The sequence below is a fragment of the Streptomyces shinuiensis genome (assembly GCF_043660855.1).
Taxonomy (GTDB): Bacteria; Actinomycetota; Actinomycetes; order Streptomycetales; family Streptomycetaceae; genus Streptomyces.
In genome coordinates, this window is record NZ_JBIHML010000001.1 from 2779599 (window position 1) to 2891977 (window position 112379).

The 112379-nt window shown below is 72.0% G+C and carries 101 protein-coding genes, 3 tRNA genes and 5 pseudogenes (1 of these 109 only partly in view); 66 read left to right on the forward strand and 43 right to left on the reverse strand.

What is annotated here, in order from left to right:
- Positions 1 to 61 precede the first annotated feature (61 nt).
- From ACGRHY_RS12525 to ACGRHY_RS12535, 3 genes are all read left to right on the forward strand, one after another.
- Positions 62 to 256 (forward strand): hypothetical protein, encoded by a 195-nt coding sequence (locus tag ACGRHY_RS12525; RefSeq protein ID WP_394635424.1) that lies wholly within the window; start codon positions 62 to 64, stop codon positions 254 to 256.
- A 143-nt stretch (positions 257 to 399) separates the two neighbouring features.
- Positions 400 to 1266, forward strand: a complete 867-nt coding sequence (locus ACGRHY_RS12530; protein WP_394635425.1) for an RNA polymerase sigma factor SigF — start codon at positions 400 to 402, stop codon at positions 1264 to 1266.
- A 202-nt stretch (positions 1267 to 1468) separates the two neighbouring features.
- Complete coding sequence (locus tag ACGRHY_RS12535; protein WP_394635426.1) at positions 1469 to 2320, forward strand: RNA polymerase sigma factor SigF; 852 nt, start codon at positions 1469 to 1471, stop codon at positions 2318 to 2320.
- Positions 2321 to 2459: 139 nt separating this feature from the next.
- Here ACGRHY_RS12535 and ACGRHY_RS12540 read toward each other — a convergent pair whose 3' ends face one another.
- A complete protein-coding gene (locus ACGRHY_RS12540; RefSeq protein ID WP_394635427.1) occupies positions 2460 to 2666 on the reverse strand; it encodes a hypothetical protein in 207 nt (68 codons plus the stop codon).
- Positions 2667 to 2879: 213 nt separating this feature from the next.
- Here ACGRHY_RS12540 and ACGRHY_RS12545 point away from each other — a divergent pair, with 213 nt between their 5' ends.
- The 3 genes and pseudogenes from ACGRHY_RS12545 to ACGRHY_RS12555 all read left to right on the forward strand — a co-directional run bounded on the left by ACGRHY_RS12545 (position 2880) and on the right by ACGRHY_RS12555 (position 5871).
- The gene (locus tag ACGRHY_RS12545; protein WP_394635428.1) at positions 2880 to 3380 is read left to right on the forward strand and encodes a MarR family winged helix-turn-helix transcriptional regulator; all 501 of its coding nucleotides are present in this window, start codon (positions 2880 to 2882) and stop codon (positions 3378 to 3380) included.
- A 244-nt stretch (positions 3381 to 3624) separates the two neighbouring features.
- Positions 3625 to 5217 (forward strand): annotated as a pseudogene (locus tag ACGRHY_RS12550) (MFS transporter); the annotation flags it as partial.
- A 69-nt stretch (positions 5218 to 5286) separates the two neighbouring features.
- Positions 5287 to 5871 carry a chloramphenicol phosphotransferase CPT family protein gene (locus ACGRHY_RS12555; protein WP_394635429.1) on the forward strand — a complete coding sequence of 195 codons (585 nt, stop codon included), beginning with the start codon at positions 5287 to 5289 and terminating at the stop codon, positions 5869 to 5871.
- A 134-nt stretch (positions 5872 to 6005) separates the two neighbouring features.
- Here the strand turns inward: ACGRHY_RS12555 and ACGRHY_RS12560 are convergent.
- Positions 6006 to 6078 (reverse strand) — tRNA-Arg (locus ACGRHY_RS12560).
- Positions 6079 to 6296: 218 nt separating this feature from the next.
- Positions 6297 to 6387 (reverse strand) — tRNA-Ser (locus tag ACGRHY_RS12565).
- Positions 6388 to 6631: 244 nt separating this feature from the next.
- Here ACGRHY_RS12565 and ACGRHY_RS12570 point away from each other — a divergent pair.
- From ACGRHY_RS12570 to ACGRHY_RS12585, 4 genes and pseudogenes are all read left to right on the forward strand, one after another.
- Positions 6632 to 7165 (forward strand): SSI family serine proteinase inhibitor, encoded by a 534-nt coding sequence (locus ACGRHY_RS12570; protein ID WP_394635430.1) that lies wholly within the window; start codon positions 6632 to 6634, stop codon positions 7163 to 7165.
- A 220-nt stretch (positions 7166 to 7385) separates the two neighbouring features.
- Positions 7386 to 11099, forward strand: a complete 3714-nt coding sequence (locus ACGRHY_RS12575) for a PAS domain-containing protein (RefSeq protein ID WP_394635431.1) — start codon at positions 7386 to 7388, stop codon at positions 11097 to 11099.
- Between the two features lie 198 nt (positions 11100 to 11297).
- Positions 11298 to 12029 carry a dienelactone hydrolase family protein gene (locus ACGRHY_RS12580; protein WP_394635432.1) on the forward strand — a complete coding sequence of 244 codons (732 nt, stop codon included), beginning with the start codon at positions 11298 to 11300 and terminating at the stop codon, positions 12027 to 12029.
- A gap of 200 nt (positions 12030 to 12229) precedes the next feature.
- Positions 12230 to 12828, forward strand: a pseudogene (locus tag ACGRHY_RS12585) (transposase); the annotation flags it as partial.
- A gap of 31 nt (positions 12829 to 12859) precedes the next feature.
- Here ACGRHY_RS12585 and ACGRHY_RS12590 read toward each other — a convergent pair.
- Positions 12860 to 13543, reverse strand: coding sequence for a TetR/AcrR family transcriptional regulator (locus ACGRHY_RS12590; RefSeq protein ID WP_394635433.1), 684 nt, complete (start codon positions 13541 to 13543; stop codon positions 12860 to 12862).
- Positions 13544 to 13645: 102 nt separating this feature from the next.
- On the opposite strand from ACGRHY_RS12590, the gene ACGRHY_RS12595 reads away from it, so the two are divergent.
- On the forward strand, positions 13646 to 14377 hold the full coding sequence (locus tag ACGRHY_RS12595; RefSeq protein WP_394635434.1) for an NAD(P)-dependent oxidoreductase: 732 nt from the start codon (positions 13646 to 13648) through the stop codon (positions 14375 to 14377).
- Positions 14378 to 14480: 103 nt separating this feature from the next.
- Here ACGRHY_RS12595 and ACGRHY_RS12600 read toward each other — a convergent pair whose 3' ends face one another.
- Positions 14481 to 16133, reverse strand: a complete 1653-nt coding sequence (locus ACGRHY_RS12600) for a long-chain fatty acid--CoA ligase (RefSeq protein ID WP_394635435.1) — start codon at positions 16131 to 16133, stop codon at positions 14481 to 14483.
- A 363-nt stretch (positions 16134 to 16496) separates the two neighbouring features.
- Positions 16497 to 17006 (reverse strand): annotated as a pseudogene (locus ACGRHY_RS12605) (SigE family RNA polymerase sigma factor); the annotation flags it as partial.
- A 689-nt stretch (positions 17007 to 17695) separates the two neighbouring features.
- Here ACGRHY_RS12605 and ACGRHY_RS12610 point away from each other — a divergent pair.
- Positions 17696 to 18451 (forward strand): annotated as a pseudogene (locus tag ACGRHY_RS12610) (ferritin-like domain-containing protein).
- Positions 18452 to 18491: 40 nt separating this feature from the next.
- Here the strand turns inward: ACGRHY_RS12610 and ACGRHY_RS12615 are convergent.
- Complete coding sequence (locus ACGRHY_RS12615) at positions 18492 to 18857, reverse strand: hypothetical protein (RefSeq protein ID WP_394635436.1); 366 nt, start codon at positions 18855 to 18857, stop codon at positions 18492 to 18494.
- A gap of 26 nt (positions 18858 to 18883) precedes the next feature.
- Positions 18884 to 20105 (reverse strand): annotated as a pseudogene (locus ACGRHY_RS12620) (NsdA family TPR-like regulatory protein); the annotation flags it as partial.
- Positions 20106 to 20211: 106 nt separating this feature from the next.
- Between ACGRHY_RS12620 and ACGRHY_RS12625 the strand changes: the two are divergent.
- A complete protein-coding gene (locus ACGRHY_RS12625) occupies positions 20212 to 20979 on the forward strand; it encodes an IS5 family transposase (RefSeq protein WP_394633730.1) in 768 nt (255 codons plus the stop codon).
- 328 nt (positions 20980 to 21307) lie between these two features.
- On the opposite strand, the gene ACGRHY_RS12630 is transcribed toward ACGRHY_RS12625, so the two are convergent.
- Positions 21308 to 22642 (reverse strand): NsdA family TPR-like regulatory protein, encoded by a 1335-nt coding sequence (locus ACGRHY_RS12630; protein ID WP_394635437.1) that lies wholly within the window; start codon positions 22640 to 22642, stop codon positions 21308 to 21310.
- A 297-nt stretch (positions 22643 to 22939) separates the two neighbouring features.
- On the opposite strand from ACGRHY_RS12630, the gene ACGRHY_RS12635 reads away from it, so the two are divergent.
- From ACGRHY_RS12635 to ACGRHY_RS12650, 4 genes are all read left to right on the forward strand, one after another.
- Positions 22940 to 23110 carry a hypothetical protein gene (locus tag ACGRHY_RS12635; protein ID WP_394635438.1) on the forward strand — a complete coding sequence of 57 codons (171 nt, stop codon included), beginning with the start codon at positions 22940 to 22942 and terminating at the stop codon, positions 23108 to 23110.
- A gap of 24 nt (positions 23111 to 23134) precedes the next feature.
- Entirely contained in the window at positions 23135 to 23800 is a 666-nt protein-coding gene (locus ACGRHY_RS12640; RefSeq protein WP_394635439.1) for a radical SAM/SPASM domain-containing protein, read from the forward strand.
- A gap of 5 nt (positions 23801 to 23805) precedes the next feature.
- The gene (locus ACGRHY_RS12645) at positions 23806 to 24606 is read left to right on the forward strand and encodes a protein kinase (protein WP_394635440.1); all 801 of its coding nucleotides are present in this window, start codon (positions 23806 to 23808) and stop codon (positions 24604 to 24606) included.
- Positions 24607 to 24975: 369 nt separating this feature from the next.
- Positions 24976 to 25614 carry a hypothetical protein gene (locus ACGRHY_RS12650; protein WP_394635441.1) on the forward strand — a complete coding sequence of 213 codons (639 nt, stop codon included), beginning with the start codon at positions 24976 to 24978 and terminating at the stop codon, positions 25612 to 25614.
- Positions 25615 to 25711: 97 nt separating this feature from the next.
- Here the strand turns inward: ACGRHY_RS12650 and ACGRHY_RS12655 are convergent, their stop codons facing one another.
- Positions 25712 to 26389, reverse strand: a complete 678-nt coding sequence (locus ACGRHY_RS12655) for a nucleotidyl transferase AbiEii/AbiGii toxin family protein (protein WP_394635442.1) — start codon at positions 26387 to 26389, stop codon at positions 25712 to 25714.
- Positions 26386 to 26733, reverse strand: coding sequence for a transcriptional regulator (locus ACGRHY_RS12660; protein ID WP_394635443.1), 348 nt, complete (start codon positions 26731 to 26733; stop codon positions 26386 to 26388). Before ACGRHY_RS12660 ends, ACGRHY_RS12655 begins: the two co-directional genes overlap by 4 nt.
- Before the next feature lie 139 nt (positions 26734 to 26872).
- On the opposite strand from ACGRHY_RS12660, the gene ACGRHY_RS12665 reads away from it, so the two are divergent.
- Positions 26873 to 27196, forward strand: coding sequence for a hypothetical protein (locus tag ACGRHY_RS12665; RefSeq protein ID WP_394635444.1), 324 nt, complete (start codon positions 26873 to 26875; stop codon positions 27194 to 27196).
- Positions 27197 to 27847: 651 nt separating this feature from the next.
- Here ACGRHY_RS12665 and ACGRHY_RS30265 read toward each other — a convergent pair.
- A protein-coding gene (locus ACGRHY_RS30265) for an IS630 family transposase (RefSeq protein ID WP_491630960.1) occupies positions 27848 to 28914 on the reverse strand; the annotation gives its coding sequence in 2 pieces (ribosomal slippage) (positions 27848 to 28468 and positions 28471 to 28914; 1065 coding nt in all).
- A 179-nt stretch (positions 28915 to 29093) separates the two neighbouring features.
- Between ACGRHY_RS30265 and ACGRHY_RS12680 the strand changes: the two genes are divergently transcribed.
- Complete coding sequence (locus ACGRHY_RS12680) at positions 29094 to 31136, forward strand: HsdM family class I SAM-dependent methyltransferase (RefSeq protein ID WP_394635446.1); 2043 nt, start codon at positions 29094 to 29096, stop codon at positions 31134 to 31136.
- The gene (locus tag ACGRHY_RS12685; RefSeq protein WP_394635447.1) at positions 31133 to 32221 is read left to right on the forward strand and encodes a restriction endonuclease subunit S; all 1089 of its coding nucleotides are present in this window, start codon (positions 31133 to 31135) and stop codon (positions 32219 to 32221) included. The genes ACGRHY_RS12680 and ACGRHY_RS12685 overlap by 4 nt, the downstream gene beginning before the upstream one ends.
- A gap of 270 nt (positions 32222 to 32491) precedes the next feature.
- Here ACGRHY_RS12685 and ACGRHY_RS12690 read toward each other — a convergent pair whose 3' ends face one another.
- Positions 32492 to 33883, reverse strand: a complete 1392-nt coding sequence (locus ACGRHY_RS12690) for an NsdA family TPR-like regulatory protein (RefSeq protein ID WP_491630961.1) — start codon at positions 33881 to 33883, stop codon at positions 32492 to 32494.
- A 129-nt stretch (positions 33884 to 34012) separates the two neighbouring features.
- Between ACGRHY_RS12690 and ACGRHY_RS12695 the strand changes: the two genes are divergently transcribed.
- The 5 genes from ACGRHY_RS12695 to ACGRHY_RS12715 all read left to right on the forward strand — a co-directional run bounded on the left by ACGRHY_RS12695 (position 34013) and on the right by ACGRHY_RS12715 (position 36893).
- Complete coding sequence (locus ACGRHY_RS12695; protein WP_394635448.1) at positions 34013 to 34240, forward strand: hypothetical protein; 228 nt, start codon at positions 34013 to 34015, stop codon at positions 34238 to 34240.
- The gene (locus tag ACGRHY_RS12700; RefSeq protein WP_394635449.1) at positions 34240 to 34662 is read left to right on the forward strand and encodes a hypothetical protein; all 423 of its coding nucleotides are present in this window, start codon (positions 34240 to 34242) and stop codon (positions 34660 to 34662) included. Before ACGRHY_RS12695 ends, ACGRHY_RS12700 begins: the two co-directional genes overlap by 1 nt.
- Positions 34663 to 34767: 105 nt before the next feature.
- On the forward strand, positions 34768 to 35274 hold the full coding sequence (locus tag ACGRHY_RS12705; RefSeq protein WP_394635450.1) for an NUDIX domain-containing protein: 507 nt from the start codon (positions 34768 to 34770) through the stop codon (positions 35272 to 35274).
- Between the two features lie 237 nt (positions 35275 to 35511).
- On the forward strand, positions 35512 to 35955 hold the full coding sequence (locus tag ACGRHY_RS12710; protein WP_394635451.1) for a glycine-rich domain-containing protein: 444 nt from the start codon (positions 35512 to 35514) through the stop codon (positions 35953 to 35955).
- An 86-nt stretch (positions 35956 to 36041) separates the two neighbouring features.
- The gene (locus ACGRHY_RS12715) at positions 36042 to 36893 is read left to right on the forward strand and encodes a protein kinase domain-containing protein (protein WP_394635452.1); all 852 of its coding nucleotides are present in this window, start codon (positions 36042 to 36044) and stop codon (positions 36891 to 36893) included.
- 1653 nt (positions 36894 to 38546) lie between these two features.
- On the opposite strand, the gene ACGRHY_RS12720 is transcribed toward ACGRHY_RS12715, so the two are convergent.
- Entirely contained in the window at positions 38547 to 39128 is a 582-nt protein-coding gene (locus tag ACGRHY_RS12720) for an SCO5717 family growth-regulating ATPase (protein ID WP_394635453.1), read from the reverse strand.
- 168 nt (positions 39129 to 39296) lie between these two features.
- On the opposite strand from ACGRHY_RS12720, the gene ACGRHY_RS12725 reads away from it, so the two are divergent.
- The 7 genes from ACGRHY_RS12725 to ACGRHY_RS12755 all read left to right on the forward strand — a co-directional run bounded on the left by ACGRHY_RS12725 (position 39297) and on the right by ACGRHY_RS12755 (position 45342).
- Positions 39297 to 39671: an SCO3933 family regulatory protein gene (locus ACGRHY_RS12725; protein ID WP_394635454.1), complete on the forward strand. Its 375-nt coding sequence runs from the start codon at positions 39297 to 39299 to the stop codon at positions 39669 to 39671.
- Entirely contained in the window at positions 39668 to 39862 is a 195-nt protein-coding gene (locus tag ACGRHY_RS12730; RefSeq protein WP_394635455.1) for a hypothetical protein, read from the forward strand. Before ACGRHY_RS12725 ends, ACGRHY_RS12730 begins: the two co-directional genes overlap by 4 nt.
- Positions 39859 to 41283 carry a P-loop NTPase family protein gene (locus ACGRHY_RS12735; protein ID WP_394635456.1) on the forward strand — a complete coding sequence of 475 codons (1425 nt, stop codon included), beginning with the start codon at positions 39859 to 39861 and terminating at the stop codon, positions 41281 to 41283. The genes ACGRHY_RS12730 and ACGRHY_RS12735 overlap by 4 nt, the downstream gene beginning before the upstream one ends.
- 46 nt (positions 41284 to 41329) lie before the next feature.
- Positions 41330 to 42109, forward strand: a complete 780-nt coding sequence (locus ACGRHY_RS12740; protein ID WP_394635457.1) for a DUF2637 domain-containing protein — start codon at positions 41330 to 41332, stop codon at positions 42107 to 42109.
- A gap of 175 nt (positions 42110 to 42284) precedes the next feature.
- Positions 42285 to 43742 (forward strand): replication initiator, encoded by a 1458-nt coding sequence (locus ACGRHY_RS12745; protein WP_394635458.1) that lies wholly within the window; start codon positions 42285 to 42287, stop codon positions 43740 to 43742.
- Positions 43739 to 43942 (forward strand): helix-turn-helix transcriptional regulator, encoded by a 204-nt coding sequence (locus ACGRHY_RS12750; protein ID WP_394635459.1) that lies wholly within the window; start codon positions 43739 to 43741, stop codon positions 43940 to 43942. The genes ACGRHY_RS12745 and ACGRHY_RS12750 overlap by 4 nt, the downstream gene beginning before the upstream one ends.
- A complete protein-coding gene (locus tag ACGRHY_RS12755; protein WP_394635460.1) occupies positions 43936 to 45342 on the forward strand; it encodes a tyrosine-type recombinase/integrase in 1407 nt (468 codons plus the stop codon). Before ACGRHY_RS12750 ends, ACGRHY_RS12755 begins: the two co-directional genes overlap by 7 nt.
- Before the next feature lie 145 nt (positions 45343 to 45487).
- On the opposite strand, the gene ACGRHY_RS12760 is transcribed toward ACGRHY_RS12755, so the two are convergent.
- Together ACGRHY_RS12760 and ACGRHY_RS12765 are read right to left on the reverse strand one after the other, a co-directional pair.
- Positions 45488 to 45574, reverse strand: a tRNA-Ser gene (locus ACGRHY_RS12760).
- Between the two features lie 47 nt (positions 45575 to 45621).
- Entirely contained in the window at positions 45622 to 47313 is a 1692-nt protein-coding gene (locus ACGRHY_RS12765; protein ID WP_394635461.1) for a S1C family serine protease, read from the reverse strand.
- A gap of 167 nt (positions 47314 to 47480) precedes the next feature.
- On the opposite strand from ACGRHY_RS12765, the gene ACGRHY_RS12770 reads away from it, so the two are divergent.
- From ACGRHY_RS12770 to ACGRHY_RS12780, 3 genes are all read left to right on the forward strand, one after another.
- On the forward strand, positions 47481 to 48308 hold the full coding sequence (locus ACGRHY_RS12770) for a glycerophosphodiester phosphodiesterase (protein ID WP_394635462.1): 828 nt from the start codon (positions 47481 to 47483) through the stop codon (positions 48306 to 48308).
- Between the two features lie 192 nt (positions 48309 to 48500).
- Positions 48501 to 49034: an ATP-binding protein gene (locus ACGRHY_RS12775; protein ID WP_394635463.1), complete on the forward strand. Its 534-nt coding sequence runs from the start codon at positions 48501 to 48503 to the stop codon at positions 49032 to 49034.
- Between the two features lie 101 nt (positions 49035 to 49135).
- Positions 49136 to 50104, forward strand: a complete 969-nt coding sequence (locus tag ACGRHY_RS12780; RefSeq protein WP_394635464.1) for a DUF5926 family protein — start codon at positions 49136 to 49138, stop codon at positions 50102 to 50104.
- A 237-nt stretch (positions 50105 to 50341) separates the two neighbouring features.
- Here ACGRHY_RS12780 and ACGRHY_RS12785 read toward each other — a convergent pair whose 3' ends face one another.
- Positions 50342 to 51004 carry a hypothetical protein gene (locus ACGRHY_RS12785; RefSeq protein ID WP_394635465.1) on the reverse strand — a complete coding sequence of 221 codons (663 nt, stop codon included), beginning with the start codon at positions 51002 to 51004 and terminating at the stop codon, positions 50342 to 50344.
- A 163-nt stretch (positions 51005 to 51167) separates the two neighbouring features.
- Positions 51168 to 51878, reverse strand: a complete 711-nt coding sequence (locus tag ACGRHY_RS12790) for a bifunctional DNA primase/polymerase (RefSeq protein ID WP_394635466.1) — start codon at positions 51876 to 51878, stop codon at positions 51168 to 51170.
- A gap of 804 nt (positions 51879 to 52682) precedes the next feature.
- On the opposite strand from ACGRHY_RS12790, the gene ACGRHY_RS12795 reads away from it, so the two are divergent.
- A complete protein-coding gene (locus ACGRHY_RS12795; RefSeq protein ID WP_394635467.1) occupies positions 52683 to 54149 on the forward strand; it encodes a PP2C family protein-serine/threonine phosphatase in 1467 nt (488 codons plus the stop codon).
- Positions 54150 to 54272: 123 nt separating this feature from the next.
- Complete coding sequence (locus tag ACGRHY_RS12800; RefSeq protein WP_394635468.1) at positions 54273 to 55748, forward strand: aminopeptidase P family protein; 1476 nt, start codon at positions 54273 to 54275, stop codon at positions 55746 to 55748.
- 113 nt (positions 55749 to 55861) lie between these two features.
- Here ACGRHY_RS12800 and ACGRHY_RS12805 read toward each other — a convergent pair whose 3' ends face one another.
- Positions 55862 to 56449 (reverse strand): ATP-binding protein, encoded by a 588-nt coding sequence (locus ACGRHY_RS12805; RefSeq protein WP_394635469.1) that lies wholly within the window; start codon positions 56447 to 56449, stop codon positions 55862 to 55864.
- 215 nt (positions 56450 to 56664) lie between these two features.
- On the opposite strand from ACGRHY_RS12805, the gene ACGRHY_RS12810 reads away from it, so the two are divergent.
- The 9 genes from ACGRHY_RS12810 (at position 56665) to ACGRHY_RS12850 (ending at position 66894) form a co-directional block, all read left to right on the forward strand.
- Complete coding sequence (locus ACGRHY_RS12810; RefSeq protein ID WP_394635470.1) at positions 56665 to 57543, forward strand: hypothetical protein; 879 nt, start codon at positions 56665 to 56667, stop codon at positions 57541 to 57543.
- A 153-nt stretch (positions 57544 to 57696) separates the two neighbouring features.
- Positions 57697 to 58473 carry a YcnI family copper-binding membrane protein gene (locus ACGRHY_RS12815; RefSeq protein WP_394635471.1) on the forward strand — a complete coding sequence of 259 codons (777 nt, stop codon included), beginning with the start codon at positions 57697 to 57699 and terminating at the stop codon, positions 58471 to 58473.
- Between the two features lie 104 nt (positions 58474 to 58577).
- Positions 58578 to 59270: an SCO family protein gene (locus tag ACGRHY_RS12820; RefSeq protein WP_394635472.1), complete on the forward strand. Its 693-nt coding sequence runs from the start codon at positions 58578 to 58580 to the stop codon at positions 59268 to 59270.
- On the forward strand, positions 59267 to 59776 hold the full coding sequence (locus ACGRHY_RS12825) for a copper chaperone PCu(A)C (protein WP_394635473.1): 510 nt from the start codon (positions 59267 to 59269) through the stop codon (positions 59774 to 59776). Before ACGRHY_RS12820 ends, ACGRHY_RS12825 begins: the two co-directional genes overlap by 4 nt.
- 16 nt (positions 59777 to 59792) lie before the next feature.
- The gene (locus ACGRHY_RS12830; protein ID WP_394635474.1) at positions 59793 to 61865 is read left to right on the forward strand and encodes a copper resistance CopC/CopD family protein; all 2073 of its coding nucleotides are present in this window, start codon (positions 59793 to 59795) and stop codon (positions 61863 to 61865) included.
- A 49-nt stretch (positions 61866 to 61914) separates the two neighbouring features.
- Complete coding sequence (gene efeB / locus ACGRHY_RS12835; protein ID WP_394635475.1) at positions 61915 to 63189, forward strand: iron uptake transporter deferrochelatase/peroxidase subunit; 1275 nt, start codon at positions 61915 to 61917, stop codon at positions 63187 to 63189.
- Positions 63190 to 63232: 43 nt separating this feature from the next.
- A complete protein-coding gene (pheA, locus tag ACGRHY_RS12840; protein WP_394635476.1) occupies positions 63233 to 64171 on the forward strand; it encodes a prephenate dehydratase in 939 nt (312 codons plus the stop codon).
- A gap of 627 nt (positions 64172 to 64798) precedes the next feature.
- Complete coding sequence (serS, locus tag ACGRHY_RS12845) at positions 64799 to 66076, forward strand: serine--tRNA ligase (protein WP_394635477.1); 1278 nt, start codon at positions 64799 to 64801, stop codon at positions 66074 to 66076.
- A complete protein-coding gene (locus tag ACGRHY_RS12850) occupies positions 66073 to 66894 on the forward strand; it encodes an HAD family hydrolase (protein ID WP_394635478.1) in 822 nt (273 codons plus the stop codon). The genes serS and ACGRHY_RS12850 overlap by 4 nt, the downstream gene beginning before the upstream one ends.
- Before the next feature lie 31 nt (positions 66895 to 66925).
- Here ACGRHY_RS12850 and ACGRHY_RS12855 read toward each other — a convergent pair whose 3' ends face one another.
- The 5 genes from ACGRHY_RS12855 to ACGRHY_RS12875 all read right to left on the reverse strand — a co-directional run bounded on the left by ACGRHY_RS12855 (position 66926) and on the right by ACGRHY_RS12875 (position 71209).
- The gene (locus ACGRHY_RS12855) at positions 66926 to 67396 is read right to left on the reverse strand and encodes a MarR family winged helix-turn-helix transcriptional regulator (protein WP_394635479.1); all 471 of its coding nucleotides are present in this window, start codon (positions 67394 to 67396) and stop codon (positions 66926 to 66928) included.
- Between the two features lie 86 nt (positions 67397 to 67482).
- The gene (locus ACGRHY_RS12860) at positions 67483 to 68202 is read right to left on the reverse strand and encodes an ABC transporter permease subunit (protein WP_394635480.1); all 720 of its coding nucleotides are present in this window, start codon (positions 68200 to 68202) and stop codon (positions 67483 to 67485) included.
- 58 nt (positions 68203 to 68260) lie between these two features.
- Complete coding sequence (locus tag ACGRHY_RS12865) at positions 68261 to 69178, reverse strand: ABC transporter ATP-binding protein (RefSeq protein WP_394635481.1); 918 nt, start codon at positions 69176 to 69178, stop codon at positions 68261 to 68263.
- A 56-nt stretch (positions 69179 to 69234) separates the two neighbouring features.
- A complete protein-coding gene (locus ACGRHY_RS12870; RefSeq protein ID WP_394635482.1) occupies positions 69235 to 70176 on the reverse strand; it encodes an ABC transporter permease in 942 nt (313 codons plus the stop codon).
- The gene (locus tag ACGRHY_RS12875; RefSeq protein ID WP_394638029.1) at positions 70166 to 71209 is read right to left on the reverse strand and encodes an ABC transporter ATP-binding protein; all 1044 of its coding nucleotides are present in this window, start codon (positions 71207 to 71209) and stop codon (positions 70166 to 70168) included. Before ACGRHY_RS12875 ends, ACGRHY_RS12870 begins: the two co-directional genes overlap by 11 nt.
- 196 nt (positions 71210 to 71405) lie before the next feature.
- Between ACGRHY_RS12875 and ACGRHY_RS12880 the strand changes: the two genes are divergently transcribed.
- Together ACGRHY_RS12880 and ACGRHY_RS12885 are read left to right on the forward strand one after the other, a co-directional pair.
- Positions 71406 to 73316 carry an SDR family oxidoreductase gene (locus ACGRHY_RS12880; protein ID WP_394635483.1) on the forward strand — a complete coding sequence of 637 codons (1911 nt, stop codon included), beginning with the start codon at positions 71406 to 71408 and terminating at the stop codon, positions 73314 to 73316.
- An 87-nt stretch (positions 73317 to 73403) separates the two neighbouring features.
- Positions 73404 to 73952: an RNA 2'-phosphotransferase gene (locus ACGRHY_RS12885; RefSeq protein ID WP_394635484.1), complete on the forward strand. Its 549-nt coding sequence runs from the start codon at positions 73404 to 73406 to the stop codon at positions 73950 to 73952.
- Between the two features lie 248 nt (positions 73953 to 74200).
- On the opposite strand, the gene ACGRHY_RS12890 is transcribed toward ACGRHY_RS12885, so the two are convergent.
- Together ACGRHY_RS12890 and ACGRHY_RS12895 are read right to left on the reverse strand one after the other, a co-directional pair.
- Positions 74201 to 74593: a type II toxin-antitoxin system VapC family toxin gene (locus ACGRHY_RS12890; RefSeq protein WP_394635485.1), complete on the reverse strand. Its 393-nt coding sequence runs from the start codon at positions 74591 to 74593 to the stop codon at positions 74201 to 74203.
- Positions 74590 to 74871: a hypothetical protein gene (locus ACGRHY_RS12895; RefSeq protein WP_394635486.1), complete on the reverse strand. Its 282-nt coding sequence runs from the start codon at positions 74869 to 74871 to the stop codon at positions 74590 to 74592. The genes ACGRHY_RS12890 and ACGRHY_RS12895 overlap by 4 nt, the downstream gene beginning before the upstream one ends.
- 287 nt (positions 74872 to 75158) lie before the next feature.
- On the opposite strand from ACGRHY_RS12895, the gene ACGRHY_RS12900 reads away from it, so the two are divergent.
- From ACGRHY_RS12900 to ACGRHY_RS12910, 3 genes are all read left to right on the forward strand, one after another.
- Entirely contained in the window at positions 75159 to 76058 is a 900-nt protein-coding gene (locus tag ACGRHY_RS12900; protein ID WP_394635487.1) for an LLM class flavin-dependent oxidoreductase, read from the forward strand.
- Positions 76059 to 76338: 280 nt separating this feature from the next.
- A complete protein-coding gene (locus ACGRHY_RS12905; RefSeq protein ID WP_394635488.1) occupies positions 76339 to 77199 on the forward strand; it encodes a Cof-type HAD-IIB family hydrolase in 861 nt (286 codons plus the stop codon).
- Between the two features lie 68 nt (positions 77200 to 77267).
- On the forward strand, positions 77268 to 77933 hold the full coding sequence (locus tag ACGRHY_RS12910; protein ID WP_394635489.1) for an aldo/keto reductase: 666 nt from the start codon (positions 77268 to 77270) through the stop codon (positions 77931 to 77933).
- 56 nt (positions 77934 to 77989) lie between these two features.
- Here ACGRHY_RS12910 and cydD read toward each other — a convergent pair whose 3' ends face one another.
- From cydD to hisC, 4 genes are all read right to left on the reverse strand, one after another.
- Complete coding sequence (gene cydD, locus ACGRHY_RS12915) at positions 77990 to 81649, reverse strand: thiol reductant ABC exporter subunit CydD (protein WP_394635490.1); 3660 nt, start codon at positions 81647 to 81649, stop codon at positions 77990 to 77992.
- Entirely contained in the window at positions 81646 to 82683 is a 1038-nt protein-coding gene (gene cydB / locus ACGRHY_RS12920) for a cytochrome d ubiquinol oxidase subunit II (RefSeq protein ID WP_394635491.1), read from the reverse strand. Before cydB ends, cydD begins: the two co-directional genes overlap by 4 nt.
- 19 nt (positions 82684 to 82702) lie before the next feature.
- Positions 82703 to 84214 (reverse strand): cytochrome ubiquinol oxidase subunit I, encoded by a 1512-nt coding sequence (locus ACGRHY_RS12925; RefSeq protein ID WP_394635492.1) that lies wholly within the window; start codon positions 84212 to 84214, stop codon positions 82703 to 82705.
- Positions 84215 to 84384: 170 nt separating this feature from the next.
- A complete protein-coding gene (hisC, locus tag ACGRHY_RS12930; protein ID WP_394635493.1) occupies positions 84385 to 85461 on the reverse strand; it encodes a histidinol-phosphate transaminase in 1077 nt (358 codons plus the stop codon).
- 373 nt (positions 85462 to 85834) lie between these two features.
- Here hisC and ACGRHY_RS12935 point away from each other — a divergent pair, with 373 nt between their 5' ends.
- The 4 genes from ACGRHY_RS12935 to ACGRHY_RS12950 all read left to right on the forward strand — a co-directional run bounded on the left by ACGRHY_RS12935 (position 85835) and on the right by ACGRHY_RS12950 (position 90167).
- Positions 85835 to 86953: a LacI family DNA-binding transcriptional regulator gene (locus ACGRHY_RS12935; RefSeq protein WP_394635494.1), complete on the forward strand. Its 1119-nt coding sequence runs from the start codon at positions 85835 to 85837 to the stop codon at positions 86951 to 86953.
- A gap of 191 nt (positions 86954 to 87144) precedes the next feature.
- A complete protein-coding gene (locus tag ACGRHY_RS12940; RefSeq protein ID WP_394638030.1) occupies positions 87145 to 88167 on the forward strand; it encodes a metallophosphoesterase in 1023 nt (340 codons plus the stop codon).
- A 196-nt stretch (positions 88168 to 88363) separates the two neighbouring features.
- Positions 88364 to 89269, forward strand: coding sequence for a hypothetical protein (locus ACGRHY_RS12945; RefSeq protein WP_394635495.1), 906 nt, complete (start codon positions 88364 to 88366; stop codon positions 89267 to 89269).
- 94 nt (positions 89270 to 89363) lie between these two features.
- Complete coding sequence (locus ACGRHY_RS12950; RefSeq protein ID WP_394635496.1) at positions 89364 to 90167, forward strand: Mut7-C RNAse domain-containing protein; 804 nt, start codon at positions 89364 to 89366, stop codon at positions 90165 to 90167.
- A gap of 4 nt (positions 90168 to 90171) precedes the next feature.
- Here the strand turns inward: ACGRHY_RS12950 and ACGRHY_RS12955 are convergent, their stop codons facing one another.
- Positions 90172 to 91170 (reverse strand): helix-turn-helix transcriptional regulator, encoded by a 999-nt coding sequence (locus tag ACGRHY_RS12955; protein ID WP_394635497.1) that lies wholly within the window; start codon positions 91168 to 91170, stop codon positions 90172 to 90174.
- 241 nt (positions 91171 to 91411) lie between these two features.
- Here ACGRHY_RS12955 and ACGRHY_RS12960 point away from each other — a divergent pair, with 241 nt between their 5' ends.
- Positions 91412 to 92584 (forward strand): S8 family peptidase, encoded by a 1173-nt coding sequence (locus tag ACGRHY_RS12960; RefSeq protein WP_394635498.1) that lies wholly within the window; start codon positions 91412 to 91414, stop codon positions 92582 to 92584.
- 166 nt (positions 92585 to 92750) lie between these two features.
- Positions 92751 to 92966 (forward strand): tetratricopeptide repeat protein, encoded by a 216-nt coding sequence (locus tag ACGRHY_RS12965; RefSeq protein WP_394635499.1) that lies wholly within the window; start codon positions 92751 to 92753, stop codon positions 92964 to 92966.
- A gap of 109 nt (positions 92967 to 93075) precedes the next feature.
- Here the strand turns inward: ACGRHY_RS12965 and thiC are convergent, their stop codons facing one another.
- Positions 93076 to 94875 (reverse strand): phosphomethylpyrimidine synthase ThiC, encoded by a 1800-nt coding sequence (gene thiC / locus ACGRHY_RS12970; RefSeq protein WP_394635500.1) that lies wholly within the window; start codon positions 94873 to 94875, stop codon positions 93076 to 93078.
- Positions 94876 to 95077: 202 nt separating this feature from the next.
- Between thiC and ACGRHY_RS12975 the strand changes: the two genes are divergently transcribed.
- Positions 95078 to 96550: a YibE/F family protein gene (locus ACGRHY_RS12975; RefSeq protein ID WP_394635501.1), complete on the forward strand. Its 1473-nt coding sequence runs from the start codon at positions 95078 to 95080 to the stop codon at positions 96548 to 96550.
- Between the two features lie 49 nt (positions 96551 to 96599).
- Here the strand turns inward: ACGRHY_RS12975 and ACGRHY_RS12980 are convergent, their stop codons facing one another.
- Together ACGRHY_RS12980 and ACGRHY_RS12985 are read right to left on the reverse strand one after the other, a co-directional pair.
- A complete protein-coding gene (locus tag ACGRHY_RS12980) occupies positions 96600 to 96815 on the reverse strand; it encodes a DUF5326 family protein (protein ID WP_394635502.1) in 216 nt (71 codons plus the stop codon).
- 186 nt (positions 96816 to 97001) lie between these two features.
- Positions 97002 to 97319, reverse strand: a complete 318-nt coding sequence (locus ACGRHY_RS12985) for a cupin domain-containing protein (protein WP_394635503.1) — start codon at positions 97317 to 97319, stop codon at positions 97002 to 97004.
- Between the two features lie 57 nt (positions 97320 to 97376).
- On the opposite strand from ACGRHY_RS12985, the gene ACGRHY_RS12990 reads away from it, so the two are divergent.
- The 5 genes from ACGRHY_RS12990 (at position 97377) to ACGRHY_RS13010 (ending at position 101290) form a co-directional block, all read left to right on the forward strand.
- Positions 97377 to 97754: a phage holin family protein gene (locus ACGRHY_RS12990; protein ID WP_394635504.1), complete on the forward strand. Its 378-nt coding sequence runs from the start codon at positions 97377 to 97379 to the stop codon at positions 97752 to 97754.
- Between the two features lie 51 nt (positions 97755 to 97805).
- Positions 97806 to 98375, forward strand: a complete 570-nt coding sequence (locus ACGRHY_RS12995; protein ID WP_394635505.1) for a low molecular weight protein-tyrosine-phosphatase — start codon at positions 97806 to 97808, stop codon at positions 98373 to 98375.
- A gap of 41 nt (positions 98376 to 98416) precedes the next feature.
- Entirely contained in the window at positions 98417 to 99349 is a 933-nt protein-coding gene (locus ACGRHY_RS13000) for a fructosamine kinase family protein (RefSeq protein ID WP_394635506.1), read from the forward strand.
- Positions 99346 to 100512, forward strand: coding sequence for a cystathionine gamma-lyase (locus ACGRHY_RS13005; RefSeq protein ID WP_394635507.1), 1167 nt, complete (start codon positions 99346 to 99348; stop codon positions 100510 to 100512). Before ACGRHY_RS13000 ends, ACGRHY_RS13005 begins: the two co-directional genes overlap by 4 nt.
- A gap of 235 nt (positions 100513 to 100747) precedes the next feature.
- Positions 100748 to 101290, forward strand: coding sequence for an NUDIX domain-containing protein (locus ACGRHY_RS13010; RefSeq protein ID WP_394635508.1), 543 nt, complete (start codon positions 100748 to 100750; stop codon positions 101288 to 101290).
- A 61-nt stretch (positions 101291 to 101351) separates the two neighbouring features.
- Here ACGRHY_RS13010 and ACGRHY_RS13015 read toward each other — a convergent pair whose 3' ends face one another.
- The gene (locus tag ACGRHY_RS13015) at positions 101352 to 102128 is read right to left on the reverse strand and encodes a pyridoxamine 5'-phosphate oxidase family protein (protein ID WP_394638031.1); all 777 of its coding nucleotides are present in this window, start codon (positions 102126 to 102128) and stop codon (positions 101352 to 101354) included.
- A 361-nt stretch (positions 102129 to 102489) separates the two neighbouring features.
- Positions 102490 to 103827: a globin domain-containing protein gene (locus tag ACGRHY_RS13020; protein WP_394635509.1), complete on the reverse strand. Its 1338-nt coding sequence runs from the start codon at positions 103825 to 103827 to the stop codon at positions 102490 to 102492.
- Between the two features lie 511 nt (positions 103828 to 104338).
- On the opposite strand from ACGRHY_RS13020, the gene ACGRHY_RS13025 reads away from it, so the two are divergent.
- Positions 104339 to 104509 (forward strand): hypothetical protein, encoded by a 171-nt coding sequence (locus tag ACGRHY_RS13025; protein WP_394635510.1) that lies wholly within the window; start codon positions 104339 to 104341, stop codon positions 104507 to 104509.
- Positions 104510 to 104587: 78 nt separating this feature from the next.
- Here ACGRHY_RS13025 and ACGRHY_RS13030 read toward each other — a convergent pair whose 3' ends face one another.
- Both ACGRHY_RS13030 and ACGRHY_RS13035 read right to left on the reverse strand, forming a co-directional pair.
- A complete protein-coding gene (locus ACGRHY_RS13030) occupies positions 104588 to 106018 on the reverse strand; it encodes a serine hydrolase domain-containing protein (protein WP_394635511.1) in 1431 nt (476 codons plus the stop codon).
- A gap of 229 nt (positions 106019 to 106247) precedes the next feature.
- The gene (locus ACGRHY_RS13035) at positions 106248 to 106700 is read right to left on the reverse strand and encodes a GNAT family N-acetyltransferase (RefSeq protein ID WP_394635512.1); all 453 of its coding nucleotides are present in this window, start codon (positions 106698 to 106700) and stop codon (positions 106248 to 106250) included.
- A gap of 122 nt (positions 106701 to 106822) precedes the next feature.
- Between ACGRHY_RS13035 and ACGRHY_RS13040 the strand changes: the two genes are divergently transcribed.
- The gene (locus ACGRHY_RS13040; protein WP_394635513.1) at positions 106823 to 107275 is read left to right on the forward strand and encodes a VOC family protein; all 453 of its coding nucleotides are present in this window, start codon (positions 106823 to 106825) and stop codon (positions 107273 to 107275) included.
- Here ACGRHY_RS13040 and ACGRHY_RS13045 read toward each other — a convergent pair.
- Together ACGRHY_RS13045 and dnaB are read right to left on the reverse strand one after the other, a co-directional pair.
- Positions 107230 to 107937, reverse strand: a complete 708-nt coding sequence (locus ACGRHY_RS13045) for a helix-turn-helix domain-containing protein (RefSeq protein ID WP_394635514.1) — start codon at positions 107935 to 107937, stop codon at positions 107230 to 107232. The two genes, ACGRHY_RS13040 and ACGRHY_RS13045, sit on opposite strands and share 46 nt — an antisense overlap.
- Positions 107938 to 108012: 75 nt before the next feature.
- Entirely contained in the window at positions 108013 to 109515 is a 1503-nt protein-coding gene (gene dnaB, locus ACGRHY_RS13050) for a replicative DNA helicase (protein ID WP_394635515.1), read from the reverse strand.
- Between the two features lie 462 nt (positions 109516 to 109977).
- Here dnaB and ACGRHY_RS13055 point away from each other — a divergent pair, with 462 nt between their 5' ends.
- Positions 109978 to 111324: an MATE family efflux transporter gene (locus ACGRHY_RS13055; protein WP_394635516.1), complete on the forward strand. Its 1347-nt coding sequence runs from the start codon at positions 109978 to 109980 to the stop codon at positions 111322 to 111324.
- Between the two features lie 178 nt (positions 111325 to 111502).
- On the opposite strand, the gene rplI is transcribed toward ACGRHY_RS13055, so the two are convergent.
- The 3 genes from rplI to ACGRHY_RS13070 form a co-directional block, all read right to left on the reverse strand.
- The gene (gene rplI / locus ACGRHY_RS13060) at positions 111503 to 111949 is read right to left on the reverse strand and encodes a 50S ribosomal protein L9 (protein WP_394635517.1); all 447 of its coding nucleotides are present in this window, start codon (positions 111947 to 111949) and stop codon (positions 111503 to 111505) included.
- Positions 111950 to 111967: 18 nt separating this feature from the next.
- Positions 111968 to 112204 carry a 30S ribosomal protein S18 gene (gene rpsR, locus ACGRHY_RS13065; protein WP_027765513.1) on the reverse strand — a complete coding sequence of 79 codons (237 nt, stop codon included), beginning with the start codon at positions 112202 to 112204 and terminating at the stop codon, positions 111968 to 111970.
- A 71-nt stretch (positions 112205 to 112275) separates the two neighbouring features.
- Positions 112276 to 112379 carry the end of a single-stranded DNA-binding protein gene (locus tag ACGRHY_RS13070; protein WP_394635518.1) on the reverse strand. It continues 469 nt past the right edge of the window, so the window shows 104 of its 573 coding nt (coding positions 470-573); its start codon lies off the right edge, out of view — the gene reads right to left on this strand; its stop codon occupies positions 112276 to 112278.

A 112379-nucleotide genomic window follows, 5' to 3' on the forward strand; every position in this document is an offset into this window, starting at 1 on the left:
GGTCGCCGCCGGTTAGACTCTCGCAACCGCTTGGGCGGTCCTGTGTTCGGGGGCGCCCGGGATGTCCGGGGATGTTCGGGGAGAGGCAAGCGCCGTGGACGTGAAGAAGGTCGTGCTCTACATACTCCTCGTCTTCATCCTTTACTCGATCATCACCTCCCCCGACCGCTCCGCCGAACTCGTCGGCATCGGCTTCGAGGGCATCTCCGGCGCCGCGAAGGGCGTCGGGACCTTCATGACCGAACTGGTGAACTGAACGGGCCGCTCGTACGAGCCCGTCCGCACAAGCTCCGCCCCGTCGCCCCGGAGACGACCCCCGGACGGCCGTCCGCCGTGCGCGCACCGCAACAACACGAAGTTATGCGGTGCTTGCCCACAGTGCATATACCTTGTGATGCTATGACCGCTTTTGCCGGATGGAACAACCGTGAAGGGGTTGGACGAACGGTGGCGGCCACGCAGACCCTTCCGCGGACCCCGACGGGGGCAGCCCCCAGCCGTCGGAGCGCGGAGACCCGCGCCCTGACGCAGATGCTCTTCGAGCGGCTCTCCGGCCTGGAGCCCGGCTCCTGCGAGCACGAACGGGTGCGCGGGGCCCTCATCGAGGCCAACCTCCCCCTCGTCCGCTACGTCGCCGCACGCTTCCGCAGCCGCAACGAGCCGATGGAGGACATCGTCCAGGTCGGCACCATCGGCCTGATCAACGCCATCGACCGCTTCGACCCCGGCCGGGGAGTGCAGTTCCCCACCTTCGCGATGCCGACGATCATCGGCGAGATCCGGCGCTACTTCCGCGACAACGTCCGCACCGTGCATGTGCCGCGCCGGCTGCACGAGTTGTGGGTGCAGGTCAGCGGCGCGACGGAGGACCTGACCGTGCTGCACGGCCGCTCGCCCACCACCGCCGAGATCGCCGAACGGCTGCGGATCGCCGAGGAGGACGTCCTGGCCTGTCTGGAGGCCGGGCGCGCCTACCGCGCCACCTCCCTGGAGGCCGCCCAGGAGCGCGAGGACGGCATGCCCGGGCTGATCGACCGGCTCGGCTACGAGGACCCGGCCCTGGACGGCGTGGAGCACCGCGACCTGGTGCGGCACCTGCTCGTCCAGCTCCCCGAGCGGGAGCAGCGGATCCTGCTGCTGCGGTACTACCGGAACCTGACACAGTCGCAGATCAGCGCGGAGCTGGGTGTGTCGCAGATGCACGTGTCCCGGCTGCTTTCGCGGAGCTTCGCCCGGCTCCGTGCCGCAAACTCCATCGACGCGTAACCCCTGCGGGGGACACTCGTACGGATGTATCCCCATCCCGAGCTGTGCAGTTTTATCGACAAGGGGCTACGTCGTGTTGCTGACTTGTGACATTCTGCGAGAAGTGCGTTTGCCGCGACGGCGCCGCCGGTATTGACCGGGAGGTGCCTCCCTCACACCCGAGGGCGCCGCCGCGATCCGTCCGCGACCTCAAGGGGGTGGCATGTCCGTAGAACTGGGCAGCTCGAAGGTGCTCGCCGAGCCCGACACCAAGGCCGACGACGCGCCGTACGTTCCCTCAGACTGCGACGCCATCGACACCCGGACCCTCTCCCGCTCCCTGTTCCAGCGGCTCGCCGCGCTCGACGCCGACAGCCCTGAACGCGTCTACGTCCGAGACACCCTCATCGAGCTGAACCTCCCGCTCGTACGGTACGCGGCGGCCCGCTTCCGCAGCCGCAACGAGCCGATGGAGGACATCGTCCAGGTCGGCACCATCGGCCTGATCAAGGCCATCGACCGCTTCGACTGCGAACGGGGCGTGGAGTTCCCGACGTTCGCGATGCCGACGGTCGTCGGCGAGATCAAGCGCTTCTTCCGGGACACCTCCTGGTCGGTGCGCGTCCCCCGGCGCCTGCAGGAGCTGCGTCTGGCGCTCACCAAGACCGGTGACGAGCTGTCGCAGAAACTCGACCGCTCCCCGACGGTGGCCGAACTGGCCGCCGCCCTCGGGGTGTCCGAGGAGGACGTGGTGGACGGGCTGGCCGTGGGCAACGCCTACACGGCCAGTTCCCTGGACTCCCCCGCCCCGGAGGAGGAGGGCGGCGAGGGCTCCCTCGCGGACCGGCTGGGGTACGAGGACAGCGCGCTGGAGGGCGTGGAGTACCGCGAGTCGCTCAAGCCGCTGCTCGCCAAACTCCCTCCGCGCGAGCGGCAGATCATCATGCTGCGCTTCTTCGGGAACATGACGCAGTCGCAGATCGGCGAGCGGGTCGGCATCTCCCAGATGCACGTCTCGCGGCTGCTGACCCGTACGCTCGCGCAGCTCAGAGAGGGCCTGATCTCGGAGGAGTGACGGCCCGCCGCCGCGCGGGGCGGCCGGCGAGAAGAACGGCGTGTGGATGCTGGCGGCCGCCGGGACGGTGTGACACCGTCCCGGCGGCCGCCCGCGTCCACGGAGCGACTCGGCACAAGGCCGTCCCGCCCGGAAACGCTCAGGAGAGGGCGAACCAGACGACCGCGGCGATGACCGCGAGGACAGCGGCGATCCCCACGATCAGGCCGACCCTGGGGCCGGAGGACCGGGTCGCGGCGGGCGGACGCGGTCCGTCCTCGTCGACGAAGGCGCGGAACATCTGGGTGCTGCCGGCCGGGTCGTGGCCGCCTGCCGGACCCTGGGGTGCATGAGGGTTGTGAGCCATGCCTCCGGACCCTAGCGAACAGGCCGGTCACCGGTCACCCCCGGTCACGTCCCCGCTCCGCCCGCACGGCGGCCACCACGGGACTTGAAGCAGGGCACACCCGTTCTTGGGGAACCGTTTGCCCCCTCGCGCCCGAATTCATTTGCTTGGAACAACCAACGAACATATGCTTGCACTAAGCAACGATCTCTGCGGCAGCGAGGAGGGACCCGGGTGGCAGCACACACCCCCTACGAGGACCTGGCCCGGGAACTCGGCTCCGTCGGCGCCGTCCGGCGCGAGCTGGCCCGTAACCTGCCGCACGACTGCCCGCCCGCGCCCGCGGTCGTACTGACGCTGCTGGGGCGGCACGGCGAGATGCGGATGACACGGCTCGCCGATCTGATGGGCATCGACATGTCCGTCACCAGCCGCCATGTCGCGTACGCCGTCGAGCGCGGCTGGGTCGACCGCCGGCCCGACCCCCTCGACGGCCGCGTACGGCTGCTGCGACTGGCCGGGAGCGGCGAGCGGATGCTGGCCGAGATGCACCGCCGCACCAGCGAGACGCTCGCGCACCTCCTCGGCGACTGGCCGGATGAGGACGTGGCCCGTCTCACCGATCTGCTGGCGAGACTGCGTGCGAGCTTCGGCGACTGCGGCTGCGGCTGCCGCACCGCTCACCGCGGCGCCCGCCCCCTCCCGCCGCACGGCGCGGCCGCCGCGCACGGCTGATCACCCGTACACCCCGCGTACCTCACGTACCACCGGACCCGCATCACCGTGCCCGGGCGCACAGCAGCCCGGCCCGTCCGGGCCCGCACCCGACCGCCCGGACCGCAGACCTACGGCGTGCCGTGACACGCCGCCCGACGCCGGAAGAGACACGGAAAGCAAGGAGCGCATGGCAACGTCCACACCCTCGGAGGCGCCGCAGGGCGACACCGCCCGTACCACCCCGGGCGCCGGACAGGTGCCCATGACGCACCGCCAGATCATGGAGGCGCTGTCCGGGCTGCTGCTCGGCATGTTCGTCTCCGTCCTGTCCTCGACTGTCGTCTCCAACGCCCTTCCCCGGATCATCTCGGACCTGGACGGCGGCCAAAGCGCGTACACCTGGGTGGTCACGGCGGCGCTGCTGACCATGACCGCCTCCACTCCGCTGTGGGGCAAACTCGCCGACCTCTACAGCAAGAAGCTGCTGGTGCAGTCGTCGCTGGTGATCTTCGTGCTGGCCTCCGCCGGGGCCGGTCTGGCCCAGGACACCGGCACCCTGATCGCCTTCCGGGCGGTGCAGGGGCTGGGCGCGGGCGGCCTGGCCGCGCTGTCCCAGATCATCATGGCCGCGATGATCCCCCCGCGTGAGCGCGGCCGCTACAGCGGCTACCTGGGCGCCACCTTCGCCGTCGCCACCGTCGGCGGACCGCTGCTCGGCGGCGTGATCACCGACGCCTCCTGGCTCGGCTGGCGCTGGTGCTTCTACGTCGGCGTGCCCTTCGCCGTCCTCGCCCTGATCGTGCTCCAGAAGACGCTGCACCTGCCCGTGGTGAAGCGGGAGAATGTGAAGGTCGACTGGCTGGGCGCCTCCCTCGTCACCGCCGCCGTCTCCCTGCTGCTGATATGGGTGACACTGGCCGGAAACAGTTACGACTGGCTGTCCTGGCAGACGTACACGATGGTCGGCGCCGCGCTCCTGCTGACCCTGGCCTTCGTCGTCACCGAGTCGCGCGCCGCCGAGCCGATCATCCCGCTGGGGCTGTTCCGCAACCGCACGATCACGCTCACCGCGCTGGCCTCGCTCTTCGTCGGCATCGCGATGTTCGGCGCGACCGTCTTCCTCAGCCAGTACTTCCAGCTCGCCCGCGGCGAGTCGCCCACGATGTCCGGCGTGCTGACCATCCCGATGATCGGCGGGCTGTTCCTCTCCTCCACCGTCTCCGGCCTGGTCATCACCCGCACCGGCCGCTGGAAGGCCTGGCTGGTGGCCGGTGCCGTCCTGCTGGCGGCCGGGCTCGGCCTGCTGGGCACGATGCGGTACGACACCCCGTACTGGCGGATCGCGATCTTCATGGCGCTGCTGGGCACCGGCGTCGGCATGATGATGCAGAACCTCGTCCTGGCCACCCAGAACCAGGTCGCCCTCTCCGAGCTGGGCGCGGCCAGCTCCGTACTCGCCTTCTTCCGCTCCCTCGGCGGCGCGGTCGGCGTCTCGGTCCTGGGCGCGGTGCTCGCCCACCGCATCACCGACTACGTCACCGGCGGCATGACGAAGCTGGGTATCCGGCCCGAGGGCGCGACCGGCGGAAACGGCAGTGCCATCCCGGACCTGGACGCCCTCCCGGGCCCGGTCCGCGCGGTCGTCGAGAGCGCGTACGGCCACGGCGTGGCCGACATCTACCTCTACGCCGCACCGATGGCGGTGATCGCGCTGCTGCTGGTGCTGTTCGTCAAGGAGGTGCCGCTGCGCACCCGGCTCGACGAGCAGACCGACGCCGAGAAGGCCGAGAAGGCCGAGAAGGAGGAGCGGCAGCCGGGAAAGGCCACCGCCACCCCCGGCCGCTCCGCCCGACCCCTGCCGCCCCACATCACGTAGGGCCGGAACCGCACACGCGGTCCCGGCCCTGTGGGGGATGATCACCCCATGGACAGCGGAAGAATGGTCTTCCTGAACAGCACTTCCAGTTCCGGGAAGTCGAGCATCGCCACGGAACTCCTCCAGACCCTCGACGGCCCCTGGTTCCACATGCCCGTGGACGTCTTCCACGCGATGCGGACGAAGAGGGACGTCGACCCGGCCGAACTGCCGGCCGTCCTCAGACGCACCTGGGAAGGGTTCCACCGGGCCGTCGCCGGTATGGCTTCGGCCGGTAACGACATCGTCGTCGACCATGTCCTGAGCGAGCGGTGGCGGCTGCTGGACTGCCTCGCCCTGTTCGAGCCGCGGAACGTCCTCCTCGTCGGTGTGCACTGCTCCCCGGAAGAGTTGCGGCGACGCGAGGGAGTTCGCGGCGACCGTCCGCCCGGCCTGGCGGAACATCAACTGGACCTCGTACACGCCCACGGCGTCTACGACGTCGAGTGCGACACCACGACCGCGAGCCCGGCGGAGTGTGCCCAGCGGATTCGCGATGCCCTCACGCACCACACGGGCCCCACAGCCTTCGAGCGCCTCCGGCGCACCCACGTCCAGCCCGGCCCGTTGGACAGGGGCGAATGTTTCCCGTGAAACATCGCGGTACGACAAATCCCCGTTCCAGGTGAACGACTGCCCCCCGGTGGACTACCGCAGGCCCGTGCCACCGCGACTCCGGCACATACGTGAGAGGCCCTGCCGTACCCGGCGGGGCCTCTCACCTGCTGCGCGCTCGGCAGGATTCGAACCTGCAACCTTCTGATCCGTAGTCAGATGCTCTATCCGTTAAGCTACGAGCGCTTGGCTCCCCGGCTGTTTTCTCGCCGGTCGGCGTTGCGGGAACAACATTACATGACCTCCGCCCAGAGGTGAAATCCATTCGGTCAACACGACCTGACCTGCAGCGATGCCCGGCAGGAGGCGCCCGAGGCTCCTGCCGCGGACCTGTCGGCGGCCCCCCGGAACAGAGGAAGCCCCGGCCGTGCGGGCCGGGGCTTCGGTGATCGTGGTGATCGAAGCGGAGGCTGAGGGATTTGAACCCTCGATGGGCTTTAAAACCCAAACCGCATTAGCAGTGCGGCGCCATAGACCAGACTAGGCGAAGCCTCCCAACGCGCCGCGTCACCGCGACGTGTGTGCTGATGATGGCACAGCCCGGGGGCTGTCTCCAATCGCGCCCTACGTTACCCGGCTGGCGGGTCCTCCGGCAAAGGGCTTTGCCCCTGGTGGCGGCACAGGTGGTGCGGCGGGCGGGTGGAGGTGCGCAACGGCGTGCGCGGTGGCGCGTTGGAAGGGGGAGGGAAGAACCCGCAGTCACTCGGGTCCGCCCGCACCACACCTTCCGGGAGCCGCCATGCCGCGCCGCCGTACCGCCGCAGTCCTCGCCGGGGCCGCCGTACTCGCCACCGTACTCACCCCCGCCTCCGCCCGCCCCTGGCCCGCGCCCATGCCCCTGCCCATGCCCGAACCCGTCATGCCGTCCGCCCGGCAGGACCAGCTCACCATCACCGTCGCCACCTCCCCGGACGGCGTCGCGGCACCGCACACGGCGCCGCGCGGGGTGCGCGGGGGCGGGGCGCCGACCCGGCGGACGCACACCCTCGACTGCCACCCCGCCGGCGGCAGCCACCCCGACGCCCTCGCCGCCTGCGACGCCGTCGACCGGGCCTCCCAGGGGCCGCGCGACCCCTGGCGGCCCGTCCCCGCGGACGCGATGTGCGCCCAGATCCACGGCGGTCCGGCCACCGCCCGCATCACCGGGGTGTGGCGCGGACAGCGGGTGGACGCCTCGTTCCGGCGTACGGACGGCTGCGAGATCGCCCGCTGGAACGCCCTCGTGCCCGCCCTCCCCGGCCCGGAGGAGCTTTCGGAGGAACCGTCGAAGTGACGGACGTCATACGCCGGCCCGGCCCCGGGCCCGCGTTCTCCCCGCCCTCCCCACGCATCCGCCGTCGCTTCCGCCGCTGCTGGCCGTAGACTTCCCCTCCAGTGGCACGCGCGGGAGAGCGGCGCACCGATCCGGTCCCGGTTCAGTCCCGGCCCGGTCCCCGGCCCGGTTCCGGCGCTGCCACGGTGCACCAGCTGGTCAGCAGGGAGGATGCGTCGTCGTGAGCAGCAGGCCGTCCCGAGGCGCTGCTCGCCTCGCAGCCATACTCGACGCACTGCCGGACGCGTTGCTGTTGGTGAACTGCAACGGCACGGTCGTCAACGCCAACAGCATCGCCCTGGAGGTCTTCGAGTCGCCGGGCACGGCCCTGGTCGGGCGCGGACTGCTCGACCTGCTCCCGGACTTCGACTCCAAGCTCATCCCCGGCTCGATGCGCCGCCCCGACGACGCCCCCCAGCCCCGCACCAAGCCGACACGGATGGTCGCGCGGCGCACCGACGGAACGCAGTTCATGGTCGAGGTGACCAGCGCCAACCTGGAGGACGGGCGCACCCCCTACGAGTCGTCCTTCGAGGCCGCCTTCGCCGACCACGGCAACAGCTACACCGGCGACGAGCTGCTCATGCTCGTCGTCCGCGACCTCACCGGCACCGTCGACACCGAGGCCGAGCTGGCCCGGCAGCAGCGCCAGACCGAGATGATCCTGCGCGCCGCCGCCGAGGGCGTGGTGGGTGTGGACACCGAGGGCCGGGTCGTCCTGGTCAACCCGGCCGCCGCGCAGATCCTCGGCTACCGGGCCGGTGAGCTGGGCGGGCAGAAGCTCCACCCGCTCGCCCACCACTCGCGTCCCGACGGCAGCCAGCTCCCGTGGGAGGAGACACCGCTCGCCGACAGCCTGCGCTCCGGGCGCAAGCACCGGGTGCGCGGGCAGGTGCTGTGGACCAAGGGCGGGCGCGCGGTGCCGGTCGACATGACGACCGCGCCGGTGCGCGACGGCGACCAGCTCGTCGGCGCTGTGCTCGCCTTCACCGACCGCACCGCCCACGACGCCCTCGCCGCACGCCACGAACAGCTCCTGGCCGTACTGGAGAACGGACTGCGCGGGCCGCTGGAGCAGCTCCGCGGCGAACTGGGCGGGCTGGCGGCCGATCCGGCCGGGCATCTGTGGCCGGAGGCGAACCAGACGCTGCACTATCTGGCCGCCGGCTACGCGCGTATGACCACGCTCGTGGACAACGTACTGGGCTACCAGCGGCTGGACGCGGGCGCCGAGCGGCTCGCGCGCGAGACGGTGTCGCTGGACGAGGTGGTCTCGGCCGGTGTCGAGGGCGCGATCGAACTGATCGGGCCCGGGCGCGCGCAGTTCGCGGTGCACGCCCCGCCGATCGAGGTGGAGGTGGACCCGGCGCGGCTGGCGCAGGCGCTGGCCCACCTGGTCGCGGACGTGGCCGGCGTGGACGCGACCGGCAACGCGCAGGGCCCCGCCTCCGGCGACTCGACGATCGTGGTCGCGGCGGCGCGGCGCGGGGACGTGGTGCGCATCGAGGTGCGCGGCCCGTACGGCGGCGGCAGCCCGGTGCACGAGCCGCTGGTGCGCGGGATCGTGCGGCGGCACGGCGGTGTGCTCCAGACCCACCGGGTGCCCGGCGCCGGGGACGGCAGCGCCTATGTGCTGGAGGTTCCGGTCGGCTCCCCCGACCCGGCGAAGGCGGCGGCCCGGCGGAAGCAGGGCACCCGGAAGCAGGGCGCCCGGGAGGAGCGGGCAGAGCAGGGGCCGGAGGCGGAGGACACGCAGGGCTCCCTGGACACGCAGGCCGCCCGGGGCGGGGGCGAGACGACGGTGATGCCCGTGCCGTCGCAGCCGGTGCGCGGCACGGCCGCCGCACACGCGGCGGGCGCGGCGGGCGCGGCGGAGGCCGCCGGCGGCGGGGCGATCGCCCTGCCACCCGGCTCACAGGACCGGGCGGAGACCGCCGCGCCGGACGACGGCAGCGGTGCCGGGGCGGTGCCGCCCGGCGGCGGACGCCGCCGGGCGCGGCGCGCGCTGGCCCAGGGCGGCGAACACGCGGAGGACACCGGGGGCACCGGCGACAGCGGTGAGCATGCGCTGCCGTCCGCACAGCAGCCTTCCGCGAGCGGCGCGGACGCGTCCGCGCCGTCCCGGTTCCCCCAGCAGAGCACGGGCCGGCGTGCCCGCCGGCCCGTCGCCGGGTCCGAGGCGCCTGCCCCGGCCGCTCCCGCACAGGCTCCGGGGCGCGCGGCGTTCGCGCTGCCGCCCGGTCCGACCCCGGCTCCGGCATCGCCCCCGGCTGCTCAACCCGAGCAGCAGCCCGCGCAGCCGCAATTGCAGCCCGTACAGCCACAGTCCGGGCTGTCCCGGGCGGGAGAGCCCCAGCCCGTACGGACACAGCCCGCTCAGCAGCCCGAGGCCGCGGCCGTCCAGGAGGACCGGCCGACCGGCCGGCGCCGCCGCGTACCGCCGCCCGAGGAGACGCCGCAGCCGGCTCCCGACGCTGCCGGGCCGCAGGCTCCCGGGCCCGAACAGCACACCCCCGCCCAGCACCCCGAGCACGCCCAGCACCCCGAGCACGGCGGCGCGGACGGCGACGAGCAGCAGGCCCAGGCCGACCTCACCGTGGTCGCGGCCAGCCCCATCCTGGGCGGTACGGTGCCGCCCGAGGCGGCGCCCCGGCGGCGTGCGCTGCCGATGCCGGGCAGCGAGGCGGCGGCGTCGGAGCAGACCTCCGGCGTCAGCGTGCGCACCCTCGGCCAGGGCGTGCCCTTCGCCCGGCAGGCGGGTGAGCAGCACACCGGTCGGCAGGCGGTCCAGCAGCCCGCGCCCTCCACACTCCCCGCGTCGACCACGCCACCCACACCCCCCGCGCCGCGGCCTCCGGCCCAGGCGCCCGCTCCCGGCCCCACCTCCACGCCAGCGCAGACCAGCGCCGGTCAGGGCCGCCGCCGCAAGCTCGCGGCTCCGCCGGTGGAGAAGGAGCGCGCCGCCGAGGCGGCTGCCGCGGCCGTCGCCGCCGCACCGCCGCAGGCCCATCCCCAGTACCCGCCGGCCCAGCACTCCCAGGGCGGGCGTGAATTCGCCATCGGCGCGCCCGAGGCCGGGGCGGAGGGGCCGGAGCATCTGGACGGTCCGGGCGGCGCCGTGGAGGTCACCGGCGGCAGCGGCCAGGTGCCGCTGCCGGCCGACGACGAGCTGCCGCCCGAGCCCCTGGACAACCCCCGGCGGCTGCTGGTGTGGCCCGAACCGGACGTCTCAACCCAGCAGGCCCTGACCGACCGCGGCTACCGCCCCGTCATCGTCCACTCCCGCGAGGAGGTGGACGCCCAGATCGCGGCGTACCCGGCGGCCCTCTTCGTGGACCCGCTGACCGGCCCCATCACCCGTACCGCCCTGCAGTCCCTGCGCCAGGCGGCCGTCGCCGCCGAGGTTCCGGTGCTGGTGACGGCCGGGCTGGGGCTGGCCTCGCGCGAGGCGGCGTACGGCGCGGACCCGGCCGTACTCCTCAAGGCCCTCGCGCCGCGCGACAGCGAGCAGCACCCGCCGCGGGTGCTGCTGGTGGAGGAGCACGCGGCCATCGCGGAGGCCATGGCCGCGACGCTGGGGCGGCGCGGCATGCAGACCGCGCACGCCCCCTCGGACGCGGAGGCGGTGCAGCTCGCGGCGCAGATCCGGCCGAACCTGGTGGTGATGGACCTGATGCAGGTGCGCCGCCGCCGTGCCGGGATCATCGACTGGCTGCGGGTGAACGGCATGCTCAACCGAACGCCGTTCGTCGTCTACACCTCCGCCTCCATCGACGAGGCGGAGCTGCCCGGCCTGGCCTCCGGCGAGACGGTCCTCTTCCTCGCGGAGAGGTCCACGAACCCGGAGGTGCAGGCGCGCATCGTGGACCTGCTGGCGAAGATAGGCGCCAACTAGTGCCGCGTCAGGCAACGTTCGCGCTGGAGGCATCCTTGCCCGGACACGGGTGAAGCCCGTTGTGATACGTTCGGCGCCGCCGTGCGCTGCTGCGAACCGAGGAGGTGAGACCGATCAACGCTTCGACAGGTCGGGACTCCCTCCTTCGCATGGTCCAGGGAGTGCCCGCAGAAGGCATCCCGAAAGGCTTGAAACGCTATGCGCTTCAGCTCTGCGACGTCGTGCGGCGGCGTCTGCGAACAGCTCTTTGCTCTTGGTGAGATTCCCGGCGTGCTGTGGACGCCAGAAGGTGCCGTCGGTACTCGTCCCCTCATCCTGATGGGGCACGGAGGCGGTCAGCACAAGAAGGCCCCCGGCATCGTGGCCCGTGCGCGCCGCTTGGTGGTCGAGTGTGGTTTTGCGGTGGCGGCGGTCGACGTGCCCGGCCACGGTGATCGGCCGAAGGATGAGGAGTACGACCGGATCGCGACCGAGAACCGGGCTCGCGTGGACGCCGGAGAGGAGCTGGCTCCGCTGATCGCTGGTTTCCAGGCGCTCGTAGCCCGCCGGACCGTCCCGGAATGGCAGGCGGTCCTGGACGCGGTCCGGCAACTTGAGCATGTCGGCGCCGGCCCGGTGGGCTATTGGGGTGTGTCGTTGGGGTGCGGACTCGGCGTTCCGTTCGTTGCCGCCGAACCCCGGGTCCGCGCAGCGGTACTGGGTCTGGGCGGGGCACTGGCATCAGCCGATGTCGCCGCACGGATCACTGTCCCGGTGGAGTTCCTGGTGCAGTGGGACGATGAGCGAGTGCCGCGGGCGCAGGGCTTGGCGCTGTTCGACGCCTTGGGCTCGGCCGAGAAGACCCTGCATGCCAACCCCGGGAAGCACGGGGAGATCCCGGCATTCGAACTGGACAGCACGCTGCGGTTCTTCGCCCGGCACCTCGGCTGACACTGCCTGCGCCAGTCCGCGACGCGCCGATCGGGATCCGTTCCCGACCGGCGCGTTCAGCGAACACTGGCCGGCTCGGCCGACAGAGTTCGGGGTCGGGAGATCGACGGTGGCGAGGGCGGCGCCTACTGCGGATCGTCCGCCGGAGTACCGGTTCTGTGGTGACCTGGCGGCGGGCACGGACGGTGCTGCTGTCCGCGCAGGTCATACCCGAGGACGGTGAGCCGGAGGTGGTGTTCTGCCTGGACGAGTCCGGGCCGCCCAACCTCCGGCCCCGCCCCGGGCGGCAGTGGGCCGGGCGCGGCGGCCGGCACAAGGACCACGACCGGGGGTCAGGCCCCGACGGCGGGCGCCCCACACCCGCCCGCACGGGGTGAGACACCTGTTCGCCGCCTTGGACCTGAGCAAGGCCCGGCTCTACGGTCATACCAGGCCGACCGAGAACCGCACGAGGTTCCTGGAGTTCTGCCGCTACCCGCGCAGTCTCTGCCCGGCCGACGTCCGCCTGGCGATCGTGTGGGACGACTTCTCCCCGCACCTGACCACCAAGCGCTGCCGCCGGGTCGCGGGCTGGGCCGAGGCGAACAACGTCGAGTTCGCCTACACGCCGACGAACTCCTCCCGGCTGAACCGCGTCGAGGCCCAGTTCACCGCACTGCGCCACTTCACCCTCGACGGCACCGACCATGCCGGTCACAAGGAGCAGGGCAGCATGATCCGCCGCTACATCATCTGGCGGAACAAGCACGCCGGCGACCAGCGCCTACGCGCCGTCGTCGACAGGGCGAACGTTGCCTGACACGGCACCGGGCACGTCGGCCAGACGCCGGTCAGGTGCCCGCGGTCTCGTCCGGCCGGAGGCCGTCGAGGATGAGGGCAAGGCCGAAGGCGAACTCCTCGGCGTAGTCGTAGCCGGGTTTGAGGACGTGCTCGGCGGCCAGTTCGGCGAGGTGGGGGTACTCGTCGGCGGGCATCTCGCGCAGGATGGCGCCCGCGACCTCGTCCTGCTCGGCCGCGCCGGTGAACGGCAGGCTCAGCTCCTGGAGCACGAAGCCGTACAGGTAGCTGTCGATCAGTGAGACGGCGTGCGCGGCCATCCGGACGGAGAAGCCTCCGGCGCGCAGGGCTCCGATGACGGCGTCGTGGTGGCGCAGGGTGGCCGGGCCGGGCCGGGAGCGGGAGTCCATCAGGCCGACGGCCCACGGGTGGCGCAGGAGGACGGCGCGGGCGGAGACCGCGCGCCGGCGCATGGAATCCTTCCAGTCCGTGTCGCGTAGCGGCAGTTCGATCTCGCCGAACACCGCGTCCACCATGCCGTCGAGGACGTCGTCCTTGCCCGACACGTGGTGGTAGATCGACATCGCCTCGACGCCCAGCGGCTCGGCGATGGCCCGCATGGTGAGCGCGGCCGACCCCTTCTCGTCCGCCACCGCGACCGCCGCGCGGATCACGCGCTCCCGGCTGAGCGGGGTGCGCGCCGGCGCCCCGCGCCGGACCTTTCCCGCCTCGCGCATCCGCCTCTCCTCTCGCTCCGCTTGACCACCTTACGACGTAAGGCTAGCGTATCTTACAACGTAAGGTGGAAACTCCACAGACTCCGGCGGAAGGGCTGAGCCATGGAGACGGATCAGGTGAAGAAGGTCTGCATCGTCGGAGCTTCGGGGAAGCTCGGGCAGTACATGGTCCGGCACGCGCTGGAGCGCGGCTACGAGGTGGTGGGCGTGTGCCGGGAGCGCAGTGTGCCGAAACTGGCCGAGTTCGAGGGCCGGATGACCGTCGTCCCCGGAGACACCGACGACCGGGAGGTGATCCGGCGGGCGGTCGCCGGATGCGACGGGGTGCTGACGGTGCTGGTGCCCTGGGGTGTGCGGCAGTACGCGTCGGGCACGGCGCAGGCGGTGCTCGACCACGCGCGGCCGGGCGCGCGCCTGGTCTTCTCCTGCGGCTGGCACATCACGCGCGACGGCAAGGACAGGTACTCGCCCATGTTCAGGCTGGGTGTCCGGGTCGCCGCCTGGCTGGGCAAGCTCGTGCGCTACGTCGAGATCGACGACCAGGTGGAGGCGTGCCGCCGGGTGTTCGCCAGCGGCGCCCGGTGGACCGTGGTGCGCGGCAGCAGCCTGGAGGAGGGCGAGAGCCAGGGCCTGCCCGTGTGGAGCCGGCACGTGGGCGACCCGGTGCTGGCCAGCGATATGACGCGCCGGGTGGACTTCGCGCTGTTCATGGTGGAGGCGCTCACCGACGACACGCTCGTGCGGGAGGCCCCGGCGATCGTCGGCCGCCTCACCCCCAGCGCCCTCGCCCACGCCGGGGGCCGCGCCGGGGGCCGCGCGAACACGCCCGGTTGAACCGGCCCCGGCCGGAACGCGGGCGGCGGCCCGGACGGGGATCCCCGTCCGGGCCGCCGCCGCGCCCCGTGCTCGGGTTGCGGTCTCCGCGCGCCGTGCGCGGTCAGAGCCGGGTGACGTCCAGCTCCCCCTGCGCGTACTGCGCCCGGATCACCTTCTTGTCGAACTTGCCGACGCTCGTCTTCGGCACCGCCGGGATCACCGCCCACCGCTCGGGAAGCTGCCAGCGGGCGACCTTGTCGGAGAGGAACTCGCGCAGATCCTCGTACGACACCCCGTCGGCGCCCTCCTTGAGGACGACCGTGGCCAGCGGGCGCTCGCCCCACTTCTCGTCGGGCACGGCCACGACGGCGGCCTCGGCGACGGCCGGGTGGCCCATGAGGTGGTTCTCCAGCTCCACCGACGAGATCCACTCGCCGCCGGACTTGATGACGTCCTTGGCGCGGTCGGTCAGCGTCAGATAGCCGTCGGAAGTGATCACGCCGACGTCGCCGGTGCGCAGCCAGCCGTCGGGGCTGAACTTGTCCTCGGGGCGCAGGGGCTCGGCGTCCGCGCCCCCGTAGTACGCCCCGGCGATCCAGGGCCCGCGCACCTCCAGCTCACCGGCGGACTCGCCGTCCCACGGCATCTCGGTGCCGTCCGGGCCGATCAGCCGCGCCTCGACGGAGGCCGGGAAGCGGCCCTGGCTGACGCGGTACGGCCACGCCTCCTCCTCGCTCAACCCGGCCGGCGGGTGGGCGACGGTGCCCAGCGGGGAGGTCTCGGTCATGCCCCAGGCGTGGGTGACGGTGACCCCGTACTTCTCGCCGAACTCCCGCATCAGGGAGGGCGGGCAGGCCGAGCCTCCGATGGTGACGTTCTTCAGGGAGGAGATGTCGCGCGGGTTGGCGGCCAGCTCCGCCAGCAGCCCCTGCCAGATGGTGGGCACGGCCGCCGAGTGGGTGGGCTTCTCGGCCTCGATCATCGCGGCGAGCGGGGCCGGCTGGAGGAAGCGGTCGGGCATCAGCAGGTTGACGCCGGTCATGAAGACGGCGTGCGGCAGGCCCCAGGCGTTGACGTGGAACATCGGCACCACGGGCAGGGTGGTGTCGGCGTCCGTCAGGCCCATCGACTCGCCCATGTTGACCTGCATGGAGTGCAGGTAGACGGAGCGGTGGGAGTAGACGACGCCCTTGGGGTCGCCGGTGGTGCCGGAGGTGTAGCACATGGCCGCGGCCTCGCGCTCGTCCAGCTCGGGCCAGTCGTACGAGACCGGCCGGCCCTCGATCAGCGCCTCGTACTCGTGGACGGCCGGGCGGCAGCCCTCCAGCAGGGAGGTGTCGCCGGGGCCGACGACCACGATGTGCTCGACCGGCTCCAGCTTGGGCAGCAGCGGCGCGAGCAGCGGCAGCAGCGAGCCGTTGACCAGGACGACACGGTCGGCCGCGTGGCCCACGACCCACGCGAGCTGCTCGGCGGGCAGCCGGAGGTTGAGGGTGTGCAGGACCGAACCCATGGACGGGATGGCGAAGTACGCCTCGACGTGCTCGGCGTTGTTCCACATCAGGGTCGCCACGCGGTCGCCCGGGGCCACGCCGAGCTCGGCGCGCAGGGCGTGGGCGAGCTGGGCGGAGCGGGTCCCGACCTCGGCGAACGTCCTGCGGTGCGGTTCGCCTTCCCCGGTCCAGGTCGTGATCCGCGATTTTCCGTGCACCGTTGTTCCGTGTCGCAGAATGCGCGAGACGGTCAGCGGTACGTCTTGCATCGTGCTCAGCACCGGGGCCTCCCGTGAACGAAATATACGTGCGCCGCCTCGAACGGGCGGCGCGGTCGTTGCGGGAAGCCTGCCACCGACCGGTCGGTATGTCACTAGGCCGGACCCGGATATGTCGCCGTCTTTCCCCCGGGCCCGCCGCTACGCGGCGACCGCCGCCTCCCCCTCGAAGTTCCCCGAGTCTCTCAGCTCTCTCATGCCACCTCCGCCTCTCCCGGCGCTCCCCCGCACCTCTCGCACCTCTCGCACACCAAGCGTCCCCTGCATCCCCTGCACTACCTGCGCCTCTCGCGCCTCCAGCGCCCCTCGCCGTTCCTTCACGTCCCGCACTCCCCCCTCCGCCCCGCCGCCCAGCACGTCCGCCAGGAGCCGCGGGTCCTCGCGGAGCTTGGCCAGCGCCCGCGACACCGCGCTCTTGACCGTGCCGACCGAGACCCCGAGCACCGCCGCGGTCTGCGCCTCGCTCAGGTCCTCGTAGTAGCGCAGGGTCACCATGGCCCGCTGCCGCTCCGGGAGCGCCAGCACCGCCCGCCACACCGCGTCGCGCACGGCCTGCCGCTCGGCGGGATCGGGGCCGGGCACCGGATCGGGCTCCGGCGGCTCCTCGCAGAAGTACTCGTCCACCCGGCGCTTGCGCCACTGCGAGGTGCGCGTGTTCACCAGCGCGCGGCGCACGTAGCCGTCGAGCGCGCGCTGGTCCTCGATCCGCTCCCACGCCAGATAGGTCTTGGCCAGAGCGGTCTGGAGAAGGTCCTCGGCGTCGCTCGGGTTGGAGGTGAGCGAGCGCGCCGTGCGCAGCAGCACCGGCCCGCGGGCCCGTACGTACGAGGTGAACGTCAGCGGCGTCACGGTCGCGCCCGTCCCATGCGTGGTCATGGCCCAACGCTAGGATCCGAGCCCCCTGCCCCGGATCGGTCCCAGGTCCCGATGCCGCGTCCCCCTCAGGGTGGAGGCGGGCCGCCGCCTCCACCCCTGGGAGGGGGAGGAGTCCCCGTACCGCCTCGGGGTCATCCCGGTGACCCCCGCGCGCGGCGGCCGCGCGCACAACAGCAGAGCGGCCGCACCGAGTGCGGCCGCTCTGCCCCATCCCTTCTCCCGGGACACCGGCCGGTTCCCCGCCCGGCCGGCGCCCGTCGGCTCATCCGAGCCCGTGAAGCGCGTGCACCACCACGGCCCCGAACCGGGTGATGCGGGTACGTGCCATGTTCTGTCCTTCCGGAGCGTGTGCCTGAGGTTGTCGCAGCGACGTCGCGAACTCAGACTGCCCGACGAAAACCCGGCGAACCACCCACAACGCCTCATCCACTCGCAAGAATGACGACGTGTCGATAAACCTCCCACGCAACCACATACCCCCTTCCCACCCGTCCGCAGCAGGGCGGACACCACCGGCACGCCCCTCGCACGCCCGTACGCGCCCTCACCTCACGGCTCCCGCGCTCTCCCTACGCGCCCCGCGTCGAGGGTCAAGCGCCCCCACCGGCCGGCAGTGGAACGGCACGGCCTTGGGGGCGCGTCATCCCTCCGGGGGCACATGACGGCGCCCCCGGAGGGGGAGACCGCACATGGACACGGGCGGATTCGCCGGGTGGGTAAGGCACTTCGAGGACGAGCGCGAGCGCAGACGCGCCCAGGGCGACCCGGACTGGGAGCGGGGCGCCACCCTCCACCCCGCCGTATGGAGCAGTGTCCAGCGCTTCCAGGTGGGCGAGGACGGCGACGGCGCCAACCTGATCGCCAAGGCGGACCGGGCCGGGGACCCCGACTAAGCGCGGGCGGTCCGGCTGTTCGTCGCCGAGGAACGCAACCACGCCCGCCTCCTCGCCCGCCTGCTGGCGGCGGGCGGGGCGCCGGTTCTGACCGGCCACTGGAGCGACAGAGCCTTCGTACGGCTGCGGCGCCTGATGGGGCTGCGCATGGAACTGCTGGTGCTGATGGTCGCGGAGGTGGTGGCGCTGCGCTACTACCGCGCCCTGCGCGACGGCGTCGGCGACCCGCTCACCTCGGACGTGGCGGGCCGCATCCTGGCCGACGAGCAGCGCCACATACCGTTCCACTGCGAGCGCCTGCACGCCTCCCTCGCCCAGTTGCCCCGCCCGCTGCGCCGCCCGGTGATGTCCCTGTGGCGGCTGATGCTCCTCGCCGCCTGCCTCGTCGTCGCCGCCGACCACGGCCCGGCACTGCGCCGCCTCGGCCTCGGACGCCGCCGCTTCACCGCCGACGTCATGGCCTCCTCCCGCACGGCGGTCACCGCGATCCTGGCCCCGCGCCCGGCCGCCAGGCCGGACGAACAGCCCGGCACCCGATCGGGCAAGGCCTGACGGATGGGCCGACGACGACCGACAGGCCGTTCGGAGACCGTCAGTCCAGCGCCTTCTCGATGGCCTCGAAGACGTCCGCGTCGGTCTCCTTCTGCCAGTCGGGCAGGTCGGCCCAGTCGGCCACGTACCCCGGCTTCGGGTCCTCGAAGTGCTTGAACATCCGGGCGATCCAGCACGTGGCGACGTAGCGGCCCTTCTGCTCCCGGGTGAGGCGCGAGGCGTGACCGCCGCTGAGTTCGAGGAACTGCCGCACCTGCTCGTAGACGGCCCCGGCGGCCTCGCGCTCCCACTGCGGGGTCTCCTCCCAGGGCGTCACATAGCCGGGCTTCGGCTCGCCGGGGAAGTGCTCGCGAACGCCTGCGATCCAGGACTCACGGAACAGCCGCGCGCCCTCGGCCCGGGTCATACCCGCCCCTTCCATCACGTCGCGCCCTACGGCACGTTCTGCCCCTTCACAGCCGCCACCTGCCGGGCCCGCTCGTCGAGTTGGCGAACCGCGCGCAGCCTCCGGCGGGACGCGGTGCGGCGGCGCATGGTCTCGAAGTGCTCGTCCCCCCGCGCCGTGGACAGCATCGCGTAGTCGTCGAGGAACGTGTGCCAGGTGGCGCAGGCCTCCTCGACATGCCCGTACTCGAACTGCCGCTGCGCCAGCACCGCGTTCGCGTGGAGGCGTCCCTGCCGCTCCTGCTCGGGCTTCGCCCGGAGCGAGGCTTTCAGTGCCGCGATGGACCCCGGCAGGTCACGCGTCTCGTACAGGACGTGCGCGACGTGGAACTGGTAGGCGGACGTGTCGTAGCCACCGATCGACTCCCGGCGCGAGTCCGCCTTCGACAGGGCCGTCTCGGCCTCCCCGAGCCGCTGGAACGCCTGCCGCCTGTCGCCTGTCGCCCACCATGGAAGCGGCGTGCGCCTGCTGGCCCCGCAGAAAGGCCACCAGGCGCGGCCCCGCCTTGGGCGCGGCCTCGGCCGCCGAGTCGGCCAGCTCCAGCGCCTTCCTGCCGTACCGCAGGTTCGAGGCCTGAAGGCTCATGCCGCGCAGCGTCCGGCAGTACGTCACATGGTCGCCCGCCTCACGGGCGAGGTTCAACGCCTGCAGGTAGTACTTCTGCCCGAGCCCGTGCCGGCGCTCGTACATGGCCATCCAGCCCGTGAGGTACGTCAGGTCGGACGTGGCGGAGAGCAGGTCCTTGCGGACGGCCTCCGTTGCCGATGCCCGCAGATACGGCGCGACGGTGTTGACCAGGAAGGCGGCGGCCATGGGCCGTGCGTGGCCACCGCCCAGCTCGTCGAGGATGTCGGCGATGCGATCGGTCATGGTCCGCACGGTCGCCACCTCGCCCTCGCCGATACGGGTCGTCGGCCGGGTGGGACGCGCGCGTTCCTCCGCGTGTGCCTGGTCCGAGAACAGGGGGACGGCGAGCGTGGCGGAGTACAGCCCTGCGGTGAGCACACCGCGGCGACTCGGTTCCATGTCGGTCCTTCCGAGATCCAGGAGAGATTCGGCAGTGTCTCCGCTTTCCGCGCCCTTCTGATTCCCCGGCCGCCGAAAGCCCGCTTCCGCGTACGTGACGGGCCGTCCGAGCCTGCGCCCCAGAACTTCGAGGACGACGGGCCTGACCTGCTCCCTCGGTTGCGTTCCGCGAAGCCAGTGAGCCCGTTCCAACCTGGCCGCCGGGCAGGTCAGTTGGGATGACAGACAGGTGAAGCCCCTGGTAGATGGGTTTTCGACCAAGAAGAACCGTCTCCACCAGAGGCTTCGTGTGCTTGTCTACCCGTCCGGCGTCGACGTGTCCAGCTCTGCCCTGCGCTTCCTGTCCGCCAAGCTCCGTCAGCGCCGCCGGGAGCTCGGCACCCGGTGGCGGCGTCTGAGTCCGGGCCGGCAGGCCCTGCTCACACTCGCCCATCTCCGCAACGGCCACCCGTACGCCCAGCTCGCAGCCGGATTCGGTATCGGGACCACCACCGCCTACCGGTACGTCACCGAGGCCGTCGAGCTCCTGGCCGCGCTCGCCCCGACTCTTGCGGAGGCGGCCCGGACGGCATCGTCGAAGGCGTTCGTGCTGCTGGACGGCACCCTGCTGCCGATCGACCGCGTCGCCGCGGACCGCCCCTTCTACTCCGGGAAGCACAAGGGGCACGGGATGAACGTGCAGATCCTGGCCGATCCCACCGGTCGGCTGCTGTGGACCTCACCGGCTCTGCCCGGAGCCGTCCACGACGTCCGGGCCGCCCGCGAGCACGGCATCATCGCCGCTCTCACGGCCACCGGCATCACCTGCTGGGCCGACAAGGGCTACCGAGGCGCCGGAGGCACGGTCCGTGTCCCGTACTGGGGACGCTGGGAGACGCTCTCCCAAGGCCAGAAGGCCGTCAACCGGTCCCACGCCAAGATCCGGGCCCTGGTTGAGCAGGCCGTCGCCACCCTCAAGTCCTGGCGGCTCCTCCGCAAACTGCGCTGCTCGACCACCCGCATCACAAGCCTCGTCCAAGCCGTCCTGACCCTGCATCTGGCCAGCTCAGACCGATGATGGAAAGAGCTCAGTGGCCGTGTTCGGCTTTTCTGTGCGCGTCGTTGCGGTGCGTTTGGGAGGGGCCGGGATTGGCACTGATGGAGTTGTCGGTTATCGAGCAGAGATACCGGGCTGCTCACATAAGCCGGTTTCATGTCTGTATCAGGCTTCTGCCGAGCTGGGGGCAAGCGCAGTTGCACTCCACGGCGGGAATGCCGGTGGTGGGGTCTGGCGCACGGCTTTCACCAGAGAAGGCCGCGCCGTCGAGATAGACCGGATGCTGTGCTGAACGCGGGCGCCTATGTCGTGGGATGTCGCCCAGCGGCTGGCAGCGTAGGCCAATTCTTCAGGTGCGGAGGAGTGATGGGGCCAGCGTCCTTGCGCGGTCGTGGAGGTCGCGGGCGGTGCGGTTGCGCAGGTGGGGGCGGATCAGGGTGACCATGGTGCGGATGCGGTCGTCCACTCGTCCGCTCTGGACCATCGGGTACTCGTCCAGCGCGCCGTGCCAGGTCTTGCACGCCGCTTCCAGGTGGCCCATCTTCATCTGGAACTCCGCGAGTGTGGCCCGTTCCTTGACCCTGGAGCGACGGTAGACGTCGTAGCACATGCGGTCGGACTCGCGCATGGCCTCCACGGCTCCGGGAACGTCGCCGAGTTCATGACGGACATGGCTGATGTGGTAGGCGAGCGCGGCGGGGTCGTAGGAGCCGAAGGTCTTCGCTCGTGACTCCGCCTTCTCCATCGCCACTTCCGCGTCCCGGAGGTGGGCCAGGGCGGTGCGGCGGTCGCCGATCTGGGCGGCGGCGTGGGCCTGCTGGCCGGCGAGGAAGGCGCGCATGCGCGCCCCGGCCTGCGGGGAAGCGGCGGCTGCCGCGTCGACCAGGCGCAGGGCCTCCGGCCCGTGGCCGAGGTCGGTGGCCTGGACGCTCATGCCGCGCAGCGTGGTGCAGTAGGTCAGGTGGTCCTCGGCCGCGCCGGCCAGTTCCAGGGCTTTGAGGTAGTACTGCTGCGCCAGCCCCTGCAGGCCCTCGTCCACCGCCATGTAGCCGGTGAGGTAGCACAGGTCGGAGGCGGCCGAGAGCATGTCCTTGCGCACGGGCTCGGGGGCGTCGGCGCGCAGGTACGCCGAGACGGTGTTGACGATGAACGAGGCGGCCATGGGACGGGCGTGACGGCCGCCGAACTGGTCGTCCAGTTCGCTGATGCGCTCGGTCATGGCGACCACCATGTCCACCTCCGGCCGCCCGATGCGCACACTGCGGCCGGCCCGTACCGCCTCCATCCGGCCCACCACGTCCTGCCAGCCGGGGACGGCCAGCGCCACGGAGAACAGGCCGACGCCCAGCACGCTCCTGCGGGATGGGTCCATGTCCGTCCTCCCGAGGTTCATCAGTCCTTCCACGGTATCCGCGCCACAGCTCGCCTCCTCGGCCTCCAGACCGATCTCGGCCAGCGTGACCGGCCTGCGCAGCCGACGGGACAGGGCCTCACGGATGAAAGGGCGTACGGCCTTGCGCGGCCGGGTGCCGCTCAGCCAGTGGCTCACCGCGGACTCGTCGTACCGCAGCGGCACCCCGGCCTCCGCCCCGACGCGGTTGACCGCCAGGGCGAGTTGGGACTGCGACCACTGGCTCTCGGTCAGGACGCGCCGCAGGCCCTCGTTCGGCTTCCCGGCTCCCATGTCCACTCCCCCGCATCCACGCGATCTTTCATGGGTTTCACGCGCTGCCGCTCCACCCACGGTACCGCCCAGAGTAATCGCACGGTTACGTATCCGTGAGCACGGAAATGGTCGGTCTCGAAGGCCAGCGTGCGGAGGGAATCCGTCGCACAGTCCGCCGTGACACGGGTCCGGCCATGGCTGTCGATGGCGCCCAGAGCCAACTCGACGGCTTGCAAAGCCGGTTCGGAATCAGCGTCCAAGCAGCACAAGGCACCGGCCGGCAGACAGCACCACCCGACAAGAGAGAAAACACTGGTGACAGTGATCGTCAAGACTCCGCCGGCCCGGAAAGCCACCACCCGGCTTCTGTGGCTGGACCTGACGCGGAAGTGCCAGCTCGCCTGCGGACACTGCTACAACTCCTCCGGCCCGAGCGGATCGCACGGCACTATGACCCGTGAGGACTGGGTCGGCGTTCTGGACTAGGCCGCGGCCTGTGGCGTGCGTGGGGTGCAGTTCATCGGTGGTGAGCCGACCATGCACCCCGACTTCACGGCCCTGGTGGACCACGCGCTGAACGCCGGTCTGGAGGTGGAGGTCTACAGCAACCTCGTGCACGTCTCCCAGGAGTGCTGGGAGATCTTCCGGCGCAAGGGCCTGGCGCTGGCTACCTCCTACTACTCCGACCGGGCCGAGACCCACAACGCGATGACCGGCCGCCGCTCCCACGCCCGGACGCGGGAGAACATCGTCAGGGCCGTCCGGCTCGGCATCCCGCTGCGCGTCGGAGTCGTCACCGGCGACGAGGGCCAGGCCGCGGGTGCCCGGCGGGATCTGGAAGCCCTGGGCGTGGAGCGGATCGGCGTCGATCACGTCCGGCCCTTCGGGCGGGGCGGACAGGGACAAGCCCCCGACATGGCCAAGCTCTGTGGCCGGTGCGGATCGGGCGTGGCCGCCATCGGCCCCACGGGGGAGGTGTCCCCGTGCGTGTTCTCCGGCTGGATGGGCGTCGGCAACGTCAGGCACACCCCGCTCGCCGCTATCCTCGGCGGCGACGCCATGACCCGCGCCACCACGGCCATCCAGGGCGCGGCCGGGAGGAACGACCCTTGCGGCCCCGACGACGAGGAGTGCACGCCCGGCTTTCCGGGCAGCTCGTGCAGCCCGAGGAACTGAGGACGATGGATACGCCCCTTCTCGCCGCCGACTTCCAGGAGCTGATCCGCCCGCACACGGGGGAACTGGCGCGTGCCCGCCCCACCACTGGGGGGCACAGCTCGGACGTCGCCACCGTGGTCGAGTGCGAGAAGGGGCCGTTCTTCGTCAAGGCGGTTCCCAACCGGCCCGGCGGCCGACGCGACTCCATCGTGCGGGAGCGGCTGATCAACCCGGCCGTACGTTCCCTCTCCCCCGCGCTGCGGTGGCACGCGGAGAACGAGGCGTGGGTCGTGCTCGGCTTCGACACCGTGGAGGGGCGGGCGGCCGACTTCTCGCCGGGCTCTCCCGACCTGCCCACCGTCGTCGGTCTGGTGGGCCGGATCGGGGAGCTGGACCTCCCCGAGGTCGCGCGGGAGTGGCCGGAGACCCGGTGGGACCGGTTCGCCGGGGACGAGGGGCAGGCCGCCCTCCTCCGGGGCGATGACCTGCTCCACACCGACATCAACCCCGGCAACATGATGGTCGGTGAGCACACCGCCTGGGCCGTGGACTGGTCCTGGCCAACCCGTGGCGCGGGCTTCATCGACCCGGCCTGTCTGGTGGTGCAGCTCATCGCGGCCGGGCACAGCCCCGAGGCGGCCGAGTCCTGGGCTTCCGGCTGCGCGGCATGGGTGGATGCGGACCCCAAGGCCGTCGACGCCTTCGCCCGGGCCAACGCGCTCATGTACCGCGCCTTCGCCGACCGGAAGCCGGACGCCTCGTGGCTCGGGGCCATGGCGGACGCTTCCCGGGCGTGGGCCGACCACCGCGGCGTGAGCACGTAGCGTGGAGGACTGAGCGGTTCTCCCAGCAGGGCTGCCCGCCATGTCACCCTGCCAACAGAGACGAGGGGCCCCTACGGCGGTGGGGGTCCTTCGTCATGCGCGGATGCGGTTGGGGCCGCCCTCGCCCACTCCCCCGCGTCCGCGCGGTCTTTCATGGGTTTCACGCGCTGCCGCTCCACCCACGGTACCGCCCGGGGTAATCGCACGGTTGCGTATCCGTGAGTACGGAACCGAGCGTCAGGAAGGACGTACATGGGCGGGAACGCCTTCTCACAAGGGGTCGAGGAGCGGATCGGGGAGGGGCGTGTGCGCTCTGCGGACGGGTGCGGGGATTCCGGGGTGCACCCGGCGGGGGCGGAGGGAGGCCCGGTGGAGCCCGCCGCCGCGTCGGCGCGGCCGCGCACCGGCCGGCTGAGCACGGTTCCCTACATCGCCTCGTGGAGCCGGGAGCGGATGCGCCGCCCGCCCGTGGTGCGGCGGGTGGGGTCGGGCGGCGAGGGGATCGGTTTCGCCGGGGAGTCCGCGTACGACCGGGACTGGCGCGGGGTGCTGTGGACCAGGCAGACCCTCGCGCGGGGCAAGGGGCACCCCCAGTACCACACGGTGCACACGCTGCGGCAGCGAAGGGCCATGCGGTACATGCTCTGCCAGGTGTGCGGCGGGCCCACCCCGGAGGACGGCCCGCGCCTCTTCGTGCTGCGGGACGTCGGCCGCCCGGTGGAGGAGGGCGAGCGGACCACGGCGCCGCCGGTGTGCGTGCCCTGCGCCCGGATCTCCGTACGGGAGTGTCCGCGGCTGCGGGAGGGGCACGTCGCCGCGCTGGTGGACCGGCCGTACGCCTGGGGTGTGGCCGGGATCGTCCACCACCCGGTCACGCTGGAGCTCCTCGACACCGCCCTGCAGGAGGTGTCCTACGAGGACTTCGCGGTCCGGTGGACCCTGGCCCACCGGCTGATCGTGACGCTGCACGACTGCACCCCGGTGGACCTGGACGCTTTCGCCGCGTGAGCCGGGCCGACTGCCGGGCCCCGCCTGCCCGATGATCGGGCAGGCGGGGCCCGGCGTCATCCGAATCGTGCGCGAGCCGCAGTCTCCGGGCGCGTCCTCACCAGTCGCCTCCGCTCTCGGCTTCGGCTTCGTGGAGTCGTTCCGTGATGTCATCGGCCCAGTCCCGGGTCCATCGGCGCAGCTCGGCGATCCGCTGGTCGTCCAAGCCGTAAGCGGTGAACTCGGTGTCGTCGATCCAGTCGGCGCCGGCGAGGCGGGCTTGGAGTTCGGAGAAGTCGAAGGTGTCACGGGCATGGCGTCCACCGAGCTTCTCGAGTTCCCTGTGGCTCCAGAGATCGGCTGCGGCCCGGACATCGACGAGGTCGCGGGCGAGACCACGGTCGGCCAAGGCACGGACCTTGGTGCCGACCACGTCCTCCAGGGAGAGCACCGGACCGTGCTCGGTCTGCACCGGAGGACGCCACAGCACCTCTTTGAGGATGTCCACCTCGCACTGGGCATCGGTTTCGGGGTCGGTGACGACCAGCCGGGCCGACAGCGGAGCGGCCTCCAGCATCCGTACGCACCATCCGCGTTCCTCCAGGCCGACGTGCACGGTCCGTGCGATGTCCTCCATCCGCTCCGGGTTCTCGGTGGCGACGTCCAGGTCCTGGCTGAGCCGGTCGACCAGCCCGTGTGCCTGCACCGCGTAGCCCCCGGTGAGGACGAGAGGATAGGAGCCGCCGACGGCGAGTACGTCCGTGAGGAGCCGCCTGTGCAGATCCGTGAGGTTCACGCGACGGCGGAGGTGCCGGGAGCCAGTTCGGGAAAAGCGTTCTCCCAGGCACTGCGGATGTCGCGACTGACCAGAGTGCGCAGTACGGGCCACAGGTCGGTCAGCAGCTCGCGGTTGAGGTACCGGACCAGATCGTCGTGCATACCCTCGGCCAGGACGATCCGGTACAGGCTCATCCTCAGCCGGGGCTGATCGAGATCGAACCGGGTCAGCCCTGACCACGCCAGGTGCAGCGGCAGGTCGACGGTGCCGTGGACCGGGCCGGTGAGTTCCGTCAGAGCGCCGGGGAGGCGTCGAGTGAACTTGGCACGGCGGAGATCGGAGATGCTGGGCACGGCTGACATACACCGATTATCCCGCAGTGGTACGGCGTGGCTCCTCTCAATCCTCAAAACCCGCCGGACAAAGTTTTGTGATCGGCCGATTACTCTATCGCCTCAAGACGCGCTGAGGGGGCTGAACGCGTTGGGTCACGATGAGGATGTGTCGGCATATCTGGAGCAGGTCCGTCACCTCGCCAACCAGCTCGTGCACGCAGACGATCCCTATGACACCGGCTTGCAGCTCATGGGCGCCACGCTGGACGTCTTCACCACGTACGAGCACGCGGGCAGCGTCTACCTCCTGTGGGGCGCCCTGACGGACTGGGTTGAGCTCAGGCCGCACGAGGAGGCTCTCGCCATGCGGCACATGGTGACCGCCGCGAGGGAATGGCTCCAACTCGACCCGCATGACGGCGAGGCCGTTCGCCGCTACTTCCAGCACTGGCTCTACGAAGTCCTCGGCTACGACCGGGAGCAGCGGTAAGGGCAGCGTCTACCCATCGGAACGCAAGTGCCCCTTCCGTGCCTCGTCGAGCAGGAGACGACAACCACCGGCGGGTGGCGGGGATGGCGACGGCCCCCGACCGGGTGGGCTGGTCGGGGGCCGTTGTGAGGTGCGGAGGCTGTGGGATTTGAACCCACGGTGGTGTCGCCACCACGACGGTTTTCAAGACCGTTCCCTTAGGCCGCCCAGGCAAGCCGTCTCAGCACCTCCCACCTGGGGCGGAGCGGGTATCACACACCAGGCTCGCACCGTCCGCGGACGCCGTGGTCCACACGAGGTCCATCGGCTCTGCCCAACGCAGGTCCGCTCTCGAACCAGTCTCTGGTCGGGGGCTCAAGCCGACACCATCACTCCTCGGAGTTGGGTCGGCCTCGCGCGACTGGTTCCGCACCCGCAGTCATCCACTGGAGTCTCCGGGGCACAGTGGCGTGAGCGACTGTTGTGCCTTCCGATCCGTAAAGTTGGGTACGGCCCCAGCCCTTGGCGCACCTCACAACATGGTGAGCTCAGCGTAGCCACCAGAGGCGTAGGTGTCCGGTCGTTGCCGCTGCGGCTGCGGCGCCACTGGACGACCGAGAGGGCACTACCCGACCCGTTACTGAGGTTGAACTCGTGATGTCGCTGGGTTGCTCAGGTGGCTCTGATGGCCAGGCCGGTCTCGGCGAGGCAGCCGTCTATGAGGTGGCTGCGGTACTGGATGTGGCGTAGGCCGTGTCGGATGCGCTGGACGAGGTGTTCGGGGGTGGAGAAGGCGACGTTGGAGAGCCAGCCGCGTCGCAGGAGGGACCAGATCCCTTCGACGGGGTTGAGGTCGGGTGCGTAGGGCGGCAGGTAGTAGATCGTCAGCCAGTCCCGGGCTTCGGCGAACTCCCGCAGGTCGGCGGCCTTGTGGACGTTGAGGTTGTCCCAGATGAGCACGATCGGGCCGCCGAGCTGCTGGTGGGCGGCGATCAGCAGGTCCCGGTAGTCGCGCCAGGAGAAGCTCTTGCGGCCGTCGCGACGGCCGTCGTCCCGGCGTGTCCGGTAGATCAGCCGAGACCGGTGGCCGGGTTTGTAGCAGGTCAGCGCCGCGATGGATATGCGTCTGCGGGAACGGCCACGGACCCGCACCACCGGGGTCCGGCCGCGCTGTGACCAGGTCTTCGCCTGCGGCGGCGTCATGGAGAATCCGGCCTCGTCCTCGAAGACAAGCCAGGCACCACGGGCCGCCGCGAGTCTTCCGCGCAGGGCCATACCTCCTTGACCCACCCGGCCACCGCCTCGTCGTCCCGCTCGACGGCGCGTCGGGCCGGGACCTGGCAGGACCAGCCGTTGCGCACCAGGAGCTTGCGCACGCCCTGGACCGTGTAGGTCAGGTGGAAGCGTCGGCCGATCACCGTCTTCACACGGCTCAGTGTCCAGCGTTGGTCTTCCCAGCCGTGCGCGGCGGGCCCCTTGACCAGCTCCGCCTCCAGCTGGGCGAACTGCTTCTCGCTCAGCCTCGGCAACGATGCCGGCCCCTGTGACCGCAGAGCCCGCGGACCGCCCTCATCCCACATCCGCCGCCACCGCTGCACCGAGCGGACGCTGACCCGCAGGTCCCTGGCGATCACCGAGCTCGCCTCGCCCTGGGAGAACCTCTCGGCGGCCTTCAGCCGTAACTCCTCGCGGAACTGCTGCCGTTCGGCGGTCAGCCCGCCCCCTTGTGGATACCGCATGCTCCGGTGATACCGCACCGGCGAGGAGTCGTCAGCCCCTACGACTCCACGAGTTCAACCTCAGTAGGTACTGACGCGCGGTGTGACACATATCCCGAGCGACTTGTGGCGCAGCCGGGAGCCGTGCAAGACTCTGCGGACCGTACATTTACTTGACCTGACATACGACTGGAATGACGATGAGCGAAGACCTGGTACTGCGCAACGCGAGGAAGCTGGGTCGGTTCGGCTACCTGACTCTCGGAAGCACCACCCTCTCGCAATTGCGGAAGAGCAAGTTCATTCGCTCAAAGTTGGCAGAAGATGAACTTCTCCGCAAGCCCGACGGCATCGTCTTCCTCCCCATGGGAGGAATCAAGGCGGTAATTGAGGCTAAGCGCCCAAAAGAACTCACCAATTCCAAGCTGCCTGGAATTGTCGAGCACTACAGCCCTATCGCAAGGGCAGTATGCAAACTTCTGATCATCACCGACGGCAAGAGATCGTACTGGTATAACGCACTAACCAAACAGCCCGTATTGGACGAATTCGGAAATCCGCTCACATTCCACTTCGACATCCCCAAGATCGAAGACAAGGCACTCTCCCCAGAGGATGAAGCTAGGATTGTCGAGCTAATCGACCTGGCAGACTCGAGCCTAACCAAGGAGAACAATAAACTCACAGAACACCACATCATTGACCCAAGTGGACTGGCCAAGAAGGTTTGGCAGAAAATTTGGATCAACACCGGCAAGGAGCCGGAGAAGTGCCTTTATAACGTCGTAGAGATCCTCCTCTTTAAATTCCTAAGCGACATCGGAGTACTGGCTGGAAATTACTCCTTTAGGCAGATAGTCGAACTACTCGCGACCGAAGGCGACAAGGAGGCACTGCACCACTACGGGAACATCACGCGTGATCGCATTCGGAAACTCTTCCCCAAGGGAGAAGACCAAACTACGGTCATCAATGGAACCATCTTCGTCAACGAAGCCGGCAAACCGAACTTTGCACAAGCCGGGCTTTTTGGCGAAGTAATCCGGGCGTTTCAAGAATACGACAACGAGAACGGATCTCTTCAATACATCGATCACCAGTTTAAGACGCGACTGTACGAATCATTCCTACGTCAGCAGGCCGGCATTCGCTCGTTGGGCCAGTACTTCACCCCGCGCAACGTCGTCCAGGCGATCGTCCGTATGTCCAACGCTGGCGCGCTCCGTGATGGCGATAGCCTCTGCGATCCCTTCTGCGGGGTAGGCGGCTTCCTTCTCGAAGCAATCGCCGAAAACCAAAACCTGAGGGATCAGTTCATTCCCGAGAAGGGGAAAGTAAACCCTCGGATCAAGATTCGCGGCTACGACAAAGGGTCAGATGAAAAGGACGACGAAAGGACAATCATCCTGGCAAAAGCCAACATGCTTGTGTACCTGTCGGACCTTTTGGCCTCTTACCATTCGGAAGCATATCTGAGAGAGTTCTCAACCAACGCCTTCAACTCGGTATTCAAGCTAATTCGCTCGAACTTGGGGACCTATGAGCGGGTGGATGAGGATGAGGTCTATGACCTGATCCTAACCAATCCCCCATATGTAACCAGCGGATCTGCAAGTATCAAGAATGCGATTGAAGCGTCCTCGCTGAGCGACTATTACACTGCCGGAGGTCGAGGCACTGAGTCTCTCGCCATGCAGTGGATTATTCGCCACTTGAAGCCCGGCGGCCAAGCTTTCATTGTGGTTCCTGACGGTCTACTCAACCAGGAGCCAATCCTTGCCTACATCAAGGAGGAGTGTGATGTTCTATGCGTGGCTGCGCTGCCGAGCAGAACTTTCTATTCAACTCCGAAGAAAACCTACATCCTGGGTTTGAAAAAGAAGATCGCATCAGAGGAGCAGAAATCCCCGGTCTTCACGTACCTGGTATCTGAGATCGGCGAATCCAGGGACACGCGCCGAGTGGCGATCGAGGCGAACGACTTGCACGCGATGGTGCGAGAGTTCACCTATTTCAAGGTCGCCCCTGCGGGCTATGATTCTTCGGACCCTCGCTGCAAAATCATCGATTGGTCCAGATTCAACGGGCTATCCAACTGGCTGGTAGATCGCAGTTGGACTCATGAAGAGAAGGTCGACCTGGGGGTGGTTGAGGAGATTTTTGAAGTAGACCAAGATGCTTTCCGGGCTCTGATCGGAGATGCCCGTACAGCCCTGGATGACCTTTTGAAGGAGCTGGGGTGACGACCTACTCAGAGTTCCCCATCGGCGACCTCTTTGAAGCTGTGAATGGCAGGGCTAAGTTCATCCGAGACTACATGGATGCGCACCCTGGCCCGTACCCGGTATTCTCGGCTTCCCTCGTCAAACCCTTCGGATATGTAGACGAGTACGAATTCGAAGGACGCTTCCTCACCTGGGTTATGAACGGCTACGGTGGCCGCGTGCAGGAAGTCGAAGGCCGGTTCTCTGCTAACCGGGACCGCGGTGTGCTTATCCCCAAGCCAGTTATCAACCGAGCGGACCTAACCTACCTTCGCTTCGCCATGGAGCCTCAACTTGTGGCAGCTGCGGTAGGTCGGCGGGTGGACGGCCGTCTTAATGAATACACCAAGATTTATCCTCAGACTGCGCTAGAGCAGGTCATTCAGGTTCCCGTAACTTCGACAGGCGATATCGACCTTGATCGGATGAAGGAGGTAGGGGCCAAGCTTCGCCGTATCGAAGCTGCACAAGCGCGCCTAAGAGAGGTCCACGAGACTCTCGACAAGGCTAGGTTTCCATTCCTCTGCGCCCCTCCTAGCATCACGATCAGTCTTGGCGACGAAAACTTCTTCCGCCTGTCTATTGGAAATCGCGTGCTGCGCAGTCAGCACGTCACGGATGGCGTTCCGGTCTACAGCGCGAACGCTCGCAGCCCTTTTGGTCATGTCGAGTCCTCAAACCTACAGGACTTCAAGTACCCATCACTGCTATGGGGGATCGACGGAATTTTTGACTGGAACTTGATTCCAGCTGGCGAACGCTTCGCAACGACGGACCATTGCGGACGCGCCGAGATCCTGGATAGTCGACTTGATCCCGCCTATCTGTTGGCTTATTTGAGGATGACTCGAAACACCTACGGATTTGATCGGGTGTTTCGGGCAAGCCTGCGCAATGTGAAGGTTAATGTGCAGGTAACGGTTCCTGTAGATGCGAACGGGGAGATCTCCCTCAGTCGCCAGAAGGAACTAGCCGCAAGCTTCTACCGCAGAGAAGAGGCCCAGCTCACCGCTCTGGCCTCCATCTCAGATGTGCTTGGTTCTCGCATGGCGGTCGATCTGTGACATCAGATAGGGCCAACGACGAAGGAGGTGCCCGCGGTGGGGCACCTCCTTCTGACCTGCTAATTTGTTCACTTCGACGGAGACTGTGGAATTTGAACCCACGATGACATCGCCACCACGACAGTTCTCAAGAGGTGCGGCCCCGCCCGCCACACGCTTCCCGGCCTGCACTGTCAACATTGCGGATGACCACCGGACCACACTGCGGTCCACCGAGGGCCCACGGCTCTGATGAATGGGACTGGATTACTGGTCTGTGCTGGCAGAGCCCTACGCGGCCTTGACCACCTCGCGGGCCCGGTCGTTGAAGTCGGCGACGAGCCGGTTCTTCCCGAAGGGCCTCATGCGTCGCTGAAGGTCTTCCACCGCATCGGCAGCCCGCGTGCTCTTGACCTGACCGGCCAGCTTCAGCGTCCGCAGACCGACCGCGTACGCCGAGTCGAGGTCGCGCCGCTGAAGGTGGGTGACGGCAAGCGCCGCCTGAGACATGGCACCCCGCCGGGCCCGCTTCTGCGCGTGCGCGTACTCGATCGACCGCACGGCGTGCACCTCCGACGATTCCGGGTCCCCCAGATCCCTGAAGGTCATCGCGTGCTCGCCATGCAGGTACGCAGGGTCGATGAACTCCGCCCACGCCTGCTCCTCCTCGGGCCTCACACGCTCAAAGACGGACTCGGATTTGGCGACCGCTCGGCTTGCGGCAGTCGTGTCTCCGAGCTTGGCCAGGGCCCGGGCCTCCAAGCACCACAGGTCCGCCAGGCAGGCCGGGGAGTCCGTCTTCGAGAGCCCGTGTCGCCCGGCTTGAGCCAAGCGCCGCCCTTCCTGTGGGTTCCCCAGCAGCGTCGCCTGGTCAGCCATGCCGGCGAGCACATGGGCGCCGAGCGCAGAGTTCCCGGACTCCTCCGCCAGGCGGAGTGCCTGAATGAGGTATCGCTGAGCGATGCCATGCTCCCCGGAGTCGTAGGCCATCCATCCGAGGAGGTAAGTCTGTTCGGCTGCCGCCTCGCACAGGGCTCGCCTGACGCGCCGTGTATGCGTCCTGGAGAGGAGAGGGTAGACGTGACTGGTCATGTACTTGGCCAGCACTAGACGCCCGGACCCTCCGCCCTGGAAGATGTCCATGCGCTGAAAAGTCTCGAACATCGACTTGACGGCCGTCACATCCTCCAGGCGGACGCGGGGCCCGGACGTGGGCTCCTGGTCGAGCGTGTTCATCAGCCAGTCGCGCGAGGGTTCAACTCCAGCGACGGCAGCGAAGGGCGCGGCGGTAAGCAGCTTGCGTCGATCCACGTCGGCTCTCCCGAGTTCGGCAACTGCTCTCACGGTAGCTTCGAACGAAGTGTCGTAGACCAGAGCCGCGTCGGCCAACGCCCCGTCACCGAAGCCGAGATCGTATGTTGTGACCCGGTATCCGAAGTGGTCCGAGAACACGTCAGCGATAACGTCCGGCAGCGGCGCACGCGGCGTCTCGCCTTGGAGCCAACAGCGAACACGTGTCGTATCCGGCGAAATGTGCGGCTGGTTCCACTCGATCGCCTTCGATCTCACACGCCGGGCCAGCTCTCCCCGGCTCATCCCGGACCGGGCCAGCCAGTGCACGAGCCTTTCGTTCGGCGTCTTCATCCTCACAGCCTCCACGACAAGGGGTAGCGGAAACGACACCCTTCGACACCCCTACTGACGGTACCCCCATCCGAGCTGTCCGTGTTGGCTAGCCGTATGAGCCGATCGGACCGCGCGGTGTATCCACCCGCGAGGGCCGTTACCTACGTCCTGGGGGAGCGAGGGAGCGTGAAGATCATGGCCGCCGAGGAGCCCGCCAAGGGTGACGTGCTCTACGACGAGATCCGGAAGACCGTGGGCGAGTTCCAGGACAAGGAAGCCAGGTACTACCTCCTGCGCCCCATCGGCGGAGGCCGCGAGTGGACGGCCCTGCCCGACGTACTCCGCCCGGCCACGCAGGCCGAGCTGCTGAGCGCCCGTGTGAAGGCCGCGAACCACGCCAGCCGGGGGCTGTGATGTGGGCCGACACCCGGGTGCGCTTCTGGTGCGAGCTGTCGGCCAGCATCCCGCACCGGTCCTCCCGGATCGTGCTGGGCCTGCATCTGGCCCCGACTCCGCGGCTTGCGGTGCGGTGGATGCGCGAGCAGGCGGAGCGGGTTGCCAGGGCGCTCGACCCCGACCCTGGCGCCCCGTGGTTGCCGTCAGCCTGCCTGCATCCTGTCGAGGCGGAGGGCGGTCCTGATCCCGGCGGAGTTCTGCGGGAGTGGGCGCGTGCCGAGGCGGAGCAGGAGAACGCCTTGGGGGTGCTGCGGGAGGGCTGGCCCTACACCGTCACCGCCCAGGACGAGACGGCCTACTACTTCCTGATAGCCGGCCCGCTGGTGCCGTCGATCACCGAAGAGCTACGGGTGTACCGGCGCAGCTACGCGGCCGCATAGACCGCCGCAAGACTCCCCCGCCCTCTGGGTTGAAACAGGTGTGCGCTCTGCGTCCCCTCGGGGCGGGGGTCTTCCAGGACCACAGAACCATCGACAAGGAGTGCCGTGTCCCTTCCCCCGTCTTTCACCACCCCGCCGGGTCGGCGGTACGGGTGCCTCGCCTTGTGTCTCAACCAGGACGGCGCGGTCTTGATGCTCAACCCGGCCTACAAACCGGGCTGGATTCTGCCGGGTGGGCTCGCTGAGGCCGGGGAGTGGCCCCATGACGCCTGCGTGCGGATCGTGGAGCGGGAGACCAGCCTCCGGGTCGAGCCGGAGCACCTTGCGGCGGTGGACTTCATCCCCGCCGACCCGGCCAGCGGTTCGGCCGAGGGCGTCAACTACGTCTTCGACTGCGGCGTGTTCCACAACGACACCGAGTTGGAGGTCCCCGACGACTTCCGGGCAAGCGGGTGGGTGTCCCTGACCGAACTGGAGAACTTCGCCGCCCCCTACCAGGCTCGGCGCATCCGGCAGGCCCTGGCCGCGACCGCCAGAGGCAGGACCGCGTATCTGGTGAAGGGCACTCCCACGTTGCCCGGCCCCGGCCTGAGCAAGCTCATCGGCGTGTAGAGGGCTGGCATGACCGGAGAGCACAGCCGGTTCGGCATCAACAACCGAGCGGCGCGAGAGGAACCGAAAAGCCCGGCGCAGCACCCGCTGGGCACGTAGTCGGGCCACTCCGCACCGGTTCGAAGACTCCGCCCTGGTCACGCCAGGAGGACAGCCGTGGCCAGGGCGGGTGGTTCCCCGCCCCTCACCGGGGCGGGCCGGCAAAGCAGTGCACCATCCATCCAAGGAGGAACCTGCATGACCGCAACAGCGAACGACTTGCGGACGGGCCGCGCGCTCGTCAGCGACAACCTGTTCGACAGCCTCGCTCACTTCGTCGTCGCCCACGACGGGCAGCCGCGGGAGAAGGCCGAGCGCATCGCGGACCAGGCGGTCGCCTTCCTTGCAACCGTCGCCACGGCTACTGTGCCCATGGTCCCGTCGGACGACGTTGACATGGGACTCCACGCCTTCATCCTGCACACCAAGGAGTACGCGGAATTCTGCCAGCAGCACGCGGGCCGGTTCCTGCACCACAACCCGGCCCCCGGCGGCGGTGGCCGGACGCTGGAGGCTGTCACGGCCAGCGCGCACGCCATGAAGGCGGCGGGCTTCGTGGTCATGGACGAGCTGTGGACCGTGGATGGGGAGAGCGCCGCGCAGTGCGACGCGGACTGCGGACGCCCGTACGGGGCGGCCTGAGCGCCGCTAGTCTCCAACCGATGACGTGAAGGCGTGGCCGACTCCCAGACGCGGGGGTCGGCCACGCTGTTGGGAGGACTGGACCGATGACCCATCCCGACCCCTACGATCTGCCCCTCAGTGTCGTGGAAGCACTCGCCCCGGTGACCAGACGCCTCGTGCTGAACCGGCGTGGATCCACCGTCTGGGAGGTGGGGAACGAGCGGGGCCGGTGGGCTGTGAAGCTCGGTTACCCGATCGCCGCGACGCGCGATTGGCCCGCGCAGCCGTGGACCGCGTTGGCACCCGCGCGTGAGGGTGCGGTGTTGCGGCAGATCACCTGTGATGCCGTGCTCTACGGCGTTTGGGAGCACGGCACGTGGAACGTCCAGCCGTGGCGCGAGGGCCGCAACCTGTACGACCTGTGGGAGCCATGCCGATCCGGTGAGACTCCGATGACACCTGGCCTGGCCCATGCGGCAGCGTGTGCGGAAGCGCTGGCGGCCTTGCACGCCCAAGGGTGGGTTCACGGCGATATCCAGCCCGCGCACTTCATCATCGGCCCCGGCGGCGCGCACCTGATCGACCTGGCTCTGGCCTGCGGCGGGGAAGTCCCCGCCGAGTACGACTTCCCCTATCGGGGTTGCCTCGTCCACTACGAAAGCCCGGAGATCTCCCGCAGCGTCCTCGCGTCGGGCACCGCCGTCCCCACCATGCAGGGGGATATGTATGCGCTGGGTGCGTCCTTGCTCATCAGCGCCACCGGCCGGCGTCACGTGGCCTACCCCGATGACGCACCACGAACGGTGCAGCGACAGGCCATCGTGGACAGCCCCCACCGCCCGGTGACGGTGCCGGGGGTGTTGGGCAAGCTCATCGAGCAGATGCTCAGCCCCGTGCCGGCCGACCGGCCGACCAGCGCCGAGGTCTACAACGAGCTGAACCAGCAACGCTGGTGAGTTACCTGCCGTCTTCGGGGACGTGAGTACCAGCGCCGCCTTGCCACCGGGGAAGAGGGTCCCTACGGCGGCGGGGTCTCTCATTGCGCGGGGGCGGGGCTGGTGCTCTCCCCGCCCGTGGGAGGGGTGCGGTGGGCACGCGGTCGGCCGGAGCGGCTTTGGCCGGTGTCCTGCCCGGTCTGGGGTCGGGCATGGTCAGGGGGCCGTACGCTGCCCGGCGAAATCGGGCGGCCTGTGGCCTGCCCGCGTTTGCGGCCGATTGGCCCCCTGACCGTGCCCGACGCGGGTCCCGGTCCGGGGAGGTGGGTAAAGCCGCGAAGGCCGGTCGCCCCGGCCACGGACATGGCCGGCCACCCGCGAGCGGCCACCTCGCTTACGGCCGGAGCTGAGCTGCGGGTACGTGTGCGCCTGGTGGTGGCTGCCGCGCTGGGGCTTTCGACGGTGGCGGGCTGGTGGTGCGGCGGGGCTCTGGTGGGGTTGCTTCCTGGGTTCGGTTGGAACGCCGCTGCGGGCTGCGCGCTGAGCGGCCGGGGGCCGCCGCCAGCGGGGCGGTAGACAGGAGCGGTGGCGGCCCCCGGCCGCCAGCGCGCGGCCCGCCTCTGGCGGGCCGCTCTTGATCCAGTAAAGAAACTCTTAACAGCGCCGTGGCCGCTCGGCCCTGGCCGCCTTCTGCGAATCGTTCTGGCGCTGCTTCCCTCAATCTTGGCGCTTCGCGCCCCTGCTTGCTCTATCTCATGAGATTTTGCGCTGGTTTGCCTCGTTTGTCTCGCGGGTCGGCTGAATTTATCCACAGCCCGGTGGATGCAGCATGCCGGTAGCGGTTGAGGCCGGTTCGCGCCGGAGGCGCAGGGAGCCTGCTGTCTCCGCCTGAGATCTCGATGGAATGCGGAGCACGTGGAGGGCGTCAGGAAATGGATGTGATGTGCGTCACTCTGCGTCACACCGGAACGGCCTCCGGCACCTGTAGCAAGTGGGGCGGGCCAGAAGGTCGGCCGCTTCCGCTGCATCCGCTATTGGCGGTCTTCTGTCGATCACGCCGAGGACAAGGAGTGCGAATGAGTGACCTGCGCCACATCGACGCCATGTCACACAGCGCCTCGAAAGCACACCTCTATAAGCGGCCCTCCCAATGGGGCCTGGAACCAGGGGTGCCCTTATATAGCACGAGATCACCGGTTAGCCAAACCGGCGTTTTTCCGGACCCTTATGGGGCGCCGTGGACGAGCAAGCGGAGGTATCGGGTGCGTGAGGTGGGATGCGGCGGCGAATCGTTGTCGCCTCAGGCTGGACCTGGTGACGCGGTTGCCCGTCCTGCGGGATCGGCCGCATCGATCGGTGCGTCAGCGGGCCAGGCTGTTGGAGGTGGCTGCGAGTGGGCGGCTTGCCCGCCGACGTGGAGGGCTTGCCCATCGCGGCGAGCAAGCGCTGGGCAAGCCTTTGGGCAAGCCCTGGTGCGCTTGAGTGGGTGCGGAAGTATGGAACAGCACGGGGAGAAGAGGGCGGAGATGGATGGCCACGCAGCGCACGGCGGGGAAGGGAATCCGAGCGTTCACGGGGGCATGGCTGAGGTGATGGCGCTTGTCAGGGAGATGTCGGCCATGGTTCAGCGCATAGGAGAAGAGGTAGCGGCGACGCGCGAGGACCTGGAGGCGGTCAGGGCTTCTCTTCCTTCTCCGTCCGAACTCGGCCCTTCAGCTCCTCGACCTCGCGCCTGAGGGCCTGGTGCTCGGTGCTCAGACGACGGATTTCATCGCGCAGCGCGATGAGATGGGCGATCGCCTCGGCGAACTCAATGTCGCCGGCCTTCCCGCCCCGCTTTTCAGGTGTTGCGCCCGACGCCGCTTTTTCCTCCTGAATCTTGCGGTACCAGGCGGGCGGCGAGTAGTCGATCTCGAAATCACCGGTGCCCTCGGTGTCGGTGTCGGGCGGAGCGGCTTCCCGCTTCTCTCCGGCGAGATACCAGGCGGGCGGCGTGTAGTCGATACCGGACTCGTCGATGTCGGCAACGAAGCTGCCCCGACCCTGGATCGTGTAGACGAGCCCTTCGTCGCGTAGCACGTTCAAGGCGCTGCGCGCGGTCATGTTGGCGATACCGAAGCGTTCTTGCAACTCCCGGTAGGAGGGGAGCTGTTCGCCCGGCTTGTACCGGCCCGCTCTGATCTCGCGCCGGATGGCGTCGGCTGCGTGCTGATACGGCGGCCGACGATCCGGCTTAGCAGAGTTAGCGGGGCTCATACCTGCCAGGGTAGCCACTCCTAGCAGCCCTAGCACAGACCGCCGACCATGGCACCCCCCTATCCGCACCTAGCCAGCCATCACATGTCACTTGACACTGCTAGCAGTGCGAGGTGTACTTGTGTCCACGCCGCAACGAGCGGCACTGATCCGAAAGGACATTCATCCATGGCACGTATCCGCGTCGGCCTGCTGCCCTCCACCAAGTTCATGGTCGGCACCCTCCCGGTGCCGAAGTACGCCGATCAGGAGAAGACCCAGATCGCCACCGACCGGGAGACCGGCCAGCCGCTGTACACGGTCACCGTGTTCCTGATGGAGGACGAGCGGGCGGAGGCCATGAAGATCACCGTCCCGAAGGACGGTCTGCCCGTCGGCCTGAAGCCGGGGGTACCGGTGCGGCCGGTGGAGCTGTTCGCCACCCCGTGGGCGCGGATCTTCAACGGTCAGCTCTCCGACGGCGTCGCCTACCGCGCGGCCTTGCTGGAGCTGGCCGATGAGGCCGAGCCGGAGAGCGATGAGCCGGAGGACCTGGCGGCGTGACGGGCTCCACCGCTTCCGATGCTGCGCGCAGGGACAAGTTTCGGGCGATCGCAGCGGTGTGGGAGCGCGAGGGCTTTTCGCCTGGTGAAGCGCTTCTCAGCGCGGAGACCTGCTTGATCATCGCCGGTCCTGACATTCCCTGGAGTGATCGTGTTGCCGCGATCCGAGCACGAAAGAAGGCAGTGAAGTGACGTTGGAGGAGGTGATGGGCTACGCCCCGGTCCTGGTCGGGGCGGGCCTGACCCTCATCACCGTGTGGGCGGTGGTGTGGGTGGTCCGCTACGCGCTGGCGGACACGATGATGCGGGCCAGTATCCGTCAGGCGGTGCGGGTGCGCCGCACCTGGAGGAGGCTGGCCCCGATGGCGGGGCTGTCCGTGACGGACAGGACGCCCACTGCCCTGGCGACCGTGGCGAGTGTGGACGGCAAGCCGATCAAGCCGCGGGTGCTGATCCCGGCGCTGAAGGTGAAGCCGGACCGGTTCGGGGTGGTGGTGCGGGCGAGCTGCCTGCCGAAGGTGGGGCTGGAGGAGTTCCAGAAGGCCGCCCCGTACCTGGCGGACGCCTGGCGGTGCACGCGGGTGTCGGTGGTGCCGGACAAGCCCGGTCAGGTGGTGGTCCGCGGTGTGCGGGTCGATCCGCTCATCACGCGGACCACGCACACACCGACCGGCAAGGTGCCCAAGGAACTGGCCCGGTGGCACCTGGGGGTGGACGAGTACGCCCAGCCCGTCAGCGTGGATCTGGCCGAGGTGCCCGGCGTGACCGTGGCCGGCCTGCCCGGCTTCGGCAAGACCTCGCTGGTCAACCGGTTCCTGTGTGACTGGGCACCCTCGCCCGCGGTGCAGTTCGCGGTGGCGGACGGCAAGGTGTCGGCCGCGCACGAGGGGGACTACGCCGATGTACTCGGCCGCCTGTTCGCCTTCGTCGGTGACGACCTGGAAGCGGCGAACGCCCTGTTCGCCCGGCTGGTGCGGCTGCGGGACGCGCGCTCGTCCGCGATCAAGGCCGTGCTGGGGCGCAGGGACATGTGGCACATCGGCCCGTCGGCGGCGTGGCCGTGGGTGGTGCTGATCATCGATGAGGCGCACACCTACATGCGGGATCGCAAGGGCTCGGACAAGGAGACCAAGCGGCTCGCGGCGCTGGCGGCCGACAATGCCCGGCTGGTGGAAGAGCTGGTGCGCAAGGGCCGGAGCGTGGGCATCCTGGTCATCCTCGCCACGCAGAAGGCCACCGGCGATGCGATTCCCACCTTCATCCGGGACGTGTGCCCGGTGGGGCTGTCCTTCGCGCAGAAGACCACGGACGCGTCCGTGGCCGCGCTCGGCGATGACATCCGCAACTGGCCGGATGCCGACCCGACCGAGTTGCAGGACCCGGCCTACGTCGGTGTCGCGGTCATGAAGCTCAGTGGCCGCAAGGGTTTCACCCGTCTGCGCACCCCGTACGTGAACGAGCACCAGGCCGCCCGTATCGCCGAGGCGACCGCCCACCTCACCGCCGACCCCACCGACCTGCTGACCGCTCAGCTCGCCGACGGTGAGGTCCGCCGCATTCTGCTCACCAAGAACGACGACTCCGCCGACGGCGGGGATTCCCTGGCGGCCTGACCCAACAACCCTGCCCCTGCTCGCTGCTGGAAGGAGGTGAATTCTGATGTCCGAGGACCGGATCACTCAGCGGACCGTGACCGTGGTCATGTGCCTCATCGCCGCCCTGGCGTTCGTGTTCTCCTTCGGTAACGTCTGGGCCCTGGCCCTGCGCTTGGGCGTCCCCGCCCCCATCGCCCCGCTGATCGCCCCGATGGTGGACCTGTCGGTGGTCGGCCTCCTGGTGGCCTTGCGCTACCTGTCCCTGCGCGGCGTGCCCGCGGAGCAGATGACGGCGGCCACACGGCTGATGCACTTCTCCGGCCTGCTGACCCTGGCCCTCAACGTCGCCGAACCCCTCATCACCGGCCACTACGGCCGTGCCGCCGTGGATGCTGTCGCTCCCCTGTTGCTGCTCGGCTGGGGCGCGGTCGGCCCCCAACTCCTGCGGGCCTTCCACACTGCCACCGCTGCCGCCCCGGCTCCGGCTGCTGCGCCCGAACCGGCACCGGCCCCGGTGCCCTCCGGCGGACCCGCCACCGCTGACCAGACGGACCCGGTATCTGCTCCGGCCTCTGCCGAGTCCGCACCGGAGGTGACACCCGTCTCCGTGGCCTCGGCCCCTGCGTCCGCTCCGGCCCCGGTGTTGGCCGCCCGTCCGGCCACGCCCGCTCCCGTCGCCCGGTCTGCGGTGAAGGTGCCTGAGCCGCTGCTGAACGAAGCACGCTCCATCGCCGAAGCCCACTGTGCCGAACACGGCCAGCCCATCACGGCCGACCAGCTCAAGCGGCGGCTCGGTGTCGGCTTGCCCATGGCCAACGCCCTTCACGCGGCGCTGACGGCCTGACCCTCCCCGCCGGCCTTTCCCGACGCCTCTCCCGCTGTCCAAGCCTTACCGGGCTCGGCCTGGCATGCCGCCGGGCGGCAACCGTCTCGTCCACGACTGCCGCCCGGCGGGTCTGTCCGTAACCACTTCACTCGCGTCTTTTCACTCTCACCCCAGGAAGGAGACTCCGCAACTCATGGCTCGCCTCCTGGACCTGCGCCACGTGATCAGCCCCGCCGTGCGGGACCTGGTCGAGCTGGCCAACCTCGGCGACCTCGACCGCGTCGTGGAACAGGTCCGCGCCATGCGCGGCTGCGCCCGCCCGGTCAACCTCCGTGGCTGGACGGTCACCACCGACACCACCACCGACACGATCGTCCGCTCCTACACCACCGATGACGAGCCGACCGGACGCCTGCTGACTCCCTGTGGCAACCGCCGCGCCTCGCGCTGCCCGGCCTGCTCCCGCGTCTACGCCGCCGACACCTACCACCTGATCAAGGCCGGACTGTCCGGCGGCAAGAACGTCCCCGAGGCCGTGCGCTCCCACCCGCGCGTGTTCGTCACCCTCACCGCTCCCTCCTTCGGGCACGTCCACGGCATCCGCACCACCAGCGCGGGCCGGGTGCTCGATTGCCCGTGCGGCCGACGCCACCGCGAAGACGACCCTGTCCTGGGCACCCCGCTCGATCCGGCCACCTACGACTACACCGGCGCGGTGCTGTGGAACGCCCACGCCGGTGCCCTGTGGGCCCGCTTCACCATCTACCTGCGCCGCAAGCTCGCCAAGCGCCTGGGCCTGACCATGAAGCAGTTCAACGCCGCTCTGCGCGTCTCCTTCGCCAAGGTCGCCGAGTACCAGAAGCGCGGCCTGGTCCACTTCCACGCCGTGATCCGCCTCGACGGCCCCGACGGGCACACCACCGCACCTCCCGCCCGCGCCACCGCCGACATGCTGACCAAAGCCATCCGCGATGCGGTCAAGGACACCGAGATCACCGTGGAGTCCGACACGGTCGGAGACCACACCATCAAATGGGGCAAGCGGCTCGACATCAGGGAGATCACCGCCCTGGGCGACGGCGAACTCACCGACAACAAGGTCGCCGCCTACGTCGCCAAGTACGCCACCAAGAGCGCTGTCGAGGATTCCGGCACCATCGACCGCACCCTGGTCTGCCGCCCCTGCGCCGGGCAGGGCTACACCACCGGCCCCGACCGCTTCCGCGACCTGTGCGACCACTGCGAGGGCACCGGACAGGCCGAGCCCCTGCCCGAGCTGCGCGTACGACAGCACGTGCGGCAGATGATCCGCACCGCCTGGGCGCTGGGCCACCTGCCGGAGTTCGCCGGCCTCAAGCTCTGGAAGTGGGCCCACATGCTCGGCTTCCGCGGCCACTTCTCCACCAAGTCCCGCGCCTACTCCACCACCCTCACCGCCCTGCGGGACGTCCGCCGCGCATGGCGCCTGGCACAGGCCCGAGCCGATGACGGCCGCGACCTCACCGACGAGGACACCACCCTCGTCACCGACTCCTCCTGGACCTACCTCGCCTCCGGCTATCGCCCCGGCGAAGAACTCCTCGCTGCGCAGACCCGCCACGACCTCGAAGAAGCCGACCGCATCAAGACCGAAGGAGTCCCCTGGCTGTGACCACCGCGACCCCCGTACGGAATCAGACGCTCACCCTGGCGGAAGTCCTCGATGAGCTGCGGATGTCACGGGCCGCCTTCTATCGCATGCGCGCCCGTGGCCAGGGCCCGAAGTGCCTGAAGCTGCCCAACGGGCAGATACGCGTCCGCCGCTCCGATCTCGACGTCTGGTTCGATGCCTGCGAGGAAGCCGCGTGCTGACCTACGACGTACAGATCTGGGGCATCCGCAAGCGGGAGAACCGGGCCAAGCCCTATCAACTGCGCTGGCGGGTGGGGCCACAGGCACACTCCAAGTCCTACAAGCTCAAGGCCCAGGCCGACGGGCGGCGTGCTGAGCTGCTGACGGCCCTGCGCAATCGTGAACAGTTCGACACCGCCACTGGTCTGCCCGGCTCAGAACTTCACGAATCCCAGTCCCCCACCTGGTACGCCCACGCCTGCGCCTATGCCGCCATGAAGTGGCCCAGCGCCTCGGCCAAGCACCGCGCGAGCATCGCCGATGGGCTGGCAACCATCACCCCCCGGCTGGTGACCGACAGCCGGGGTGCGCCGGAGCCCCGTGTACTCCGGGCGGCACTGTACTCCTGGGCTTTCCGCTTCTACCTGGACGAGAACGGCACCCTCAAGCCCCGCACGGAGGCCGAGGAAGCCCCGGCGGAGATCGCCGCCGCGCTGGAGTGGATCGCCCGGAAGTCCGTGAAGGTCAGTGACCTGAACACGCCTTCGGTGGTGCGGTCCGCCCTTGAGGCCCTGGCGGTGAGGTTGGACGGCAAAGCCGCCGCTCCGAACACGATCCACCGCAAGCACACCGTCTTCAGCAACGCCCTGCGCTACGCCGTAGAACGCGAATTCCTGGCGACGGTGCCTCTGGGCAAGGTGGACTGGAAGGCGCCGGAGACAGACGACGAAGTGGATTTCCGGTTCGTGCCAGGGCCCCGGCTCGCCAAGAAGCTGATCGCCGCCGTTGGCGCTCAGGGTGAGCGCGGTCGGCACCTGCATACCTTCTTCGGCTGCCTGTACTACGCAGCGATGCGCCCGTCCGAGGTCACTGACCTGCGCCTGTCGGCCTGTTCCCTACCGGAAAAGGGCTGGGGCGAACTGGTGCTCTCCGGCAGCACACCCCGTGTGGGCTCCGGCTGGACCGACAGCGGGGAGTCCTTCGACACCCGCGGCCTGAAGCGGCGGGCGAGGAAGGCAACCCGTTCCGTGCCCATCCCGCCCGTGCTGGTCCGCATGCTGCGCGACCACGTGAAGGAGTACGGGGCCGCCGGGGATGGCCGGCTGTTCCGCGCACAGCGGGGCGGCCACGTGCTGTCCAAGGAGTACGGCGAGACCTGGCAGGCTGCCCGGCTCGCGGTCCTCTCCGAAGCCGAAGCTTCCTCGCCCCTCGCTGACGTGCCGTACTCACTGCGGCACGCCGGGGTCTCGCTCTGGCTCGAATCCGGAGTGGCCCCCGCCGAGGTCGCACGCCGGGCCGGGCACAGCATCGCGGTTCTCTTCCGCTTCTACGCCAAGGTGATCCACGGCAGTCAGCAGCGGACGAACGAGCAGATCGAGCGGGCGCTGAGGGACGCCGACGAGGACGAAGAAAACAGGTGAGAGCGGTCCACCCGTGGTCCACAAATGGTCCACATGCACTGATCAAAGCCGGGATACCGGCGGGCCAGGGTGAGACAGCTTCAACAATGAAGGGGTGCCCCTGGTGAGGGGCACCCCATCTGACCTGCTAGTCCTCTGACCTCGGCGGAGGCTGTGGGATTTGAACCCACGGTGACATCGCTGCCACGACGGTTTTCAAGACCGTTCCCTTAGGCCGCTCGGGCAAGCCTCCCCACGCCGCGCCGTGCGGTACGGCGTGGGGACAGCCTAGCCGGTTCGTCAGTCGCCCTCGCGGGAACCCAGGGTCAGTTCGGCCTTGTTCTGCTCGCCGCCCCGCATGTAGGTGATCGAGATCTTCTCGCCCGGCTCGTGGGACCAGATCTCGCTGATCAGGGTGGGGCCGCTGTCGATCGGGACGCCGTCGAGCTTGGTGATCACGTCGCCCGGCTTCAGGCCCGCCTTGTCGGCCGGACCGCCCGGGGTGATGGGGTCGCTGCCGTCGTCGGTGTCCTCGATGATGCGGGCGCCGTTGCCCTGGGCGCGCAGGTCGACCTGGACGCCGATGACCGGGTAGACGGGCTCGCCGGTCTCGATCAGGGCCTTGCCCACGCGCTGGGCCTGGTTGATCGGGATGGCGAAGCCGAGGCCGATGCTGCCGGGCGCGCCCTGGCCGAGGCCGCCGCCGGCCGACTGGATGGCGGAGTTGATGCCGATGACCGCGCCCTTGGCGTTGAGCAGGGGACCGCCGGAGTTGCCGGGGTTGATGGAGGCGTCGGTCTGGAGGGCGCTCATGTAGGAGGCCTTGGAGCCCTGGCCGTCGCTGGAGGCGACGGGGCGGTTCTTGGCGCTGACGATGCCGGTGGTGACCGTGCCGGACAGGCCGTACGGGGCGCCGATGGCGATGGTGGCGTCGCCGACCTGGACCTTGTCGGAGTTGCCGAGCGGCAGCGGGGTGAGCTTGGCACCGCCGGCGTTCTTCAGCTTGATGACCGCCACGTCGTAGCCCTGGGCCCGGCCGACGACCTCGGCGTCGTACTTGCGGCCGTCGGAGAAGGTGGCGGTCAGTTCGCCGCCGCCGGCCGCGCTGGCCACCACGTGGTTGTTGGTCATGATGTGGCCCTGCTGGTCGTAGACGAAGCCGGTGCCGGTGCCGCTCTCGCCGCCGCCCTCGGCCTGGATCGTCACGACGCTGGGCAGGGCCTTGGCCGCGATGCCGGCGACGGAGTCGGGGGCGCGGTCGACCTGTCCGACGCCGCCGTCGGCCGAGATGGTCGTCGAGCCGCGGTCCGTGCGGTCGGCGGCCCAGAAGCCGACGCCCGTGCCGACGCCGCCCGCGAGGAGGGCCGCCGCCGCGACGGCGGCGATCAGGCCGCCGAAGCGTCGCTTCCTCTTCTGGCCCTCCGGGGGCGGCGGGGAGGCGAGCGGCGCGCCCCAGGGGGAGGCCGGGCCGCCGGGGGTACCGGGTGCGCCGGGGGCTCCCGGGGCGGGCGGCGGGGTGCCGTAGCCGTCGTAGCCGCCGCCCGGTGCGCCCCACTGCCCGGCGGAGGGGTGGGGGGCGGGGGAGACGTACGCGGCGGGGGGCTGCTGTGCGGCGGGAGGCTGCTGCTGCGCGGCGGAGGGGTCCTGCGGGGTGTGGTGCCCCTGCGGGGGCTGCGGGGCCGGGTGGCCCTGTGCCTGGTGGCCCTGTGCGGCGGGGGGCGCGGGCTGGGCGGTGGGCTGCGCTGCCGGTCGGGACGCCGGCTCGGAGCCTTCCGGCTCGATCTTCCGCAGGACGGTCGTCGACTCGTCCCCCGGCGCCGCCTCGGGAACGGGAGCGGGCGCGGGGGCCTGGAGGTCGTAGTCCTCCGGCGGGCTGTCGTTCGGTGTCCTGGGCGCGGCGGCGCCGTTCGCGGCGGACCGGTCGGCCGGCGGGTGCGGCACGGGGGCGTCGGCCGCGTGCTCGCCGGCGGCGCCCTCGTTCTCGGTGCTCACAGCTCTCTCCTCAGGTACACGACAGTCGCACGTCTTTCCGGGGACGGCGTGCGTATTCAGGTGTATGGCGTCAAGCTTCTCCCACCGCACGTCAGACCGGCGTAAGCGCACCCGTCCGAACGGACGCCCGGACCGCCGCGCACGGGGCGGGGTGGCACCATAACGCGGTGAGCCCTGATCAGCCCCGGGAGTCGCCCGGATCCCGGCGCCCCATCTCCGTCGTCGCCCACCGCGGGGCCTCCGAGGACGCCCCCGAACACACCCTGGCCGCGTACCGCAGGGCCGTCGAGGACGGCGCCGACGCGCTGGAGTGCGATGTGCGGCTCACCGCCGACGGGCACCTGGTGTGCGTCCACGACCGCCGCGTCAACCGTACCTCCAACGGCCGCGGCGCCGTCTCCTCGCTGGAGCTGGCCGAACTGGCCGAGCTGGACTTCGGCTCCTGGAAGGGACGGCTCAGCGACGAGGAGTCGCCCGAGACCGAGAGCCGCGAGCACACCTCCGTCCTCACCCTGGAACGGCTGCTGCGCCTGGTGGAGGAGCAGGCCTCCGCGGGGCGCCGGGTGGAGCTGGCCATCGAGACCAAGCACCCCACCCGCTGGGCGGGGCAGGTGGAGGACGAGCTGCTGCGGGTGCTGGCCCGTCACGATCCGGGCATCCCCGTGCGCGTGATGAGCTTCTCGGCGCGCTCCCTGCACCGGATACGGGCCGCGGCGCCGTGGCTCCCCACCGTCTACCTGATGCAGTTCCTGCTGCCGCGCCACCGCGACGGGAGGCTGCCGCCGGGCGTGTGGATCGCCGGGCCGAGCATCCGGATCCTGCGCAACCACCCCGAGTACGTGGCGTGGGCGCACCGCGCCGGCCACCGGGTGCACGTGTGGACGGTGGACGACCCGGCCGACGTGGAGCTGTGCGCGCTGCTCGGCGTGGACGCCATCATCACCAACCGGCCCCGGCACGTACTGGCCCAGCTCGACGAGATGTTCCGGGACTGAGGACGGGCGAGGACGGGCGGGGCCGGGCGGGGCCGGGCGGGGCCGGGGCGGCCCGCGCACTACGGCGCATCCGGGTCCGCCGGTGGTGAACGGGCGGTGAGGGCTGCGTCACGGTACCGGCTCGGGCGGTTTCCGCCGTCGGACGAAAGGGCATCCATCACGTGGCGTGGGGCGAACAAGGAGGTCTCGGGGGTGGCGTTGGTGGTTGCACAGGAGGCGCCGACGTCGTCGACGATGGCCGTACCCCACGGTCCGGCGGGCGTGGGTGCGGCGAGACGCCGGATGCGCGCGGAGCTTCTCGGCTCCGGTACGCCCGAAGCCGTCGTGGACGACGCGGTTCTCATTCTTTCCGAACTTCTCAGCAACGCGTACCGGCACGCCAGGCCGATCGGCGTGAGCGACTGCGTACGCGCGGCCTGGGGCCGCACCTCCGACGGCGGGGTGAGCGTCTCCGTCACCGACGGCGGGGGCCCGACCAGACCCCGGCCGTCCAACCCGTCGGTGACGGCGCGGGGCGGCAGAGGGCTGTCGATCATCACCTCCCTGGCCCGCGACTGGGGTGTGCGCGACGACCGCGGCGGTCGCGGGCGCGGACACGGCCACGGGCACGGCCATGGCCACGGCGCAGTGACGGTGTGGGCGGTGGTGGCGCCCTCCGAGAAGGACGCGTTCGCCTCCTCGATGCGCTTCGACCTGTCGGAGCTGGAGGGCCTGGAGGACCTCTGACGTAGTCGTTCCGGGTGGTCTCTCCCGCGTACGCGTGCCGCCTCGGCCTCAAGGGCTAGGCTCGCGCCGACAGCGTCCGCACGACCGGGAGACCCCACCCCATGGCCAAGAAGCGCCGACCCCAGACCAAGGCCGCCAAGCCGCAGCCCGCCGACGGTGAGATCCCCGTCGTCGGCGCCCGCGAGCCCTGCCCCTGCGGATCCGGCCGCCGCTACAAGGCCTGCCACGGTCGTGCCGCCGCGCAGGCGGTGACCGAGCTGGTGCGCCGCCCGTTCGAGGGGCTGCCCGGGGAGTGCGACTGGGTGGCGCTGCGCGAGCTGGTGCCCGCCGCGACGGTGCCGCTGAAGCTGAGGGAGGGCCTGCCCGAGGACGTCCCCTCGGTGACGCTGGCCACCGTCCTGCCGATGGCCTGGCCCGCGCTGCGCCGCGCAGACGGGGCCGTGCTGCTGGGCGTGCAGAACGACACCCCCTCCGGCGACATCAGCCGCGATCTGGCCGATGTGCTGCGGCGGGCCATGACCGCGAAGCCGGGCACCCCGGTGGCCGCCGAGCGCATCCCCGCCGGCGCCCCGCGCCTGCAGGACCTGCTGGACCTCGACGCTCCCTTCGTGCCCGAGGTGCACAGCGGCTTCGAGTTCTGGGTGGAGGACGCCGGCAACCAGAGCCCGGAGGTCGCCGCCTCGCTGGAGCGCGCCAACTCCGCCGCCCTGCCGACCGCCCGGCTGGAGGGGGTGGAGGCCGCGTACTGGTGCGAGACCCCGGAGAAGAACCATCTGCGCTGGGTCATGCCGCACCCGGAGGAGCGGCTGCTGGACGCGCTCGCCCGGCTGCACGCGGCGGGATCGTCGTCGCTCGGCGAGGGCACGCGGCTGGTCGGCTCCTTCCGGGCGCACGGCCTGATGGTCCCGGTGTGGGATCTGCCGGGTGCGATGGGTGCGCAGGAGTGCGAGAAGCCGGCCGCGGCCTTCGCGGAACGGCTCACCGAGGCGCTGGAGGCCACCGACCCGCTCACCGCGGAGGAGCGCCGGGCGCGCAGCGGATTCACAAATCGCCAGATCACTCTCAACTGACAGACGAATTCCGGCCGGCGCGAGAGGAAAAGGGCAAGTGATTCCCGTCACAGCGGACCGTACCCGCAGGTAGACCGGCGGCCGGAAGACATCGGTGGAATTTGCGAACGGGCCGTTACTTGTTACGGTTCTTACAGCCCGGTCGCTGGTGCATCCCCCGTCGCCAGCGACCGGGTCTTTTCATGTCCGCACTTCCCGCATATGGGTTCGACACATGCGGACGGCCGCTCAACTCCCTTATTCCCACGAGGGATCGGCGGATCGGGTGTCGTCTCCGCCGCTGCCGTCCCCGGCCTCACCGGCGCCCCCGGCCTCACTGCCGGAACGCAGCAGCAGCCCCTCCCCGTCCGGCGCCGCGACCTCCGCCACCGCCGTGTAGGGCCCGCCGTCCGGGGAGTCCCCCTCCACGCGCCGGTGCGGAGTGTCGCACACTCCCGCCCGGTCTCCGGCGGGCAGTTCGCAGGGGACGACGACCGCCCGCCCGCCGGGGCCGAGCAGGCTCAGGGCGCCGTACAGCGCCTCGCCCGTGGTGTTCCGGTGGTACATCCGCCCCCAGACGGCGCCGTCCCGCGTCAGGACGCAGGTCTGCGCCCGCACCCCTTGCGGGGAGACGGCCCGGGGGCCGCAGACGACGGAGGTCTCCGGCAGGTCCGCGCCGGATGCTTCGGGGGAGAGGAGGCCGTGCGGGAGGGGCGACGGGGAGGGTTCGGCCGCGGATCCGGTGGCGGGGTCGGTGGTGCCGGTGGCGTCGGCGGTGGGGACGGCCGTACGTCCGTCGCCCGGCCGCCGCTCGTCCGACCCGGCGGTCGCGGCGGTGAGCGGCAGGACCGCCGCGAGGGCGACCCCGGCGGCGAGCGCGGTCACACGGAGGTTCGAGGCGCGCTGCCGCGGCTCATGCATGGCGGTCCACCTGCAACTTGCTGGAGGAAAGGGACTCTTCGGCAGGCCGAACATACCGGGGCGAAGAAGGCGTCCCGGCGGACAGACCGCCTGTTTCCCTCCAACCCCGACGCACCGTCACCCGTACGAGTGAGCGGGAGCCGGACCCGCGGGACCCGGCCGGTCAGTACGCCAGCCGGCTGCCCGTGTCCGGAACGGCCGCGCTCGCCCGCACCAGTACGTCCACCAGGGGCTCCATCCTCGGCAGCCACGGCACACCGCCCCCGCGCAGGGTGCCGCGGGCGCCGACGCCCAGCGCGGCCGGCGGCCGCTCCCAGCGAAGCTGCCCCGCGCCGGTGCGCGACGGCGGCAGGGCCACGTAGCCGCCCTCACCGTGGAACCGCAGCGAACTGGGCACCCAGTCCTGGGCGTGGAGCAACTCGCCCAGCTCCTCCAGGTCGTACGGCGCCACCAGCAGCGTGCAGCGGGTCGGGCTCGCGATCACCGGGCCGGTGCGCAGCCCGAGCCGGTCGAACTCCTCCAGCGCCCGGGCTCCCGCGGCCGCCGGGAGGCTCAGCGCGCAGGGGGCGCTTCCGCCGGTGGCCAGCAGGATCGGCGCGTCGGGGCGGTTGGTCCACCACCAGCGCACCATGCGCTCGTCGGTGGTGGCCGCCGGAAGTTCGGGATCGAAGGGGTGGGCGCCGGGCACCACGCAGTCGGGCCGGGGACAGGAGCAGCGCCCCCGGGGCTGCCCCGACTGGCGTGCGGTCAGGCGCCTGGACTCCCGCAGCGCCACACCGGGCAGCACGGGCCACCCCCACCGTGTCGCGCAGACGAGCGCCGCGTCGCGCAGCGCCCAGCGGGTCATGCGTCGCCTTCCGAGGATCTCGCGCATCAGCGCTCGTTCCTTTCCGTAACGCCATGGATCGACAAATACGTCGACAAGCACACTGACAAGGACTCAGCAGGACCGGAGGCCGATCACGGTCTTCCGGTCCTTCACACCTGTTACACCTGTGGATCTCGTGTGACCGCGCCCGGGCCCCCGGGCAGTGCGTCACCGTGCTGCTCTCCGCGGCCGTGGCCGGGGCTTTCGTGAACCGGGCGCGGAACGCGGCGTGACGGCACACGCCGGACGCCGCTCGTGCTCGCCCGCACCGCCGTATCGCCCGGCGGTCATCTGCCTGCCGTGCTCCGGTGCTCTCGGCGCGTACGAGGACGCGCCTCGTTCCCACTGCGTGGGACGCGCGGGCCAGTCGCCGGGTTCCGCCGGAACCCGGTCGCCGCTCGCCCGCTCGGTCCCTTGTGCCGTAGGTAATCGTGTACCCACGTCAATCGTGATGACGCGCTGCCGTACTGGGGGCCAGTCGACCGCGCACCGCCTGGCACAGGGTACGTTTTCAGCCAAGCTTGTGGCCACCCCCGCGGCACCTTCGGATGTTCCGGGGGCAGCGCGCGGACCCGGACCCGAAACCGGTCGGCGGGGACATCCGCGGCCTGCCGGGGCGATGCTGGACACCCGTTATCAGGGCGTGTACACCTGAAGACATTGATAGCGGAGCAGCACGACATGGGGGTTTGCGATGCTATTGACGACGCTGGTCCGCACTGAGGGCAGCCGCCCATGAGCGCCCAGCAGCCGCCGAAACTGGCCGGAATCGAATCTTCTTCGGCTCTTCCCCAGCACACTGTTCCGCCCGTGGCGGCCGCGCCCCACCGGCAGCCCGCCCCCTCCCCCCGGCCCCCGGCCGCCGACGAACCCGCACTCGCACGGCCCGTGGAGCGGCTCGCCGCCGTCCAGGACCGCCTCGCCGGGTGGATCTCCGACCTCACCACCCTCCACGACCTAACCGAACGCCTGGTGCGCACCGACACCCTGGAGAGCGCGGTGCACGAGGCGCTGCGTGCCGGAGCCGCCCTCGTGGGCGCCCGGCGCGGACTGATCGCCCTGGAGCCGGCCGACGGGCTCGGTCCCGACACCACCGTCGGACTCGGCCTGGGAGCGTCGGACATCGGCCACATCGAGACCCTCCCGCGCGACTCGGCCCCCCACGCGCGCCTCCTCGACGGGCGCCCCGGGGCCGGTGCCGGGGAAGGGAGGACAGGCCCCGGCGGCCTCCGGGAGATCACCCACCCCCACATCGCCCGGGACGAGGACCTCGACCCGCGCCACCGCGAGGTCGCAGCCCGCCTCGGCTACGCCGCCAGCCACGCCGTTCCGCTGACCGCACGGAGCACCGGGCTGCTGGGCGCCGCCGTCTGGCTGTACGACGAGCCCGCGCGTCCCACCGAGCGCCAGCGCCATCTGCTCGGCCTGTACGTGCGGCACGCCGCCGAGCACATCGCCCGCCAGGTGGACCTCGCCCGCGCCCGCTCCGCCGTGGCCACCGTGCGCGAGGAGCTGCTGCCCACCCGGCTGCCGCGGGTGCCGGGGGTGCGGCTGGCGGTACGGCACCGCACCGGCCCGCGCGGCGGCGGCGACTGGTACGACGTACTGCCGCTGCCCGAGGGGGCGCTGGGGCTGTGCGTGGGCGGTGTCACCGGATCCGGCCCGGACGCGCTGGCCGCGATGGGGCGGCTGCGGGCCTCGATGCGGGCGTACGCGGTGATGGAGGGCGAGGACCCGGTCGCGGTCCTCTCCGACCTGGAGCTGCTGCTGCGCCTGACCGAGCCGGCCCGGTCGGCGACCGTGCTGTTCGGGTACGCCGAGCGGACGCCGTCGGCCGCGGACGGTCCGGAGGCGGGCACCAGGGTCGTGCTGGCCGGGGCCGGACACTGCCCGCCGCTGATCGTCGGGCCGGAGCGAACCGAGGTCGTCGAGACCGCGCTCTCCGCGCCGCTGGGCATGCTCGCCTGCTGGGAGGCGCCCAGCGTCGAGGTGGATCTGGCGCCCGGGGAAACGCTCCTGCTCTACAGCGACGGCCTGCTGCACCGCACCGGCGAGCCGCTGGAGCGCGCCTTCACCCGGCTCCGGGCCGCGGCCGTCGCCGCCGTCCCGGCCGTACGCGCCGACCCCGACGCGCTGCTGGACCACCTGCTGCGCTCGGTGCTGCCCGGCGAGCGGGACGGTGCGGGCGGTGCCGGAGGCGGGACTGCCGGGGCCGGCGGGGAGGTCCGGGACGCGCGGGACGCCGAGGACGCCGTGCTGCTGGCCGCCTGCTTCTGAGCCCTGCCCGCAGGCCCTGTCCACAGAGCCTGTCCACAGGCCCCGGACGCCCCGGACGGGCCGGACCTACGATGGGAGTCGGCCCGCACCAGGCCCACACCACCAGCAGGAGGAGGCAGCGACGTGGCTGACCAGCAGACGCCGGAGACCCCGGAGGAGCAGGGCGAACCCACCTCGGAGGAGCCGATCAAGCAGCGGAAGAACGGCCTGTACCCGGGCGTCTCCGACGAGCTCGCCGAGAACATGAGGACCGGCTGGGCCGACACGGAGCTGCGCGACCTCGACCCCGTCCCGCAGGCCTCGCACACCGCCGAGCGCCGCGCGAGGCTCTCCGCCCGCTTCCCCGGCGAGCGCCTGGTGATCCCCGCGGGCAACCTCAGGACCCGCTCGAACGACACCGAGTACCCCTTCCGCGCCTCCGTCGAGTACGCCTACCTCACCGGCAACCAGACCGAGGACGGCGTCCTGGTCATGGAACCGAGGGCGGACGGCGGCCATGACAGCGTCCTGTACCTGCTGCCCCGCTCCGACCGCGACAACGGCGAGTTCTGGCTGGACGGCCAGGGCGAGCTGTGGGTGGGCCGCCGCAACAGCCTCACCGAGGCCGAGAAGCTCTACGGCATGCCCTGCCAGGACGTGCGCACCGTCGCCGGCGTGCTGCGCGGGGCGTCCGGCGACGTGCGCGTGGTGCGCGGCCACGACGCGGGCGTCGAGGCCGCCCTCGCCGACAAGACCACCGCCGAGCGCGACAACGCGCTGAGGGTCTTCCTCTCCGAGATGCGCCTGGTCAAGGACGACTTCGAGATCGGCGAGCTGCAGAAGGCCGTCGACTCCACCGCGCGCGGTTTCGAGGACGTCGTCCGCGTGCTGGACAGGGCGCAGGCCACCTCCGAGCGCTACATCGAGGGCACCTTCTTCCTGCGCGCCCGTGTGGAGGGCAACGACGTCGGCTACGGCTCGATCTGCGCCTCCGGGCCGCACGCGACCACCCTGCACTGGGTGCGCAACGACGGCCCCGTCCGCTCCGGCGACCTGCTGCTGCTGGACGCGGGCGTGGAGACCCACACCCTCTACACCGCCGACGTCACCCGCACCATGCCGGTCGACGGCCGCTTCACCGACCTCCAGCGGAAGATCTACGACGCCGTGTACGACGCGCAGGAGGCGGGCATCGCGGCGGTGAAGCCGGGCGCGAAGTACCTGGACTTCCACCACGCCGCGCAACGCGTGCTGGCGGAGCGGCTGGTGGAGTGGGGCCTGGTGGAGGGCCCGGTCGAGCGGGTCCTGGAGCTGGGCCTCCAGCGCCGCTGGACGCTGCACGGCACCGGCCACATGCTCGGCATGGACGTCCACGACTGCGCCGCGGCTCGCCGCGAGACCTACGCCGAGGGCACGCTGGAGCCGGGCATGTGCCTGACGGTGGAGCCGGGCCTGTACTTCCAGGAGGACGATCTGACGGTGCCCGGGGAGTACCGGGGCGTCGGCGTGCGCATCGAGGACGACATCCTCGTCACCGAGGACGGCAACCGGAACCTCTCCGCCGCGCTGCCGCGCCGCTCGGACGAGGTCGAGGCGTGGATGGCGCGCCTGCGGGGCTGACGTCCGGCGCGCCCACGCCACGGTGCGCGGGCCCCGTCCTGCCGCGGGACAGGCCGGGAGCGCGGCCGGTTCCGCGGCCGGGCTCCCGGTCGGGCCCCTGACCGGGCCCCTGGTCAGGACGCCCTCAGCAGCGAGTCCTTCCGCCACTTGAGGAGCTTGTCGAAGCAGACCATCGCGCCGTCTCCGGGACGGTTGCGGAAGTCGACGTGGTCGGCGAGGGCCTCGATCAGGAACAGGCCCCGGCCGTGCTCGTCGGTGTGGACCCCGTCGCGCGCCTCCTCGCGGAACCCGTCGCGGGCCGGGCCCGCGCTCCTGGCGAACAGGGGCCCGAAGGCGGTCACCGTATCGAGGTCCGCCGTACTGTTCGCACCGACGGCGTCGGCGGCCGTGTCGGCGACCGCGGCGCGGGGCGCGCCGCGGTACCCGTCCACGAAGCCCGGCCCGTGATCGGTCACCTCGATGCGGCACATGTCGTCATCGATGTACGCCGTCACGTGGTACTCCCCGGCGCCCGCCGGCCCCGTGTCACCGGGACCGCCGTGCTCGACCGCGTTCGCGCAGGCCTCCGAGAGCGCGACCGACAGGTCGTAGGAGACGTCGGGGTCGACCCCCGCCGTCTCCATCGCCCCGAGCAGGAGCCGCCGGGCGAGCGGGACGCTCGCAGCCTCACGCCGCAAGTGGAGAGACCACCAGATGCTCATGCTCAGCCTCCTGGCTGCGGCTCGACATACGCATACGTATTGCCCGGGGCGGCGGCGGTAAGCACGGCGGCGGCACGCTACCGCTCAATCGGCGGACCCGATGAGTTCCGCAATGTACGGAAAATGTACGAGGTGATCCCCCCGTCCGGTTGTCAACCGCGTTGGGAGGGTGCCCCGTGTCGCGGCCGAAGGGGTGATGAGATGATGGCCCGGCCATGAGAGCCCCCGTCGCGCGTGCCGCCGCCGACCTGCGACTGCTGCGGGCCGCGGTGTTCGCCGCGGTCTGCGTCACGCTGTCCGCGGCCGGGCACGTGTTCGCCGCCGGGCAGGCCCTGTCGGCGTGGACGCTCCTGGCCGGCTTCGCGGCCGTGCTCGCCACCGCCGTACCGCTGGCCGGACGCGAGCGCTCGCTGCCGGGAATCGCGGCGCTGCTGGCCCTGGGGCAGCTCGCCCTGCACTTCCTCTTCTCCTGCGGCCAGGCCGGGCACGCCGTCCCGGCCGCCCCGGCTCCTGCCGCCCCGGACCGGGGCGACGGCGGGGTGCTCGCGCTGGCCGGGCGGCTGCTGTGCAACGACCGGGCCGCCGCCGCCCTGAGCGAGGCCGAGGCCCACCGCATCGTCGCCGACGCCGGGCTCTCCGGCGCCCTCCCCGGCGGCCACACCGCCGCGGGCGCCGCCGACGCGGTGGCCGGCACGGTGACCGGCAGCGCGGCCGACTGCCTGCGGTACGCCGTGCAATCCGCCCTGTCGCTGCTCTCCGGCCCCATGCTGCTCGGCCACCTGCTGGCCGCGCTCACCATGGGCTGGCTGCTGCGCCGCGGCGACGCCGCGCTGTGGCGGCTGGTGAGGCTTTCGGCCCACTTCGCCGACGGGCTCGCCGGCGGACTCGGCGGGCCGCTCGTACGCGCCCTGCGCACCGCGCTGCGCTGCGTACGCGCCCTGCTGCGCGGGCTGCTGCCCGAGGACGCCGTGCCGGTGCGCGCCTCTCGTGCGGACGCGGCCGGCGGCCCGGTGCCGCCCGCCTCCCTGCTGCCGGCGCACTCGGTGATCAGGCGCGGGCCGCCCACCGCGCGGGATCTCGCCCTCGCGGCCTGAAGCGCACGCTCCCCCGCTCCCCCGAGCCCGGGCATGGTGCGCCTGTCGCCGCGCACCATGCCCGGGCTCGTCCGGCCGGGAGGCGACGCCTCCCCGACCCAGCGCGGTCGCGGCCGGAGAGCGCCCCATGCCTGATGAGGAGTGTCCTTCAGCATGCAGTCCCAGACACCGCCCGCCGTGCCGCCCGCCGTGCCGTCCGTCCGCCGCCTCGCAGCGGCCGGCGCCGTCGCGGCCGCCCTCGCCCTCGCCCTCGCCGGTCCGGCCGCCGCCCACATCTCCGTCAACCCCGGCGAGGCCGAGCAGGGCGGCTATACGACGATCGACGTCAAGGTCCCCAACGAGCGGGACGACGCCTCCACCGTCAAGGTGGAGCTCACCTTCCCCGCCGACCACCCGCTCGCCTCGGTGATGCCCCAGCCGGTGCCCGGCTGGGAGGTGGAGGTGACCAGGACCAGGCCGGACGAGCCCGTGGAGGCACACGGCCGGAAGCTCACCGAGATCCCCTCGAAGATCGCCTGGACGGGGACCGGCGGCGGCATCGAGCCGGGCACCTTCCAGCAGTTCCCCGTCTCCGTCGGGAAGCTCCCCGAGGACGCGGACCGGCTCGTCCTCAAGGCCGTCCAGACGTACGGCGACGAGGAGGTCGTGCGCTGGATCGAGGAGCCGCCCGCCGAGGGCGGCGAGGAGCCGGAGCACCCGGCGCCCGTGCTGAACCTCGTCCCGCCCGCCGAGGACGGCCACGGCGGCACCGAAGCCGGCGCCGGCCGGGCCGCCGCCGGGACCACTACCGATACCACCGCCCGGGGCGAGGCGGGCAGGGCGGCGGACGCCGCCGACACCACCGCCCGCGTCCTCGCCGTCACCGGCATCGCCGTCGGAGCCGCCGGCGTCGCCTTCGGCGTCCTGGCCGGACGCCGCCGCACCCCCTGACGCCCGGCCGCGCCCGGAGGGGCCCGCCCGCACCGGCGGCCCCCTCCCGGCCCGCGGCCGCGACCCACCACCGCAAGCACCACCGCAAGGAAGAAAGAACCCTCATGCACCGCACTCCGCGCCGCCACCCCCGGCGCACCCGCCGCACCCTGGGCCTGGCCCTCGCCGCCGTGCTGCTCACCGCGGGCACCGCCGCCTGCGGCACCTCCGGCGACGACACCTCCGGCGCCTCCGGAGGTGCCCCGGCCGCCGCGGACACAGGCGGCCCCAAGCAGGGCGTCGTCCTGGACAACCCCTTCGACAAGCCGGAGCTGGTCCTCACCGACACCGACGGCGAGACCTACGACCTGGTCGAGGAGACCGAGGGCCGCCCGACCCTGGTCTACTTCGGCTACACCCACTGCCCCGACGTGTGCCCCCTGACGATGAGCAACATCGCCGTCGCCAAGTCCGGACTGCCCGAGGCCGAGCAGAAGAAGCTGCGGGTCGTCTTCGTCACCTCCGACCCCGAGCGCGACACCCCGGAGTCGCTCGGCGAGTGGCTGCGCGCCCAGGACCCCGACTTCATCGGGCTCACCGGCGACTTCGAGAAGATCCAGGCCGGCGCCCGCTCCCTGGGCATCGCCCTGGAGCCGCCGGTCGAGGACGAGAACGGCGACATCGTCTCCTCCCACGGCACCCAGGTCCTGGCCTTCCTGCCCGAGGACGACCGGGCGCACGTCCTCTACACCGAGGACGTGCCTGTCGAGACCTACGAGAAGGACCTGCCCGCACTCGCCCAGGGAGAGCTGCCGTGAACCGCCGGAACCACCGTCCCGTCCGCCGGGCCCTCGGCCCGGCCCTCGCCGCCGTGCTGCTCACCGCGGGCACCGCCGCCTGCGGCACCTCCGGCGACGACACCTCCCCGGGCCCGGAGCTGACCGTGGAGGGCGCTTACGTACCCGAGCCGGTCACCGCCGACCGGGCGGGCGGCTTCCTGGTCGTCCGCAACGACGGCGACACCGCCGACCGGCTCGTCTCGGCCGCCAGCGACCTCTCCGACGACGTGCAGATCCATGAGACCTCCGGCGGGCGGATGCGGCGGGTGGACTCCCTGCCCGTGCCCGCGAACGGCACTCTGGAGCTCAGCCGGGGCGGCAACCACCTGATGTTCATGGATCTTGAGCACAAGCCCGCCGAGGGCGAGAAGGTCTCGGTGGAGCTGCGCTTCGAGAAGTCCGATCCGATCACCGTCGAGGTCCCGGTCGAGGCGGTCAACCACGTCCCCGGCGCCTCCGGGCACACCGGGCACTCCGGACAGTGAGGCAGGTACCCGCGTCATGACCGTCACCGCTCCCCGCGCCCCGTCACGGCCGGCCGGCCGGCACGGCCTGTCCGGGCTGTCCGGCCTGTCCGGTCCGCTCGGCGTGCTGGGCGTGCTGGGCGTGCTGTCGGCGCTGCTGCTCGGCGGCGCCGCGCCCGCCGCCGCGCACGCCACGCTGACCGGCAGCGACCCGGCGCGGGGAACGGTGGTGGATGAAGCTCCCCGGCAGGTGACGCTCACCTTCTCCGAGAGCGTGTCGCCGGCGGACGACGCCATCCGCGTCCTCGCACCCGACGGCGGGCGCGTGGACACCGAAGAGCCGCGGGACCTCTCCGCGGGCGGCGGGATCCGGCACGGCACCGGGCTGCGCGACGGGCTGCCCGACGGCACCTACACCGTCGTCTGGAAGGCGGTCTCGGCCGACAGCCATCCCGTCTCCGGTGCCTTCACCTTCTCCGTCGGCGCCCCCTCTCGGACCTCCGCCGCCGTGCCCGAGGAGGAGCCGGGCGGCGGCGCGGTCGGCGTGCTCCACGGCATCGCCCGCTACGCCGCCCACACCGGCTTCGTGCTGCTCGTCGGCGGAGCGGTCTTCGTCCTCGGCTGCCTGCCCGCCGCCGCCCGGACGCGGTCGGTGCAGCGCCTGGTGGTGGCCGGCTGGGTCGCACTGACCGCCGCCACCGTCGCGGTCCTGCTGCTGCGGGTCCCGTACACCGGCGCGGGCGGGCCGGGCGACATGCTCGACACGGGCGCGCTCGGCACGGTGCTGGAGACCCGGACGGGTACGGCGCTGGTGTCCCGGCTGCTGCTGCTCGCGGTGGCGGCGCTGCTCGTCTCGCTGCTCTTCGGGGCGTACGCCCGGCGGAGCGGCGGGGGGCCCGGGAGCGGGGAGGGATCCGAGGGCGGCGACGGCGGCGGGGAGCAGGCCGGCCGCGGCCTCCGCGACCGGCGAAACCAGCGGAACCTGATCTTCGGCGTCTTCGGTCTGTCGGCGGGCGGCGCGGTCGTCGCCGTGGGGCTCGCCGCGACCTGGGCCGCGGCCGGGCACGCCTCGACCGGCGTCCAGACCGCCGTGGCGGTACCGGCCGACATCGTCCACCTGCTCGCCGTCGCCGTCTGGCTTGGCGGTCTGGCGGCGCTGCTCACCGCGCTGCGGTGGGGGCCCGCGGTGGGCGGGGAGGCGGTGCGCCGCTTCTCGCGGATCGCACTGGGCTGCGTTGCCGTCCTCGCCGCCACCGGCCTCTACCAGTCCTGGCGGCAGGTCGGCGGCTGGGCGGCGCTGACCTCCACCTCGTACGGACGGCTGCTGCTGGTCAAGGTCGCGCTGGTGACGCTGCTGTTCGGGGCCGCCCGGCTCTCCCGCCGCCACGCCGCCGAGGCGGCGGACGCTAACGGGGGGCCCGTCCCCGAGCCCGTTCCCGAACCGGCATCCGTTCCCGGACCGGCGCCCGTCCCCGAGCCGGGCCCGGCCGTCACCCCCGAGCGCGCCGCGCAGCTCGCCCGCCAGCGCGCCGCGGTCGAGGCCGCGCGCCGCAGGCGGGAGCGCGACGCCGACCCGGCACGCGCCGGGCTGCGGCGCTCGGTGCTCGGCGAGGCGGCCGTCGCGGCGGCCGTCCTCGCCGTGACGACCCTGCTCACCGCGGCCGAGCCCGCCCGTACCGCCGCGGCGTCCGGCACCGCGTCCGGTACGGCGTCCGACGCGGCCGCCGGGCAGCGGCGGGAGCAGGGCGGATCCGGTTCCGACCGCTGCGGGCCGCTGGTCCTCACCGTCCCCTTCGACACCGGCGGCCCGGACGGCGCGGGCCGGGCGCAGCTCCTGCTGGACCCGGGCAGGAGCGGCGGCAACTCCCTGCTGGTGCGCACCACCACCACCGGCGGCGAGCCCCTGGACGCGCCCGAGGTCCGGGTCGCCTTCACCCTTCCCGCCCGGGACGCCGGCCCGCTGACCGCACCTCTGGAGCGGACCGGCGAGGGCCGCTGGTCCGCCTCCGGACTCCAGCTCCCCCTGCCGGGCGCCTGGGAGGCCGCCGTGACCGTGCGGACCTCCGACATCGACCAGGTGACCGAGCGGAAGACCTTCGGGCTCGACTGACCGGCGCCCGCCACCACCCGTACCACCCGAGAACCGAGACTGGGCAGCGATGACACACCACCCCGACACCGGCCCCGAGCAGTCCACCGACCCCCGCCCCGGTCCCTCCCGCCGCCGTCTGCTCGGCGCCGCGGGCGCGGCCGGCGCCGCCGGGGTGGCGCTCGGCGCGGCGGGCGGCGCCCTGGGCACGGCCGCCGCCACCGAGCCGCCCACCGCGCTGTCCACGGTCGGCAGCAGCCGCGTCCCCTTCCGCGGCGACCACCAGCCGGGCATCACCGAGCCCGCGCAGGCGCACGGGCACCTCCTCGCCCTCGACCTGGCGCCGGGCGCCGGGCGGAAGGAGGCCGCCGCGCTGCTGCGCCGCTGGACGCGGACGGCCGAGGCGCTGATGGCGGGCGAGACGCCCGCCGCCCGGCTGCACGACACCGGCATCGCCCTGGACGCCGGACCGTCCTCCCTCACCGTCACCTTCGGCTTCGGCCGCACCTTCTTCGACCGCACGGGCCTGGCCGCGCGCCGCCCTTCCGCCCTCGCCCCGCTGCCCCCGTTCTCGGCCGACGAGCTGGACACCGGGCGTTCCGGCGGCGACCTGTGGGTGCAGATCGGCGCCGACGACGCCCTGGTCGCCTTCCACGCGCTGCGCACCCTCCAGCGCGAGGCGGAGGGCACCGCCCGGGTGCGCTGGCAGATGAACGGCTTCAACCGCTCCCCGGGCGCCACCGCCGCCCCCCGCACCGCCCGCAACCTGATGGGCCAGATCGACGGCACCAACAACCCCAGGGAGACGGACGAGGACTTCCGGCAGCGCGTCTTCGTGCCCGCCGGCGGTGATCCGGAGTGGATGGCGGGCGGCTCGTACGCGGTGGTGCGGCGGATCCGGATGCTGCTGGACGACTGGGAGCGCCTCCCGCTCGACCGCCAGGAGAAGGTGATGGGCCGGCGCAAGTCCGACGGCGCCCCGCTGTCGGGCGGCTCCGAGAACACCCCGGTGGACCTGGACAAGCGGGGCACGGACGGCGGCCCGGCCATCGCCGCCGACGCCCACGTACGGGTGACGGCGCCCGCGTCCAACGGCGGCGCGGCGATGCTGCGGCGCCCCTTCTCCTACCACGACGGCTTCCGCGACGACGGGTCGCCGGACGCCGGGCTGCTGTTCATCGCCTGGCAGGCGGACCCGATGCGGGGCTTCGTGCCCGTACAGCGCAAGCTCGACCGGGGGGACGCCCTGTCCCGCTTCATCCGGCACGAGGCGAGCGCGCTGTTCGCGGTGCCGGGCGGCGCGCGCGAGGGCGAGTACGTCGGCCAGCGCCTGTTCGAAGGCTGAGACCGCGGGCTGCCCGTCCCCCGGCCGGACTACTGTGGACGGCATGTCATCCGTGAGCCGCTACACCTACCTGGGCCCCGAGGGCACCTTCACCGAGGCCGCGCTCCGCACCCTCCCGGAGGCGGCCACGCGCGAGCTGGTGCCGATGGTGTCGGTGCCCGCCGCGCTGGACGCCGTGCGCAACGGGGAGGCGGGCGGCTCGCTGGTGCCGATCGAGAACTCGGTCGAGGGCGGGGTCACCGCGACCCTGGACGAGCTGGCCACCGGCCGGCCGCTGATGATCTACCGCGAGGTGCTGCTGCCGATCGCCTTCGCGCTGCTGGTGCGGCCGGGCACCGCGCTGGAGTCGGTCAAGACGGTGACCGGTCACCCGGTCGCCCAGCCGCAGGTGCGCCGGTGGCTGGCGGAGCATCTGCCCGACGCCCAGTGGGAGTCGGCGGCCTCCAACGCGGACGGTGCCCGGCTGGTGCAGGAGGGCCGCTACGACGCGGCGTTCGCGGGCGAGTTCGCGGCGGCGACGTACGGTCTGGAGCCGCTGGTGACCGGCATCCACGACGCGGAGAACGCCGCCACGCGCTTCGTGCTGGTCGGCCGGCCGGGGCGGTCCGCGGCGCAGACGGGCGCGGACAAGACCTCGGTGGTGCTGTGGCTCGGCGACGACCACCCGGGTGCGCTGCTGGAACTGCTCCAGGAGTTCGCGGTGCGGGGCGTGAACCTGGTGCGGATCGAGTCGCGGCCGACGGGCGAGGGCCTCGGCCGGTACTGCTTCTCGGTGGACACCGAGGGGCACATCTGCGACCGGCGGGTGGGCGAGGCGCTGATGGGGCTGCGGCGGATCTGCCCGAAAGTGCGCTTCCTGGGATCGTATCCGCGGGCGGGTGTGGAGCCGTCGCAGACCACACCTCTGCGGCGGGGGACGACGGACGACGAGTTCGCGGAGGCGGCGGACTGGCTGGCGCGCTGCGTCGACGGCCGCGCCTGAGGGGTGTGCGATCCTCCGCGGAAGTTATCCACAGGGCCGGTGGCCGTCCTGTGTACAACACGGAACGATCAAACGGTCATTCCGGGCAAGTAGCTCAAATCTCCCTTCTGTGTTCACAACCCCTCAGAAACTCTGCATCCGATCAATTCGATTGATCGGCACCCGAGAGGGTGGCATTTCCATCCGAAAAGGCGTGTAGAAGATGCGAGAGGGGGGAATCGATGGGCGAGCGCGAATCCCGCACGTGCGCCCCCTCCGTCTTCCACAGGATTTCCATAGCCCCTGTGGAAAACTCGGCGGTGTCCCCCCGGGCTGTGGATAACAATCGCCACTCCTCCCGGCCCGGAACCGCCTCCGGCCCTCTCCGCGGGCCCGGACGAGCCCGCCCGGCCTCGAACGCGCCGTCTCGCACGCGCCGCCCCGCGCTCTCCCGCACGCCTTTGCGCACACCCCTGCGCCGCCGCCCCTCAGCCCACCTCCGCACTCCCGCACCACTCCGTACGGTGACAGCGGTAATTCCCTTGACGGCCCTCCTCTTCCATTCCACCGCAGACGACAAAAGCCGCATAACGCCACGTACCGCCATATCGGGTCGAGCGGATCCCACGCCCCCGGTACCCTGACGGCGTGATTGACCTTCGCCTGCTCCGTGAGGACCCAGACCGTGTGCGCGCCTCCCAGCGCGCCCGTGGAGAGGACGTCGGCCTCGTCGACGCCCTGCTCTCCGCCGACGAGCGGCGCAGGTCGTCCGGCGTCCGCTTCGACGAACTGCGCGCCGAGCAGAAGCAGCTCGGCAAGCTGATCCCGAAGGCCGCCGGCGACGAGAAGGCCGAACTGCTCAGTCGCGCCGGTGAGCTGTCCACCGCGGTCAAGGCCGCCGACGCCGAGCGCGACGAGGCCGACGCCGAGGCGCAGCGGCTCCTCCTCCGGCTCGGCAACCTCGTCCATCCCGAGGTCCCCGTCGGCGGCGAGGACGACTTCACCGTCCGCGAGACGCACGGCACCCCGCGCGACTTCGGCGCCGAGGGCTTCGAACCCAGGGACCACCTGGAGCTCGGCCAGGCGCTCGGCGCGATCGACGTCGAGCGTGGCGCCAAGGTCTCCGGCTCGCGCTTCTACTACCTCACCGGCGTCGGCGCCCTGCTGGAACTGGCCCTGGTCAACGCCGCGATCGCGCAGGCCACCGAGGCCGGCTTCATCCCGATGCTCACCCCCGCGCTGGTCAAGCCGCGTGCCATGGAGGGCACCGGCTTCCTCGGCCAGGCCGCCGAGAACGTCTACCACCTGGAGAAGGACGACTACTACCTCGTCGGCACCTCCGAGGTACCGCTCGCCGCCTACCACATGGACGAGATCGTCGAGGCGGACAAGCTCCCGCTGCGCTACGCGGGCTTCTCCCCCTGCTTCCGCCGCGAGGCCGGCACGTACGGCAAGGACACCCGCGGCATCTTCCGCGTCCACCAGTTCGACAAGGTGGAGATGTTCTCCTATGTGACCCCCGAGGAGTCCGAGGCCGAGCACCGGCGGCTGCTGGAGTGGGAGAAGCAGTGGCTGACCGGCCTGGAGCTGCCGTTCCGGGTGATCGACGTGGCCACCGGCGACCTGGGCGCCTCCGCCTCGCGGAAGTTCGACTGCGAGGCGTGGATCCCCACCCAGGGCAAGTACCGCGAGCTGACCTCGGCTTCGAACTGCAACGAGTTCCAGGCCCGCCGGCTGTCCATCCGGATGCGCCAGGAGAAGAAGGTGCGCCCGCTGGCCACCCTCAACGGCACGCTGTGCGCGGTGCCCCGCACCATCGTGGCCCTGCTGGAGAACCACCAGCGGGCCGACGGATCGGTCCGCGTGCCCGAGGTGCTCCGCCCCTACCTCGGCGGGCGCGAGGTGCTGGAGCCCGTGTCCCGGTGAGTACCGGAGCGCCGGGCTTCCCCTTCCGGCTGGTCGCCACCGATCTCGACGGCACGCTGCTGCGCAGCGACGACACCGTCTCGGCCCGCACCCGCGACGCGCTCGCCGCCGCCACGGCGGCGGGCGCCGCGCACATCGTGGTGACCGGCCGCGCCGTGCCCTGGACCCGGCACGTCCTGGACGAGCTCGGCTACGACGGCCTGGCCGTCTGCGGGCAGGGCGCGCAGGTCTACCACGCGGGCGAGCACCGGCTGCTGACCTCCGTCACGCTCGACCGGCAGCAGGCCCGGCTGGCGCTGGAGAAGATCGAGACGGAGACCGGCCCGCTGGCCGTGGCCGCCTCACGGGACGGGCTGGACGGCGAGGTGCTGCTCGGGCCGGGCTACCGGCCGATCGGCGAGGAGCTTCCCGCGGTCGCCGGGGCCGACCCGGACGAACTGTGGACCGAGCCCCTGAACAAGCTGTACATCCAGCACCCCGGGCTGGACGACGACACGCTGGCCGACGCCGCCCGGCGGATCGCGGGCGATCTGGTGAGCGTGGTGATGGCGGGCGAGGGCGTCGTCGAACTGCTGCCGCTGGGACTGTCCAAGGCCCGCGGCCTGTCGATCGCCGCACGCCGCCTGGGCCGCTCGGCCACCGCCACGATCGCCTTCGGCGACATGCCCAACGACGTCCCGATGTTCGCCTGGGCCGCCCACGGCGTCGCCATGGCCGACGCCCACCCGGAACTGCTCGCGGTGGCCGACGAGGTGACCGCGTCCAACGACGAGGACGGCATCGCGGTCGTGCTGGAACGGCTGCTCCCCGGCCTGTGAACCGCCGATCCGTGAGCGGGGGTGCCCCGGGTCAGTCCGGTGCCGGGCCCCCACCGGTGCCCTCCAGCACCGCCCGGCAGATCTCGTGGAGCCGCCGGGTCTGCTCGGGGGTGAGGTTGTCGAACAGGGAGAGCCGGACCTGCTCCACATGGCCGGGCGCGATGGCCTCCAGCTCGGTCAGCCCCTCGTCGGTCAGCGTGGCCAGGGTGGTGCGGTGGTCGGCGGGGTGCTGGCACCGGCTGACCCACCCCTTGGCCTCCAGCCGGGCGACCGCGTGGGAGAGCCTGCTGGCCGAGGAGCGGGTGGTCCGGGCGAGCCGGCTCATGGTGAGGGTGCGCCCGGGCGCCTCGGAGAGCATGGCCAGGATCTGGTAGTACGCCAGCGGCATCCCGGCGTCGTGCTGCAACTGCCGGTCCAGTTCCTCGCGTACGCGCTGGGTGGCGGCCAGGAACGCCCGCCAGGTCCGCTGCTCTTCGTCGTCCAGCCACCGTGTCGTGCCCATGTTTCCAGCGTACGAGGCCGGAGGGCGGTGCCCTCCGGCCTCGGTGCTCGGTGTTCGGTCCTCTGTGCCCGGCGATCGGCGCCCGGTCACTCCTCGCCGGCGAGGGTGAGGGTGCGCAGCTTCCGCCCGGCGTACCAGGCGCCGGCGACGGTCACCGCCGCCAGCAGCACCGCGGCGGCCGGCAGTCCGACGTCGGAGGCGATGCCCGCGCCCGGCGCGGTCTTCTCGGCCAGCGCCAGGGCCCACTGCTGAACGCTGAGGGTCCGGGCGCCGGGGACGAGGCTGCCGATGAGCGCCTCCCAGATCAGGGCGTAGACCAGGCCGAAGACGACGGCCTGCCGGCTGACCGTGCCCAGCAGCAGGAAGAGCGCACTGTAGGCGACGGACGCGGCGACCGCGGCGACGGCGTAGGCGACGGCGATCTGCCGGCTGTTGCCGTTGAGGACGAACCCGGCGATCAGCATGGGGACCGCGGAGAACACCATGGTGACGCCGACGGCGACGGTCAGCTTGGTGAGGATGATCGTCGGCCGCTTCAGCGGCTTGGCCAGCAGGTAGACGATCGAGCCGTCGTCGATCTCCGGGCCGATCGCGCCGGTCCCGGCGATCACGCCGATCAGCGGGACCATGGTGGCCAGCGCGAAGCCGCCGAGCACCTGGTTGGCGACGGCGTCGTCGGCGCCGACCAGCAGGCGGACCGCGACGGAGATCGCGATCAGTACGGCGGGCAGGACGAACAGGATCAGCGCCCGGCGGCGGCCGAGCAGGGCCCGGTAGGTGAGCCGGGCGACCGTGGGGTCGTACATCGGTGTGGGGCTCCTTGGTTCTCAGGCGGTCTCGGGGTCCTCGGCGGCCTGGGTTTTCTCAGGCCGTGACGAGGTAGGAGAAGACGCTCTCCAGGGACTCGTCCGAGGGCGAGACCGTGAGGAGCCGGATCCCGTGCTCGCGGGCGATGCGCGGGAGCTGCTCGGTGAAGCGCGTGAAGTCGATCGCCTGGACGCGCAGGGCGCGTTCGGACCAGTCGAGTTCGATGCCCGCCGTGCTGGGATCGGCGATCAGTGCGGCGGCCAGCGCGCGGTCGTCGCTGGAGCGCACCAGATAGCGGTGGGGGCGGTCGGTCATCAGCCTGCGGATGCGCCGGAAGTCGCCGGAGGCCGCGTGCCGTCCCGCGACGATCACCTCGATGTGGGAGGCGAGCTGCTCGACCTCCTCCAGGATGTGGGAGGAGAACAACACCGTGCGGCCCCCGTCGCCCATCCGCCGCAGCAGTTCCATGAGCTGCATGCGCTGGCGCGGATCCATGCCGTTGAACGGCTCGTCCAGCAGCAGCACGGACGGTTCGTGGACGAGCGCGGAGGCCATCTTCACGCGCTGCCGCATGCCCTTGCTGTAGGTGGAGACCTTCCGGTCCTGGGCGTACTCCATCTCCACGGTGGCCAGGGCCCGCCGCGCGGCCCCGCCCGGGTCGGGCAGGCCGTGCAGCTCGGCGTTGGCCAGCACGAACTCGCGGCCGGTGAGGAAGTCGTACATCGCCTCGCGCTCGGGGACGACTCCGATCTCCCGGTAGACCTGCTCGTTGCGCCAGATCGCCGCGCCGTCGAGGGTGACGGATCCGGTGGAGGGCGCCAGGAAGCCGCCCATCATGTTGATCAGCGTGGACTTGCCCGCGCCGTTGGGGCCGAGCAGCCCGGTGACGCCCGGCCCGATGTCCATGGTCACGTCGTTGACGGCGACCACGTTGCCGAACCAGCGGGACACATGGTCGATGCGGATGGTGGTCATGGGTCAGGCCGCCTTCTCGTTCCTCGTCCGATGCTTCGCCGTCCGGTCCCCGGTCATCACAGGCCCGCCTTGCGGTAGCGGCCCGTCAGCGCCGCCCAGCAGCCGGCGATCAGGGCGAGGGTGACCAGCACGTAGACGGCCGCCGCGGCGGTGCCGGGCTCGTGGGCTCCGGGGAAGCCGGAGGTGCCGCCGAGGAACGCCGACTGGATGCCGTCGACGAGCGTGCCGGGGGAGGCCAGGCCGAGCCAGGTGACGGCGGTGGCGTTGCCGGCCTGGAACTCGGCGACCGCCTGGACGGTGGTGACCGCGAAGTAGGGGATGGTGAGCACCGCGATGACCGCGGCGACACCGAAGCCCCGGCGCGGGGTGAGCGCGGCGACCAGCAGGCCGATGCCCGCGTGGAGCACGGAGAACACCGCGGTGGAGCCCAGCCCCTGGAGGAACTGCGTGCTCTGGTCGGCGAAGCCGAGCTTGGCCAGCAGCCCGCCCGCGTACAGCACCACCAGCGGCAGGGAGGTGAACAGGAACAGCGCCGCGGTCATGGCCGCGTACTTGGCCCCCACGTAGTCCGCGCGCTCGATCGGGCGCGAGAAGTACAGCGGCACGGTGCGGAAGCGCAGGTCCAGGGAAGCCGACTGCGGGGCCTGAGCGGCGATGTAGAGGCCGATGACCGGCTGCATCACCAGCACGTAGTCGGTGTACCGCAGCGGCAGTTCGGAGGCGCCGGTGACAATGGTGACCGCGACCATCGCGCCCGCGGGCAGGACCATCACGGCCAGCAGGATGAACGGCAGCACCTTGGACTTCGCCGAGCGGCCCAGGCCGTACGCGCCGCGCAGGGACTGGACCAGCAGCGACCACCGGGCGTAGGAGCGGCCCAGGCGGGGGCCGTCGTAGTGGCGGTAGCCGATGTTGTGGATGCTGGCGTCCTCGCCGCGCTGGGCGGGGACGGCGGCTCCGGGATGGGTGCCGGGGTGGTTGCCCGTGTCAGACCGCATCGGTGCTGCCTCCCTTCTGCGTACTCTTCTCGGCGGCCTGCTCCGCGGCCCGCTCGTCGGCTTCCTCGCCGGCTTTCCCGGTGGTGCCCGCGGCGCCGGGTGTCTGGAAGACCTCGGCGATGCGGTGCCTGCGCTGCTCCATGCGGACCAGACCCAGGCCCAGCTCCGCGACCGTGTCGCGGACGGTGTCGTGGACGGCCTCGGAGCCCGCCTCGACCAGCAGCACGTGCCCGGCGCCCGGCAGGCCCTCGCCGCCCGCGCCGGGAGGCGCCACGGTGAGCCCGGCCCGGGTCAGGGCGGTACGCAGGGCGGCGGTCCCGTCGGGATGGGCGTCGGTGTCGGTGACCTCGACGGCCAGGGTGGTCGTCTCCTGGGTGAAGCTGGCGGTGGAGGAGGAGCGCAGCAGCTTCCCGCCGTCGATGACGACGACGTGGTCGCAGGTGCGCTCCAGTTCGCCCAGCAGGTGCGAGGTGACCAGCACCGAGATGCCGAAGTCGGTGTGGACGCGGCGGATCAGGCCGAGCATGTCGTCGCGGCCGACCGGGTCGAGGCCGTTGGTGGGCTCGTCCAGCAGCACCAGCCGCGGATCGTGGACGAGCGCCTGGGCCAGCTTGACCCGCTGCTTCATGCCCGTCGAGTAGCCGCCCATGGGGCGGTAGCGCTCCTCGTACAGGCCGACGTGGCGCAGGGTGTCGGCGGTGCGCTCGCGGGCGGCGGAGACGGGCAGGCCGGACATACGCGCCATGTGGACGACGAACTCGGTCGCCGACACGTCGGGCGGCAGGCAGTCGTGCTCGGGCATGTACCCGACGCGCTCGCGGATGGCGCCGCCCTCGGTGGCCACGTCCAGGCCGAGTACGGAGGCGGTGCCCTCGCTGGCCGGGGCCAGGCCCAGGAGGATCTTGATGAGGGTGGACTTGCCCGCACCGTTGGCGCCCACCAGTCCGGTCACCCCGGGTTCGATCTGCATGGTGAGCCGGTCGAGCGCGGTAACCCGGGGGTACCGCTTGCTGAGGCTTTCGGTCGCGATCACAGTCACGCCCACGACCGTAGTACCGCTTGTCAACGGTCACGTCACCCCGGGGGCGTGATTGTTTCTCGTACCGGAGGCGTAGATGCCCCTAAGGGCTCCTCCGGCGGGGTAGGTCCTGGTCGGGTCCGGTGTCATGCCGGGGAGACCGGCTACCCGGACTGCGCGAGTGTCGGGCGCGGTGGGAGGAGAGGCACGCATGGAAGCGGCGGCAGGATCGGGACCGGCGGGACCAGGTGGTCCCGGGAGCGCGCGGGAACGGCGTGTGACCGGAGCGGACGGCGTGGAGCTGTGCGTCGCCGAGCTGGGCGAGGCGGTGGGAGCGGACGGGAGCCGCCGCCCCACGGTGGTCCTGCTGCACGGCTACCCGGACTCCAAGGAGGTCTGGGCGCCGGTGGCCGAGCGGCTGGCGGACCGCTTCCACGTGGTGCTTTACGACGTACGCGGCTGCGGCCGGTCCGCCGCCCCGAAGCCGCTGCGCGGCGGCTTCACGCTGGAGCGGCTGACCGGCGACTTCCTGGCGGTCGCGGACGCGGTCAGCCCCGGAGCCCCGGTGCACCTGGTCGGGCACGACTGGGGTTCGGTGCAGGGCTGGGAGTTCGCCACGGCCGAGCGCACCCGGGGCCGGATCGCATCCTTCACCTCGGTGTCCGGGCCGTCCCTGGATCACCTCGGGCACTGGTTCCGCAGGCGGCTGGCCCGGCCCACCCCGCGGCGTCTGGCCCAGGCGCTGGGGCAGGGCGCCCGCTCCTGGTACGTGTACGCGATGCACGTGCCCGTCCTGCCGGAGCTGGCCTGGCGGGGGCCGCTGGGCAGGGCCTGGCCGGGCATGCTGCGGCGCTCCGAGGGCTTCTCGGGCGACGGCCACCCCGCCCCCTCGCTGCCCCGCGACGCCGCGCACGGCCTGTGGCTGTACCGCGACAACGTGCGGGACCGGGTGCGGCGGCCGCGCGAGGACGCCTACGCCCATGTGCCCGTACAGCTCGTCACCCCGACCGGGGACCCCTTCCTCTCCCCCGCGCTGCGGGACGAGGCGGAGCGGTGGACGCCCCGGCTGACGTGCCGCGCCCTGCCGGCCGGCCACTGGGCGCCGCGCACCCGGCCCGACCGGCTGGCCGCCTGGATCGGCTCGTTCGTCGAGGACTGCGAGGCGCACGGGGCGCACGGGGCGCACGGGGCAGGCGGGGAGCGCGGGGCGTACGGCGGTGGGGAGGTGGGCGCACCGGCGACGGTGCGGCGCGGCGGGCGGAGCGGGCGCCGGGGGCGCGCGCGGCAGGAGGCGTACGCGGAGCACTTCGGCGGCCTGCTGGTACTGGTCACCGGCGCGGCCCGGGGCATCGGCCGCGAGACGGCGCTGGCCTTCGCCCGGGCCGGCGCCCGGGTCGTCGCCGTGGACATCCGGGGCGAGGAGGCGGCGCGTACGGCCGAGCTGGCCCGGCGGGCCGGCGCGCAGGGGGCGTGGGCGGAGACGGTGGACGTCTCCGACGGAGCGGCGATGGAGGCGCTGGCGCGGAGGACGGCCGCCGAGCACGGCGTGGTGGACGTACTGGTCAACAACGCCGGGATCGCGGCGGCCGGGCCGTTCCTGGAGCACACCGCGGACGACTGGGAGGCGGTCCTGGGCTCCAACCTGTGGGGCACCGTCCACGGCTGCCGCCTCTTCGGACGGCAGATGTCCGAGCGGGGGCAGGGCGGCCACATCGTCAACGTCGTCTCCTGCGCCGCCTACGAGCCCACCCGGGCCCTGCCCGCGTACTGCACCTCCAAGGCGGGGGCGCTGATGCTCAGCCATGTGCTGCGCGCGGACCTGGCCGGCGAGGGCATCGGGGTCTCGGCGGTCTGCCCCGGCATCGTCAGCACCTCGATCATCTCGGACACGCGCTTCCGCGGCACCGACGAGCGGGACGTCGAGCGCCGCCGCAAGAGGGCCCTCCAGGTCTACCGGATCCGCAGGTTCGCCCCGGAGAGGATCGCCGACGCGGTGCTGCGCTCGGTCATCCGCGACAAGGCGGTGGTCCCGGTGAGCCTTGAGGCGTGGGGCGGTGTGGTGCTGGCCCGGCTGGCGCCGAGCGCGCTGCGGGCGTTCGCGCGGATCAACGTACGGGCGTGAGGAGTGTCCGCGGCCCCGGTGAGCGTGAGAACGGTGAACGCGAAAACGAGGTGCGCCGCGGTGGGTCCCGGGGCACCCTGGCCGGATATGGACGACAGGCGCCGCAAGCGGATCTCGAAGTACGTCGCACGGCACCTGCGGCACGCTCCCGAGCGGATCGGGCTCGCCCTGGACGACCACGGCTGGGTGGGTGTCGGGGAATTGCTGGAAGCCGCGGCACGCCACGACTTCCGGCTCACCCGCGAGGAGCTGGAGGAGGTCGTCGCCACCAACGACAAGCGGCGCTTCACGCTCGATCCCGAGCGGGACCGCATCCGGGCCGCCCAGGGACACACCGTCGGCGTGGATCTGGGCCTGCCTCCCGCCGAACCACCCCCGTACCTCTTCCACGGAACGGTCGGACGGTACGTGGCGGACATCCGGCGGGACGGCCTGCGGGCGATGGCGCGTCACGACGTCCACCTCTCGCCCGACCGCGAGACGGCCGCCGCCGTGGGGGCGCGGCGCGGGAGGCCGGTGGTGCTGGTGGTCGACGCCGGGGCGATGCACCGGGACGGGTACGCGTTCCGGGTCAGCGACAACGGGGTGTGGCTGGTGCCGCGCGTACCGCCGGGGTACCTGCGCCGGCCCGGCTGACCCCGGGCCGCCCGGCCGCGGGCCGGCGGCGCGCCGAGGAGCCCGGCTTCCGCACCGCGTACACCTACGAGCACCTGTCCCGGCGCGTCCCGTTCCGCGACGGGCCGTGATCCGCCGTGCTGCCCGCCCTGACGGCCGCCACGGAACGGCTACGCCCGGGCACCTTCGTCACCTCGGTCAAGCCTCGTTCACCCATCACACGCTGACCTGCGGGAATACCGCAAGGGCTCGGAAAGGACCATGAGCGCTCAGACCGGTTCGACGGCGATGCGGGGGAGGCACAGCCGACGGAGGTCGTCCGTGTCGCTCGTGATGACAGTGACGTCGCCGTGCTCCGCGTGAGCCGTGGCCGCGAGCATCGCGTCGATGGCGTACTTGTGACCGGGCAGGCTTTCCGCGGCGAGCAGCCTGCTCGCCGTACGTGCGATCTCCTCCGTGACGGGACGCACCTTGGTCAGGGAAACCGCGTGGTCGAACGCCGCCTGCGGCACCTTCGGGTCGCGTGCCTCGACCAGCGTGGCGGCGCTCGTCACGACGAGCAGGTCCAGTCTGCGGGCGACGTCCAGCCATACGGTCATGTCGCGGTGCCGACGGGAGAGCTTGGAGAGGGCCTCGCTGTCGAGAACGAGAGTCCCGCTCATGCGGCGTCCGCTGGAGCGGACGCACTGCGGTGGGCAGCGTGGTGGGCACGGATGCGCCCGGCCCTGTCCGATACTTCGGCGGGGTCGACAGGACCGTGCTCCGCTTCGGCGGTGGCGATGTACTCGTCGATGGCCTCGCGCTGGAGCTGCCGCTGCACGGCCTCCTCGATATAGGAGGAGACGCCCTGCCTGCCGGCGCGTGCGCGGACCGCCTCCAGGGTCTCGGCTCGCAGGGAGACGCTGGTGACTCGGGTCTTGCCGGGGCGGGGTGTGTCCATGGGAGCAGTGTATTACACGACCTGTTAACTCTCCGGTGTTCCGCAGTGGCCACCGGCGGCCCACTGCGGCCCGCTGTCGCTCTGACGCCTGCCCTGTTCGATGTCAGCCACGTCCAGCCCCTCCGCACAGGCCGGTTCCACATGGGACGTGAGGTGCCCCGCCTCGGCCGGCCCGGCGAAGGTACGCCCCGATCCGCTCGGCGCCCCCGGGCGTCGGGCTGGGCAACGGCAGCAGCTCCTGACCTCCGATCGACTGCCGCAGCGGGAAGCCCGCGTAAGGTCGGGGCATGCGTCTGAGCACCGTGATCCTTCCCGTCGACCGCTGGCACGAGGGAGGGTGTGCCAAGTGGCGGCGCGCCGAGGAACTCGGCTTCCACACCGCCTACACCTACGACCACCTGTCCTGGCGCGTCCCGTTCCGCGACGGGCCGTGGTTCGGCGCGCTGCCGACCCTGACGGCCGCCGCGGGCGCCACGGAGCGGATGCGCCTGGGCACCCTCGTCACCTCGCCCAACTTCCGGCATCCGGTGACGCTGGCCAAGGAGCTGATCTCCCTCGACGACATCTCGGGCGGCCGGATCACCCTGGGCATAGGCGCGGGCGGCAGCGGCTTCGACGCGACCGCGCTCGGGCAGGAGCCGTGGACACCGCGCGAGCGCGCCGACCGGTTCGCCGAGTTCGTGCCGCTGCTGGACCGGCTGCTCACCGAGGATTCGGTCTCCAACCGGGGCGCTTTCTACTCCGCCGGCGGGGCCCGGAACATCCCCGGCTGCGTGCAGCGGCCCCGGCTGCCGTTCGCGGTGGCGGCCACCGGGCCGCGCGGGATGAGGCTGGCCGCCCGGTACGGGCAGGCGTGGGTGACGACCGGCGACCCGAAGCTGTACGAGACCGGGACCCCGAAGCAGTCGGAGGCCGCGCTGCGCGGGCAGGTCGAGCGGCTCGGCGAGGCGTGCGCCGAGACCGGCCGGGACGCGGCCGGCCTCGGCAAGGTCCTGCTGCACGGCTTCACTCCGGAGAGGAACACCCCGCTGGAGTCGGTGGAGGCCTTCGTCGACTTCGCGGGCCGCCACCGCGAACTGGGCTTCACCGAGATCGCGGTCCACTGGCCGATCCCCGGCTCGAACTTCGCCGCCGACCAGACCGTCCACGAACGCATCGCCACGGAAGCGGCCGCCCTGCTCGGATGAGCGGAAGCCGGACTCCCCGGCACGCTCCCGTGCGGTGGGTCTCCGTCGTACCGGCCCGTCGGGGCCGGCCTCCCCCGACGGGCCGGAGCGGCGGGGTGGCGGACGGCGTACGTTTCGCGCCATGCCCGGTGCGGCCCGTGGAAGGACTCATGGCATTTCCCCGCATGGACGGCCGGGTGTCCGTGAACCCGGCTGTCGGTGTCCATCCGGTTTCGGGTGCGCTCACCCCGTGGCTCATTCGTGCACCTTGGCGCACGCCTGTGCGGGCATATGCGGGACCATGGGGAGCGTGACCCATGCTCCCGCGCCCCCGATGACACGCCCGCGCCTCATCGCCACCGATCTGGACGGCACACTGCTGCGCGACGACAAGTCCGTCTCCGACCGCACGGTCGCGGCGCTGGCCGCCGCCGAGGAGGCCGGGATCGAGGTCTTCTTCGTGACCGGGCGGCCGGCCCGCTGGATGGGCGTGGTCAGCGACCATGTGCACGGGCACGGCCTGGCGATCTGCGCCAACGGCGCGGCCGTCGTCGACCTGCACCAGGGGCGGCGGATCGTGCAGGTCAGGGAGCTGCCGCGCGACACCGCGCTGACCGTGGTGGAGGAGCTGCGTACGGCCGTCCCCGACGTGAGCTTCGCCGTCGAGCGGACCGGCGGCATCCACTACGAGCCGCAGTACCCGCAGTTCCACCTGGACCCGGGCGCGCTGATCGCACCGGCCGAGAAGCTGCTGACGGACGAGGCCGAGCACGCCGACGAGCCGGTGCTCAAGCTCCTCGCCCACCACACCGCGCTGGTTCCGGACGATTTCCTGGGCATGGCCCGCACCGTCGCGGGCCACCACGCGGAGTTCACCCGCTCCAGCCCGAGCGCGCTGCTGGAGGTCAGCGGCCCGGGCGTCAGCAAGGCCAGCACCCTGGCCCGGTGCTGTGCGCAGCGCGGCGTGGCGGCCGGGGAGGTGATCGCCTTCGGCGACATGCCCAACGACCTGGAGATGCTCTCCTGGGCCGGCGCGTCCTACGCCATGGCCAACGCCCACCCGGCGGTGCTGGCCGCGACCACGCACCGTACGTCCGCCAACGAGGAGGACGGTGTGGCCGCCGTCATCGAACGGCTGCTGGAGCTGCCGCCGGCCGGCTGACGTCCGCGGGCTCGCGGGGGCGCACGGAGACGTTTCGGCGAAGGGTGTCCCGGCGGTGGGCGCCGGCGGTGGGCGGTCAGGGCGGGCCGGCCGCGGTGCGCTCGGCGGTGCGCGAGAGCCTGCGGCGGCTGCGCACGGAGTGGACCGACCTGTACTGGGCGCACGCGGAGGATCGCGGCGTGCCCCTGGAGGAGACCGTCGCCGCCTTCGGCGAGGCGGTCTCGGACGGGCTGGCCCGCCGGCTCGGCGCCTCCAACCACACCGCCTGGCGCGTGGAGCGCGGCCGGGCGCTCGCCCGTGCGGCGGGGGTGGCGGGCTGGACCGCCCTGCAGTTGCGGCGGTCCTACGTCCAGCCGAGGCCGGGAGTGGCCCTCCCCGAGGACGGGCACCGGCTCGCGACCGCCGAGTCGCTCGACTACGTGCGCAGCGAGCCGGACATGGACCTGTGGGCCTATTCCTCACTGCTGTGGAGCTCCTACACCCGCTCCGACCACCCGCTGCCCGAGCACTACGACCACCCCGGCACGGCGCGGCGCCTGACCGTGCTCGGGGAGGTGGCCGCCGAGACCGGGTCCACCGCGAACCAGGTGGTACTGGCGTGGCTGACCGGCGGGGACCCGGCCGTCGTGCCGATCGTCGGAGTGAACCGGACCGAGCAGCTCGACGAGGCGTTCGACGCGATGGGGCTGCGGCTGGACGAAGGGCAGCGGCGGCGGCTGGACGAGGCGGCCTGAGGGCGGCCTCCGCGGGCTGACGGGGGGCAGGCGGGGCCGGCGCCGCCCGCCCCCCGTCAGCCCCGGGCCGCGACCGGTTCCCCGGTGGCCCGCTCCCGCTCCAGCATCCGCCGGAAGGGGCCGTCCGCCCCGGCCAGCTCGGCGTACGGGCCGCGCTGGACGGCGCGCCCGCCGTCCAGGACGATCACCTCGTCCACCGCCTCCAGACCGGCCAGCCGGTGAGTGATCAGCACGGTGGTGCGGCCCTCGGTGGCGGCCAGCAGATCGGCGGTCAGGGCGTCGGCGGTGGCCAGGTCCAGATGCTCGGCGGGCTCGTCCAGGACGAGGACGGGGAAGTCGGCGAGCAGCGCGCGGGCCAGGGCCAGGCGCTGGCGCTGGCCGCCGGAGAGCCGGGCGCCGAACTCGCCGACGAGGGTGTCCAGGCCGTCGGGCAGCTCGCCGACCCAGTCGTCGAGGCGGGCGGCGGCCAGGGCGGTGTGGAGGTCGTCGTCGGTGGCCGGCGGCCTGGCCAGGCGGAGGTTCTCGCGCAGGGAGCTGTCGAAGATGTGCGCGTCCTGGGCGCACAGGCCGACGAGGCGGCGTACGGCGTCGGGGTCGAGGGCGAGGGTGTCGGTGGCGTTCGCCCCGAGGGTGTAGCCGCCGGACTCGGGGTCGAGGAAGCGCAGCAGGACGTGGGCCAGGGTGGTCTTGCCCGATCCCGACGGGCCGACGACCGCGACGCGCCGGCCGGGGGTCAGGTACAGGTCCAGCTCCCGCAGGGCCGGGCGCTCCTGGCCCGGGTGGCGGGCGGTGAGGCCGGTGAGGGCGAGGGGGAACGGGTCGTCGGGTGCCGGGGCCGGGTCCTCGGGCTCGCGTACGGGGGCGGGGGCATCGATCACCTCGTGGACGCGTTCGGCCGAGCGGCGGGTGCGCTGCCGGTGCTGGGCGGCCGGCGGCATCCCGGAGACCGCCTCGAAGGCGGCGAGCGGGGTGAGCACGACCACCGCCATGAGGAGGCCGTCCAGCCGACCGTCGTAAACGGCCGAGGCGCCGAACCAGGCCGCGGCGGTGACGGTGAGCCCGGCGGCGAGCGCGGAAAGCCCGCCGCCGAGCGCCGTGACGGCGGAGCTGCGGGCGGCCAGGCGGGTCAGTGCGGCGTCGGCGTCGCGTACGGCCTCGGTGCGGCCGGGCAGCGCCCCGGCGACGGTCAGCTCGGCGGTGCCGGTGAGCAGGTCGACGGTACGGGTGGTCAGCTCGCCGCGGGCGGGCGCGAGACGGCGCTCGGTGCGGCGGGAGACCGCGGCGGCGAGCACGGGGACGGCGACACCCGCGGTCAGCAGGCCGGCGGCCAGGGCCGCTCCCGCCTCGGGCAGGAGCCACGCGGTGAAGACCGTGGCCGAGAGGGAGACGGTGGCGGCGACGGTGGCCGGGAGCAACCAGCGCAGGAAGTAGTCCTGGAGGACGTCGACGTCGGCGACGAGCCGGGCGAGCAGGTCGCCGCGCCGGGTGTGGCGCAGCCCGGCGGGGGCGAGGCGCTCCAGACGGCGGTAGACGGTGACGCGCAGATCGGCCAGGACGCGGAAGACGGCATCGTGGGAGACCAGGCGCTCGGCGTAGCGGAAGACGGCGCGGCCGATGCCGAAGGCACGGGTCGCGGTGACGGCGACCATCAGGTACAGCACCGGCGGCTGCTGGGAGGCGCGGGAGATCAGCCAGCCGGAGGCGGCCATGAGGCCGACGGCGCTGAGGAGGGCGAGGGAGCCGAGGAGCAGGGCGAGGGCGAAGCGGCCGCGCAGGGGGCGCGCGATGCGGCGTACGCGGGTGAGGGGGTGGGGGGTGGGTTCATTCTCGGGTACGGGTGCGCCGGGGGCGGCGGGGGCGGGTGCGTCCTGGGGCGCGGGGGCGGCGGGGGCGGTGCGTGCGGGGGTCGGGGCCGGTCCGGGACGACCGTTCCGGACGGCATTGTTTACGGCCGGTCCGTGCACCGTTGCGTGGACCGGCGATTGGCCGCAAATAACGCTTGAGTGTCCGGAACGGCCGTCCCTACCCGTCCCCTCCGGCACGCTGCCGGGTGCGGGTCGGTTCGCATCGCTGGTGGGTGGGGTGGTCTCCGTCGCGCCGGTGGGGGTGAGGCGGATCACGCGGTCGGCGAGGGGGAGGAGCGCGGGACGGTGGATGATCAGGATGACCGTGCGGTCGCGGGCGAGGCGGGCGATCGCGTCGACGACCTGGGCTTCGGTGGCGACGTCGAGGGCGGCGGTGGGCTCGTCGAGGAGGACGACCGGGCGGTCGGCGAGGAAGGCGCGGGCCAGGGCGACGCGCTGGCGCTGGCCCGCGGAGAGGCCGGTGCCCGCCTCGCCGAGGAGGGTGTGCGGGGAGAGGTCGGGGGCCCCGGCGTCGGTCAGGGCCCGCAGGACTTCGGCGTCGGTGGCGCCGGGGCGGGCCAGGCGGACGTTGTCGGCGATCGTCCCGGCGAAGAGGTGGGGGTGCTGGGGAACCCAGGCGATCTGGGAGTGCCAGGTGGCCGGGTCGAGGGTGGACAGGTTCTGTCCGTTGACGGTGACGCGGCCGGCGGTGGGGGTGGTGAGGCCGAGGAGGGCGCTCAGCAGCGTCGTCTTGCCGGCTCCGGAGGGGCCGGTGACGGCGACGGTCTCGCCGGGGGCCACGGTGAGGGTGGTGGGGGGCAGCGAGTCGGTGGTGCGGCCCTCGTGGCGGACGGTGAGGCCGTCGAGGGCGATGGTGGCGGTGCGCGCGTCGGGGGCGGGGGCGGTGCCGGGGGCGGGGGATTCGGTTTCGAGGGTGTCGAAGACCTCTTCCGCTGCGGACAGGCCCTCGGCGGCGGCGTGGTAGTGGACGCCGACCTGGCGCAGGGGGAGGTACGCCTCGGGGGCGAGGATCAGCACGACCAGGCCGGTGTAGAGGTCGAGTTCGCCGTGGACCAGGCGCATACCGATGCCGACGGCGACGAGGGCGACGGAGATCGTCGAGAGCAGTTCGAGGGCGAAGGAGGAGAGGAACGCGATCCGCAGGGTGCGCAGGGTGGCGCGGCGGTAGTCGGCGGTGATGGCGCGGATGCTCTCGGCCTGGGCCTTGGCCCGGCCGAAGACCTTGAGGGTGGGCAGGCCCGCGACGACGTCGAGGAAGTGGCCGGACAGGCGGGACAGCAGACGCCACTGGCGGTCCGTGCGGGCCTGGGTCGCCCAGCCGATCAGGATCATGAAGACCGGGATCAGGGGGAGGGTGACGGCGATGGTCGCCGCCGAGATCCAGTCGTCGGTGAGGATGCGCGCGATCAGGGCGGCGGGGACGACGACGGCCAGCGCGAGCTGGGGGAGGTAGCGGGCGAAGTAGTCGTCGAGGGCGTCGATGCCGCGGGTGGCGAGGTTGGCCAGTTCGCCGATGGGCTTGTCCGTGCGGGCGGGGCCGAGGGCGGTGGCGTGGGTGAGCAGGCGCAGGCGCAGTTCGGACTTGACCGCCGCGGAGGAGCGGTGGGCGGCCAGCTCGGTGAGCCAGGAGACCAGGGCGCGGCCGAGGGAGACGGCGGCGAGGAGGGCGAGGGGGGTGGTGAGGCCGGCGGGGGGTGTGTGGTGCTGGAAGGCCCGTACGGCGATCTCGGCGATGAGCATGGCCTGGGCGATGACCAGGCCCGCTCCGGCCAGGCCCAGCACCACGGCGGCCGCGAGGAAGACGCGGGTGGTGCGGGCGTACCGGAGCAGGCGGGGGTCGACGGGCTTCATGTGGGGGTGGTTTCCGGTTCCGGGTGCGGGGTGTCGGGGGTGTCGGCGATGTGCTGGGTGCCGATGCGCTTGCGGAACACCCAGTATGTCCAGCCCTGGTAGAGCAGCACGAGCGGAGTGGCCAGGGCGGCCAGCCAGGTCATGATCGTCAGGGTGTAGGGGGAGGACGCGGAGTTGGTGACCGTCAGGCTCCAGGCGGGGTCGAGCGTGGAGGGCATGACGTTCGGGTAGAGCGCGAGGAAGAGCATGGCGACGGCCGCGACGACGGTGACGCCGGAGAGGGTGAAGGACCAGCCCTCGCGTCCGGCTGCGATCGCGCGGACGGCCGCGAGCAGGGCGAGGGCGGCGGCGGCCAGGGCGATCAGGGTGGCGGTGTCGCCGCGGTCGAGCTGGGTCCAGCCGAGGAAGGCGACCGCGAGGGCGGCGGTGAGCAGGCCCAGGCGCACGGCGAGGGCGCGGGCCCGGACGCGGATGTCGCCGACGGTCTTCAGGGCGGTGAAGACGGCGCCGTGGAAGGTGAACAGGGCGAGGGTCGTCGCGCCGCCGAGCAGGGCGTGGGGGTTCAGCAGGTCGAGGAGGCCGCCGGTGTACTCCTTGTTCGCGTCGATGGCGACGCCGCGGACGATGTTGGCGAAGGCCACGCCCCACAGGAAGGCGGGGAGCAGGGAGGTCCAGAAGATGGCGCGCTCCCAGTTGGTCTGCCACCTCTCCTCGGGGCGCTTGGCGCGGTACTCGAAGGCCACGCCCCGCACGATCAGGCAGACGAGGATCAGCAGCAGGGGCAGGTAGAAGCCGGAGAAGAGGGTGGCGTACCAGTCGGGGAAGGCGGCGAAGGTGGCTCCGCCGGCCGTCAGCAGCCAGACCTCGTTGCCGTCCCAGACCGGTCCGATGGTGTTGATCAGTACGCGGCGCTCGCGGCGGTCGCGGGCCAGCAGCCGGGTGAGGACGCCGACTCCGAAGTCGAAGCCCTCCAGGAAGAAGTAGCCGGTCCACAGGACGGCGATCAGGACGAACCAGACGTCGTGGAGTTCCATCGGGAAACCTCGGTCGGACCTAGTAGGAGAAGGCCATGGGGCGGTCGGCGTCGTCCTTGTCGTGGCCGCCGATCCGGGTGGGCGGGTTGAGGTCGGCCTCGGTGAGCTCGGGCGGTCCGGCCTTGACGTACTTGGCCAGGAGCTTCACCTCGATCACGGCGAGGACTGCGTACAGGAGGGTGAAGACGGTCATCGAGATCAGCACCTCGAGCTGGGAGACGCCGGGGGAGACGGCGGAGGAGGTGCGCAGCAGGCCGTAGACGACCCAGGGCTGGCGGCCCATCTCGGTGAAGATCCAGCCCCAGGCGTTGGCGATGAGCGGGAAGCCGAGGGTGAGGAAGGCGAGCTGCCAGTAGCGGCGGCTGAGGGCGGGGCCGAGGAGGCGGGTGCGGGTGAGGGCGAGGTTGGGGACCTCGTCCTCGGTGGTGCGGTGGCGTTCGGCCAGGAGGAAGCGGCGGCGGGTGAGCCACAGGCCGAGGGCGCCGAGGGCGGTGGAGGCCATGCCGAAGCCGATCATCCAGCGGAAGCCCCAGTAGGCGACGGGGATGTTGGGCTTGTAGTCGCCGGGCCCGTACTTCTCCTGGAGGGCCTCGTTGGTGTCGTTGATGCCGGGGACGGGTGTGGACAGGTCGCTGTGGGCGAGGAAGGAGAGCAGGCCGGGGATCTCGACGGCGACCTTGTTGTGGCCCTCGTCGACGTCTCCGTAAGCGAAGACGGAGAAGGGGGCGGGCCCCTCGGTCTCCCACAGGGCCTCGGCCGCGGCCATCTTCATCGGCTGCTGCTCGTACATGATCTTGCCGAGGTGGTCGCCGCTGACGGCGGTGAGCGCTCCGGCTGCGACGAGGGTGACCAGGCCCAGGCGCAGCGAGGTGCGCATCACCGGGATGTGGCGGCGGCGCATCAGGTGGTACGCGGCGATGCCGGCCATGAAGGCGCCGCCGGTGAGGAAGGCGGCGGTCATGGTGTGGAAGAACTGCGCCACGGCGGTGTTCTGGGTGAGCACCGCGAGGAAGTCGGTGAGTTCGGCGCGGCCGCTGTCGGGGTCGATGCGGTAGCCGACCGGGTGCTGCATCCAGGAGTTGGCGGCCAGGATGAAGTACGCGGACAGGACCGTGCCGATCGAGACCATCCAGATGGTGGCCAGGTGTACCTTCTTCGGCAGCTTGTCCCAGCCGAAGATCCACAGGCCGATGAAGGTGGACTCGAAGAAGAACGCGATCAGCGCCTCGAAGGCGAGGGGGGCGCCGAAGACGTCGCCGACGAAGCGGGAGTAGTCGGACCAGTTCATGCCGAACTGGAACTCCTGCACGATGCCGGTGACGACGCCCATCGCGATGTTGATCAGGAAGAGCTTGCCCCAGAACTTCGTCGCCCTCAGATAGACCTCGCGGCCGGTGCGCACCCAGGCGGTCTGGAGGCCGGCGGTGAGGGCGGCGAGCGAGATGGTCAGGGGGACGAAGAGGAAGTGGTAGACGGTGGTGATGCCGAACTGCCACCGCGCCAGGGTCTCCGGGGCCAGAGCTAGGTCCACGGCAATCTCCCAAAGTGGACATGGTGTGACGTAGCACACGCGCTCGTGAATGCGTTCACATTCACAAGAAGTATGACCCACTTATGTTCGTTCCCTCCCACCGGGGGGCGGGAGGGAACGAAAGTCCTGGCCAGGGGGCCGTTGGTCCCAGGTGGACCCGGGCCGGAGGGCTAGAGGCCCCTGCGGAAGTCCTGCGCGGCCTTGAGGAAGAGGTCGTTGGCGTCCGTCTCACCGATCGTGACGCGGACCCCCTCGCCCGCGAACGGCCGCACCATCACGCCCGCCGCCTCGCAAGTCCCGGCGAAGTCGCCCGTGCGCTCCCCCAGCCGCAGCCAGACGAAGTTCGCCTGCGTCTCGGGGACCGTCCAGCCCTGCGCGGTCAGCTCGCGCACCACCCGTGTCCGCTCGGCGACCAGGGCGTCCACGCGCTCCAGCAGCGCGGCCTCGCCGCGCAGCGAGGCGACCGCCGCGTCCTGCGCGATCTGGCTCACGCCGAACGGCACCGCCGTCTTGCGCAGCGCCGCCGCCACCGGCTCGTGGGCGACGGCGAAGCCGACCCGCAGGCCGGCCAGGCCGTACGCCTTGGAGAAGGTGCGCAGCACGCAGACGTTCGGGCGGTCACGGTACAGCTCGATGCCGTCCGGGATCTCCTCGTCGCGGACGAACTCGCGGTAGGCCTCGTCCAGCACGACCAGCACGTCGCCGGGGACGCGGTCCAGGAAGCGCTCCAGCTCGGCGCGGCGGACGGCGGTGCCGGTGGGGTTGTTGGGGTTGCAGACGAAGACCAGGCGCGTGCGCTCGGTGACGGCTTCGGCCATCGCGTCCAGGTCGTGCCTCTCGTCGCCGTCGAGCGGCACCCGGACGGAGGTCGCGCCGGAGATCTGGGTGATGATCGGGTAGGCCTCGAAGGAGCGCCAGGCGTAGATCACCTCGTCGCCGGGACCGGCGGTGGCCTGGAGGAGCTGCTGTGCGACGCCGACGGAGCCGGTGCCGGTCGCGATGTGGCTCATCGGCACCCCGAAGCGGTGCGACAGCTCCGACATCAGGAGGCCGCAGGCCATGTCCGGGTAGCGGTGGAAGGAGCCGGCGGCGGCGGTGACGGCCTCCAGGACCCCGGGCAGCGGCGGGTAGGGGTTCTCGTTGGAGGACAGCTTGTACGCCGTGGGACCGTCGGCGGCCGGGCGGCCGGGCTTGTAGGTGGGGATCCCCTCCAGCACCGCGCGCAGTTTCGGGGCCATCTCCGTCATGCCAGGTCCTCCTCGACCCTTCGGGGCCAGTCGTGGGGCGGCCGTGCCGCCGCTCGTACCACCAATACTGCACACCTTAGAAGGATTCCCCGGAACGGCGTAGGGGCCGGAAGGAGGGGCGCATTCGCAAAAGCGTGCGCCGGTGGCGCGCGCCGTGGCGCGCGTCGCCCGTGAAGGTGAGTTGAAACAGCTTTGAGACATCCCCCCTTCTCCTGCGGCAAGCGGTGAAGAATCCGCGGAAACGATGGAGTGGCAGCTCAACTACCGGCTCTTCCATGGTCGTTACCACATACCAGCTTGCAGAATCGTCTCTTCTTCTTTTGTTCTGTACACCCCCGCAAACGGTGCGGCGCGGCCCTAGTATCAGCACGCCATGACAGCAGCAGGGAAGCACCAGGTGAGCCGGGCTCACGGCCGTCGGCTGGGGCGGGCGGGCATCCGGGACGTGGCCGCGGCGGCCGGCGTCTCGATCACGACCGTCTCCGACGCGCTCAACGGCAAGGGCCGCCTGCCCGACGCCACCCGACGCCATGTCCGCGAGGTCGCCGACCGGCTCGGCTACCGCCCCTCCGCGGCGGCCCGCACACTCCGCACCGGCAAGTCGGGACTGATCGGGCTGACGGTCACGACCTACGGCGAGGAGCCCTTCACCTTCACCGAGTTCGCCTACTTCGCCGAGATGGCCCGCGCCGCCTCCTCCGCGGCCCTGGCCCGTGGCTACGCCCTGGTGATCCTCCCCGGCAGCACCCGGCAGAGCCCCTACGACGTCTGGTCCAACGTCGCCCTCGACGGCACCGTCGTCATCGACCCCTCCGACCGCGACCCCGTCGTCACCGAGCTGGTCCGCCAGGGTGTCCCCGTCGTCTCCGACGGCCGCCCCTGCGGCGACCTGCCCGTCACCGCCTGGGTCGACAACGACCACGAGGCCGCCGTCACCGGCCTGCTCGACCACCTCGCGGCCGCCGGCGCCCGCCGCGTCGGCCTGCTCACCGGCACCAGCACCGACACCTACACCCGGCTGTCCACCAAGGCCTACCTCCGCTGGTGCGAACGCGCCGGGCAGGACCCGGTGTACGAGGCCTACCCCGCCCACGACCCCTGCGCGGGCGCCGTCGCCGCCGACAGACTGCTGGCCCGGCCCGACCGCCCCGACGCCGTGTACGGGCTCTTCGACCCCAACGGCACCGATCTGCTCGCCGCCGCCCGCCGCTACGGGCTGCGCGTCCCCGACGACCTGCTGCTGGTGTGCTGCAGCGAGTCCGCCGTCTACGCCGGCACCGAGCCGCCCATCACCACCCTGTCGCTGAAACCCGGGCGCACCGGCACCACCGTCGTCCAGCTTCTGATCGACGCCATCGAGGGCACCGGCGGCGGCCGTCCCGTCCAGCGGATCATGCCCACCGACCTGATCGTCCGCACGTCCTCGCAGCGCCGCCGGCAGCGGACGACGGTGAGCGCCCCCCGCTCCCCCGAACAGCGCGGGCAAGCGTAGGAACCACTCATTCCAGGGCGAACCGGCCGCTCTCCGGCTCCCGTCCGGACCCGGCCCGAATTGCCGTCCCCGGGTGCGTCACAAGGCGCGACCTGCGTTCCTATGATGGGCCCACGACACCGGGACCGGCTCTCGGACACGGGGTGACCCGCAGGAGGCGGAGAGAGGTCCGGCAGGTGCAGGCGCGCGCGATGGTGGAGGGGCCGATGACTCAGGGGGCCGGTCGGGGATCCGACGTGTGGCACGGCGCGGGCGTGACGGGTTCGGGCCTGGTGAATCCGGGTGTCGTGGGTCCGGACGGGGTGGCCCCGGGTGCGACGAGTGCCGACGAGCCGCGCCCGGAGGGATACACCCCCACGCTGGTCGACACGCCCTCCCCGGCCGCCACCGGCGGCGAGCAGGGCCCGCTGTACGTCGCCGGCGACGTCCACGGCTATCTGGACGAGCTGCGCACGGCCCTGCTGGACCAGGGGCTCATCGACACCGAGGACCACTGGATCGCGGGCAACACCCGGCTGTGGTTCCTGGGCGACTTCACCGACCGCGGCCCGGACGGCGTCGGCGTCATCGACCTGGTGATGCAGCTCTCCGCCGAGGCCGCCGCCGCCGGCGGGTACTGCAAGGCGCTGATGGGCAACCACGAGCTGCTGCTGATCGGCGCCAAGCGCTTCGGCGACACACCCGTCGGCTCCGGCGCGGGCACCGCCTCCTTCCAGGCGGCCTGGCTGCTCAACGGCGGGCAGCGCTCCGACATGGAGCGGCTCCAGGAGCACCACGTCCAGTGGATGTCCCGGCTGGACGCCATGGCCCTGGCCGACGGCCACCTGCTGGTGCACTCCGACACCACCGCCTACCTGGAGTACGGCGGCACCATCCCCGACGTCAACGACGCCGTCACCGAGGCCCTCACCCACCACGACGCCGACGAGACCTGGGAACTGTTCCGCAAGTTCACCAAGCGCTTCGCCTTCCGCGACGACGCCGGCGCCATGGCGGCGCGCGAACTGCTGGACACCTACGGCGGGCGGCGTGTCGTCCACGGCCACAGCCCGATCCCCTACCTGCTGGGCGAGGTCGGCTCCGAGGACGGCGAGGACGGCGCGCCCCAGGTGCACGGGCCGCACGTCTACGCCGACTCGCTCGCGATCGCCATGGACGGCGGGGTGACCATGGCGGGAAAGCTCCTGGTGTCCCGGCTCCCCCTGCCGGCCTGAGCGTCGTCTCCCCGGTGTCCGCCTGATCCTCCCCGCACATGCCGCCCCGAGGGTGAACACCGCCCGGTGGTGGCGCGTGTTTTCCGGAAACACCCTGTCACCACCGGAAGGAACCGCTCTACCATCGGGTCCCTGTCTCAAGCGAGCTCTCCTCCGTTTCCGGCCCCACGGCCCTACGGAGCACCGGGGGATGCACATGAACACCGCTCCGCACCTGCGTCCTGAGGACCGCCCCGAGTTCGAGCGCGTCCTCGACGAGGCACTGCGCGCCGTACGCGACCGCCCCGGACCGGCGGCCGGGAGACGGCTGAACAGCGAGCAGCTGCGCACCGCCGCGACCGGCGCGGCCGCGGCGATCGCGGCCTGTGCGGCGGCGGAGTACGAGCACTTCGTGTCGCTCCGCGACGAGCTGCGCCGCCCCGGCAACGCGCCCTCCTCGCAGAGGCCGGCGCAGGGGACCGCGGGCACGGACACAGGCGCGCCCGGAGGTTCCGGTTCCGGTTCGGGCGGCGCCGGGCTGCTCGCCACGCTCTCCGTCCTGGCGCCCGTACTGGCCGGGACCGCGGCACTGATCTTCCTCCTGGCCGGCCATCTGCTGCGGGTGATGGACCCCGAGCCGTCCATCGCCGCGCCGATGCGCGACGCGGGCTGGGCCTTCGCCGCCCTGACAGCCGCCTCGCTGCTGGCCGCCTGTGTCGGACTGCTGGTCACCGCGGTGCGCCACGGCGCCGGCGCGATCCGGGCAGGTGGCCCCGGAGGGCAGAGCGCACTCGCCGACGAGGTGGCGCGTGCGCGCACGGCCTGGCGTACGGCGCTGCTGGAGCGCGGGGTGCTGCCCTTCCTCCGCGAGGCGCTGGCCGCGCCCGCCGCGGGAACCTCGGACGCCCTTGGGACCTCCGGGATCCCGGGGCCGGGAGAGACCCCGCGGGAAAGCCGCCATCCCAGGCTGGGCTACACCCACCCGGGCTTCTCCAGCCCGGCCTCGGAGGCGCCCCGCGGCACGGGTTCCGGGGCCCGATTCACCAGTCCGGACTTCACCGGCCCCGGCTTCGGGGACCCCCGGCGTCCCCTCGACCGGTCCCCGGACCGGGCTCCCGACTGAGCCGCGGCCGGGCCCAGGGCGGGGCCGGGGCCAGGGCGGGGCCAGGGCCGTAAAGCGGTGTGACCGGCGCGCTCGCGCTGGCATCCTGGGGAGGGTGACGGACCGACCACAGACCCCCGGCGGCTCCCCGCCGCCCCGCGGACTGCTCCTCCGCGTCTCCCCCGAGCTGCGGATCTTCCTGCCCTCGCGCCACCGCGGCACCGAACTCCTCCCCGTGCCCCACGACGGCACCTCCTCGCTCGTCCATGTCGTGCAGTCCGCGGGCGTCCCGCTGACGGAGGTGGGCGCGCTCGTCATGGAGGACACCGCCGGGAGCAGCGGGGACGGGCGACGGGTGGAGCCCTCGTACCGCCCCGGGGCGGGCCGGACGGTCCGCGTCGAGCCCGTCGTACGCCCGCAGCGGGTCCCGGACGGGCCGCCGCGCTTCCTGCTGGACGTCCACCTGGGCACGCTGGCCCGGCGGCTGCGTCTGGTGGCGGGCGCCGACACCGCGTACCACAACGACATGGACGACCCCGCCCTGGTCGAGCAGGCCAACGCCGAGCGGCGCGTCCTGCTGACCCAGGACCGCGGGCTGCTGATGCGGCGGCAGCTGTGGATGGGCGCCTACGTGCGCGGGTCGCGCCCGGACGACCAGCTCGCCGACGTCCTGGACCGGTTCGACCTGCCGCTGGCTCCGTGGACGCGGTGCACGGCGTGCAACGGGCTCCTCGCCGACGCGCCCAAGGCCGAGGTCGAGCACCTGCTCCGCCCCGGCACCCGCCGCACCTACGACACCTTCGCCCGCTGCCGCGACTGCGGCCGCGTCTACTGGCGCGGGGCCCACGGGGACCGGCTGGAGGCGCTGGTCGCGGGGGCCGCCGGGACGGCGGGCGAGCGGGAGACCGGCGCGCCGTAGGCGCTCAGTCGATCAGCCCCAGGCGCGCGGCGCGCACCCCCGCCGCGAACCGGCTCCCGGCCTCCAGCTTCTCGGTGATCCGGGTCATCATCCTTCGCACCGTCCGCTCGGAGCAGCCGAGCCGCCGAGCGATGCTCTCGTCCTTGGTGCCGGTCGCGAGCAAGGCGAGGATCTCGCGCTCCTGCTCGGTGTACTCGTCGGCCGGGCAGGGGCCCGCGGCGCGTCCGGTCCGGCCCGCGCCGCCGGGATAGGGGCTCGCCACGTCCCACTCGTGCTCGAAGACCTGCGCGAAGCACAACGCGATCCGCGAGCTGCGCAGCAGCACGTCGCCGTCGCCGCCCAGGGGGTCGTCGCCGGCGGGCATCAGCGTGACCGTACGGTCCACGACGTGGAGGTAGAGGGGCAGGGCGGCGGCGACGCGGACCCGGGCGCCGGCCTCCCGCAGGGCATCGAGGTAGGCGGCGACCCCCGGCCCGCGCGTCGCGCCGACGGTGGCCAGCATCCTCATCTCGGTCCCCTGGGCCAGGACCCGGTTGTCGTGGCCGAGGCTGACCTCCAGCACCTCGGGGCCGGGGAAGGTGGTCCGCATGCACAGCACCTCCCGGCGCCCCACCGGCTCGAACTCGTCCAGCCGCCTGCGAAGCCGGTCGCGGTCCTCGATGAACTCCACCTCGACGCTCTCGTGCCCGGACCCCCGGAACTCCGGGAGGAGGTCGAGGACGTCGTCGACGGCACGGAGATTGCGGTCCATGGCCTCGACAGCCGACCGCAGGCAGGCGCGCTGCTCGCCGAACAGCTCCCGCAGGGCCCTCTCCGGTGAGCTGACCCCGTGGCACTCGGGGCCGAGAAGCCTGCGCTCGGCGAGCCAGTTCCTGACCTCAGCGGACACCTCCTCCGGCTGCGGGGCTCCCGCCGCGCGTAAGCCCCTGAGCATTCCGGCCAGCTCCGTGTAGACCTGCCTGGCCTCGGTCCCGGTCTCGGACGCGCCATTGTCAGCGGACATGTCAAAAAGGTAGCCCGTGGAACCGGCCTTCTCCACAAGGCATCCGGTACGGGGTCCGTGCCCGGAGCTGGCCGGGTCCGGACATGCCGGTTCCGACCCGGTCCCCGGACCGGACCACCGGGCTTAACGTGGCGCCGCGGCGCCGGGAACCGGTGGCCGCCGCCGCGTCACGCGGTGTCCCCCCTCACCGTGCCGGCGCACACCCACAGCGCCGGCCGACCACCGGAAGGTGTGCACCCCCATGAGACGAACGCACCTGGGCGCGCTGCTGCTCGCCATCCCCACCGCGCTGATACCCGCCGTCGCCTCCGCCGCCCCCGCCGCCGACTCCGCGCGGGCCGAAGCACCGCTGGTCCGGGTCGCGCAGGCTCCGGACGCGCTGGCCATCGAGGGAAGCTACATCGTCACCCTGAAGCCCGGCACCAGGGCTTCCAAGCTCGCCGGAGACAGGGGCATCAAGACCCGGCACGTCTACTCGGAGGCGCTCAACGGGTTCGCCGCGAAGCTGACGGACGGCCAGCTCAAGGCACTCCAGCGCCACTCCTCCGTCGCGGCGATCGAGGAGGACCAGAAGGCCACCGCCGGCGCCACCCAGTACAGCCCGCCCTGGGGCCTGGACCGGATCGACCAGCGCAACCGGCCGCTGGACGGCACCTACACGTACAACCGCAACGGCGCCGGGGTGACGGCCTACATCATCGACACCGGCATCGACACCTCGCACCCCGACTTCGGCGGCCGGGCAAGCAACGTCTTCGACGCCTTCGGCGGCAACGGCCAGGACTGCCAGGGCCACGGAACCCATGTCGCCGGCACCGTCGGCGGCGCGACGTACGGCGTCGCCAAGGGCGTGGCGCTGCGCGGCGTCCGGGTGCTCAACTGCCAGGGCAGCGGCTCCTACTCGGGTGTCATCGCCGGTTTCGACTGGGTCCGGCAGAACGCCGTCAAGCCCGCAGTGGCCAACGCCTCCCTGGGCGGCGGCTACTCGTCCGCGGTGAACACGGCCGCCACCAACCTGGCCAACTCAGGCGTCCACCTGTCCGTCGCCGCCGGCAACGAGAACCAGAACGCCTGCAACGTCTCCCCGGCCAGTGCCTCCGGCGTCCTCACCGTGGCCGCCTCGGACAGCTACGACCGCAAGGCGTACTTCAGCAACTGGGGCTCCTGCACCAACCTGTACGCCCCCGGCGTCTCCGTCACCTCCACCCGCATGGGCGGCGGCAGCACCACGCTGAACGGTACGTCGATGGCGTCCCCGCACGCCGCCGGGGTGGCCGCGCTGTACAAGTCCGCCTACGGTGACGCCTCGTCCTCGGCCGTCAGCAACTGGCTGACCAGCAACGCCACCGCCAACGTGATCAGCGGCAACGTCAGCGGCACGCCCAACCGCCTGCTGTTCAAGAGCACGCTCTGACACACCCTCCGGCCGGTGTGAGCGCGGGTCGCCCGGTACCGGGCGACCCGCGGCGGCAGCACGCCGGCGGCGGAAGGGCCCGGACATCCGCCCGGGCCCTTCCGCACGTTCCCGCAGACTCCGCCCCCCGTAGGGCAATTGGCCTGAATCGATTGTTTCGGAACGATTGCCGGAACCGTCCCGGGAAACGCGTACCGCATCGAACGACGGCCCCTTCACGGAAGCGGAGGAGAGCGTCACGCTGCCGACGGACGAACAGGGCGTGCGCTCGGACGAGTCGGACGGCACGGTCGCCGCGTTCCTGTCCCTGGCGCTCGTCGGCGCCGGGCGGGAGCGCGAGGCGGCGGCCCTCGCCCTCACCGCCGAGGAGGACAGCGCCTGACACGGCCCGAAAACACCTTGTCAAGGCCGCTGAGCGCGCACGCGGGGGGCCGCCCCCGGCCCGCGGGATCACGGGCCGGGGACCGAGGGGGCGCGGCGGAGGACCGGGGTCAGTCCGCGATCGGGAGGTAGACGCGGTTGCCCGCCTCCGCGAACTCCCTGGACTTCCCCGCCATGCCGGCGGCCGCCTCGCGCTCTTCGTCGCCGGTCAGCTCCATGGAGTCGCCGTAGTCCTCCATGATGCTCCTGCTGATCTTCATCGAGCAGAACTTCGGGCCGCACATCGAGCAGAAGTGCGCCGTCTTCGCCGGCTCGGCCGGGAGCGTCTCGTCGTGGAAGGCGCGGGCCGTGTCCGGGTCGAGGGCCAGGTTGAACTGGTCCTCCCAGCGGAACTCGAAGCGGGCGTCGGACAGTGCGTCGTCCCACTCCTGGGCACCGGGGTGGCCCTTGGCCAGGTCGGCGGCGTGGGCGGCGATCTTGTAGGTGATGACGCCCGTCTTCACGTCGTCGCGGTCCGGCAGGCCCAGGTGCTCCTTGGGCGTTACGTAGCAGAGCATCGCCGTGCCCCACCAGGCGATCATCGCCGCGCCGATGCCGGAGGTGATGTGGTCGTACGCCGGGGCGATGTCGGTGGTGAGCGGGCCGAGGGTGTAGAAGGGCGCCTCGTCGCAGATCTCCTGCTGGAGGTCGACGTTCTCCTTGATCTTGTGCATCGGAACGTGGCCGGGGCCCTCGACCATCGTCTGCACGTCGTGGGACTTGGCGATGCGGTTCAGCTCGCCCAGCGTGCGCAGTTCGGCGAACTGCGCCTCGTCGTTGGCGTCCGCGATGGAGCCCGGGCGCAGTCCGTCGCCGAGGGAGAAGGTGACGTCGTAGGCGCGCAGGATCTCGCAGAGTTCCCCGAAGTGGGTGTAGAGGAAGCTCTCCTTGTGGTGGGCCAGGCACCAGGCCGCCATGATCGAGCCGCCGCGCGAGACGATGCCCGTCTTGCGGCGGGCGGTCAGCGGGACGTAGCGCAGCAGGACGCCGGCGTGGACGGTCATGTAGTCCACGCCCTGCTCGCACTGCTCGATGACGGTGTCCTTGTAGATCTCCCAGGTCAGCTCCTCGGCCTTGCCGTCGACCTTCTCCAGCGCCTGGTAGAGGGGGACGGTGCCGATGGGGACCGGGGAGTTGCGCAGCACCCACTCGCGGGTGGTGTGGATGTTGCGGCCGGTGGAGAGGTCCATGACGGTGTCGGCGCCCCAGCGGGTGGCCCACGTCATCTTCTCCACCTCCTCCTCGATGGAGGAGGTGACGGCGGAGTTGCCGATGTTGGCGTTGACCTTCACCAGGAAGTTCTTGCCGATGATCATCGGCTCGGTCTCCGGGTGGTTGACGTTCGCCGGGAGGACGGCGCGGCCCGCGGCGATCTCGTCGCGCACGTGCTCCGGCGAGCAGCCCTCGCGGACGGCCACGAACTCCATCTCGGGGGTGATCTCGCCCCGCTTGGCGTACGCGAGCTGCGTGACGGCGGTGGCGCCGCCGCGGCCCCGGCGCGGCAGGCGGGGGCGGCCGGGGAAGACGGCGTCCAGGTTGCGCAGCCCGCCGCGCGGCGAGGTGTGCTTGAGGCCGTCGTCCTCGGGCCGCACCTCGCGGCCCGGGTACTCCTCGGTGTCCCCTCTGGCGATGATCCAGTTCTCCCGCAGCGGTGCCAGGCCGCGGCGGACGTCGGTGTCGATGTTCGGATCGGTGTACGGGCCGGACGTGTCGTACAGCGTCACGTCGCGGCCGTTGGTGAGGTGCACTCTGCGGACGGGCACCCGGATGTCGGGGCGCGAGCCGCTCAGATAGCCCTTGTGCCAGCCGGTCGCGCGTTCCTCGGCGCTCCCGGAGGCGTTTTCGGGCGTGCGTGCGTCCTGCGTGGTCATGAGACCCAACTCCCTACGCCGGCATTACCCGGTAACAGGTTCGGCGGTCGACGCAGCCTTCTCCGTGGCGGTGTCCACGGAGGTCAGCGTCCTCTCAGCCCCGTGCTCGGAGCTCCCGCGATGTGCAAAAGCGCCCCCACGCTAACGGCTGACACCGGGCGCGCGCCAGGGCGCCCCCTGCCACGCCTGCGATGATCGGACCGTGGACTCCTCCTCCCCGCCTCCCCCGCCGCCCCGCCCACCGCTTCCCCCGCCGGTCCCGCCGTCCGCCCCGCCGCCCCGGCGTCCGCCGCCCGGCCACGGACAGGCGCCGCACGGGCACTCCCACGGCCACCACCACGGGCCGCCCGCCCCCGTCTCGGCGCGGCTGCGCAGGGTGGTCGCGGCGGTGCTGGTCCCGTTCGCCGTCGCGGTGCTCGCCGGGCTGGTCGTGCTGTGGCCGGGCGGTGCGCCCGAAGGGGAGGGCTCGCCCAGCGGTGTCGGCTTCGACCGGAAGACGCTCGGCGCACGGGTCACCGCGGTCGAGGAGGTCGACTGCGCGGAGGTGGGCGCCGCCCGGCCGCCCGGCGGCGCGGGAGGCGCCGGGAGCGCCGGAGGCGCGCGGGACGGCGGAAGCGGCGGTTCGGGCGAGGGCGGCCCGGGCGCCCTCCCGGAGGGCTCCGGGGAAGGCGCCTGTCTGCGGGCGACCGTCGAGGTGGCCGAGGGGAAGGACGCGGGCCACACGTTCCCGGAGATCGTCACCCCGGACGCCACGCGCCGGCTGAGCCCCGGTCAGGACGTGGTGGTGGCGTACGCGCCCGACGCCCCGCGCGAGTTCCAGTACAGCGTGGTGGACGTGGCGCGCGGGGTGCCCATGGTGGTGCTGGCGGGCGTCTTCGCGCTGGCGGTGGTGGTCGTCGGGCGGATACGCGGGGTGCTGGCGCTGGTGGGGCTGGTGGTCAGCTTCGGGGTGCTGACGCTGTTCATCCTGCCCGCGATCCTCCAGGGCTCCAATCCGCTGCTGGTGGCGGTGGTGGGCGGCAGCGCGATCATGCTGGCCACCCTGTACCTGTGCCACGGCGTCAACGCCCGTACCTCCGTCGCCGTCCTGGGCACCCTGGTCTCGCTGCTGCTGATCGGGCTGCTGGGCTCGGCGTTCATCGGGTGGGCCGCGCTGACGGGCAACACCGACGACCAGACCGGGCTGGTGCACGGCCTCTACCCGGACATCGAGATCCGCGGACTGCTGCTGGCCGGTGTGCTGATCGGTTCGCTGGGCGTGCTGGACGATGTGACGGTGACGCAGACCTCGGCGGTGTGGGAGCTGCGGCAGGCCGACCCGTCGGCCGGGTGGCGCAGGCTCTACGGCGCGGCGATGCGCATCGGGCGCGACCACATCGCGTCGGTGGTGAACACGCTGGTACTGGCGTACGCGGGGGCCGCGCTGCCGCTGCTGCTGCTGTTCTCGATAGCGGAGAGCGGGATGGGCCAGGTGGCCACCAGCGAGCTGGTGGCGGAGGAGATCGTGCGGACGCTGATCGGCTCGATCGGCCTGGTCGCCTCGGTCCCGGTGACCACGGCGCTGGCGGCCCTGGTGGCGGTCGCCGACCGCGAGGGGGCGTCCGGCGGCGGGGGGACCGCCGGCGGGCCGGGGCGCGCCCGGGGCCGGGGAGGCAGGCGGCGGGCGCGGCGCTGAGCCGCGCCCGGGACACCAGGGGCGCCCGGGACGGGTGCCCCTGGAGGCGTCAGCCTCCCGAGGAGGAGCCGGAGGAGGTGAACTTCCGCACCACGTAGACCAGTGCGCCGACCAGCGCCACGAACAACAGGACCTTGAAAAGCAGCTTCACGACGAAGCCGACGACGGCGAAGATCAGACCGCCGAAGACGAAGAGCGCGATGAGCGGGATCGCGACCCACTTAACCCACCACGGCAGCGCCGCGAAGGTCTCCTTGAGATCCATGACCGTGTACCCGCTTCCTGAAGTCTCCGGCCGCCGGGCCTGCCCGGTGCGCCGGGTGCGTCCGGTGCTTCCGCCTCCGATGCTAGGCGGGCGGGCCGCTCACCGGGGCACCGCGGGCCCGGGTCCTTCCCTGACCGGACCCCTAAGGAGGCCGGGGGCGGCGTCCCGGCCTCCTTAGGGGTCCGGTCAGCTCTCGGGGGGAGAGAAGACCACCAGGACCCGCAGGTCCTCGGTGATGTGGTGGAACCTGTGCGGCACCCCGGCCGGCACGTAGACCACGCTGCCGCGCGCGACCGGTGCGGTCTCGTCCCCGACGGTGACCAGCGCCCGGCCGCTGGCGACGAAGTACACCTCGTCCTGCCGGTGCGGCTGCTGAGGGTCGAGCGCGCCCCGGTCCAGGGCGTACAGGCCGACGGACATGTTCCTCTCGCGCAGGAACTGCAGGTACGCGCCGTCGTTGGCGGCCCGCTCCGCTTCCAGTTCCTCCAGCCGGAACGCCTTCATGACTCCTCGATCCCTCACCGGTAGGCGACCGTCCCCGTTTCTGGAACGATCTCGTACATGGTGAACTTCCTTGTCAGAACGATCGCCAACGCGGTGGCCCTGGCCGTCGCCGTCTGGCTGCTGGACGACATCACGCTCACGGGTGACGACACCGCGGGCAAGACCTTCACGCTGGTCCTCGTCGCGCTGATCTTCGGCGTCGTCAACGCCGTGGTCAAGCCGATCACGAAACTGCTGTCCCTGCCGCTGCTGATCCTCACACTCGGCCTTTTCACCCTGGTGATCAACGCGCTGATGCTGTTGCTCACCTCCTGGCTGGCCGAGCAGTTCGACCTGGCCTTCCGGGTGGAGGGCTTCTGGACGGCGGTGCTCGGCGCCCTGGTGATCTCCATCGTGTCGTGGGCGGTGAGCATGGTCCTGCCCGACGGCGACTGACCGCCGCACGCGGGAGGACGGGGGCCGGGGGCGTCGCCGATGATGGAGGCCATGCGCAACTCTGACCCCGGCGCCCCCGGCGCCCCCGGCGGCGGCCGTACGCCGTACCGCGTCTGCTTCGTCTGCACCGGCAACATCTGCCGCTCCCCCATGGCCGAGGCCGTCTTCCGCGCCCACGCGGCGGAGGCCGGCCTGGCGGAGCTGGTGGAGGCGAGCAGCGCGGGGACGGGCGGCTGGCACGCGGGCGACGGCGCCGACTCGCGCACCGTCGCGGTGCTGACGGCCGCCGGATACGTGCACGAGCACGTGGCGCGGCAGTTCCGGTACGACTGGTTCGAGCGGCTGGATCTGGTGATCGCCCTGGACGAGGGGCATCTGCGGGATCTGCGCGGGCTGGCGCCCGGCCCCGAGCACACTCGCAAGGTCCGGCTGCTGCGGTCGTACGCCCCCGGTGCCGGCGGGGACCCGCACGACCTGGACGTGCCCGACCCGTACTACGGCGGGCCGGAGGGCTTCGAGGAGTGCCTGGCCCTGGTCGAGGAGGCCGTGCCGGGCCTGCTGGAGGAGGTACGGGCCGCCCTCGGCAGGACCGATGACGGTGACGGGGCGGCGCTGCGGTGACGGGCGGTCCCGGAGGACCCGGGGGAGGCGTCGCCGGGCGGGTGGCCGCCCTGACCGGCTCGGCCGCCCGGCGGGCACGGCCCGTGGGCGGCGGCGACATCTGCGACGCGTACCGGATCGCGCTCGCGGACGGCCGTACCGTCTTCGCCAAGACCCTCGCCGGTGCTCCCCGGGGCTTCTTCGCCGCCGAGGCCGCCGGCCTGGAGCTGCTGCGCTCCACCGGTGCGGTGGCCGTGCCGGAGGTGCTCGGCGCCGAGCCGGACGTGCTGGTGCTGGAGTGGGTCGAGCCGGGCTCGGCGAGCGCCGGGCAGGCCGAGCGGCTGGGCCGCGAGCTGGCCGCCCTGCACTCCGCACCGGCCCCGGTCTGGGGCGGCGCGGACCCCGCCCTCCCCGTCCACCTGGGCTCGGTGCCCCTGCCCCCGCCGCCGAAGCCGCCCTCCGGGGCGGAGGAATGGCCGGCCTTCCACGCCCGGTGGCGGCTGCTGCCACTGCTGCGGCGGGCGGTGGACGGCGGCGGGATCGGGGCGGGGGACGCCCGGGACGTGGAGCGGCTGTGCGAGCTGCTGGCCGCGGACGGCGGTGAGTTGGCGGGCCCTCGGCAGCCGCCCGCCGTCGTCCACGGCGATCTGTGGTCCGGCAACGTCCTGTGGTCCGCCGACGGCCGCGCCCGGCTGATCGACCCGGCCGCTCAGGGCGGCCACCCCGAGACGGACCTGGCGGTGCTGGAACTGTTCGGCTGCCCGCACCTCGGGCGGCTGCTGGCGGCGTACGAGGAGGTCCGTCCGCTGCCCGGCCGCAGCGGGCGCGTACCGCTGCACCAGCTCCAGCACCTGCTGGTGCACGCCGTCCTCTTCGGCTCCGGCTACGGCGCCCGCTGCGGTGCGGCGGCCCGGGCGGCGCTCGGCCGGACGGCGCACGTACGCTCGAAGGCGCCGGACGGGCTGGTGGGGGAGAGCGACGAGGAGCGGGCATGACGCGCGAGCAAAACGGGCGGAACGGGCATGGCGGCGTCCACGGGGACGGAACGCGAGTGGTGCGGGCCGGGCTGCCCGGGGAGGAGCCGTACGCGCCGCCGCTGCCGGGCCCGGTGCTGGCCGCGCACTTCCACCTGCCCGGCGACCCGGCGCAGGCCCCCTACGCCTACGGCCGCGACGGCAACCCCACCTGGACGGGCCTGGAGCAGGCCATCAGCGAGCTGGAGGCCCCCGGCGACGGGACGGCGCGCACGACCGTCTTCGCCTCCGGCATGGCCGCGATCTCCGCGGTGCTGCTGTCGCGGACGCGGCCCGGCGACGTGGTGGTGCTGCCCTCGGACGGCTACAACCTGCTCGTCCCGATGCGCGAGCGGCTGGAGGGCTGGGGCGTGGAGGTACGTACCGCGCCCACCGGCGGCGACGCGCAGCTCGACGCCCTGGACGGGGCGGCGCTGCTGTGGATCGAGTCCCCCTCCAACCCCGGTCTGGAGGTGTGCGACATCCGCCGCCTGGCCGACGCCGCCCACGAGCGCGGTGCGCTGGTCGCCGTGGACAACACCCTGGCCACCCCGCTGGGCCAGCGCCCGCTGGAGCTGGGCGCCGACTACGCGGTGGCCAGCGGCACCAAGGCGCTGACCGGCCACGGTGACGTACTGCTGGGCTATGTGACCTGCCGGGATCCGGAGCTGACGGCGTCGGTGCGGCTGTGGCGCAAGACGGTCGGGGCGATCCCGGGGCCGGTGGAGGCGTGGCTGGCGCACCGATCCCTGGCCACGCTGGAACTGCGCACCGAGCGGCAGGCAGCGAACGCGCTCGCCGTCGCCGAGGCGCTGCGCGAACGGCCTCAGGTGCGCGACGTACGGCACCCGGGGCTGGCGGACGACCCGGCGCACCCGGTGGCGGCGCGGCAGATGCGGCGCTTCGGCTGCGTGGTCTCCTTCACGCTGCCGGACAGGCCGTTCGCCGAGCGGTTCCTGGCCGCGCTGCGGCTGGTGGACGACGCGACGAGCTTCGGCGGGGTGCGCTCCACGGCCGAGCGGCGCGGCCGGTGGGGCGGGGACGCGGTGCCGGAGGGCTTCGTGCGGATGTCGGTGGGCGTGGAGGACTCGGCCGATCTGGTCGCCGACATCCGGGCGGCGCTGGACACCGCCGGGCACGGCTGACGTAGGGGCCGGCGCGGAGGCGCGCGGAGACGCGCGCCGGGGAAGGCGGGGCGCGGGGCGGCTTGAAGCTCCCCCCTCATGCCTCAAGCCGCCCCGCGCGACGCGCGTAAACAGCGCATGGTCAAGGTTAGTTGACCGAGCGTTATTGTCCAGTCGTCATATCGGCGCCCGCCCGCCGTCCCGTCCTCCGGGCCCGGAAGGTTTCACCGGCCCCGGAGCGGGCCAGATCTCCCCCATGACCGCCGACGCGCGCCCCGTGGTCAAACGCACCGCCCGGGCCATCCTGCTTGATGACGACGAGATGATCCTGATCAAGCGGACCAAGCCCGGCCGCGAGCCGTACTGGATCACCCCGGGCGGCGGTGTCGAGACCGGGGACGCCACCGTCGTCGACGCCCTCCACCGCGAGCTGGACGAGGAGCTGGGGGCGAAGGTGACCGACGTGGTCCCCGCCTTCGTCGACACCGTCCCCCACGACCCGGCCGAGGACGCGGGGAGCGGCGCGGCGGCCGTCGCGCCGCTCCCCGCGGAGGCGGAAGACGCCGCGGGGGGCGCGGTGAAGGTGCAGTTCTTCTTCGTGTGCCGGCTGGCCTCGATGGATCTGTCGCGCCGGCACGGTCCGGAGGTCGAGGAGCCGCGCGGCGAGTACGAGGTCGTCCGCGTCCCCTTCAACCGCACGGGCATCGCCTCGGTGGAGGTGGTGCCTCCCTCGCTGCGCGCCTATCTCGACGCCAACATCGAGGGCGTACGCGCTCTGCTGGCCCCGGACCTGGGCTGACATCCGCAGGGGTCGTCCCGGTCTCCGGGCCGACCGGGGAGACAGGGGGTCGGGGAGCCGCTCAGTCGAACCAGCCCCGGAACGGCGTCCGTTCACCCTCCGCCCGGCGCCGCCGGGCCCTGGCGAGCAAATGCTCGGCGTGGTCGCGCCAGGCCGCCGGATCGTCGGAGGGCGGCACGTGTCCTCCGTGTCCTCCGTGTCCTCCGTGTCCTCCGGGCACGCCCGGGTGAGCACGCTCGCTCGGTGGCCGTACGGCGGGAGTGCCGCGCCGCCGCGCCTCGTCCGCCGCCCCGAAGAAGTCCCCGCCCTTGCGCCGCTGGTCGTCCGTGCCCCAGTCGCGCGGAGTCCCCTTGGGTGCCCGCCGCAGATGCGGGATGTGCTTGGCACAGTGGATGTACGCCTCCTCCACCGTCACCCGCACCCACACCAGCGCCCGCCGGCCGGGCACGGAGTCGGACGGCAGGTCCGGATGGACCGAGCGCAGCTCGGCGTCCTCGACGATCTCGGCGCGGCCGTTGACGTGCAGACCGATCCGGGCCTGGAAGAAGTCGACCAGCAGGATGCCCAGGTGCGGGTTCTCCTGGATGTTGCCGAGGCTGGCGTGCACGCCGTTGCCCCGGTACTCGGGATAGACCAGGGTCCGCTCGTCGATCACGTGCAGGAAGCCGGGCGGACCGGCTCGGAAGGAGTTGTCGCACTCGCCGTGCCGGTCGGCGGTGGCCACGAAGAACATCTCCTGCCGGCCGACGAACTCCCGCATCCGCTCGTTGAGGTGGTCGAGCATCTGCTCGCCGTAGAAGCGGTCGGCGCGCTCGGTCGTGCCCAGACGCCGCTGCATCGCGTGCTCGCCGTCGCTGCCGGGACGTACGGGCTCGGAACCGGAGTCGGAACCGGGAGCCGACTCCGGTGCGGGGGCGGGTGCCGGGGCCGGGGCGAAGCCGGCCGCCTGCCGGCGCCGCCCGGCCGGCGCCGTGCCCTCCGGCTCGTCCGCCCCCCATGCCTGGCGTGCCGGGCCCGCGCGGTCCGGCACGGGCGCCGTGCGGTCCGTGCGCACAGTCCTGAGCGTCATGGTGGCGTCGACCGCTTCCGTCGCGTCCACGTCGTGGTTCACGTGGTGTTCCCGTCCTGTCTCGCTGTCACGTCCGCCTCATCCGCCCGCCGCTCCCGGTCCCCGTGGGACTCCGCGGTCCCCGCGGTCCTCAGCCCCGCGGGGCGACCGGTCCGTCGAGGGAGTCGTGCCGTATCCGGTCGGAGGGGATCCCCACCCCCACCAGCGCGTCCACCCCGCTGCGGATCATCCCCGGCGGACCGGACAGATAGCCGTCGAAGGCGGACCACGGGCCGCCCCGCCGCACCGCGTCCGGAAGGCGGCCGACGAGCCCGCCCGACGGCCCCTCGACCACCGGGCGCACCGACAGCCACGACAGCCGCCGCTCCATCTCGCGCAGCGTGTCCAGGTCGTACAGGTCCAGGTCGCTGCGGGCGCCGTAGAACACCTCCACCGGGCGGGCGCGGCCGTGCCCGGCGACATCCTCCACCAGCGCCTTGATGGGCGCGATGCCCGTGCTGCCGCCCAGGCAGAGCAGGCCGTTGCCGCAGGAGTGGTCCACCGTCATCGACCCGGCTGGCCCGCCCAGCCGAAGCACGTCGCCGGGACGGGCCCGGTGGACGAGCGCGCGGGAGACCCAGCCCGCGGGCACCGCCTTGACGTGGAAGACCAGCAGCCCGTCCGGACGCGGGGCGCAGGCCAGGGAGTACTGCCGCCACACCTTCGGCCACCAGGGCGTCTCGACACCGGCGTACTGGCCGGCCAGGAACGGATAGGGCTGGTCGGGCCGGACGGTGATGACGGCGATGTCGGAGGTGCGCATCTCGTGCGAGACCACCTCGGCGTGCCACAGCGCCGGCGCCTTCCGCGCGTCCTCGGCCGCGGCGTCGATCATGATCTGGGAGATGGCGGTGTAGGCGCGCACCCAGGCGGCCTCCGCCTCCTCGCCCCAGGTGCGCGGGGCGTAGCGGGCCAGCGCGTCGATCAGGCACTCGCCGACGGCGGGGTAGTGCTCGGGCACGGTGCCGTACTTGCGGTGGCCGCGGCCGAGATGGGAGAGGTACTCCGCCAGCGTTCGGCGCTCGTCGATCAGTCCGGCGGCGGTGAGCAGCGCCTTGAACAGCCGGTCGCGCTGGGCGTCCATGGCGGCGGGGAAGAGCGTGCGCACACCTGGGTTCCGGGTGAACAGCAGGGCGTAGAAGTACGAGGTCAGCGCCTGGGAGACCGGCCCCACCTCCTCCAGGACGCGGCGTATCAGCTCCGCGTCGCGGGAGGGCTCGAACCGCCCGTAGCCGGGGTTGGCGGTGAACTCCGGGACCGGGGCGGGCCCGGGACGGGACGACGGTGCCGTGCGCCCCTCGCCCGGCTTCGGAGCGAACCAGTCCCGGTCACCGCCTCCACCGCCGTCGGTGGGCGACCCACCGGCCGCGCGCTGGGAAGTTCCGTTGCCCGCCGACGTAGTGGCCATGGTCTGTCTCGCCTCGTACATCTTCCGATCGGTCCGGTCACTTACAGAGCGGAAACCACCTGGACAAAGCCCCCGTTTCATCGACTGCGGATATGCGTGAGCGGTTACACGCGGTCTCGACCATACCGGTACGCGATCGGTATACAAGCCCCGGCCGGACTTCCACCGAATTCCACGGACTCCGCCACTCCGCTGAATTGCGCTGCGTCCGCTCACAGCGCCGGCCCCCTGCGCGGAGCGGCCGGAAGACGCCCTTCAACCGAGCTCACCAGGGATGATCCCCGTGCCATACCTCTCGGCGACGGCTCGGGAGGTGCTGCCGAACGCCTCTCTCCAGACAGCCTGAAGCCCCGAGTCCGGCACACTCCCCATACGTTATCTTCACTTTTCCGGCCGGGAGTGCGGAAAACAGGGGAGAGCGATCTGTCCGAACTTTTCCAGAGCGCCCTGCTCCCTTTCCGGCCGGCTTGCGGATTCCGGCCGGACGCGGCCGGAAAAGCGGCGAGAACGTGTACCCGGACAGTTCCGGGGTATGCCCCGCGCGCACGGCGACGGGTACGCGGCCGGTACGGGCGGGAAGGAGACGCGCGAAGCGGTGGCCGTCGCCGGGCTGGACGCCCGTGACGCCCGCTCATCCCCCACCCTCACCCTCGTCGCCGCTCCCGCCCGTCCGCCGCCTCGCCGCCGACCTCCACCACCGTGACGGCGCACGGAGCACCGGACGCCCCCGGCTGACGCGCCGGCCCCGGTCCGGGCGGGCGCCCGGACCGGGGCGCGGAGTTCACCCCGCGTGCCACCCCCGCGGGTCCACACCGCCCGGAACGGGCGCGTCCGGATCGTACGGGGTCCGGGTGAAGACGAACGTGCCCAGGTCCAGATGGGTCACCTCCCCGGCCGCTCCGCGTACCGCCCGCAACGTCTCGCCCGCGTAGTAGCCGTCCAGCCCGGTCCAGGTGCCGTCCGCCTCCGGCCGGAAGCGCGAGGCCCGCCCGGCGCCGCCGACCGGGAGCAGTTCCAGCGCCCGCCCCTCGCACACCCGCAGCGCGAACGCCGCCGGCCCCCAGTACCACGGCCCCGTCAGCGCCAGCAGCTCCGGACCGGCCTGCGAGCGCGGACGCCACGGCTCGGGGAAGGACGGCTCGCGCTCGGCGACGATCCCCAGCAGATCGGCCGCCAGACCGCCCACCGGCAGCCCCGAGGTCGCGTTGACCAGCGCCACACTCGCCAGCCGCTCCCCCGGCGCGGTCCACACGGCCGCGAGGAAACCCGGCATGGAACCGGTGTGCCCGGCCAGCGACCGCCCGCCGGAGCGCACCAGTTGCATCCCCAGCCCGTACGCCTGGTCCCAGGACTCCGCCGCCGGCGCCACCGCCGGCACCCGCATCCGCGCCAGGCCCTCCGCGCCCAGCACCCGGTCGTCGCCCGCCGCCAGGAACGCCGCGAAGCGGCACAGGTCCCCGGCCGTGGACCACAACTGCCCGGCCGGCGCCATCAGCCCGGTGTCCGCGAGCGGCTCGGGCAGCACCGCGTCCGCCCACGGGTGCACGGCCCACCCCCGGGCGTACGGCTCCCGCGGCAGCGGCGTCGTACGGTCCATGCCCAGCGGGTCGAGCACCTCCTCGCGCAGCACGTCGTACCAGGGCGCACCGCGCAGCCGTTCCACCAGGGAGCCCAGCAGCGCGTAACCGAGGTTGGAGTAGTGGTGGCGCCGGCCGGCCGGATGCCGCACGGGCCGCTCGCCGAACAGGTCGGCCGGTCCGGGGCGCAGCCCGCCGGGCGTCCGCTCCCACCAGGGGCCGCGCGGCTCGGCGGCCAGCCCGGCGGAGTGGGACAGCAACTGGGCGACCGTCGCCGAGGCCACCTCCTCCCCGGCCCCGGCGGGCACCTCCAGATGCTCACCGAGCGAGTCGGACAGGTCCAGCAGCCCCTCGTCGCACAACCGCATCACCAGCACGGCGACGAAGGTCTTGGTGATCGAACCGATCCGGTACCGGGTGTCCGCGGTCGGCACGCCCTCCGTCTCCCCCGCCGCGCCGGACGGGCCGACCGCACCGCCCCGCACCCCCGTCCACACCGTCCGTCCGTCGCGCACCACGGCCCCGACCGCCGACGGCACCCGGCCCCCGGCCTGGGCCACGGCCAGCCTGTGGAGGAGTGCGCGACGGGTCTCCGGCAGCAGCTCACCGTCCATGTCTGCACTGGAATCGATCATGCGCCCACTCTCCCCGGCGACACCGGCCGGGGCCAGCGTTTTCCACCGCACCGCCCCGCGCGGCAGGGGTGTGGAGCACGGGGAGGGTGCTCCAGGTGCTGCGCCGACGACCGTCACGACCGGTACGTGCGGCACGACCACGCGCGAAGGCCCGAAGTCGCAAGCGGAAGTTGCGGCTTCGGGCCTCGCGCAGGCTAGCGGCGGCCGCCGCCCCGTGCGGCGGTTCGGGTCAGAGCGCCAGCTTGAATCCCACGTGCGAGGCCGTGAAGCCCAACCGCTCGTAGAAGCGGTGGGCTTCCGTGCGGGTGGCGTCGGAGGTGAGCTGGACCAGAACGCAGCCCAGGCGCCGTGCCTCCTCGATCGACCACTCGATCAGCCGGGTGCCCAGGCCCCCGCCGCGCTCGCCGGAGTGGACGCGTACGGCCTCGATGAGCGCACGGCTCGCACCGCGCCGCGACAGTCCGGGGACGACGGTGAGCTGGAGCGTGCCGACGACCCGGCCGTCGCGGACCGCGACGACCAGGTGCTGGTGGGGATCGGCGGCGATCTCCCCGAAGGCCTCGCGGTAAGGGGCGAGGTCACCGGGCGACTCTCGGCGGGTGCCCAGCGGGTCGTCGGCGAGCATGTCCACGATGGCCCGCAGGTCGCCCTCCGCCGCGGGGCGTATGTCGAGGTCGCTCATGAACGGCACCCTATGCCGCCCGGCGCGGCGGCACCGGCCCGTTTCCGTCCGCACCGGCCCGTCCGCCGAACGCGTCCGATTCCTTCAAGACCTCCGGCCCGGCGCCGCCCCAGCATGGCCGTATGGCACCCCGTATCGATCTCGTCGGCCTGGTCACCTCCGACATGGCCGCCTCGCTCGCGTTCTACCGCCGCCTCGGCCTCGGCATCCCCGCCGGCGCCGAAGGGCAGCCCCATGTGGAGGTCCCGCTGCCCGGCGGGCTGCGCATCGCCTGGGACACCGTCGAGACCATCCGCTCCTTCGACCCCGGCTGGACCCCGCCCAGCGGCGGCGGTCGCGTCGAACTCGCATTCGCCTGCGACGACCCCGCCGACGTCGACCGGCAGTGCGCCGAACTGACACGCGCCGGGCACACCGGGCACAAGGCGCCCTGGGACGCCTTCTGGGGCCAGCGGTACGCCGTCGTCCTCGACCCCGACGGCAACGGGGTCTCCCTCTTCGCCCCGCTGCCGGACGGCGCGCCCGGCCTTCAGTCCTCCGGCGGCCGGCCCTCCGACAGCAGCACCGAGAGCTGAACCCCGGCCAACGCCCTGACCTCGCGCGAAAGATGCGCCTGGTCCGCGTATCCGGCACCGGCCGCGGCCGACGCCGGCGGCACGCCGCCGCGGACCAGGCGCAGAGCGCGCCGGAACCGCAGCACCCGGGCCAGGGTCTTGGGCCCGTAACCGAAGGCCGCCAGCGAACGGCGGTGAAGCTGCCGCTCGCTCAGCCCCACCACGCGCGCCGACTCGGCGACACTCCCGCCGTCCCGCAGCCCGGCGGCCACCGCCGCCGTCAGCGGGTCGCCCGGCACCCGCCGCAGCCGTACCGCCGCCGCCTCCTCCAGCACCGGCGCCCCGTCCCGGACCCCGGCCATCCGCTCGGCCAGCTCCCGCGCCTCGCGCTCCGGCCAGACCGCCTCCAGCGGCACCCGTGCGTCACGCAGCTCGTGCGCCGGTACGCCCAGGACGCGCGGCCCGGTGCCGGGCGGGAAGCGCAGCCCCACATAGCCGGTCCCCGGCAGGTCGTCGGTCAGCTGGGCACTGGTGTCCGGCCCGGCCACCAGCAGTCCGCCGACCGTCCAGATCAGGTCCATGCACCCGTCCGGCAGCACCCGCGCCCGCTGCGGCCGCGCAGGGGCCTCCCGGCGCCACACCACGGCGCCGGCCACCAGCCGCGATCCCCGCTCCCCGTACACCTCTCCAGCCTCCCACCGTGCGTTGCCCGGCGGGCGGGCGCCTCACAGGCCCGTCACCGGCGGTACCGCGTCCGGTCAGGTCTGGGCCATGTCCACGAAGCGCGAGTAGTGCCCCTGGAAGGCCACGGTGATCGTCGCCGTCGGGCCGTTGCGGTGCTTGGCCACGATCAGGTCCGCCTCACCCGCCCGCGGCGACTCCTTCTCGTAGGCGTCCTCGCGGTGGAGCAGGACGACCATGTCCGCGTCCTGCTCGATCGAGCCCGATTCACGGAGGTCCGAGACCATCGGTTTCTTGTCGGTGCGCTGCTCGGGGCCGCGGTTGAGCTGGGAGAGCGCGATCACCGGCACCTCCAGCTCCTTGGCCAGCAGCTTGAGGTTCCGGGACATCTCCGAGACCTCCTGCTGACGGCTCTCGGGACGGCGTGAGCCGCCCGACTGCATCAGCTGGAGGTAGTCGATGACGACCAGCCGCAGGTCGTTCCGCTGCTTCAGGCGGCGGCACTTGGCGCGGATCTCCATCATCGTCAGGTTCGGTGAGTCGTCGATGTACAGCGGTGCGCCCGTGACCTCGGGCATCTGGCGCGCCAGCCGGTTCCAGTCCTCATCCGTCATGCTGCCCGACCGCATGTGGTGCAGCGCCACCCGCGCCTCGGCGGACAGCAGCCGCATCGCGATCTCGTTGCGGCCCATCTCCAGCGAGAAGATCACACTGGGCAGGTTGTTCCTGATCGAGCAGGCCCGGGCGAAGTCCAGGGCCAGGGTCGACTTGCCCATCGCCGGTCTGGCCGCGATGACGATCATCTGGCCCGGGTGGAGGCCGTTGGTCAGCGAGTCCAGGTCGGTGAAGCCCGTCGGCACGCCCGACATCTGGCCGCTGCGCGAGCCGATCGCCTCGATCTCGTCGAGCGCGCCCTCCATGATGTCGGCGAGCGGGAGGTAGTCCTCCGAGGTGCGCTGCTCGGTGACGGCGTAGATCTCGGCCTGGGCCGAGTTCACGATCTCGTCCACGTCGCCGTCGGCCGCGTACCCCATCTGCGTGATGCGGGTGCCCGCCTCGACCAGGCGGCGCAGGACGGCGCGTTCGTGGACGATCTCCGCGTAGTACTGGGCGTTGGCCGCGGTGGGGACGGCCTGGACCAGGGAGTGCAGATAGCCGGGGCCGCCGACCTTGGCGATCTCGCCGCGTCTGGTCAGCTCGGCGGCGACGGTGATGGGGTCGGCCGGCTCGCCCTTGGCGTAGAGGTCGAGGACGGCCTGGTAGATCGTCTCGTGTGCCGGGCGGTAGAAGTCCTGGCCCTGGAGGGTCTCCACCACGTCCGCGATGGCGTCCTTGGACAGCAGCATGCCGCCGAGGACGGACTTCTCGGCGTCGAGGTCCTGCGGGGGGACGCGATCGAAGCCGCTCATCGGGCCCGAGGGCCAGGTGTCGGCGCCGCGGTCGTGGCGCTCGCCGTCGGAAGCCGCGTCGCGGCTGCGGCGGGAGACGGGGAGATGGTCGCCCGGGCCGGGCCCTCCCGGCCCGGGGGCCCCGGTGGCGTATCCGGGTGCCGGGCTGTCGACGTGCTCGGACTGCGTCACCCCGCCACCTCCCTCCCGTTCCTTGCGACCCGCGCCTGTCTTTCCTACGGCACGGCTCTGACAGTGGCTCGCCCGCTCTCCGGTCACGGCTCCGGTCACGGCAGGGCCGTGGACCGGACGAAGAGGAGGGGAACAGCAGACGGGCGCCGGACAACGGTAGGGCTACGGGGGCCTCCGGCCAATCCAGTTATCCACAGGGTGTGTGGATGAACGACCGCATCTTGTGGAGAACTCGTCGATTCCTGTGCACGGGGCGGGGGACAGACCTGTGGAGAAGTCGGCCGACCGACTTCTCCACAGGGCTTGACCTGCTGTTTCCCCATCCACCGGCTGTGCAGGAGAAAAACTTCGCGACTCGCGTCAAGATCGCGACAAACGGCGCAGAGGTTCTCACCCCAGATGAGGAACGGTAATGGTCACACATCTATTGCAACTATTACTTGTGGATGTTTGGATCGGATCATGACGCACGCTCCCCCGACCGCCGGGCGCACCGCGGCACGCCGCCACGACCGCGAGATCATCGCGCTGGCGCTCCCCGCCTTCGGCGCGCTCGTCGCGGAGCCCCTGTTCGTCATGGCCGACAGCGCGATCGTGGGCCATCTGGGCACTCCTCAGCTCGCCGGGCTCGGTGTCGCGGCCACCCTGCTGACGACCGGGGTGAACGTCTTCGTCTTCCTCGCCTACGCCACCACCGCCGCCGTCGCGCGCCGCGTCGGGGCCGGCGACCTGCCCGCCGCCATCCGGCAGGGCATGGACGGGATCTGGCTGGCGCTGCTGCTCGGCGCGGCGGTGGTGGCCACCGTGCTGCCCACCGCGCCCGCGCTCGTCGACCTGTTCGGAACGTCCGCGACGGCGGCGCCGCACGCGGTGACGTATCTGCGGATCAGCGCGCTGGGCATCCCGGCCATGCTCGTGGTCCTGGCCGCCACCGGTGTGCTGCGCGGACTGCAGGACACCCGGACCCCGCTGTACGTGGCCGTCGGCGGCTTCTCCGCCAACATCGTGCTCAACCTCGCCCTGGTCCACGGCGCCGGGCTGGGCATCGCCGGCTCGGCCTGGGGCACGGTGATCGCGCAGGGCGCGATGGCCGCCGTCTACCTGGTGGTGGTGGTCAGGGGTGCCCGGCGCCACGGCGCCTCGCTGCGGCCGGACGCCGCCGGGATCCGGGCCAGCGGCCGTGCCGGGGCGCCGCTGCTGGTCCGCACCCTGTCGCTGCGCGCCGTACTGGTGCTGGCGACCGCCGTCGCGGCGCGGCTGGGGGACGTCGAGGTGGCCGCGCACCAGATCACGCTGACCATCTGGTCGCTGCTGGCCTTCGCGCTGGACGCCATCGCCATCGCCGGGCAGGCGATCATCGGCCGTTGTCTGGGCGCGGGGGACGCGGCGGGGGCGCGGGCCGCGTGCCGGCGGATGGTGCGGTGGGGGATCGCCTCCGGGGTGGTGCTGGGGGTGCTGGTGGTCGCGGCGCGTCCGCTGCTGCTGCCGCTGTTCACCCCGGACACCGCCGTACACGACCGGCTGACATCCGCGCTGCTGGTGGTGGCGGTGACCTCGCCGGTCGCGGGGGTGGTCTTCGTGCTGGACGGGGTGCTGATGGGCGCGGGCGACGGGCAGTATCTGGCGTGGGCGGCACTGGCGACACTGGTGGTGTTCGCCCCGGCGGCGCTGGTGGTCCCGGTCCTGGGCGGGGGGCTGACCGCGCTGTGGTGGGCGGTCGCCGGACTGATGATGGGAATGCGGCTGGTCACCCTGTGGCTGCGGGCCCGCTCGGGCCGCTGGGTCGTCACCGGGGCGGTGCGCGCCTGAACGGGACGCCGGGCGGGGCAAAGCGGTTCGGCTCCGTCGGGTACGGCGCGGCCGGACACGGCGCAGGGCCGCGGCCCCCTCACGGGGACCGCGGCCCTGTTCACCGGCGTTCACCGGCGTTCACCGGCGTTCACCGGCGTTCACCGACAGCGTGCCGGCTGCATGCGGCGGGTTACCGTCAGGCGGCGCCGACCTCGACGCCGATCTTGGCGACGACCTCGGGGTGCAGACGCACCGAGACCCGGTGCGAGCCCAGGGTCTTGATCGGGGTGTCCAGCTCGATACGGCGCTTGTCGACGTCCGGTCCGCCCGCGGCCTTCACCGCCGAGGCGACGTCGGCCGGGGTGACGGAGCCGAACAGACGGCCCTGGTCGCCGGCGCGGACCTTCAGGCGCACGGTGACGCCCTCGAGCCGGCCCTTGATCTCGTTGGCCTGCTCGATCGTGGCGATCTCGCGGATCTTGCGGGCGCGGCGGATCTGCTCGACGTCCTTCTCCCCGCCCTTGGTCCAGCGGATGGCGAATCCGCGGGGGAGCAGGTAGTTGCGGGCGTACCCGTCCTTCACCTCGATGATGTCGCCGGCGTTGCCGAGACCCGAGACCTCGTTGGTCAGGATGATCTTCATGAGTCGGTCATCCTTCCCTTATCGAGCGGTCGAGGTGTAGGGCAGCAGCGCCATCTCACGGCTGTTCTTCACGGCCGTGGCGACGTCACGCTGGTGCTGGGTGCAGTTGCCGGTGACACGACGGGCACGGATCTTGCCGCGGTCGGAGATGAACTTCCGCAGCAGGTTCGTGTCCTTGTAGTCGACGTACTTGATCTTTTCCTTGCAGAACACGCAAACCTTCTTCTTCGGCTTGCGAGCAGGCGGCTTCGCCATTGTCTCTCTCCGTTTGGTTCAAGAAGTCTGTGCCTGTGAGCGCAGCCCCTCCCGGAACCCCTGGGGATTCCTCAGAAGGGGGGCTCGTCCGAGTAGCCGCCGCCGGAACCGCCGGAACCGCCGGAACCACCGCCCCAGCCGCCACCGCCGCCGCCCTGCTGGCCGCCGGCCGGAG

Coding starts and splice junctions, on each gene's coding strand:
- ACGRHY_RS12525 (WP_394635424.1), top strand. CDS start 62: ATGTCCGGGGATGTTCGGGGAGAGGCAAGCGCCGTGGACGTGAAGAAG.
- ACGRHY_RS12530 (WP_394635425.1), top strand. CDS start 400: ATGACCGCTTTTGCCGGATGGAACAACCGTGAAGGGGTTGGACGAACG.
- ACGRHY_RS12535 (WP_394635426.1), top strand. CDS start 1,469: ATGTCCGTAGAACTGGGCAGCTCGAAGGTGCTCGCCGAGCCCGACACC.
- ACGRHY_RS12540 (WP_394635427.1), bottom strand. CDS start 2,666: ATGGCTCACAACCCTCATGCACCCCAGGGTCCGGCAGGCGGCCACGAC.
- ACGRHY_RS12555 (WP_394635429.1), top strand. CDS start 5,287: ATGGACAGCGGAAGAATGGTCTTCCTGAACAGCACTTCCAGTTCCGGG.
- ACGRHY_RS12570 (WP_394635430.1), top strand. CDS start 6,632: ATGCCGCGCCGCCGTACCGCCGCAGTCCTCGCCGGGGCCGCCGTACTC.
- ACGRHY_RS12580 (WP_394635432.1), top strand. CDS start 11,298: ATGCGCTTCAGCTCTGCGACGTCGTGCGGCGGCGTCTGCGAACAGCTC.
- ACGRHY_RS12590 (WP_394635433.1), bottom strand. CDS start 13,543: ATGCGCGAGGCGGGAAAGGTCCGGCGCGGGGCGCCGGCGCGCACCCCG.
- ACGRHY_RS12595 (WP_394635434.1), top strand. CDS start 13,646: ATGGAGACGGATCAGGTGAAGAAGGTCTGCATCGTCGGAGCTTCGGGG.
- ACGRHY_RS12615 (WP_394635436.1), bottom strand. CDS start 18,857: ATGACCCGGGCCGAGGGCGCGCGGCTGTTCCGTGAGTCCTGGATCGCA.
- ACGRHY_RS12630 (WP_394635437.1), bottom strand. CDS start 22,642: ATGGGAGCCGGGAAGCCGAACGAGGGCCTGCGGCGCGTCCTGACCGAG.
- ACGRHY_RS12645 (WP_394635440.1), top strand. CDS start 23,806: ATGGATACGCCCCTTCTCGCCGCCGACTTCCAGGAGCTGATCCGCCCG.
- ACGRHY_RS12660 (WP_394635443.1), bottom strand. CDS start 26,733: ATGTCAGCCGTGCCCAGCATCTCCGATCTCCGCCGTGCCAAGTTCACT.
- ACGRHY_RS12680 (WP_394635446.1), top strand. CDS start 29,094: ATGAGCGAAGACCTGGTACTGCGCAACGCGAGGAAGCTGGGTCGGTTC.
- ACGRHY_RS12700 (WP_394635449.1), top strand. CDS start 34,240: ATGTGGGCCGACACCCGGGTGCGCTTCTGGTGCGAGCTGTCGGCCAGC.
- ACGRHY_RS12710 (WP_394635451.1), top strand. CDS start 35,512: ATGACCGCAACAGCGAACGACTTGCGGACGGGCCGCGCGCTCGTCAGC.
- ACGRHY_RS12715 (WP_394635452.1), top strand. CDS start 36,042: ATGACCCATCCCGACCCCTACGATCTGCCCCTCAGTGTCGTGGAAGCA.
- ACGRHY_RS12720 (WP_394635453.1), bottom strand. CDS start 39,128: ATGAGCCCCGCTAACTCTGCTAAGCCGGATCGTCGGCCGCCGTATCAG.
- ACGRHY_RS12725 (WP_394635454.1), top strand. CDS start 39,297: ATGGCACGTATCCGCGTCGGCCTGCTGCCCTCCACCAAGTTCATGGTC.
- ACGRHY_RS12740 (WP_394635457.1), top strand. CDS start 41,330: ATGTCCGAGGACCGGATCACTCAGCGGACCGTGACCGTGGTCATGTGC.
- ACGRHY_RS12745 (WP_394635458.1), top strand. CDS start 42,285: ATGGCTCGCCTCCTGGACCTGCGCCACGTGATCAGCCCCGCCGTGCGG.
- ACGRHY_RS12780 (WP_394635464.1), top strand. CDS start 49,136: ATGGCCAAGAAGCGCCGACCCCAGACCAAGGCCGCCAAGCCGCAGCCC.
- ACGRHY_RS12785 (WP_394635465.1), bottom strand. CDS start 51,004: ATGCATGAGCCGCGGCAGCGCGCCTCGAACCTCCGTGTGACCGCGCTC.
- ACGRHY_RS12790 (WP_394635466.1), bottom strand. CDS start 51,878: ATGCGCGAGATCCTCGGAAGGCGACGCATGACCCGCTGGGCGCTGCGC.
- ACGRHY_RS12805 (WP_394635469.1), bottom strand. CDS start 56,449: ATGAGCATCTGGTGGTCTCTCCACTTGCGGCGTGAGGCTGCGAGCGTC.
- ACGRHY_RS12810 (WP_394635470.1), top strand. CDS start 56,665: ATGAGAGCCCCCGTCGCGCGTGCCGCCGCCGACCTGCGACTGCTGCGG.
- ACGRHY_RS12815 (WP_394635471.1), top strand. CDS start 57,697: ATGCAGTCCCAGACACCGCCCGCCGTGCCGCCCGCCGTGCCGTCCGTC.
- ACGRHY_RS12820 (WP_394635472.1), top strand. CDS start 58,578: ATGCACCGCACTCCGCGCCGCCACCCCCGGCGCACCCGCCGCACCCTG.
- ACGRHY_RS12830 (WP_394635474.1), top strand. CDS start 59,793: ATGACCGTCACCGCTCCCCGCGCCCCGTCACGGCCGGCCGGCCGGCAC.
- efeB (WP_394635475.1), top strand. CDS start 61,915: ATGACACACCACCCCGACACCGGCCCCGAGCAGTCCACCGACCCCCGC.
- pheA (WP_394635476.1), top strand. CDS start 63,233: ATGTCATCCGTGAGCCGCTACACCTACCTGGGCCCCGAGGGCACCTTC.
- ACGRHY_RS12855 (WP_394635479.1), bottom strand. CDS start 67,396: ATGGGCACGACACGGTGGCTGGACGACGAAGAGCAGCGGACCTGGCGG.
- ACGRHY_RS12860 (WP_394635480.1), bottom strand. CDS start 68,202: ATGTACGACCCCACGGTCGCCCGGCTCACCTACCGGGCCCTGCTCGGC.
- ACGRHY_RS12865 (WP_394635481.1), bottom strand. CDS start 69,178: ATGACCACCATCCGCATCGACCATGTGTCCCGCTGGTTCGGCAACGTG.
- ACGRHY_RS12870 (WP_394635482.1), bottom strand. CDS start 70,176: ATGCGGTCTGACACGGGCAACCACCCCGGCACCCATCCCGGAGCCGCC.
- ACGRHY_RS12880 (WP_394635483.1), top strand. CDS start 71,406: ATGGAAGCGGCGGCAGGATCGGGACCGGCGGGACCAGGTGGTCCCGGG.
- ACGRHY_RS12885 (WP_394635484.1), top strand. CDS start 73,404: ATGGACGACAGGCGCCGCAAGCGGATCTCGAAGTACGTCGCACGGCAC.
- ACGRHY_RS12890 (WP_394635485.1), bottom strand. CDS start 74,593: ATGAGCGGGACTCTCGTTCTCGACAGCGAGGCCCTCTCCAAGCTCTCC.
- ACGRHY_RS12895 (WP_394635486.1), bottom strand. CDS start 74,871: ATGGACACACCCCGCCCCGGCAAGACCCGAGTCACCAGCGTCTCCCTG.
- ACGRHY_RS12900 (WP_394635487.1), top strand. CDS start 75,159: ATGCGTCTGAGCACCGTGATCCTTCCCGTCGACCGCTGGCACGAGGGA.
- ACGRHY_RS12905 (WP_394635488.1), top strand. CDS start 76,339: ATGGGGAGCGTGACCCATGCTCCCGCGCCCCCGATGACACGCCCGCGC.
- cydD (WP_394635490.1), bottom strand. CDS start 81,649: ATGAAGCCCGTCGACCCCCGCCTGCTCCGGTACGCCCGCACCACCCGC.
- cydB (WP_394635491.1), bottom strand. CDS start 82,683: ATGGAACTCCACGACGTCTGGTTCGTCCTGATCGCCGTCCTGTGGACC.
- hisC (WP_394635493.1), bottom strand. CDS start 85,461: ATGACGGAGATGGCCCCGAAACTGCGCGCGGTGCTGGAGGGGATCCCC.
- ACGRHY_RS12935 (WP_394635494.1), top strand. CDS start 85,835: ATGACAGCAGCAGGGAAGCACCAGGTGAGCCGGGCTCACGGCCGTCGG.
- ACGRHY_RS12940 (WP_394638030.1), top strand. CDS start 87,145: ATGGTGGAGGGGCCGATGACTCAGGGGGCCGGTCGGGGATCCGACGTG.
- ACGRHY_RS12945 (WP_394635495.1), top strand. CDS start 88,364: ATGAACACCGCTCCGCACCTGCGTCCTGAGGACCGCCCCGAGTTCGAG.
- ACGRHY_RS12955 (WP_394635497.1), bottom strand. CDS start 91,170: ATGTCCGCTGACAATGGCGCGTCCGAGACCGGGACCGAGGCCAGGCAG.
- ACGRHY_RS12960 (WP_394635498.1), top strand. CDS start 91,412: ATGAGACGAACGCACCTGGGCGCGCTGCTGCTCGCCATCCCCACCGCG.
- thiC (WP_394635500.1), bottom strand. CDS start 94,875: ATGACCACGCAGGACGCACGCACGCCCGAAAACGCCTCCGGGAGCGCC.
- ACGRHY_RS12980 (WP_394635502.1), bottom strand. CDS start 96,815: ATGGATCTCAAGGAGACCTTCGCGGCGCTGCCGTGGTGGGTTAAGTGG.
- ACGRHY_RS12985 (WP_394635503.1), bottom strand. CDS start 97,319: ATGAAGGCGTTCCGGCTGGAGGAACTGGAAGCGGAGCGGGCCGCCAAC.
- ACGRHY_RS12990 (WP_394635504.1), top strand. CDS start 97,377: ATGGTGAACTTCCTTGTCAGAACGATCGCCAACGCGGTGGCCCTGGCC.
- ACGRHY_RS12995 (WP_394635505.1), top strand. CDS start 97,806: ATGCGCAACTCTGACCCCGGCGCCCCCGGCGCCCCCGGCGGCGGCCGT.
- ACGRHY_RS13005 (WP_394635507.1), top strand. CDS start 99,346: ATGACGCGCGAGCAAAACGGGCGGAACGGGCATGGCGGCGTCCACGGG.
- ACGRHY_RS13010 (WP_394635508.1), top strand. CDS start 100,748: ATGACCGCCGACGCGCGCCCCGTGGTCAAACGCACCGCCCGGGCCATC.
- ACGRHY_RS13015 (WP_394638031.1), bottom strand. CDS start 102,128: ATGCAGCGGCGTCTGGGCACGACCGAGCGCGCCGACCGCTTCTACGGC.
- ACGRHY_RS13020 (WP_394635509.1), bottom strand. CDS start 103,827: ATGTACGAGGCGAGACAGACCATGGCCACTACGTCGGCGGGCAACGGA.
- ACGRHY_RS13025 (WP_394635510.1), top strand. CDS start 104,339: ATGCCCCGCGCGCACGGCGACGGGTACGCGGCCGGTACGGGCGGGAAG.
- ACGRHY_RS13030 (WP_394635511.1), bottom strand. CDS start 106,018: ATGATCGATTCCAGTGCAGACATGGACGGTGAGCTGCTGCCGGAGACC.
- ACGRHY_RS13035 (WP_394635512.1), bottom strand. CDS start 106,700: ATGAGCGACCTCGACATACGCCCCGCGGCGGAGGGCGACCTGCGGGCC.
- ACGRHY_RS13040 (WP_394635513.1), top strand. CDS start 106,823: ATGGCACCCCGTATCGATCTCGTCGGCCTGGTCACCTCCGACATGGCC.
- ACGRHY_RS13055 (WP_394635516.1), top strand. CDS start 109,978: ATGACGCACGCTCCCCCGACCGCCGGGCGCACCGCGGCACGCCGCCAC.
- rplI (WP_394635517.1), bottom strand. CDS start 111,949: ATGAAGATCATCCTGACCAACGAGGTCTCGGGTCTCGGCAACGCCGGC.
- rpsR (WP_027765513.1), bottom strand. CDS start 112,204: ATGGCGAAGCCGCCTGCTCGCAAGCCGAAGAAGAAGGTTTGCGTGTTC.